107 protein-coding genes and 7 tRNA genes (2 of these 114 cut by a window edge) are annotated in these 115,343 nt (G+C 52.9%); 37 read left to right on the top strand and 77 right to left on the bottom strand.

Annotated elements, in window-relative coordinates; all coding sequences use genetic code 11:
• The 10 genes from nuoI to lrhA form a co-directional block, all read right to left on the bottom strand.
• Positions 1-383: the 5' portion of an NADH-quinone oxidoreductase subunit NuoI gene (nuoI, locus tag ABVM99_RS14270; RefSeq protein WP_000172747.1), read on the bottom strand. Its footprint begins 160 nt before the window's first position; 383 of the gene's 543 nt are visible here — the first part of the coding sequence; the start codon lies at positions 381-383; its stop codon lies off the left edge, out of view.
• Between the two features lie 14 nt (positions 384-397).
• On the bottom strand, positions 398-1,375 hold the full coding sequence (gene nuoH, locus ABVM99_RS14265) for an NADH-quinone oxidoreductase subunit NuoH (protein WP_000118515.1): 978 nt from the start codon (positions 1,373-1,375) through the stop codon (positions 398-400).
• Positions 1,372-4,098 carry an NADH-quinone oxidoreductase subunit NuoG gene (gene nuoG, locus ABVM99_RS14260; protein ID WP_001728014.1) on the bottom strand — a complete coding sequence of 909 codons (2,727 nt, stop codon included), beginning with the start codon at positions 4,096-4,098 and terminating at the stop codon, positions 1,372-1,374. Before nuoG ends, nuoH begins: the two co-directional genes overlap by 4 nt.
• A gap of 30 nt (positions 4,099-4,128) precedes the next feature.
• Positions 4,129-5,466 (bottom strand): NADH-quinone oxidoreductase subunit NuoF, encoded by a 1,338-nt coding sequence (gene nuoF / locus ABVM99_RS14255; protein WP_000800048.1) that lies wholly within the window; start codon positions 5,464-5,466, stop codon positions 4,129-4,131.
• Positions 5,463-5,963 (bottom strand): NADH-quinone oxidoreductase subunit NuoE, encoded by a 501-nt coding sequence (gene nuoE, locus ABVM99_RS14250; protein ID WP_000545038.1) that lies wholly within the window; start codon positions 5,961-5,963, stop codon positions 5,463-5,465. The genes nuoF and nuoE overlap by 4 nt, the downstream gene beginning before the upstream one ends.
• 2 nt (positions 5,964-5,965) lie before the next feature.
• Entirely contained in the window at positions 5,966-7,768 is a 1,803-nt protein-coding gene (gene nuoC, locus ABVM99_RS14245) for an NADH-quinone oxidoreductase subunit C/D (protein ID WP_000247855.1), read from the bottom strand.
• A gap of 86 nt (positions 7,769-7,854) precedes the next feature.
• Positions 7,855-8,517, bottom strand: a complete 663-nt coding sequence (gene nuoB, locus ABVM99_RS14240; RefSeq protein WP_000386728.1) for an NADH-quinone oxidoreductase subunit NuoB — start codon at positions 8,515-8,517, stop codon at positions 7,855-7,857.
• A gap of 15 nt (positions 8,518-8,532) precedes the next feature.
• The gene (nuoA, locus tag ABVM99_RS14235; RefSeq protein WP_000062993.1) at positions 8,533-8,976 is read right to left on the bottom strand and encodes an NADH-quinone oxidoreductase subunit NuoA; all 444 of its coding nucleotides are present in this window, start codon (positions 8,974-8,976) and stop codon (positions 8,533-8,535) included.
• 394 nt (positions 8,977-9,370) lie between these two features.
• Positions 9,371-9,523, bottom strand: a complete 153-nt coding sequence (locus tag ABVM99_RS14230; protein ID WP_001522276.1) for a hypothetical protein — start codon at positions 9,521-9,523, stop codon at positions 9,371-9,373.
• A 79-nt stretch (positions 9,524-9,602) separates the two neighbouring features.
• A complete protein-coding gene (gene lrhA, locus ABVM99_RS14225; RefSeq protein WP_000606288.1) occupies positions 9,603-10,541 on the bottom strand; it encodes a transcriptional regulator LrhA in 939 nt (312 codons plus the stop codon).
• 931 nt (positions 10,542-11,472) lie between these two features.
• Here lrhA and alaA point away from each other — a divergent pair.
• Positions 11,473-12,687 (top strand): alanine transaminase AlaA, encoded by a 1,215-nt coding sequence (alaA, locus tag ABVM99_RS14220; protein ID WP_000074540.1) that lies wholly within the window; start codon positions 11,473-11,475, stop codon positions 12,685-12,687.
• A 93-nt stretch (positions 12,688-12,780) separates the two neighbouring features.
• Positions 12,781-13,380, top strand: coding sequence for a 5'-deoxynucleotidase (gene yfbR / locus ABVM99_RS14215; protein ID WP_000813882.1), 600 nt, complete (start codon positions 12,781-12,783; stop codon positions 13,378-13,380).
• Positions 13,381-13,485: 105 nt separating this feature from the next.
• Here the strand turns inward: yfbR and ABVM99_RS14210 are convergent, their stop codons facing one another.
• The 4 genes from ABVM99_RS14210 to yfbV all read right to left on the bottom strand — a co-directional run bounded on the left by ABVM99_RS14210 (position 13,486) and on the right by yfbV (position 17,091).
• Positions 13,486-15,312, bottom strand: coding sequence for an SLC13 family permease (locus ABVM99_RS14210; protein WP_023194675.1), 1,827 nt, complete (start codon positions 15,310-15,312; stop codon positions 13,486-13,488).
• Positions 15,313-15,388: 76 nt separating this feature from the next.
• The gene (locus ABVM99_RS14205) at positions 15,389-16,066 is read right to left on the bottom strand and encodes a sugar phosphatase (protein WP_001555201.1); all 678 of its coding nucleotides are present in this window, start codon (positions 16,064-16,066) and stop codon (positions 15,389-15,391) included.
• Positions 16,059-16,553, bottom strand: a complete 495-nt coding sequence (locus ABVM99_RS14200) for a YfbU family protein (protein ID WP_000426135.1) — start codon at positions 16,551-16,553, stop codon at positions 16,059-16,061. Before ABVM99_RS14200 ends, ABVM99_RS14205 begins: the two co-directional genes overlap by 8 nt.
• Before the next feature lie 82 nt (positions 16,554-16,635).
• On the bottom strand, positions 16,636-17,091 hold the full coding sequence (gene yfbV / locus ABVM99_RS14195) for a terminus macrodomain insulation protein YfbV (protein WP_000106617.1): 456 nt from the start codon (positions 17,089-17,091) through the stop codon (positions 16,636-16,638).
• Between the two features lie 339 nt (positions 17,092-17,430).
• Here yfbV and ackA point away from each other — a divergent pair, with 339 nt between their 5' ends.
• From ackA to yfcC, 3 genes are all read left to right on the top strand, one after another.
• Positions 17,431-18,633 (top strand): acetate kinase, encoded by a 1,203-nt coding sequence (gene ackA, locus ABVM99_RS14190; protein WP_000095689.1) that lies wholly within the window; start codon positions 17,431-17,433, stop codon positions 18,631-18,633.
• A 76-nt stretch (positions 18,634-18,709) separates the two neighbouring features.
• Positions 18,710-20,854, top strand: coding sequence for a phosphate acetyltransferase (gene pta, locus ABVM99_RS14185; RefSeq protein WP_000086692.1), 2,145 nt, complete (start codon positions 18,710-18,712; stop codon positions 20,852-20,854).
• A gap of 217 nt (positions 20,855-21,071) precedes the next feature.
• A complete protein-coding gene (yfcC, locus tag ABVM99_RS14180; RefSeq protein WP_000117932.1) occupies positions 21,072-22,592 on the top strand; it encodes a putative basic amino acid antiporter YfcC in 1,521 nt (506 codons plus the stop codon).
• 48 nt (positions 22,593-22,640) lie between these two features.
• Here the strand turns inward: yfcC and ABVM99_RS14175 are convergent, their stop codons facing one another.
• The 5 genes from ABVM99_RS14175 to ABVM99_RS14155 form a co-directional block, all read right to left on the bottom strand.
• Positions 22,641-23,594 carry a transketolase family protein gene (locus ABVM99_RS14175; protein ID WP_000593035.1) on the bottom strand — a complete coding sequence of 318 codons (954 nt, stop codon included), beginning with the start codon at positions 23,592-23,594 and terminating at the stop codon, positions 22,641-22,643.
• Positions 23,587-24,417: a transketolase gene (locus ABVM99_RS14170; RefSeq protein ID WP_001103256.1), complete on the bottom strand. Its 831-nt coding sequence runs from the start codon at positions 24,415-24,417 to the stop codon at positions 23,587-23,589. The genes ABVM99_RS14175 and ABVM99_RS14170 overlap by 8 nt, the downstream gene beginning before the upstream one ends.
• Positions 24,414-25,805, bottom strand: coding sequence for a PTS ascorbate transporter subunit IIC (locus ABVM99_RS14165; protein WP_001518515.1), 1,392 nt, complete (start codon positions 25,803-25,805; stop codon positions 24,414-24,416). Before ABVM99_RS14165 ends, ABVM99_RS14170 begins: the two co-directional genes overlap by 4 nt.
• 20 nt (positions 25,806-25,825) lie before the next feature.
• Positions 25,826-26,098 carry a PTS sugar transporter subunit IIB gene (locus ABVM99_RS14160; RefSeq protein WP_000699818.1) on the bottom strand — a complete coding sequence of 91 codons (273 nt, stop codon included), beginning with the start codon at positions 26,096-26,098 and terminating at the stop codon, positions 25,826-25,828.
• Positions 26,099-26,178: 80 nt separating this feature from the next.
• On the bottom strand, positions 26,179-26,622 hold the full coding sequence (locus ABVM99_RS14155) for a PTS sugar transporter subunit IIA (RefSeq protein WP_000901810.1): 444 nt from the start codon (positions 26,620-26,622) through the stop codon (positions 26,179-26,181).
• 252 nt (positions 26,623-26,874) lie between these two features.
• On the opposite strand from ABVM99_RS14155, the gene ABVM99_RS14150 reads away from it, so the two are divergent.
• Positions 26,875-27,894, top strand: a complete 1,020-nt coding sequence (locus tag ABVM99_RS14150; RefSeq protein ID WP_000026949.1) for a LacI family DNA-binding transcriptional regulator — start codon at positions 26,875-26,877, stop codon at positions 27,892-27,894.
• Positions 27,895-27,899: 5 nt separating this feature from the next.
• Here ABVM99_RS14150 and yfcD read toward each other — a convergent pair whose 3' ends face one another.
• The 3 genes from yfcD to yfcF are packed head-to-tail and all read right to left on the bottom strand — an operon-like array spanning position 27,900 to position 29,762.
• Positions 27,900-28,454 carry an NUDIX hydrolase YfcD gene (gene yfcD, locus ABVM99_RS14145; protein ID WP_031622953.1) on the bottom strand — a complete coding sequence of 185 codons (555 nt, stop codon included), beginning with the start codon at positions 28,452-28,454 and terminating at the stop codon, positions 27,900-27,902.
• Between the two features lie 56 nt (positions 28,455-28,510).
• Positions 28,511-29,062: a phosphodiesterase gene (yfcE, locus tag ABVM99_RS14140; protein WP_023194677.1), complete on the bottom strand. Its 552-nt coding sequence runs from the start codon at positions 29,060-29,062 to the stop codon at positions 28,511-28,513.
• 55 nt (positions 29,063-29,117) lie between these two features.
• Entirely contained in the window at positions 29,118-29,762 is a 645-nt protein-coding gene (yfcF, locus tag ABVM99_RS14135; protein ID WP_000043010.1) for a glutathione transferase, read from the bottom strand.
• Between the two features lie 142 nt (positions 29,763-29,904).
• Between yfcF and yfcG the strand changes: the two genes are divergently transcribed.
• A complete protein-coding gene (gene yfcG / locus ABVM99_RS14130) occupies positions 29,905-30,552 on the top strand; it encodes a GSH-dependent disulfide bond oxidoreductase (protein WP_000566563.1) in 648 nt (215 codons plus the stop codon).
• A gap of 125 nt (positions 30,553-30,677) precedes the next feature.
• Complete coding sequence (locus ABVM99_RS14125) at positions 30,678-31,571, top strand: TIGR01777 family oxidoreductase (protein ID WP_001166274.1); 894 nt, start codon at positions 30,678-30,680, stop codon at positions 31,569-31,571.
• Between the two features lie 51 nt (positions 31,572-31,622).
• Here the strand turns inward: ABVM99_RS14125 and hisP are convergent, their stop codons facing one another.
• From hisP to ABVM99_RS14075, 10 genes are all read right to left on the bottom strand, one after another.
• Positions 31,623-32,396, bottom strand: coding sequence for a histidine ABC transporter ATP-binding protein HisP (hisP, locus tag ABVM99_RS14120; RefSeq protein ID WP_001293591.1), 774 nt, complete (start codon positions 32,394-32,396; stop codon positions 31,623-31,625).
• Between the two features lie 13 nt (positions 32,397-32,409).
• The gene (hisM, locus tag ABVM99_RS14115) at positions 32,410-33,117 is read right to left on the bottom strand and encodes a histidine ABC transporter permease HisM (RefSeq protein ID WP_000569771.1); all 708 of its coding nucleotides are present in this window, start codon (positions 33,115-33,117) and stop codon (positions 32,410-32,412) included.
• Entirely contained in the window at positions 33,114-33,800 is a 687-nt protein-coding gene (locus ABVM99_RS14110; RefSeq protein ID WP_000965498.1) for a histidine ABC transporter permease HisQ, read from the bottom strand. The genes hisM and ABVM99_RS14110 overlap by 4 nt, the downstream gene beginning before the upstream one ends.
• Positions 33,801-33,980: 180 nt before the next feature.
• Positions 33,981-34,763, bottom strand: a complete 783-nt coding sequence (gene hisJ, locus ABVM99_RS14105; RefSeq protein ID WP_000731868.1) for a histidine ABC transporter substrate-binding protein HisJ — start codon at positions 34,761-34,763, stop codon at positions 33,981-33,983.
• A gap of 237 nt (positions 34,764-35,000) precedes the next feature.
• Positions 35,001-35,783, bottom strand: coding sequence for a lysine/arginine/ornithine ABC transporter substrate-binding protein ArgT (argT, locus tag ABVM99_RS14100; RefSeq protein WP_000754423.1), 783 nt, complete (start codon positions 35,781-35,783; stop codon positions 35,001-35,003).
• Between the two features lie 288 nt (positions 35,784-36,071).
• Complete coding sequence (locus ABVM99_RS14095; RefSeq protein WP_000825680.1) at positions 36,072-36,641, bottom strand: UbiX family flavin prenyltransferase; 570 nt, start codon at positions 36,639-36,641, stop codon at positions 36,072-36,074.
• A gap of 26 nt (positions 36,642-36,667) precedes the next feature.
• Positions 36,668-38,074: an amino acid permease gene (locus tag ABVM99_RS14090; RefSeq protein WP_000380356.1), complete on the bottom strand. Its 1,407-nt coding sequence runs from the start codon at positions 38,072-38,074 to the stop codon at positions 36,668-36,670.
• A gap of 63 nt (positions 38,075-38,137) precedes the next feature.
• Positions 38,138-39,241: an alanine/ornithine racemase family PLP-dependent enzyme gene (locus ABVM99_RS14085; protein WP_000281907.1), complete on the bottom strand. Its 1,104-nt coding sequence runs from the start codon at positions 39,239-39,241 to the stop codon at positions 38,138-38,140.
• A gap of 1 nt (position 39,242) precedes the next feature.
• Positions 39,243-40,664 carry an APC family permease gene (locus ABVM99_RS14080; protein WP_000072512.1) on the bottom strand — a complete coding sequence of 474 codons (1,422 nt, stop codon included), beginning with the start codon at positions 40,662-40,664 and terminating at the stop codon, positions 39,243-39,245.
• Between the two features lie 90 nt (positions 40,665-40,754).
• Positions 40,755-42,152, bottom strand: a complete 1,398-nt coding sequence (locus tag ABVM99_RS14075) for an alanine racemase (protein ID WP_000132306.1) — start codon at positions 42,150-42,152, stop codon at positions 40,755-40,757.
• A 210-nt stretch (positions 42,153-42,362) separates the two neighbouring features.
• On the opposite strand from ABVM99_RS14075, the gene ABVM99_RS14070 reads away from it, so the two are divergent.
• The gene (locus ABVM99_RS14070; protein WP_000168923.1) at positions 42,363-43,790 is read left to right on the top strand and encodes a sigma-54-dependent Fis family transcriptional regulator; all 1,428 of its coding nucleotides are present in this window, start codon (positions 42,363-42,365) and stop codon (positions 43,788-43,790) included.
• A 35-nt stretch (positions 43,791-43,825) separates the two neighbouring features.
• On the opposite strand, the gene purF is transcribed toward ABVM99_RS14070, so the two are convergent.
• The 9 genes from purF to pdxB form a co-directional block, all read right to left on the bottom strand.
• The gene (purF, locus tag ABVM99_RS14065) at positions 43,826-45,343 is read right to left on the bottom strand and encodes an amidophosphoribosyltransferase (RefSeq protein ID WP_000334205.1); all 1,518 of its coding nucleotides are present in this window, start codon (positions 45,341-45,343) and stop codon (positions 43,826-43,828) included.
• Between the two features lie 37 nt (positions 45,344-45,380).
• Positions 45,381-45,869: a colicin V production protein gene (gene cvpA, locus ABVM99_RS14060; protein ID WP_000262102.1), complete on the bottom strand. Its 489-nt coding sequence runs from the start codon at positions 45,867-45,869 to the stop codon at positions 45,381-45,383.
• A gap of 310 nt (positions 45,870-46,179) precedes the next feature.
• Complete coding sequence (gene dedD, locus ABVM99_RS14055; RefSeq protein ID WP_000157037.1) at positions 46,180-46,854, bottom strand: cell division protein DedD; 675 nt, start codon at positions 46,852-46,854, stop codon at positions 46,180-46,182.
• Positions 46,844-48,112 (bottom strand): bifunctional tetrahydrofolate synthase/dihydrofolate synthase, encoded by a 1,269-nt coding sequence (gene folC / locus ABVM99_RS14050; protein ID WP_023194678.1) that lies wholly within the window; start codon positions 48,110-48,112, stop codon positions 46,844-46,846. The genes dedD and folC overlap by 11 nt, the downstream gene beginning before the upstream one ends.
• A gap of 67 nt (positions 48,113-48,179) precedes the next feature.
• Positions 48,180-49,094 carry an acetyl-CoA carboxylase, carboxyltransferase subunit beta gene (accD, locus tag ABVM99_RS14045; protein WP_000118383.1) on the bottom strand — a complete coding sequence of 305 codons (915 nt, stop codon included), beginning with the start codon at positions 49,092-49,094 and terminating at the stop codon, positions 48,180-48,182.
• A 149-nt stretch (positions 49,095-49,243) separates the two neighbouring features.
• Complete coding sequence (locus ABVM99_RS14040; RefSeq protein WP_000364318.1) at positions 49,244-49,903, bottom strand: DedA family protein; 660 nt, start codon at positions 49,901-49,903, stop codon at positions 49,244-49,246.
• A 48-nt stretch (positions 49,904-49,951) separates the two neighbouring features.
• Positions 49,952-50,764 carry a tRNA pseudouridine(38-40) synthase TruA gene (gene truA, locus ABVM99_RS14035; protein WP_000016631.1) on the bottom strand — a complete coding sequence of 271 codons (813 nt, stop codon included), beginning with the start codon at positions 50,762-50,764 and terminating at the stop codon, positions 49,952-49,954.
• On the bottom strand, positions 50,764-51,777 hold the full coding sequence (locus ABVM99_RS14030) for an aspartate-semialdehyde dehydrogenase (protein ID WP_023194679.1): 1,014 nt from the start codon (positions 51,775-51,777) through the stop codon (positions 50,764-50,766). Before ABVM99_RS14030 ends, truA begins: the two co-directional genes overlap by 1 nt.
• 67 nt (positions 51,778-51,844) lie before the next feature.
• Positions 51,845-52,981: a 4-phosphoerythronate dehydrogenase PdxB gene (gene pdxB, locus ABVM99_RS14025; RefSeq protein ID WP_052938238.1), complete on the bottom strand. Its 1,137-nt coding sequence runs from the start codon at positions 52,979-52,981 to the stop codon at positions 51,845-51,847.
• A 103-nt stretch (positions 52,982-53,084) separates the two neighbouring features.
• Between pdxB and flk the strand changes: the two genes are divergently transcribed.
• Complete coding sequence (gene flk / locus ABVM99_RS14020) at positions 53,085-54,086, top strand: flagella biosynthesis regulator Flk (RefSeq protein ID WP_000553395.1); 1,002 nt, start codon at positions 53,085-53,087, stop codon at positions 54,084-54,086.
• Here the strand turns inward: flk and ABVM99_RS14015 are convergent.
• Both ABVM99_RS14015 and ABVM99_RS14010 read right to left on the bottom strand, forming a co-directional pair.
• Entirely contained in the window at positions 54,083-55,261 is a 1,179-nt protein-coding gene (locus ABVM99_RS14015; protein ID WP_052938239.1) for an MFS transporter, read from the bottom strand. The two genes, flk and ABVM99_RS14015, sit on opposite strands and share 4 nt — an antisense overlap.
• Before the next feature lie 179 nt (positions 55,262-55,440).
• Positions 55,441-55,815 carry a hypothetical protein gene (locus ABVM99_RS14010; protein WP_001051266.1) on the bottom strand — a complete coding sequence of 125 codons (375 nt, stop codon included), beginning with the start codon at positions 55,813-55,815 and terminating at the stop codon, positions 55,441-55,443.
• Between the two features lie 172 nt (positions 55,816-55,987).
• Here ABVM99_RS14010 and ABVM99_RS14005 point away from each other — a divergent pair, with 172 nt between their 5' ends.
• The 3 genes from ABVM99_RS14005 (at position 55,988) to ABVM99_RS13995 (ending at position 57,291) form a co-directional block, all read left to right on the top strand.
• Positions 55,988-56,236, top strand: a complete 249-nt coding sequence (locus ABVM99_RS14005; protein WP_052938240.1) for a transcriptional regulator — start codon at positions 55,988-55,990, stop codon at positions 56,234-56,236.
• A gap of 168 nt (positions 56,237-56,404) precedes the next feature.
• A complete protein-coding gene (locus ABVM99_RS14000; RefSeq protein ID WP_000118256.1) occupies positions 56,405-56,773 on the top strand; it encodes an NlpC/P60 family protein in 369 nt (122 codons plus the stop codon).
• Positions 56,773-57,291: a YbjP/YqhG family protein gene (locus ABVM99_RS13995; protein WP_000847534.1), complete on the top strand. Its 519-nt coding sequence runs from the start codon at positions 56,773-56,775 to the stop codon at positions 57,289-57,291. Before ABVM99_RS14000 ends, ABVM99_RS13995 begins: the two co-directional genes overlap by 1 nt.
• Positions 57,292-57,357: 66 nt before the next feature.
• Here the strand turns inward: ABVM99_RS13995 and ABVM99_RS13990 are convergent, their stop codons facing one another.
• Both ABVM99_RS13990 and fabB read right to left on the bottom strand, forming a co-directional pair.
• Positions 57,358-58,014, bottom strand: coding sequence for a CPBP family intramembrane glutamic endopeptidase (locus tag ABVM99_RS13990; RefSeq protein ID WP_023233534.1), 657 nt, complete (start codon positions 58,012-58,014; stop codon positions 57,358-57,360).
• A 97-nt stretch (positions 58,015-58,111) separates the two neighbouring features.
• Positions 58,112-59,326 carry a beta-ketoacyl-ACP synthase I gene (gene fabB, locus ABVM99_RS13985; protein WP_000817161.1) on the bottom strand — a complete coding sequence of 405 codons (1,215 nt, stop codon included), beginning with the start codon at positions 59,324-59,326 and terminating at the stop codon, positions 58,112-58,114.
• Positions 59,327-59,485: 159 nt separating this feature from the next.
• Here fabB and mnmC point away from each other — a divergent pair, with 159 nt between their 5' ends.
• On the top strand, positions 59,486-61,486 hold the full coding sequence (mnmC, locus tag ABVM99_RS13980) for a bifunctional tRNA (5-methylaminomethyl-2-thiouridine)(34)-methyltransferase MnmD/FAD-dependent 5-carboxymethylaminomethyl-2-thiouridine(34) oxidoreductase MnmC (protein ID WP_052938241.1): 2,001 nt from the start codon (positions 59,486-59,488) through the stop codon (positions 61,484-61,486).
• Between the two features lie 51 nt (positions 61,487-61,537).
• Here the strand turns inward: mnmC and ABVM99_RS13975 are convergent, their stop codons facing one another.
• The 6 genes from ABVM99_RS13975 to prmB are packed head-to-tail and all read right to left on the bottom strand — an operon-like array spanning position 61,538 to position 66,084.
• A complete protein-coding gene (locus tag ABVM99_RS13975; RefSeq protein WP_000559749.1) occupies positions 61,538-61,813 on the bottom strand; it encodes a YfcL family protein in 276 nt (91 codons plus the stop codon).
• 32 nt (positions 61,814-61,845) lie between these two features.
• Positions 61,846-62,394 (bottom strand): elongation factor P hydroxylase, encoded by a 549-nt coding sequence (locus ABVM99_RS13970; RefSeq protein ID WP_001066345.1) that lies wholly within the window; start codon positions 62,392-62,394, stop codon positions 61,846-61,848.
• The gene (locus ABVM99_RS13965; protein ID WP_000368599.1) at positions 62,394-63,203 is read right to left on the bottom strand and encodes a sulfite exporter TauE/SafE family protein; all 810 of its coding nucleotides are present in this window, start codon (positions 63,201-63,203) and stop codon (positions 62,394-62,396) included. The genes ABVM99_RS13970 and ABVM99_RS13965 overlap by 1 nt, the downstream gene beginning before the upstream one ends.
• Positions 63,203-64,027: a penicillin-insensitive murein endopeptidase gene (mepA, locus tag ABVM99_RS13960; RefSeq protein WP_000750428.1), complete on the bottom strand. Its 825-nt coding sequence runs from the start codon at positions 64,025-64,027 to the stop codon at positions 63,203-63,205. The genes ABVM99_RS13965 and mepA overlap by 1 nt, the downstream gene beginning before the upstream one ends.
• 3 nt (positions 64,028-64,030) lie before the next feature.
• Entirely contained in the window at positions 64,031-65,116 is a 1,086-nt protein-coding gene (gene aroC, locus ABVM99_RS13955; RefSeq protein WP_000918457.1) for a chorismate synthase, read from the bottom strand.
• 35 nt (positions 65,117-65,151) lie between these two features.
• The gene (gene prmB / locus ABVM99_RS13950) at positions 65,152-66,084 is read right to left on the bottom strand and encodes a 50S ribosomal protein L3 N(5)-glutamine methyltransferase (protein WP_001542329.1); all 933 of its coding nucleotides are present in this window, start codon (positions 66,082-66,084) and stop codon (positions 65,152-65,154) included.
• Between the two features lie 165 nt (positions 66,085-66,249).
• Between prmB and smrB the strand changes: the two genes are divergently transcribed.
• The gene (gene smrB, locus ABVM99_RS13945; RefSeq protein WP_000730794.1) at positions 66,250-66,801 is read left to right on the top strand and encodes an endonuclease SmrB; all 552 of its coding nucleotides are present in this window, start codon (positions 66,250-66,252) and stop codon (positions 66,799-66,801) included.
• Positions 66,802-66,900: 99 nt separating this feature from the next.
• Here the strand turns inward: smrB and sixA are convergent, their stop codons facing one another.
• From sixA to ABVM99_RS13925, 4 genes are all read right to left on the bottom strand, one after another.
• The gene (gene sixA / locus ABVM99_RS13940; RefSeq protein WP_001195800.1) at positions 66,901-67,386 is read right to left on the bottom strand and encodes a phosphohistidine phosphatase SixA; all 486 of its coding nucleotides are present in this window, start codon (positions 67,384-67,386) and stop codon (positions 66,901-66,903) included.
• Positions 67,387-67,594: 208 nt separating this feature from the next.
• Positions 67,595-69,742: a fatty acid oxidation complex subunit alpha FadJ gene (fadJ, locus tag ABVM99_RS13935; protein WP_000214145.1), complete on the bottom strand. Its 2,148-nt coding sequence runs from the start codon at positions 69,740-69,742 to the stop codon at positions 67,595-67,597.
• Entirely contained in the window at positions 69,742-71,052 is a 1,311-nt protein-coding gene (fadI, locus tag ABVM99_RS13930) for an acetyl-CoA C-acyltransferase FadI (protein ID WP_023194396.1), read from the bottom strand. Before fadI ends, fadJ begins: the two co-directional genes overlap by 1 nt.
• Before the next feature lie 176 nt (positions 71,053-71,228).
• Complete coding sequence (locus ABVM99_RS13925) at positions 71,229-71,513, bottom strand: YfcZ/YiiS family protein (RefSeq protein WP_000030904.1); 285 nt, start codon at positions 71,511-71,513, stop codon at positions 71,229-71,231.
• A gap of 370 nt (positions 71,514-71,883) precedes the next feature.
• Between ABVM99_RS13925 and fadL the strand changes: the two genes are divergently transcribed.
• Entirely contained in the window at positions 71,884-73,191 is a 1,308-nt protein-coding gene (gene fadL, locus ABVM99_RS13920; protein WP_001518618.1) for a long-chain fatty acid transporter FadL, read from the top strand.
• A 60-nt stretch (positions 73,192-73,251) separates the two neighbouring features.
• On the opposite strand, the gene mlaA is transcribed toward fadL, so the two are convergent.
• Positions 73,252-74,007 (bottom strand): phospholipid-binding lipoprotein MlaA, encoded by a 756-nt coding sequence (mlaA, locus tag ABVM99_RS13915; RefSeq protein ID WP_000776787.1) that lies wholly within the window; start codon positions 74,005-74,007, stop codon positions 73,252-73,254.
• Between the two features lie 288 nt (positions 74,008-74,295).
• On the opposite strand from mlaA, the gene ABVM99_RS13910 reads away from it, so the two are divergent.
• Positions 74,296-75,237: a formate/nitrite transporter family protein gene (locus tag ABVM99_RS13910; protein WP_000377779.1), complete on the top strand. Its 942-nt coding sequence runs from the start codon at positions 74,296-74,298 to the stop codon at positions 75,235-75,237.
• Between the two features lie 75 nt (positions 75,238-75,312).
• A tRNA-Arg gene (locus tag ABVM99_RS13905) sits at positions 75,313-75,387 on the top strand.
• Positions 75,388-75,543: 156 nt separating this feature from the next.
• Here the strand turns inward: ABVM99_RS13905 and pgtE are convergent.
• The 4 genes from pgtE to pgtC all read right to left on the bottom strand — a co-directional run bounded on the left by pgtE (position 75,544) and on the right by pgtC (position 81,183).
• The gene (gene pgtE, locus ABVM99_RS13900; protein ID WP_023194397.1) at positions 75,544-76,482 is read right to left on the bottom strand and encodes an omptin family outer membrane protease PgtE; all 939 of its coding nucleotides are present in this window, start codon (positions 76,480-76,482) and stop codon (positions 75,544-75,546) included.
• Between the two features lie 267 nt (positions 76,483-76,749).
• A complete protein-coding gene (pgtA, locus tag ABVM99_RS13895) occupies positions 76,750-77,997 on the bottom strand; it encodes a two-component system response regulator PgtA (protein WP_052938336.1) in 1,248 nt (415 codons plus the stop codon).
• Complete coding sequence (gene pgtB / locus ABVM99_RS13890) at positions 77,987-79,993, bottom strand: two-component system sensor histidine kinase PgtB (RefSeq protein WP_000678493.1); 2,007 nt, start codon at positions 79,991-79,993, stop codon at positions 77,987-77,989. Before pgtB ends, pgtA begins: the two co-directional genes overlap by 11 nt.
• Positions 79,990-81,183 carry a phosphoglycerate transport regulator PgtC gene (gene pgtC / locus ABVM99_RS13885; RefSeq protein WP_023195086.1) on the bottom strand — a complete coding sequence of 398 codons (1,194 nt, stop codon included), beginning with the start codon at positions 81,181-81,183 and terminating at the stop codon, positions 79,990-79,992. Before pgtC ends, pgtB begins: the two co-directional genes overlap by 4 nt.
• A gap of 435 nt (positions 81,184-81,618) precedes the next feature.
• Between pgtC and pgtP the strand changes: the two genes are divergently transcribed.
• Complete coding sequence (gene pgtP, locus ABVM99_RS13880; protein ID WP_000955744.1) at positions 81,619-83,010, top strand: phosphoglycerate transporter PgtP; 1,392 nt, start codon at positions 81,619-81,621, stop codon at positions 83,008-83,010.
• Positions 83,011-83,248: 238 nt separating this feature from the next.
• Here the strand turns inward: pgtP and ABVM99_RS13875 are convergent, their stop codons facing one another.
• Positions 83,249-83,491, bottom strand: a complete 243-nt coding sequence (locus ABVM99_RS13875) for a YfdY family protein (protein ID WP_000639889.1) — start codon at positions 83,489-83,491, stop codon at positions 83,249-83,251.
• Positions 83,492-84,012: 521 nt separating this feature from the next.
• Here ABVM99_RS13875 and lpxP point away from each other — a divergent pair.
• A complete protein-coding gene (gene lpxP, locus ABVM99_RS13870; protein WP_000484431.1) occupies positions 84,013-84,933 on the top strand; it encodes a kdo(2)-lipid IV(A) palmitoleoyltransferase in 921 nt (306 codons plus the stop codon).
• 402 nt (positions 84,934-85,335) lie between these two features.
• The gene (gene ypdK, locus ABVM99_RS13865) at positions 85,336-85,407 is read left to right on the top strand and encodes a membrane protein YpdK (protein ID WP_010723117.1); all 72 of its coding nucleotides are present in this window, start codon (positions 85,336-85,338) and stop codon (positions 85,405-85,407) included.
• 49 nt (positions 85,408-85,456) lie between these two features.
• Here the strand turns inward: ypdK and alaC are convergent, their stop codons facing one another.
• Together alaC and glk are read right to left on the bottom strand one after the other, a co-directional pair.
• Positions 85,457-86,695 carry an alanine transaminase gene (gene alaC / locus ABVM99_RS13860; RefSeq protein ID WP_000763118.1) on the bottom strand — a complete coding sequence of 413 codons (1,239 nt, stop codon included), beginning with the start codon at positions 86,693-86,695 and terminating at the stop codon, positions 85,457-85,459.
• A gap of 721 nt (positions 86,696-87,416) precedes the next feature.
• Positions 87,417-88,382, bottom strand: coding sequence for a glucokinase (glk, locus tag ABVM99_RS13855; RefSeq protein WP_000170380.1), 966 nt, complete (start codon positions 88,380-88,382; stop codon positions 87,417-87,419).
• A 203-nt stretch (positions 88,383-88,585) separates the two neighbouring features.
• On the opposite strand from glk, the gene ABVM99_RS13850 reads away from it, so the two are divergent.
• A complete protein-coding gene (locus tag ABVM99_RS13850; protein WP_000468920.1) occupies positions 88,586-89,821 on the top strand; it encodes an ion channel protein in 1,236 nt (411 codons plus the stop codon).
• Positions 89,822-89,840: 19 nt separating this feature from the next.
• Here ABVM99_RS13850 and ABVM99_RS13845 read toward each other — a convergent pair whose 3' ends face one another.
• Complete coding sequence (locus ABVM99_RS13845; RefSeq protein WP_272709664.1) at positions 89,841-91,493, bottom strand: alpha-keto acid decarboxylase family protein; 1,653 nt, start codon at positions 91,491-91,493, stop codon at positions 89,841-89,843.
• A gap of 180 nt (positions 91,494-91,673) precedes the next feature.
• On the opposite strand from ABVM99_RS13845, the gene mgrA reads away from it, so the two are divergent.
• Positions 91,674-92,672: an L-glyceraldehyde 3-phosphate reductase gene (gene mgrA, locus ABVM99_RS13840; RefSeq protein ID WP_001581436.1), complete on the top strand. Its 999-nt coding sequence runs from the start codon at positions 91,674-91,676 to the stop codon at positions 92,670-92,672.
• 113 nt (positions 92,673-92,785) lie between these two features.
• A complete protein-coding gene (gene ypeC, locus ABVM99_RS13835; RefSeq protein ID WP_000490091.1) occupies positions 92,786-93,112 on the top strand; it encodes a DUF2502 domain-containing protein YpeC in 327 nt (108 codons plus the stop codon).
• A gap of 60 nt (positions 93,113-93,172) precedes the next feature.
• Here ypeC and ABVM99_RS13830 read toward each other — a convergent pair whose 3' ends face one another.
• Positions 93,173-94,414, bottom strand: a complete 1,242-nt coding sequence (locus tag ABVM99_RS13830; protein ID WP_023194380.1) for an Nramp family divalent metal transporter — start codon at positions 94,412-94,414, stop codon at positions 93,173-93,175.
• Positions 94,415-94,756: 342 nt separating this feature from the next.
• Between ABVM99_RS13830 and nupC the strand changes: the two genes are divergently transcribed.
• On the top strand, positions 94,757-95,959 hold the full coding sequence (nupC, locus tag ABVM99_RS13825; protein WP_000376343.1) for a nucleoside permease NupC: 1,203 nt from the start codon (positions 94,757-94,759) through the stop codon (positions 95,957-95,959).
• Positions 95,960-96,011: 52 nt separating this feature from the next.
• Here the strand turns inward: nupC and ABVM99_RS13820 are convergent, their stop codons facing one another.
• The 3 genes from ABVM99_RS13820 to ABVM99_RS13810 form a co-directional block, all read right to left on the bottom strand.
• A complete protein-coding gene (locus ABVM99_RS13820; RefSeq protein WP_001112941.1) occupies positions 96,012-98,201 on the bottom strand; it encodes a sensor domain-containing phosphodiesterase in 2,190 nt (729 codons plus the stop codon).
• 190 nt (positions 98,202-98,391) lie between these two features.
• A tRNA-Ala gene (locus tag ABVM99_RS13815) sits at positions 98,392-98,467 on the bottom strand.
• Between the two features lie 42 nt (positions 98,468-98,509).
• Positions 98,510-98,585 (bottom strand) — tRNA-Ala (locus ABVM99_RS13810).
• A 221-nt stretch (positions 98,586-98,806) separates the two neighbouring features.
• Between ABVM99_RS13810 and ABVM99_RS13805 the strand changes: the two genes are divergently transcribed.
• A complete protein-coding gene (locus ABVM99_RS13805; protein WP_000472034.1) occupies positions 98,807-99,169 on the top strand; it encodes a YfeC-like transcriptional regulator in 363 nt (120 codons plus the stop codon).
• A gap of 1 nt (position 99,170) precedes the next feature.
• Complete coding sequence (locus ABVM99_RS13800) at positions 99,171-99,563, top strand: YfeC-like transcriptional regulator (protein ID WP_000826514.1); 393 nt, start codon at positions 99,171-99,173, stop codon at positions 99,561-99,563.
• A gap of 53 nt (positions 99,564-99,616) precedes the next feature.
• Here the strand turns inward: ABVM99_RS13800 and gltX are convergent, their stop codons facing one another.
• Positions 99,617-101,032 (bottom strand): glutamate--tRNA ligase, encoded by a 1,416-nt coding sequence (gene gltX / locus ABVM99_RS13795; protein ID WP_000695623.1) that lies wholly within the window; start codon positions 101,030-101,032, stop codon positions 99,617-99,619.
• Between the two features lie 258 nt (positions 101,033-101,290).
• On the opposite strand from gltX, the gene ABVM99_RS13790 reads away from it, so the two are divergent.
• From ABVM99_RS13790 to ABVM99_RS13775, 4 genes are all read left to right on the top strand, one after another.
• Positions 101,291-101,366: transfer RNA gene (locus ABVM99_RS13790), tRNA-Val, on the top strand.
• Between the two features lie 45 nt (positions 101,367-101,411).
• Positions 101,412-101,487, top strand: a tRNA-Val gene (locus ABVM99_RS13785).
• 41 nt (positions 101,488-101,528) lie between these two features.
• Positions 101,529-101,604 (top strand) — tRNA-Val (locus ABVM99_RS13780).
• Between the two features lie 4 nt (positions 101,605-101,608).
• Positions 101,609-101,684, top strand: a tRNA-Lys gene (locus ABVM99_RS13775).
• A 214-nt stretch (positions 101,685-101,898) separates the two neighbouring features.
• On the opposite strand, the gene ABVM99_RS13770 is transcribed toward ABVM99_RS13775, so the two are convergent.
• Genes ABVM99_RS13770 through xapA form a run of 4 tightly spaced genes read right to left on the bottom strand, consistent with a single transcriptional unit; the run spans position 101,899 to position 105,196 of the window.
• Complete coding sequence (locus ABVM99_RS13770) at positions 101,899-102,783, bottom strand: LysR family transcriptional regulator (protein WP_000438888.1); 885 nt, start codon at positions 102,781-102,783, stop codon at positions 101,899-101,901.
• 51 nt (positions 102,784-102,834) lie between these two features.
• Positions 102,835-102,993, bottom strand: coding sequence for a XapX domain-containing protein (locus tag ABVM99_RS13765; protein WP_000658727.1), 159 nt, complete (start codon positions 102,991-102,993; stop codon positions 102,835-102,837).
• A gap of 58 nt (positions 102,994-103,051) precedes the next feature.
• On the bottom strand, positions 103,052-104,308 hold the full coding sequence (locus ABVM99_RS13760) for a nucleoside permease (RefSeq protein WP_000513241.1): 1,257 nt from the start codon (positions 104,306-104,308) through the stop codon (positions 103,052-103,054).
• A 54-nt stretch (positions 104,309-104,362) separates the two neighbouring features.
• Positions 104,363-105,196, bottom strand: coding sequence for a xanthosine phosphorylase (xapA, locus tag ABVM99_RS13755; protein WP_001119755.1), 834 nt, complete (start codon positions 105,194-105,196; stop codon positions 104,363-104,365).
• Positions 105,197-105,451: 255 nt separating this feature from the next.
• Between xapA and ABVM99_RS13750 the strand changes: the two genes are divergently transcribed.
• On the top strand, positions 105,452-106,213 hold the full coding sequence (locus tag ABVM99_RS13750) for an outer membrane protein (RefSeq protein ID WP_000722926.1): 762 nt from the start codon (positions 105,452-105,454) through the stop codon (positions 106,211-106,213).
• Positions 106,214-106,274: 61 nt separating this feature from the next.
• Here ABVM99_RS13750 and ABVM99_RS13745 read toward each other — a convergent pair whose 3' ends face one another.
• Positions 106,275-107,201, bottom strand: a complete 927-nt coding sequence (locus tag ABVM99_RS13745; protein ID WP_023194378.1) for a LysR family transcriptional regulator — start codon at positions 107,199-107,201, stop codon at positions 106,275-106,277.
• A gap of 89 nt (positions 107,202-107,290) precedes the next feature.
• Between ABVM99_RS13745 and ABVM99_RS13740 the strand changes: the two genes are divergently transcribed.
• Positions 107,291-108,289, top strand: a complete 999-nt coding sequence (locus ABVM99_RS13740) for a bile acid:sodium symporter family protein (RefSeq protein ID WP_000765580.1) — start codon at positions 107,291-107,293, stop codon at positions 108,287-108,289.
• Here ABVM99_RS13740 and ABVM99_RS13735 read toward each other — a convergent pair.
• The 3 genes from ABVM99_RS13735 to zipA all read right to left on the bottom strand — a co-directional run bounded on the left by ABVM99_RS13735 (position 108,286) and on the right by zipA (position 111,579).
• The gene (locus tag ABVM99_RS13735; RefSeq protein WP_001519708.1) at positions 108,286-108,504 is read right to left on the bottom strand and encodes a DUF3820 family protein; all 219 of its coding nucleotides are present in this window, start codon (positions 108,502-108,504) and stop codon (positions 108,286-108,288) included. The genes ABVM99_RS13740 and ABVM99_RS13735 overlap by 4 nt on opposite strands.
• 1 nt (position 108,505) lies before the next feature.
• Positions 108,506-110,521 carry an NAD-dependent DNA ligase LigA gene (ligA, locus tag ABVM99_RS13730; RefSeq protein WP_052938337.1) on the bottom strand — a complete coding sequence of 672 codons (2,016 nt, stop codon included), beginning with the start codon at positions 110,519-110,521 and terminating at the stop codon, positions 108,506-108,508.
• Between the two features lie 71 nt (positions 110,522-110,592).
• A complete protein-coding gene (gene zipA, locus ABVM99_RS13725) occupies positions 110,593-111,579 on the bottom strand; it encodes a cell division protein ZipA (protein WP_023194734.1) in 987 nt (328 codons plus the stop codon).
• 231 nt (positions 111,580-111,810) lie between these two features.
• Between zipA and cysZ the strand changes: the two genes are divergently transcribed.
• From cysZ to ptsI, 4 genes are all read left to right on the top strand, one after another.
• Positions 111,811-112,572, top strand: coding sequence for a sulfate transporter CysZ (cysZ, locus tag ABVM99_RS13720; protein ID WP_000255008.1), 762 nt, complete (start codon positions 111,811-111,813; stop codon positions 112,570-112,572).
• A 163-nt stretch (positions 112,573-112,735) separates the two neighbouring features.
• Positions 112,736-113,707, top strand: coding sequence for a cysteine synthase A (gene cysK / locus ABVM99_RS13715; RefSeq protein ID WP_000036904.1), 972 nt, complete (start codon positions 112,736-112,738; stop codon positions 113,705-113,707).
• Positions 113,708-114,090: 383 nt separating this feature from the next.
• Positions 114,091-114,348 carry a phosphocarrier protein Hpr gene (gene ptsH / locus ABVM99_RS13710; protein ID WP_000487600.1) on the top strand — a complete coding sequence of 86 codons (258 nt, stop codon included), beginning with the start codon at positions 114,091-114,093 and terminating at the stop codon, positions 114,346-114,348.
• A gap of 48 nt (positions 114,349-114,396) precedes the next feature.
• Positions 114,397-115,343, top strand: partial view of a phosphoenolpyruvate-protein phosphotransferase PtsI gene (gene ptsI / locus ABVM99_RS13705; RefSeq protein ID WP_000623118.1) — the 5' portion only. 781 nt of this gene lie beyond the right edge of the window; the window shows 947 of its 1,728 coding nt (coding positions 1-947); the start codon lies at positions 114,397-114,399; its stop codon lies off the right edge, out of view.

The following is a 115,343-nucleotide window of genomic DNA, read 5'->3' as shown; positions in this document are numbered from 1 at the left end:
TGACGTTTGTATTCGCCCAGTTCGAAGTCCGGGGTCAACTGAATCGCCGTGGTCGGGCACGCTTCTTCGCACAGGCCGCAGAAGATGCAGCGTGAGAAGTTAATGCGGAAAAATTCCGGATACCAGCGGCCATCTTTGGTCTCCGCTTTTTGCAGAGAGATACAGCCTACCGGACAGGCTACCGCGCACAGGTTACAGGCAACGCAGCGCTCTTCGCCGTCCGGGTCGCGCGTGAGCACGATACGACCACGGTAACGGGGCGGTAAATAGACCGGCTCTTCCGGATACATCCGCGTTTCGCGTTTGGCGAACGCATGCAGGCCGATCATCCAGATACTGCGTACCTGAGTGCCGAAACCTACTAATAATTCTTTTAAGGTCATGGTCTTTGTGTCCCTTATTGCGCCTGCCACAGAATGACAGCCGCCGTTACCAGCAAGTTGATGAGCGTCAGCGGCAGGCAAACTTTCCAGCCGAAGGACATTACCTGGTCATAACGCGGACGCGGTAACGACGCACGAATCAAAATGAACATCATCATGAAGAACGCGGTTTTCAGCGCGAACCAGACGAATGGCGGTAAGAACGGGCCATGCCAGCCACCGAAGAACAACGTTACCATCAGCGCGGATACGGTGACGATGCCGATGTACTCCCCCACGAAGAACAGACCGAATTTCATACCGGAATATTCGATGTGGTAACCGTCCGCCAGTTCCTGCTCGGCTTCCGGCTGGTCAAACGGGTGACGGTGACAGACCGCTACGCCCGCGATGGCGAAAGTAACAAACCCAAAGAATTGCGGAATCACGTTCCACAGATGCGCCTGGTTATTGACGATATCGGTCATATTAAATGAACCGGCCTGCGCCACCACGCCCATCAGGGAAAGACCAAGAAACACTTCGTAGCTCACCGTCTGGGCAGACGCGCGCATCGCGCCCAGCAGCGAGTATTTGTTGTTGCTCGACCAACCGGCGAACAGCACCGCGTAAACCGCCAGACCGGCCATCATCAGGAAGAACAGAATCCCGATGTTTAAATCGGCCACCACCCAATTAGGGCTAACCGGCACAATGGCGAAGGAGAGCAGCAGCGAAGTAAACGCGATCATCGGCGCCAGGGTAAAGATGACGCGATCCGAGAATTTCGGGATCCAGTCTTCTTTAAAGAACATCTTGATCATGTCCGCGACCAGCTGGAGCGAGCCGCCCCAGCCAACGCGGTTTGGTCCATAACGGTTCTGGAACAGACCCAGCAGACGACGTTCGCCAAAGCTCATGAAGGCCCCGCAGGTGACGACCACCAGCAGAATCACCACCGCTTTGAGAATGCTCAGCAGGATCTCAATCAGATCCGGTGTAATCCAACTCATTGTTGCGCCTCCCGCAGATCCTCAAGACGCGCGCCAGCCAGAACCGGCGCGATGCCAGGCATACCCATCGGCAGCCCTACCTGCCCTGCCGCTAACCCTTCAGAGATTTCAACCGGCAGCGTCACCGTATTGCCATCGTAGCTAAAGGAGACGCGCGTCCCGGCATTAACGCCCAACTTCGCGGCATCCGCCGGGTTAAGTTTGATATACGGCTGCGGCATACGGCTCTGGAAGACCGGAGAACGCTGAGACAATTCGTCGCTGCCAAACAGGTGGTAATACGGCGCAATACGCCACTGACCGTCTTGCGCCTGGAAGCTTGCCGGCACGGTAGTGAAATAATCCAGACCGCCCTCAGTCGCTTCAATCAAACGCACGCCCGGATCGCCGTGACGCAGTTTGCCGCCCACTTCATCCTGGAATTTGTTCCACGCCTGCGGGGAGTTCCAGCCCGGCGCCCAGGCGAACGGAATTTCAGATCGCGGGGCAGTCGGTTGGTTATTCCCTTCCATTGAGAAGGCGAACATGGTGTCTTTATCCTGCGGCTGACGTGGTTCATGCACGCTGATATTGGCGCGCATCGCCGTACGGCCACTGTAACGATGCGGTTCGCGCGCCAGCTTCTGCCCACGAATGCGGAAGGTCGCATCCGGCGCGGCGTCTTTAATACCGGCAAATTGCGGCATGGCGGCAATGACCGCGTCGATCACGTGGTCAAGCTGAGTCCAGTCCACTTCGCGGTTTTCGACGGTGCTGTGCAGCGAATGCAGCCAGCGCCAGCTTTCCAACATAATCGTCTTGTTATCGTAGTAGGCCGGATCATAAACCTGGAAGAAGCGCTGCGCGCGGCCTTCGTTGTTGATGACCGTACCATCGCTTTCGGCGAAGCTTGCCGCGGAAAGCACCAGATGCGCGTTTTCCATAATCGCCGTGCGCTGATGGTCAACCACCATCACCAGCGGCGCTTTGGCGAGCGCAGCGTTCACGCGCGTAGCGCTTGCATGACGGTGGAGATCGTTTTCCAGCACCACCACCGCGTCCGCGTTGCCGGTTTCCAGCTCGCCCAACGCATCGTCAAGCGAACCGCCGCCCATCATACCCAGCCCCATGCTGTTCACGGAACGGGCAATCATAGTAATACCGACGTCGGCGCCACGGCCTTTCAGCGCTTTCGCCACGTTGGCGGCCGCCTGAATCACCTCACTGCTACCGGCGTTAGTGCCGGAGATAATCAGCGGTTTTTTCGCGCCGGCCAACGCCTGCACAATGACATCAATTTTGTTTTGTAAGTCGCTGTCGATACCGTCAACCGCAGGCGCCGTATTGTCCAGCGCATGAGCAATCGCAAAGCCCAGGCGCGCCTGATCTTCCACCGGCGCGCGATAGGTCCAGGCGGCGATATCATCCAGACGGGTGTCGTCCACGTTGGTCACGAACAGCGGATGTTTGGCACGCTGGCCGATGTTAAGGATGGCCGCAATCTGCCAGTCGGCTACTTTCTGCGCCGCCGCCATTTCACGCGCTTTACCTTTCACCGCCTGGCGTACCGCCAGCGCAACGCGCGCGCCGGTCTGGGTAACGTCTTCGCCCAATACCAGTACCGCGTCATAAGATTCGATTTCCCGCAGCGCCGGGGTGTAAATTCCGCCTTCACGCAACACTTTCAGCGCCAGTTGCAGACGTTCCTGCTCGCCGCGCGCGATACCGGTGTAGAAGTTTTCCGCACCAACCAGCTCACGCAGCGCAAAGTTGCTCTCAATGCTGGCGCGTGGCGAACCGATACCGATCACTTTCTTCGACTGGCGCAGAATATCCGCCGCGCCCTGCATCGCCTGCTCGGCGTTGAGAGTAATAAAGTCATCGCCACGGCGCTGAACCGGCTGACGCGGACGGTCTTTCAGGTTCACATAGCCATAGCCGAAACGACCGCGGTCGCAGAGGAAGTAGTGGTTAACGGTACCGTTGTAACGGTTTTCGATACGGCGCAGTTCGCCATAGCGCTCGCCCGGGCTGATGTTACAGCCGATGGAACACTGCTGGCAGATGCTCGGCGCAAACTGCATGTCCCATTTACGGTTGTAACGCTCGGAGTGCGTTTTATCGGTGAAAACGCCGGTCGGGCAAATCTCGACCAGGTTACCGGAGAATTCGCTTTCCAGCGTACCGTCTTCCGGACGCCCGAAGTAGACGTTGTCATGCGCGCCATAGACGCCCAGATCGGTGCCGTCGGCATAATCTTTGTAGTAACGCACACAACGGTAGCAGGCGATGCAGCGGTTCATTTCGTGAGAGATAAACGGCCCCAGATCCTGGTTGCGGTGGGTACGTTTGGTGAAACGGTAGCGGCGGAAACTGTGCCCCGTCATCACGGTCATATCCTGAAGATGGCAGTTACCGCCCTCTTCACAGACCGGACAGTCGTGCGGGTGGTTAGTCATCAGCCACTCCACCACGCTTTCACGGAACTGTTTCGCTTCTTCGTCGTCAATAGAGATAAAGGTACCGTCGGTGGCTGGCGTCATACAGGACATCACCAGGCGACCACGCGTATCTTCCGCGTTTTGGTATTGCTTCACCGCACACTGGCGGCAAGCACCGACGCTTCCCAGCGCCGGGTGCCAGCAAAAATACGGAATATCAAGGCCCAGGGACAGACATGCCTGTAGCAGGTTGTCCGCGCCGTTGACCTCGTATTCTTTGCCGTCTACATGAATCGTAGCCATTAGCATGCTTCCAAATTAAAAATCGTTAACTCACCAGCGCTCTTTGAGCAGGTTCGGCTGAATACCATTGATTAAATGGGTATTGCTGAACGGCTGCTTGATGCCAGCTTCGAATTCTTCGCGGAAATACTTAATTGCGCTTTGCAGTGGCTCAACCGCGCCCGGCGCATGCGCGCAGAAGGTTTTACCCGGTCCGAGGAAACGACACAGTTGCTCAAGTGTCTCGATATCCCCCGGCTGGCCTTCGCCACGCTCCAGCGCGCGTAGAATTTTCACGCTCCACGGCAACCCGTCGCGGCATGGCGTACACCAGCCGCAGGATTCGCGGGCAAAGAACTCTTCCAGGTTACGCACCAGCGATACCATGCCGATTTCGTGGTCTACCGCCATCGCCAGCGCGGTCCCCAAACGGCTGCCTGCTTTACCAATGCTTTCGAACTCCATCGGCAGGTCAAGATGCGCCTCGGTCAGGAAGTCGGTTCCCGCCCCGCCCGGTTGCCAGGCTTTGAATTTCAGGCCATCGCGCATACCGCCCGCGTAGTCTTCGAGGATCTCGCGCGCGGTGGTGCCGAACGGTAATTCCCACAGGCCCGGATTCTTCACGCGGCCCGAGAAGCCCATCAGCTTGGTACCCGCATCTTTGCTTTTCGAGATGTTCTGGTACCACTCCACGCCGTTGGCGAGGATTGCCGGGACGTTGCACAACGTTTCGACGTTATTCACACAGGTCGGCTTGCCCCATACGCCGGAGGTCGCCGGGAAGGGCGGCTTGGAACGCGGGTTCGCGCGGCGGCCTTCGAGGGAGTTAATCAGCGCCGTTTCTTCACCACAGATGTAACGCCCTGCTCCGGTGTGGACAAACAGTTCAAAGTCGAACCCGGTGCCCATGATATTTTTGCCAAGCAGCCCGGCCTCGGTTGCTTCAGCAATCGCACGGCGCAGATGTACAGCCGCTTCGATATATTCGCCGCGCAGGAAGATGTAACCACGATACGCTTTCAGCGCGAACGCGGAGATCAGCATGCCTTCCACCAGCAGGTGCGGCAGCTGTTCCATCAGCAGACGGTCTTTATAGGTGCCCGGTTCCATTTCATCGGCGTTACACAGCAGGTAACGGATGTTCATGGATTCATCTTTCGGCATCAGGCTCCACTTCAGACCGGTGGAAAAGCCCGCGCCGCCGCGCCCTTTCAGACCGGCGTCTTTTACCTGGCTGACGATTTCATCCGGAGACAGGCCGGTCAGCGCCTTACGCGCGCCTTCGTAGCCGTTTTTGCTACGATATTCATCCAGCCAGACCGGCTGTTTGTCATCGCGCAGACGCCAGGTCAGCGGATGGGTTTCGGGAGTACGGATAACGTTTTTCATTTATACCGCTCCAGTAGTTCAGGAATGGCTTCCGGGGTCAGATGGCTGTGAGTATCCTCATCAATCATCATGTTCGGCCCTTTATCGCAATTCCCCAGGCAGCAGGTCGGCAGCAGCGTAAAGCGACCATCAAAGGTCGTCTGCCCCGGTTTGATGTTGAGATTTTTTTCCAGCGCGGCCTGAATCCCCTGATAGCCGGTGATATGGCACACCACGCTGTCGCAGTAGCGAATCACGTGGCGACCGACCGGCTGACGGAAGATCTGGCTGTAGAATGTGGCGACGCCTTCGACGTCGCTCGCCGGAATACCCAGCACATCGGCAATAGCGTAGATCGCGCCGTCCGGCACCCAGCCACGCTGCTTTTGAACGATTTTCAGCGCTTCAATGGACGCCGCACGCGGGTCTTCGTAGTGGTGCTTCTCGTGCTCTATCGCTTCACGCTCTGCCGCACTCAGCTCAAAAGCCTCGGTTTGTGGTTGTTGATTCTCGTGCATAATTAGCGGTCCACATCTGACATAACAAAATCGATACTACCCAGATAGACAATCAGGTCGGAGACCAGGCTACCGCGGATCGCCGAGGGAATCTGCTGCAGGTGCGCAAAGCTCGGCGTGCGCACGCGGGTACGGTAGCTCATAGTGCTGCCGTCACTGGTCAGGTAGTAACTGTTAATCCCCTTCGTCGCTTCCACCATCTGGAAGGACTCCTGCGCCGGCATCACCGGGCCCCAGGAGACCTGCAGGAAGTGGGTGATCAGGGTTTCGATATGTTGCAGCGTGCGCTCTTTCGGCGGCGGCGTGGTCAGCGGGTGATCCGCTTTGAACGGGCCTTCCGGCATGTTATCGAGGCACTGCTGAAGAATGCGCAGACTCTGGCGCAGCTCTTCCACTTTCAGCATCACGCGGGTATAGCAGTCGGAAACGCCGCCGCCCACCGGCACTTCAAAGTCAAAGTTTTCGTAGCCAGAGTATGGACGCCATTTACGTACGTCGAAGTCGATCCCGGTCGCGCGCAGCCCTGCGCCGGTGGTGCCCCACTCCAGCGCCTCTTTCGCGCCGTAAGCGGCAACGCCCTGCGAACGCCCTTTCAGAATGGTGTTACGCAGCGCGGCTTTCTCGTAAGAGTCCAGACGCTTCGGCATCCACTCAAGGAACTCTCGCAGCAGGCGATCCCAACCGCGCGGCAAGTCGTGCGCGACGCCACCGATACGGAACCAGGCCGGGTGCATACGGAAACCGGTAATGGCTTCCACCAGGTCATAAATTTTCTGCCGGTCGGTAAAGGCAAAGAAGACCGGCGTCATCGCGCCGACGTCCTGAATAAAGGTCGAGATGTACAGCAGATGACTGTTAATGCGGAACAGTTCAGAGAGCATCACGCGGATGACGTTCACACGATCCGGGACGGTGATCCCTGCCAACTTTTCTACCGCCAGCACGTACGGCATTTCATTGACGCAACCACCGAGGTATTCGATACGGTCGGTATAGGGAATGTAGCTATGCCAGGACTGGCGCTCGCCCATTTTTTCGGCGCCGCGATGGTGATAGCCGATATCCGGCACGCAGTCGACGATTTCTTCGCCGTCAAGTTGCAGGATAATACGGAACGCACCGTGCGCAGATGGGTGGTTCGGGCCGAGGTTGAGGAACATAAAGTCCTCGTTGTCAGTCCCGCGCTTCATCCCCCAGTCTTCCGGCTTAAAGGTCAGCGCTTCCATTTCCAGATCCTGCTTGGCTTTGGTCAGCTCAAACGGGTCGAATTCGGTCGCGCGCGCCGGATAATCTTTACGCAGCGGATGGCCTTCCCAGGTTTGCGGCATCATGATGCGCGTCAGGTGCGGGTGGCCTTCGATATCAATACCAAACATCTCCCAGGTCTCACGCTCGTACCAGTTGGCGTTAGGGAAAAGTTTAGTGAAGGTCGGCACGCGCAGGTCGTTTTCAGACAACGCCACCTTGAGCATGATATCGCGATTACGCTCAATGGAAATCAGGTGGTAGAAAACGGAAAAATCCGCGGCGGGTAACCCGTCACGGTGCGTACGCAGGCGTTCATCCATGCCGTGTAAATCAAACAGCATGACGTAAGGTTTCGGCAGTTTCTTTAAGAAATCGCCAACCTCCAGTAGTTGTTCACGCTTGACCCAAACAACGGGGATACCGGTGCGGGTCGCCTGAACGGTAAAGGCATCCGGCCCAAAACGGTTGCGCAGTTCGCCGATAACCGGATCATCAAGATGATCGCGGGTACTCCATGCAGCGTCTTGCGCGGTTAAGTCGGTCATATTGTTCACCATTGCAAATGGTCCGTGGTGGTCGGCAGTGCTTCGCGCTATTAAAATAGTGGTTAGCGAAGTGAAGTGCTGCTGCCGACAGGCGCAAATTAAATCTCGTCCGGGGTACGCAGGTTCGTGACGGCAATACGCTCGCCGCGTTTACGTTCGCGTTCTGGCTGCATATTGGCGCGATACACGCCCTGATCGCCCACCACCCATGAGAGCGGACGGCGCTCTTTGCCAATCGATTCTTGCAGCAGCATCAACGCCTGCATATACGCTTCCGGACGCGGCGGACAGCCAGGGATATACACATCCACCGGGATGAACTTATCAACGCCCTGCACTACCGAATAAATATCGTACATGCCGCCGGAGTTGGCGCAGGCGCCCATAGAAATGACCCATTTTGGCTCCAGCATTTGGTCATACAGACGCTGAATAACCGGGGCCATTTTGGTAAAGCAGGTACCGGCCACCACCATCAGGTCAGCCTGACGTGGCGACGCACGCAGCACTTCCGCGCCGAAACGGGCAACGTCATGCACTGCGGTAAAAGAGGTCACCATCTCTACATAGCAGCAAGAAAGGCCGAAGTTGTAGGGCCAAATTGAGTTTTTACGGCCCCAGTTAACCATGTCATGCAGTTTGCCCATGAACACGTTTTTGTTAACTTCCTGCTCCAGGGGGTCGGTTACGATCTCCTGTTTTTGCAGGGGGTAACGGTCATTCTCACCGTTAGGATCTATGCGGGTGAGCGTATAATCCATCTTAATGCCTCGCGGTTAGCGTTGACGATTAGCGATACTGTTCGTTTCCGGGTTCATACGCTCGCGGCGTGAACGCGCGGGCGTCCAGTCCAACGCGCCAATACGCGCCAGATAAACCAGACCAGCCAGTAACACAAAAATAAAAATTGCAGCTTCCACAAAGCCAACCCAGCCGCTTTCGCGGATAGAAGTCGACCATGCGAACAGATACAGCGCTTCAACGTCGAAGATAACGAAGAACATGGCTACCAGGTAAAACTTGGCAGACAGGCGTAAGCGGGCGGTGCCGACCGAGTCGATACCTGATTCAAACGGAACGTTCTTGTGCCTCGCGCGTGCGCGACCGCCCAAAAACCAACCGCCTACCAGCATCAGGCAGCACAGGCCAATGGCAACGATAAGAAAGATAGCGAATGCCCAGTGATGAGCGATGACTTCAGTGGATGTTGACATACTCATTGCTTACTCATCAAAAGTAGCGCCAGTTCCTCTGCTCTTTACGGCAGATGGACGCCACATCGATTCATGGGGAGGAATAAAAAAAACCCTACAATTACTGTAGAAAATGATAAAAACAGCTAATTGATGTGGTTTTTTACTCCTTTCTATAACCTTTTGTCAACTTTAACAAAAGTTCCTTCACATTAATTTACATCAATTCATCATCATTAACATTAAGTGCCATCCTGGAGAAAATGACTCTTCGACCAGGGGGGATTTTATGTTGTTGAATCGTGTCCGTTGTGAAGCAAAAGAAATAACACACACCTATTTTGACAGGAATTTGTGAAGATGCCTCCCCCTAAATGGGAGTATTTTCTTGATCTGTGACACGCTTTTGTTAATTCCCCCCCTAAAACAGCAACAATTTCTCTAGTTTTTTAACATGCAAATTCATAAAATGGATGTTCTGGTTATTTTTTGCCCACATTGAACTGCGAATCGCTACTGGCTGATTTACCGCAACTTTTACAATTTGTGCGGTTAAGCGCGTACAGATGGGCACAAAAAAAGAGCCACTGAGCGTTTTTTCATCGCCAGCGGCTCTTTTTTACATTTACGACTTAGCGCCTTTTGCCTGCGAGCTACTCAAAACCCCCTTCCACCATCAGCGGATCATCTCCGCCCTCTGCAGAAAACTGGTTGTAATGCCATGGGTTTTGATAGCTTTCCATCGCATGGAAAATCACCATCGCCAGCTCGTTCTGGCTATTGGGATCGCGGCACAACAGATATTCCGTATCCGGCAAAGGCGGTAATCCGTCTGCGGCGCCCAGTACGCGAAGGTCGGGACTCATCATTTCGACAGGTCGAGCCGTTACGCCAAGACCGGCTTTAACGGCCGCGCGTACCGCCGGTAATGTAGACGCCACATAGGCCAGCCGCCAGGGAATACCCGCTGCATTTAGCGTCTCCAGCACCATATCGCGGAATGGGCTGGGATCGTCCAGCAGGACTAATGGTACGGGCTCTCCCCTTTGCAAAACATACTCAGCCGCACAATACCAATGGGTGGGCGAGGTCCGCAAATTCAGACAGTCCAGCGAATGAGGTTGGTTAGTCGTCACCACCAAATCTACTTCCTGCGATTTAACCATGTCCACCATATAGGCGTTGCGTTTTACCCGTACATCAAGCGCGAGTTTCGGATAAACCGAGCTGATTCGGCTAAGCAAAAAAGGCAGGATAGTATCAGCTGATTCATCAGAAGCGCCGATTGTTAACACTCCCTGAAGATTACTGAACATTAATGATGAACACGCCTCATCATTAAAACGCAGGATTTTTCTGGCGTACCCCAGAAGCTGGATACCGTGTTCGGTCAAAAGTTTGTTACGGCCATGGCGGGCGAACAATTCCTTTCCCACGAGTTGCTCAAGACGCTGCATTTGCTGACTGACCGCAGACTGAGTACGACATACCGCCGCCGCCGCCGCGGCGAAGGTGTTCAGATCGGCAACGGCCACGAACGTTCTCAGCAGATCGAGATCGAGGTTAATTATCGGACGATTTGCATTTATCATAATTTTTCACTTACTGGCGGGTCATATCGGGCTGACCTGGTTAATGCTGTGCATTCAGAAACAAGCAATTCCATTTGTAATGTGCATCCTTCGCAGTACCGCCTGGTTACCCAGGTAAATGTTAGAATGTAATTGAAAATACGACCAAAACACTTCTCTTACTTACTGATATAATACCAAATGCAACTGATCGGGATATATCAAAGAGAATGTGTCATACCTTTAGGCGTCTACAGATTTCTGCTAATGATGGACGTGTAAATCTTGTAACAGCGTCAAATAGTTTACCGAGACGCACAGATACAAAAACAATATATTTAACAATAGGTTATGTATAAAATCGCGTCATGAAAATTAGCAGACAACGCAGACTACGCCCCCGTTTCGGATCATTATCTTAACCTAAAACCGCTATATTTATAAGTATTATTACGAATAATCTTAACCTGGGATATGTTATACTAATCGGACCAGAAAGATATTATTACGGCTTTAGTAAATGCTTTTTAAATATTAAATAATAATTAATTAAGATTTCTACCATTCATTAATTATACTTAACAATAGTTTCACACCCCCCGCCGCCGGAAAGGTCTAACCTTCTCATTTTACCTTTAATACTCAGTATTTCCGAAATAGCCGACGCGACACTAATGATGAATGCTTATCTCTCATAAAACAGATAATTTCTGACAACATAAAAAACCACATTACGCGCAATCATATAGAACAAAACACCATACATACAGACAAAAATAGAAAATACATCTAACTAAATGATTTTATGAAGTTTTAAACAGTTCGAAAGCGCGTTAAAAATAAACAAAATCTTCTTCTGTTCACTCTTCAAAACTCACCGTCGTGGGAGTACATTGTTTCGTGCTGACTTCCACGGCAGGGAGTGGCAATAACAGCTAAAAGGTCAAGATTCATGTCCCCCATTGAAAAATCCAGCAAACTCGAAAATGTCTGTTATGACATTCGTGGCCCCGTTCTGAAAGAAGCGAAACGCCTTGAGGAAGAAGGTAATAAAGTTCTTAAACTGAATATCGGCAACCCCGCCCCCTTCGGATTCGAAGCGCCGGACGAAATTCTGGTCGATGTCATTCGTAATTTGCCGACGGCGCAAGGATATTGCGACTCGAAAGGGCTTTATTCCGCCCGTAAAGCGATTATGCAGCATTATCAGGCCCGTGGAATGCGCGATGTAACCGTGGAAGATATCTATATCGGTAACGGCGTTTCCGAGCTGATCGTTCAGGCGATGCAGGCGTTGCTTAACAGTGGCGATGAAATGCTGGTTCCCGCGCCCGATTATCCGTTATGGACAGCGGCGGTATCGCTCTCCAGCGGCAAGGCGGTACATTATCTTTGCGATGAATCTTCCGACTGGTTCCCGGACCTTGACGATATCCGCGCCAAAATCACCCCACGTACGCGTGGTATTGTCATTATTAATCCAAACAATCCTACTGGCGCCGTCTATTCTAAAGAATTGTTGATGGAAATTGTCAACATTGCGCGCGAGCATAATCTCATCATCTTCGCCGATGAAATTTATGACAAGATTCTCTATGACGATGCCGAGCATCACTCTATCGCTGCACTGGCGCCTGATCTGCTGACCATCACCTTTAATGGTTTGTCTAAAACCTATCGCGTCGCCGGCTTCCGCCAGGGCTGGATGGTGCTGAACGGGCCGAAAAAACATGCGAAGGGCTATATTGAAGGACTGGAGATGTTAGCCTCAATGCGCCTGTGCGCTAACGTCCCGGCGCAACATGCTATTCAGACCGCGCTCGGCGGCTATCAAAGCATTAGCGAATTTATTCTGCCGGGCGGTCGACTGTATGAACAGCGTAACCGCGCCTGGGAGTTGATTAACGATATCCCCGGCGTTTCCTGCGTAAAACCACGCGGCGCGTTGTACATGTTCCCCAGGATCGACGCTAAACGTTTTAATATTCACGACGACCAGAAGATGGTGCTGGACTTCCTGCTACAGGAAAAGGTGCTGCTGGTGCAAGGTACCGCCTTTAACTGGCCGTGGCCGGATCACTTCCGCATTGTGACGCTACCGCGTGAAGATGACCTGGAGATGGCCATCAACCGTTTTGGGCGTTTCCTCTCAGGTTACCATCAATAATCTTAAATTCAGGCTACTTCGGTAGCCTGAATTGCATCTTCATCCCCCTCCCCGCACAATGAAGTCTGCCGCAGTGAAAACAAAAGGTAATCTATGAAGCAGAGCCATTTTTTCGCCCATCTCTCCCGCATGAAGTTGATTAACCGCTGGCCGCTGATGCGTAACGTGCGTACGGAAAACGTCTCCGAACATAGTCTGCAGGTGGCGATGGTCGCCCATGCGTTGGCGGCGATAAAAAACCGTAAATTTGGCGGTCAGCTCAATGCTGAACGCATCGCGCTTCTGGCGATGTATCATGATGCCTCGGAAGTACTGACCGGCGATCTGCCGACGCCGGTAAAATATTTTAATTCCCAGATAGCCCAGGAATATAAAGCGATCGAAAAAATCGCCCAGCAAAAGCTGGTTGATATGGCGCCGGATGAATTACGCGATATTTTCGCACCGCTTATTGATGAGAATGCCTGGAGCGAAGAAGAACAGGCAATCGTAAAACAGGCCGATGCGCTTTGCGCCTACCTGAAATGCCTGGAGGAGCTCTCAGCGGGAAACAATGAGTTTGGACTGGCAAAAACGCGGCTGGAAAAAACGCTGGAATTACGTCGCAGCCAGGAGATGGACTATTTTATGGCGGTGTTCGTACCAAGTTTCCATCTCTCTCTTGACGAGATAAGCCAGGATTCACCGCTTTAAACGGTTTTGCCGGATGGCGACGTCAACGTCTTATCCGGCCTGGACGTAGCGTGATATCCGTAGGCCTGATAAGCGTAGCGCCATCAGGCCTTTTCCTGTCTGGGGTTAAAACGGAAACAACATCGGAATCATCACAATACAAACCGCCATCACAATAAGCGTGAACGGCACGCCAAGCTTCACAAAATCGCTAAAGCTATAGTTTCCCGGCCCCAGAACCAGAGTATTGACCGGCGATGAAACCGGCGTCATAAAGGCGGCGGATGCCGCCATCGCTACCGCCATCGCAAACGGATAGGGCGACACACCCATCGATTTCGCCGCCGCCAGCGCAATCGGCGCCATCAGCACCGCCGTTGCCGTGTTAGAAATGAACAGTCCTATGACGGCACACAGCACGAACAGGCATCCCAGCATCATATATGGCCCATAACCGCCGCCGATATTCATTAACCCTTGCACGACCAGAGAGACGCCGCCGGTTTTTTGCAACGCCTGCGCAAACGGCATCATACCCACAATCAAGATAATGCTCGGCCAGTGGATCGCTTTATACGCGCTTTCAGCATCAATACAGCGAAATTTTCCCATCAGCAGGCAGGCGATAATCGCCGCGATCGGGTTGGGAATTTCATCGGTCAACATCAGCGCCACCATCAGTACCAGGCAGAAAATGGCGTGCGGCGCCTGGCTGTGCGCAGGAGAGGCTTCGCTGACCTCGACCGGCATATTCAGCACCACAAAGTCGCGGCCTTTTTGCCCCAGCAGGCTGATTAACTTCCAGTTCCCCACGACCAGAATGATATCGCCCATCAATAACGGCTCATCGGCCAGCGCCCCTTCCAGCGCGACGCCGTCGCGTTTCAGGCCGACCACATTCAGCCCGTAACGTGTACGGAAAGCGATTTCACGCACCGACTTGCCAATCAGTTCAGACTCCGGAATAAGCGAAATTTCCGCCATCCCGACATCCAACGCCTGATCGGAAAAATATTCTCCACGCAATACCATCGGTTCCAGCAGTTGCTCGGCGCAGAACTCTCTGAGGTCAACCTCCGCCGCCGACATATCAATCAGCAGAACGTCGCGAGCGCGAAACTCCGATACGCCGTTCACATTGACGATAACCCGCCGAAAGCGCCGCCAGCGTTCAACGCCGATGACATTGGCGCCGTAACGTTCGCGCAGTTTAAGGTCGTCCAGCCGCTGTCCCACCATCGGCGAACCGGGGCGAATCGCCAGACGACGAGCGCGCCCCGTCAGACGGTACTCGCGGATAAGATCGCGGAAAGTGCGCCGCTTACCGGCCTGTTGTCCGGGCGCATCGCCTTTTAGCATGAAGCGCATCACCAGCATATAAACAATGCCGAGCGCCAACACCACTATCCCCAGCGGCGTCACGCTAAAAAAGTTGAACCCGTGCAGGCCTTCACGCAGCAGTTCACTGTTAACCACCAGGTTCGGCGGCGTCGCCACCAGCGTCATCATTCCGCTGATAAGCCCGGCAAAACTCAGCGGCATCATCAGGCGCGAAGGCGAGGTTTGCATATGCATAGAAACGCTAAGAACAACGGGGATAAAGATCGCCACCACGCCGGTTGAACTCATGAAAGCGCCAAGTCCGGCGACGGTGATCATCAGTAAAACCAGCATTTTGATTTCACTGCTGCCCGCCATTTTAACCAGCCAGGTACCAACCACCGTCGCAACGCCGGTGCGTACGAGGCCATCGCCAATAATAAATAAGGCGGCGATAAGAATGACATTCGGATCGCTAAAGCCGGAGAAGGCTTCCGGAAGGGTCAAGGTACCGCTAAGGACAAAAGCAACAATGACGAATAAAGCCACCGCATCCATACGTACTTTGCCCGTCGCAAACAACACGACGGCAATCGCCAGTAAAGAGAGAACCCAAATCAATTCACCGTTCACAACATATCCTTGTCAGATGAGAAGATAACGCGATTCTGCCATAAATATGCCCCGCCAAAGCGGGGCGATATCATGATCAGGTCTTTCTTAACACCACCACATCGCCGTTTGGTTGTTTAGCGACCGATAATTGCGTCAGGCTATCCAACGCAAAATCAACATCCGCCAGACGCGGCGTGTCGGCCGGCGCATTGACCGCAATGACGTGGCAGCCCGCAGCCAGTCCGGACAACACGCCAGCCGGGGCATCTTCTACTACGACGCACTCCTGAGGGGCCAGGCCAAGCAGTTGTGCGCCCAGCAAATACGCATCCGGCTCCGGTTTGCCGCGTTTGACTCGTTCGGCGGTGACAAACACCTCTGGCGCTGGAAGGCCCGCGACCTGATGGCGCGCACGCGCGACCGGCATTGAACCGGAGGTGACGATAGCCCACGGAATGCCCGCTTTATTCAGGTGATTGAGTAAATCGACTGCCCCCGGCAACGCGGTGATCCCTGCGGTTTCAGTGGCTTCTATTTGCTCCAGGCGCGTAAACTCAGCGGCAATTTCCGCCTCCGATTTACCCGCCATAAAATGCCGCAACGAGGTGATCGCCTGTTTGCCATGAATAAAGCCCAGCACCTCATCATGAGCAAGGTTAAAACGATCGGCCCAGCTACACCACGCGCGTTCGACGGCAGGTAATGAGTCAACCAACGTTCCATCCAGATCAAACAGAAAACCTTTACACTGCACGCGAGCCTCCTCAGGCATTAATGATTTGATTGATTTCATTCGCGCTCAGGTGGTACTGACGCGGGCAGGCATGCCAGACATTCAACATCCGCTGGTATTTTTCCCACATCGGCGTCTGGGCATTAAAGCCGTGCGTCCCGGCGTCAAAGTGAGTGTAGCGTCCTTCTATATTCACCATAAAACGGACATAGCCGAGGTAACGCGCTTCCGTCGCGGCGTCAAACCCCAGGAAGGTGACGCGACGTTCGTCGATGGCTTGCGTATCTTTGAGGTTGGTCCAGGAGACGTGCAGCGCATGGTACATCTCCATAATATCGATGATGGTACGACAGGTCTCTTCCGTCAGCTCGCCAAACTCGCGATCCAGCTCGCGCATCTGCAGGCCGTAGCCGCGTTCAATAATTGTTTGTAAGCGACGGTAACGCTCGGCGTTGGTGGGATCGAGCATCGTCATCATTTTGTACTGGTTAGACAAAATCAGACGTTGCGCGTTGGTCATTTCCATTTTGAACTCCTGTATCACGCTATGGCGATGAAAAAAAGAAGGCATTGGTATGCCTTCTTTTATATGCGTAATCCGGGGTCAATTACAAATCATCCAGGAAAGTTTTATCCAGTTGTTTGAAGGCGCGCTTAAGCGTGTCAGCTAATGCCTGGTAATCCGGCTTTCCTTCTACCGGCGCCAGCGCTTGTCCAGCCTCCTGCAATTTACCGCGAACTTCGTAAAACCAGTTAAGGATTGAAGGCGGCAACGGCGTCACGGAACGTTTCCCTAACCACCATAATCCCTGCATAGGCAAGCTCAGGGCGAACAGGGCGGTCGCCACGGCCGGACCTAACTGACCGCCCAGCGCTATCTGCCAGCATAATGTAAAGACGGCGACAGGCGGCATAAATCGTATGGCATAGCGCGTCATACGAATGACGCGGTTTTCGACGAAAACGGGCGCCAGCCGCTTTTCCATCGGCCACGTCTTCGCGTAGTGCTGCCCCCGGCGAAATAAGCTAAAAAAATTTACGGAGCGATTATCCGGTGTCGACATGGCCTACCTCAACTTCACATATAAAATTTAAAAAATTTGTGCAAAACAACAACTGCGAGGGACAACGTTCAAAACATTTTGTCTTCGATACCCACTATCAGGTATCCTGTGTCGGCCTGTCAAAGGCCGGTAGTTTAAAATCATTGAGTCGTCAATATTACACATAGTATGCCATTGGCTGAAAAATACGCAAAATGGCATAGACTCAAAGGTATTTCTTCCATCATGCCCAAAAAAACTCCTGCGCATGATGTTAATCATAAATGTCAGGGCTATCATGCGCTACGCTCTATGGCTCACTGACGTTTTTTTAGCCACGTATCATAAATAGGTACTTCCATGTCGAGTAAGTTAGTACTGGTTCTGAACTGCGGTAGTTCTTCACTGAAATTTGCAATTATTGATGCAGTTAATGGTGATGAATACCTTTCTGGTTTAGCCGAATGTTTCCATCTGCCAGAAGCACGCATCAAATGGAAAATGGACGGCAGTAAACAAGAAGCGGCTTTAGGTGCAGGCGCCGCTCACAGTGAAGCGCTGAACTTTATCGTTAACACTATTCTGGCACAAAAACCAGAACTGTCTGCGCAGTTAACTGCAATTGGTCACCGTATCGTACACGGCGGCGAGAAGTATACCAGCTCCGTAGTCATTGATGAGTCCGTCATTCAGGGCATCAAAGATTCCGCCTCTTTCGCACCGCTGCATAACCCGGCTCACCTGATTGGTATCGCCGAAGCGCTGAAATCTTTCCCGCAGCTGAAAGATAAAAACGTTGCAGTATTCGACACCGCCTTCCATCAGACCATGCCGGAAGAATCTTACCTGTATGCCCTGCCGTACAGCCTGTATAAAGAACACGGCGTTCGTCGCTATGGCGCACACGGCACCAGCCACTTCTATGTAACTCAGGAAGCGGCAAAAATGCTGAACAAGCCGGTAGAAGAACTGAACATTATCACCTGCCACCTGGGCAACGGCGGTTCTGTTTCCGCTATCCGTAACGGTAAATGCGTGGATACCTCTATGGGTCTGACCCCGCTGGAAGGCCTGGTCATGGGTACCCGTTCCGGCGATATCGACCCTGCGATTATCTTCCACCTGCACGACACTCTGGGCATGAGCGTGGATCAGATCAACAAAATGCTGACCAAAGAGTCCGGTCTGCTGGGTCTGACTGAAGTGACCAGCGACTGCCGTTATGTTGAAGACAACTACGCCACCAAAGAAGACGCAAAACGTGCGATGGACGTTTACTGCCACCGCCTGGCGAAGTACATCGGTTCTTACACCGCTCTGATGGACGGTCGTCTGGATGCAGTCGTGTTCACCGGCGGTATCGGTGAAAACGCCGCGATGGTTCGCGAACTGTCTCTGGGTAAACTGGGCGTACTGGGCTTTGAAGTCGACCACGAACGTAACCTGGCGGCCCGCTTCGGCAAATCTGGTTTCATCAACAAAGAAGGTACCCGTCCGGCGGTGGTGATCCCAACCAACGAAGAACTGGTTATCGCGCAGGACGCGAGCCGTCTGACTGCCTGATTTCACACCGCCAGCCTCGCTGGCGGTGCTGTTTTGTAACCCGTCCCCAAAAGACGGTAACGAAAGAGGATAAACCGTGTCCCGTATTATTATGCTGATCCCTACCGGAACCAGCGTCGGCCTGACCAGCGTCAGCCTCGGCGTCATCCGTGCTATGGAACGCAAAGGCGTTCGTCTGAGCGTCTTTAAGCCTATCGCCCAGCCTCGCGCTGGCGGCGATGCGCCTGACCAGACCACCACTATCGTTCGCGCGAACTCTACCCTGCCGGCGGCTGAACCGCTGAAGATGAGCCACGTTGAATCTCTGCTCTCCAGCAACCAGAAAGACGTGCTGATGGAAGAGATCATCGCGAACTACCATGCGAATACCAAAGACGCGGAAGTGGTGCTGGTTGAAGGTCTGGTTCCGACCCGTAAACATCAGTTCGCTCAGTCTCTGAACTATGAAATCGCGAAAACGCTGAATGCGGAAATCGTTTTTGTCATGTCTCAGGGGACCGACACGCCAGAACAGCTGAACGAGCGTATCGAATTGACGCGCAGCAGCTTCGGCGGCGCGAAAAACACCAACATCACCGGTGTTATCATCAACAAACTGAATGCGCCGGTTGATGAACAAGGCCGTACTCGCCCGGATCTGTCGGAGATTTTTGACGACTCTTCCAAAGCGCAGGTGATCAAAATCGATCCTGCTAAACTGCAGGAATCCAGCCCGCTGCCGGTTCTGGGCGCAGTGCCGTGGAGCTTCGATCTGATTGCGACCCGCGCTATCGATATGGCGCGTCACCTGAACGCCACCATCATTAACGAAGGCGATATCAAAACCCGCCGCGTTAAATCCGTCACGTTCTGCGCGCGTAGTATTCCGCATATGCTGGAACATTTCCGCGCAGGATCGTTGTTAGTGACCTCCGCTGACCGTCCGGACGTACTGGTCGCAGCTTGCCTGGCCGCGATGAACGGCGTAGAAATCGGCGCCCTGTTGCTGACCGGCGGCTATGAAATGGACGCACGCATTTCTAAACTGTGCGAACGCGCATTCGCTACCGGTCTGCCGGTCTTTATGGTGAACACCAACACCTGGCAGACTTCGCTGAGCCTGCAAAGCTTCAATCTGGAAGTCCCGGTTGATGACCATGAGCGCATCGAGAAGGTTCAGGAATACGTCGCGAACTACGTTAACGCTGAGTGGATCGAGTCGCTGACCGCCACTTCCGAGCGTAGCCGTCGTCTCTCTCCGCCGGCGTTCCGCTACCAACTGACCGAGCTGGCGCGTAAAGCCGGTAAACGCGTAGTGCTGCCGGAAGGCGACGAACCGCGTACCGTCAAAGCGGCGGCAATCTGCGCTGAACGCGGCATCGCCACTTGCGTTCTGCTGGGCAACCCGGATGAAATCAACCGCGTCGCGGCATCTCAGGGCGTTGAGCTTGGCGCAGGTATTGAAATCGTCGATCCGGAAGTGGTGCGTGAAAGCTATGTCGCTCGCCTGGTTGAGCTGCGTAAGAGCAAAGGCATGACCGAACCGGTTGCCCGCGAGCAGCTGGAAGACAACGTGGTGCTCGGCACGCTGATGCTGGAGCAAGACGAAGTCGACGGCCTGGTTTCCGGCGCGGTTCATACCACCGCCAACACCATCCGTCCGCCGCTGCAGCTTATTAAAACGGCGCCGGGTAGCTCCCTGGTCTCTTCTGTGTTCTTTATGCTACTGCCGGAGCAGGTTTACGTTTACGGCGACTGCGCAATCAACCCAGACCCGACCGCAGAGCAGCTGGCAGAAATCGCGATTCAGTCTGCGGATTCCGCCATTGCCTTCGGCATCGAACCGCGTGTGGCAATGCTCTCCTACTCCACCGGCACCTCTGGCGCGGGCAGCGACGTAGAGAAAGTACGTGAAGCGACGCGTCTGGCGCAGGAAAAACGTCCTGACCTGATGATCGACGGTCCGTTGCAGTACGACGCCGCGGTCATGGCTGACGTAGCGAAATCCAAAGCGCCGAACTCGCCGGTTGCGGGTCGCGCTACCGTGTTCATTTTCCCGGATCTGAACACCGGTAACACCACCTACAAAGCGGTACAGCGTTCTGCCGACCTGATCTCCATCGGGCCGATGCTGCAGGGTATGCGCAAGCCGGTGAACGACCTGTCCCGTGGCGCACTGGTTGACGATATCGTCTATACCATCGCCCTGACGGCGATCCAGGCTTCCCAACAGCAGCAGTAACAGTAAAAGCTAATGCCGGATGGCGGCGTGAACGCCTTGTCCGGCCTACAGGTGAGATACCGTTGTAGGCCGGATAAGACGCGTTAGCATCGCCATCCGGCATTCTGCTATTTACCCTGCAAAGCGGAATTTTTTGCTTAACTGCGCTGCATCAATGAATAACTATTCCCTTCTTCTCATACTTAGCCTCTTTGCTTTGCAACAGGGATAGTCTGTCATGTCTGTCGTTACAGAATCAAAAACAGCCAGAAAATGGGCAATGCCCGATACGCTGGTCATCATCTTTTTTGTCGCCATTTTAACCAGTATCGCCACCTGGGTCGTACCCGTTGGGATGTTTGATAGCCAGGAAGTGCAGTATCAGGTCGATGGTCAGACAAAAACCCGCAAAGTCGTCGACCCGCACTCTTTTCGCATTGTGACCAATGAGGCCGGGGAAGCGCAGTATCATCGCGTACAATTTTTCACTACCGGCGATGAAAGACCAGGGCTGATGAATTTTCCGTTTGAAGGGTTAACATCCGGATCGAAATTCGGCACTGCCGTCGGCATCATTATGTTTATGTTGGTGATTGGCGGCGCATTCGGCATCGTGATGCGTACCGGCACCGTGGATAACGGCATTCTGGCGCTTATTCGCCACACGCGGGGCAACGAAGTCCTGTTTATTCCGGTGCTATTTGTCCTCTTTTCGTTAGGGGGCGCCGTATTTGGCATGGGCGAAGAGGCGGTCGCCTTTGCAATTATCATAGCCCCGCTGATGGTCAGGCTGGGCTATGACAGCATTACCACCGTCCTGGTGACCTATATCGCCACCCAAATTGGCTTTGCCAGTTCGTGGATGAACCCTTTCTGCGTAGTCGTCGCCCAGGGGATTGCCGGCGTGCCGGTACTTTCCGGCTCCGGGCTGCGTATTGTGGTCTGGATTGTTGCCACGCTGATTGGGCTGGTTTTTACGCTGGTCTACGCCTCACGCGTGAAAAAGAATCCGCTGCTTTCCCGCGTCCACGAATCCGATCGCTATTTCCGAGAACAGCAGGATGAAGTCGTCCAGCGCCCTTTCACCTTCGGTGACTGGCTGGTACTGCTGGTCCTGACCGGCGTAATGATTTGGGTCGTCTGGGGCGTGATTGTCCACGCCTGGTTTATTCCGGAGATCGCCAGCCAGTTTTTCACCATGGGCGTGGTGATCGGCCTCATCGGCGTTATCTTCCGCCTCAACGGTATGACGGTCAACGTGATGGCGTCCTCATTCACCGAAGGGGCGAGAATGATGATCGCGCCCGCCTTGCTGGTGGGTTTTGCCAAAGGCATTCTGCTGCTGGTCGGCAACGGCGAAGCCGGGGAACCCAGCGTGCTCAATACGTTGCTTAACAGTATCGCGCATGGCATCAGCGGGCTTAATAATGCTATCGCCGCCTGGTTTATGCTGCTCTTCCAGGCGGTATTTAATTTCTTTGTCACGTCCGGTTCGGGCCAGGCGGCGTTAACCATGCCATTACTGGCGCCGCTCGGCGATCTGGTCGGCGTTAACCGTCAGGTGACTGTTCTGGCCTTCCAATTTGGCGATGGCTTCAGCCATATTATCTATCCGACATCGGCCTCGCTGATGGCCACGCTGGGCGTGTGCCGGGTCGATTTTCGCAACTGGCTGAAAGTGGGGGCGTCGCTGCTGGGACTACTGTTTATTATGTCCAGCGTGGTCGTCATTGGCGCGCAGATGATGGGATATCATTGATCCAAAATGCCGGATGAGCATCAGCGCCATCCGGCAATATCTCCATGATTAAAGCAGTGATTTCGCGGCTTCTACAATCGCTTCGGCGGTGAGTCCGTACTCTTGTTGTAAGAAATCCTGCGTTCCTACCTGCCCATAACGCTCTTTGACGCCAACACGGCGCATCGGCACCGGACAGTTTTCCACCAGCACTTCCGCCACCGCTGACCCCAGTCCATTATGGATGCTGTGGTTTTCACACGTGACGATACGCCGCGTTTTTTCCGCGTAGTTTTTCACCAACATGCGATCGATAGGCTTTAAGGTGAACATATCAATGACCGCGGCGCTCACGCCTTCCTGCTCCAGTTGGCGCGCCGCCTCCAGCGCCTCCGCCACCATAATGCCGTTGGCGATAAGCGTAATATCATCGCCCTCGCGCAGTACGTTGCCCTTGCCAATGGTAAAGGTAGAGCCTGGCGCATAGATACTCGTCGCCTGCTTACGGATGGTACGCAGCCAGTAAAAACCGTCCAGGTCCATTAGCTGGCGTAAAATATCCGCGAACATCACCGCATCCGTCACCTCCAGTACTACGGAGTGCGCCAGCCCGCGAACAATCCCCATATCTTCAAAAGACATATGGGTGCCGCCGTTATGGCACGCCGTCACTCCGGCATCGGAGGCGATCACTTTGACGTTGTTACGCTGATAATCCAGCGCCATAAAGAGCTGATCAAAACAGCGACGGCTGGCAAAAGCGGTAAAAGTATGCACAAACGGTTTACGACCGGTCAGCGCCAGCCCCGCCGCAGTGCCAATCACATTCGCCTCCATAATACCGCAGTTAATGACATGCTGCGGGTAGTCACGCGCCACGCTGTCCATCGCCATTGAGCTCATTAAATCAGCCTCAAGCGCAATAATTGGGCTTCCAGCCTCAATCTGCCCGGCGACAAAACCGGCGTAAACTTTGCGCATTTCGATATCGTCTTTAAGCCCTGCGGGCGCAAGCTTAATCATGCATGACCTCCAGTTGATGAATGGCCTCATTGAGCGTCTGCTTCATGCCATCCGTCAGGCGTAAGTGGTGAGAATTCGTTAACTGCTCCAGGCATGGCACCCCCTGCCCTTTAATGCTGTCAAGGATCACTACCCTTGGCTGGGCATCGGCGGGCGGCACAGGCTGAACCACCGCCAGTAGTCCGGCGATATCATCGCCTTTGACGGTGACGACATCGAAACCAAACGCACGGAATTTCCCTTCCAGATCGAATGGATTGATAATCTCCTCCAGCTCGCCGTCAAGCTGCTGTTTATTCCAGTCAATGAAAACGGTCAGATTATTCAGGCGGTGGTGGGCAATAAACTGAAACGCCTCCCAGCACTGCCCTTCATTGAGCTCGCCATCGCCGACAATGCAAAATACCCGGTTGGGTCGCCGCGCCAGTTTATGCGACAACGCCATTCCGCCCGCAATAGAGATGCCCTGTCCCAGTGAGCCGGTCGTGGCGTCCACGCCGCGCGTTTTTAGCCGATCCGGATGACTGGGAAGACGGGTGCCGTTCTGGTTAAGCGTATTCAGCTCTTCGAGCGGGAAATAGCCTTTAATCGCCAGGGTACTGTACAACGCGGGGCCCGCATGGCCTTTCGACAGCACGAAGTAATCGCGCTCCGGCCAGTCCGGGTCGGCAGGGTCGATTTTCATCACCGCGCCGTACAGAACCGCCAGAGTTTCCACTACCGACATGCTGCCGCCATAGTGACCAAAGCCAAGATGGTTTAAGGATTTGAGCGTGGCGACGCGAATGTCGCGCGCCAGTTGGGTGATTTCGGTTACGTTCATTCTTTCGCTCCGCTATTTTCCTGCACTTCGGCATTCGCTTTTTTGTTTTTGGCCAACACGTTGTACGCCACCAGTAGCGCGAATAGCGCCACCACCAGCCCCGTGATAGCCATCGGCGACAGATAACGCGCCAGGTTGCCCAGCAAAATACCGATTACGCCAAAGTCAGCATCCGAGAACGTGGTATTGGCGAAGCCGATCGCGCCGAGAACCGGCAGTAACAGCACTGGCAGGAAAGTGATTAATAGACCATTAGCAAATGCGCCGATCATCGCCCCGCGGCGACCGCCGGTGGCATTGCCAAAGACGCCTGCGGTCGCGCCGGTAAAGAAGTGCGGCACAACGCCAGGCAGGATTAACACAAGCTTCATCTGTCCCAGCAGGAACAGCCCCACCAGCCCGCCGAGAAAACTGAACAGGAAGCCAATCAGTACCGCGTTAGGGGCATAGGGATACACCACCGGGCAGTCCAGCGCCGGACGCGCGTTTGGCACCAGTTTTTCTGAAAAGCCGGTAAAGGCCGGAACAATTTCCGCCAGAATCAGACGGACGCCTTGCAGAATGATGAATACGCCGGCGGCGAAGGTGATTGCCATGATGATGGCGTACACCAGATAGTTTTGCCCACCGCTAAACGTCGCTTCGACATACTCACGCCCTGCGCTGACTGCCATGATCAGATAGATAATCATCATGGTCAGCGAAATCGAGATAGAACTGTCGCGTAAAAAACTGAGGTTTTTCGGCAGGTTCATCTCTTCCGTGGAGCGGGAACCTTTACCACACAGGCTGCCAATCCAGCCGGAAAGCACATATCCCAGGGTACCGAAGTGACCAAACGCAATGTCATCGGTACCGGTAATCCGCCTCATATAACGTTGGGCCAACGCCGGGAAGAAGGCCATCACCAGCCCCAGGATCAGCGATCCGGTGAAGACCAGCCCTACGCCCTCAAACCCCGCCACGGTCAGGATTACGCCAATCATACAGGCCATGTAAAAGGTGTGATGCCCGGTCAAAAAGATATATTTAAGGCGCGTAAAGCGCGCCACGACAATATTGGCCACCATACCAAATGCCATAATTAACGCCGTGGACGCGCCATATTTTTCCAGCGCGATTGAGACTATCGCTTCATTATTAGGAATAATGCCCTGAATATTAAAAGCGTGTTCAAACATACCCCCTAGCGGATTTAATGAACCCACCAGTACGGTTGCGCCGCCGCCAAGCACAATAAAACCTAAAATGGTTTTAATCGTGCCTTTTACCACATCGGAAAACGCTTTTTTCTGCGCCACCAGACCAATCAGCGCAATTAACCCTACAAGCACCGAGGGCACTTTTAAAATATCAACAACAAAATTCAGCGTTTCAAGGATAAACATATCCACCTCGCCAGCAATAATTATTGTTTAGCGAACCATGCGCGCAGCTGCGTTTCCAGTTCGTTGATGTCGATGATGTTATTGATCACCACCAGTTGGCTTTCCGGTACGCTGGCGCTGGCCGCGATATCTTTGGCCATTACAAAAAGATCGGCAGCCCCGGGCGTGGCCGATGAAAGATCGGAGTGTTCCACCTCGGCGTCAATATTGAGTTTCTTTAATACTTTTTTAATGTTCATTTCTACCATAAAACTACTACCCAGGCCGGAACCGCAAATTGCCATGATTTTCATTATTGTCACCTTTTAAAAGTAGAGTTGGTCTGCATCACGCACGGGCGTAATGTTATTTACCGCAAGAAAATGGAATAAAATCAGAAACGGTCAATAATCGTTTTAATGTCCTCCAGGTTTTTTGCCTGATGTAATTTTTCCATATCTACATCACTGGAAAATAATTCCGCCAGCGCCGATATCATTTCGATATGACTGTGCTTATCAGGCGCCGCCAGCATAATAATGATGTCAACCGGATCGAATTCGTCTGCGCCAAATGAAACGCCGCGCTGTAGTTTCAGTAACGATAAACCTAACCCTTTCGCCCCCTCTTCCGGCCTCGCATGCGGCATCGCTAACCCTGGCGCTAATACATAATACGGCCCAAGCTTTTGGTGCTGCTGAACAATCGCCGTAATGTATTCCGGTGCGATAACACCTGCGTCCAGCAGGGGTTTGCCGCAAATTTCCAGCGCCTGCGGCCACGTTTCCACGCTCTCCTGTAGCGTGATGGTTGCGTCAGATAACCAGGTTCCCAGCATGTTATTCGCCCCCACGGTGTATGAAATTATGAACAAACTTTATTCAAGCCATTCGATATTAGCTGCGATCGTTATCACAAAGATAGCGCTACCAGCGACTATTACTCAGAATTGTGATAGCGCTATCAAATTAAAATCATGGTGTGAAATCACAGCAAAAAAGCGGATTTAAGGCGTATACTGCCAGTCATGCGAAGCAAAGAACGACAATAAAAAAGCATCTCAACATGTTGTAATGACGCAGGAATTTGTATGTCGATACCCCGTAAACGGCGCAGTACCGGTAAAGTGACTATCGCCGATGTAGCCCAACTTGCCGGTGTAGGCACGATGACCGTATCACGAGCCTTACGCACGCCGGAACAGGTCTCTGATAAACTCCGGGAAAAAATCGAAGCGGCAGTGCATGAGCTGGGCTATATGCCTAATCTCGCCGCCAGCGCGCTGGCGTCTGCCTCCTCGCACACCATCGCGATGGTCGTACCAAACCTTGCGGAAGCGGGGTGTTCTGAAATGTTCGCCGGGCTGCAACAAATTTTACAGCCCGCAGGCTACCAGATAATGCTGGCGGAATCGCAGCATCGCGTGGAACAAGAGGAGAAGCTGCTCGAAACACTGCTGGCCTCCAACATTGCCGCGGCGATTCTGCTTAGCGTCGAACATAGCACTACCGTGCGCCAGTGGCTGAAAAATGCCTCTATCCCGGTGATGGAGATGGGCGCGATTCGCAGCGATCCTATTGATATGAATATCGGTATTGATAACGTTGCGGCAATGTATGAGCTGACGGAAATGCTGATTCAGCGCGGTTATCAGAATATCGGGCTGCTATGCGCCAATCAGGAGCAGTGGATTTTTCAGCAACATCTGCACGGCTGGTACAAAGCGATGCTTCGCCACCATATGTCGCCAAACCGGGTGATTAATGCCGCCTTGCCGCCCAATTTTTCTACCGGCGCGTCGCAACTGCCGGAGTTTTTACTGGCGTGGCCGGAGCTGGACGCGCTGGTATGCGTATCGGATGAGCTGGCCTGCGGCGCGTTATACGAGTGCCAACGACGGCGGATCAAAGTTCCGGACGATTTAGCGGTGGTCGGGTTTGGTGATAGCGATGTCAGCCGGGTCTGCCAGCCGCCGTTAACCACCATGGCCGTACCGCACCGTAAGATTGGCAGTGAAGCCGGACGGGCGCTGTTGGAAAGGTTAAATCAGGGAAACTGGAGCGATCGAAAATCCATCGCCTCCAGTTTATGTATGCGGGAAAGCTGCTAAAACGCTTATTCCGTCTCTTCCGGTTTCTCCTGGAGCGCGGCTTCGTTTTTGGCGTTGCGGGTCATCCACAGCGCCAGCGCTTTGAGCGAGTCCGGCGTAAACTCATCACAGTGCGCGGTGATCTCCTCCGGAGTCAGCCAACACACTTCGCTGACTTCATCTTCCTGAAGCGCGAAAGGCCCGTGGGAAACGCAGCTAAACAGAGCGCCCCAAACCCGGCAATGTGGGTCTTCAAAGTAAAACAGACCGTGTTCGGCAAACGGCACGCCTGCAATACCCAACTCTTCTTCCGCTTCGCGGCGGGCAGATTCCAGTAGCTGCTCATCAGCCTGGACCACGCCGCCTGCGGTAGCATCTAACATACCGGGCAAAAAATCTTTTGTTTCGGTACGACGCTGCACCAGAATTTTACCCATACCATCATGAACGACGATATACGTCGCACGATGCCGTAAGCGTTGCGCACGCATCTGTTCCCGGCTGGACTGTGCAATGACTTCATTGTCTTCATTCACAATATCCACCCATTCCGTACTTGCCAAACGACGCTGTTCCACCATCAGGAAACCTTCTTATTTCTGGCGCTCTTACGGCGCATTTACGTTTGTGAGGTAAATTACGAGTTAATTGCAACCTGCGCAATGATACTTTGATCATTGAGTGCGATTACGCTCAACACATTATCATCCAGAATACCGTAGCTTGCCGCATACCCGCCTTTCGGGATGCTCACTGACCCAGGATTAAAGTGATACAGTCCTTCCTGCTGTTGCGCCACCGGCAGATGCGTATGACCATAGACCAACACATCGCCAGTATGCAGAGCGGGCAGACTCGTCGGCCCGAAGAGGTGCCCATGCGTTAAAAATAGCCGCCTCTCTTGCGTCAATATTTGCTGCCACGGCGCAGTTATCGGGAAATGCAGCAGCATCTGATCCACTTCGCTATCGCAGTTGCCGCGCACGGCAATGATTTGCGTCGCCACCGCGTTCAGGCGTTCGGCGACCTGGGCGGGCGCATAGCCTTCAGGCAGCGCATTTCGCGGCCCGTGGTTAAGGACGTCGCCTAATATCACCAGCCAACGCGCGCCGCTTTGCGCGAACCGCTCAAGCACCCGTTCCGTGGCGGGTAAAGAACCATGAATGTCCGATGCGAACATCAGTTTCATCGCTCACTCCTCGTTGTGAAAAACGGCGTTATGATACTGGAATATGAATAGATTTTCAGCCTGAACGCTTCGAGGAAAGCGCAATAAAACGCTGTACGGAAGCACGCTGCCACTGGAATGTCGCATACGCCGCCAGCGACGCCGGCACGTCATCGCCATGCAGCGCCAGACGATTGATCATCAATGCCAGATCGGTATCGGCAATGCACCATTCACCAAATAAATTTTGCGTCCCCTGCCCCAATAGCGCTTCAGCCGTCGCAAACAGTTTTGCCGCGCTGGCTTTTCCAGCCTCGCTTAGCGGCGCTTTTTTCGCCCCGGCAAACACCACGTCGGTAGGCCGTTCTTCGCGAAGCGGCAGTAAATCGCTGCGTAGCCACGCCTGAATCTGTCGCGCGCGGGCGCGTTTTTGTAAATCGTGCGGGTAGATACGCTCCCACTGCGGCGGTGCGAAACGCTCCTCCAGGTATTCCGCAATAGCGGACGACTCGCTCAGCTCAAAATTGTCGGCCTCAAGCACCGGTACGCGCTGCGTCAGCGCATATCCCCGCCAGCCAGGTTGCAGATGTTCTCCCTGGTCCAGATCGCGGGTTTTCAGAGTAAAGGAAAGCCCTTTTTCTTGTAATGCCACCCAGGCGGACAAGACGTAGGGAGAGAAAAAGTTCGCATCCGACCACAGCACAATAACAGGCTTACTCATAATGTCCTCTTGAGGGCGTATTAAGTTTCTTCCCAAAATATAGCGTCTTTCGCCTGCTGTCACCTGATGAAAACTCACACACATCAGGAGGCTTTCTATACTTAATTCAGCCCAGACTCTTTACGCACATGCAGGAGCCAAAATGATTGACCTTTACTACGCCCCCACGCCCAACGGGCATAAAATAACGCTGTTTCTGGAAGAGGCGGAGCTGGCGTATCGTTTGCTAAAAGTAGATATCAGCAAGGGCAATCAGTTTCGCCCTGATTTTTTGGCTATCTCTCCCAATAATAAAATTCCTGCCATCGTCGATCACGCCCCGGCAGACGGCGGTCAACCGCTTAGTCTTTTTGAATCCGGCGAAATTCTTCTCTACCTGGCGGAAAAAAGCGGCAAACTGCTTAGCGGGGAGCTGCGTGAACGCCATACCACGCTGCAATGGCTGTTCTGGCAGGTCGGCGGGTTAGGGCCGATGCTGGGCCAGAATCATCACTTTAACCATTTTGCGCCGCAGGCCATCCCCTATGCGATTGAACGCTATCAGGTTGAAACGCAACGCTTATACAACGTCCTGAATAAACGCCTGGAAACCTCCCCGTGGCTGGGCGGCGACCACTACAGTATTGCGGATATCGCCAGTTGGCCGTGGGTTAACGCACATCAGCGTCAGCGAATCGATCTTGATACCTACCCGGCGGTGTATAACTGGTTTGAACGCATTCGCACGCGTCCTGCGACAGCGCGCGCACTGTTACAAGCGCAACTGCACTGTAACAGTACGAAAGCGTAACGCGGTAGCATACATCATGTATGATGTAGAGGTGTATACACGGAAAAAACCTGCGTCCGGCACCCTTATTCGTATTAAAAACCTGACATTAGGGAAGAGGAAATCCTCCCTACTCTGGAGGTCATATGCAGATTCTGATTACCGGCGGTACGGGCCTGATAGGGCGTCATCTCATTCCCCGGCTGTTAACACTGGGGCACCAGGTGACGGTTGTTACGCGCAATCCCGATAACGCGCGTCAGATTCTCGATTCCAGAGTGACATTATGGAAAGGGCTGGCGGAACGTGAGCACCTCAATGAGATTGATGCCATCATCAATCTGGCGGGCGAACCGATTGCCGACAAGCGCTGGACGTCGCAACAAAAAGAACGGTTGTGCCAAAGCCGCTGGGCTATCACGCAAAAGTTGGTGGATTTAATTCATGCCAGCGCTACGCCGCCCTCGGTGTTGATATCCGGCTCCGCCACGGGCTATTACGGCGATCTGGGCGATGTTGTCGTCACTGAAGATGAGCCGCCGCACAACGAATTTACGCATAAACTTTGCGCCCGCTGGGAACAGATTGCCTGTCGTGCGCAGAGCGACCAGACCCGCGTCTGCCTGCTGCGTACCGGCGTTGTCCTGGCGCCGCAAGGCGGGATTCTGGGGAAAATGGTTCCGCCGTTTCGCCTCGGACTCGGCGGTCCGGTGGGTAATGGTCGGCAATATCTGGCCTGGATTCACATCGACGATATGGTCAACGGCATCCTGTGGCTGCTGGATAACGATCTTCGCGGTCCCTTCAATATGGTCTCGCCGTATCCCGTCCATAATGAGCATTTTGCTCATGCGCTGGGTCGCGCGCTGCGCCGCCCGGCGATTATTCGCATTCCGGCGACGGCAATTCGCTTATTGATGGGAGAGTCGTCAGTGCTGGTGCTGGGCGGACAGCGGGCGCTGCCAAAACGGCTTGAAGCCGCCGGATTCGCATTTCGCTGGTATGATTTAGAAGAGGCGCTGGCGGATGTGATTCGCTAGTTCCCAAAACGCCGTATCCTGCCCGGTAAGCGATGCGCCGCCGGGCTTCTTTTATTTCAGCGAGCCTTTCAGGAATTGCTGTAAACGCGGGCTTTGCGGATTGCCGAACACCTGCTCCGGATCGCCCTCTTCTTCAATTTTCCCCTGATGCAGAAAAATAACGTGCGAAGAGACATGGCGGGCGAAGCCCATTTCATGCGTGACCACCACCATCGTTTTGCCTTCTTCCGCCAGTTGTTGCATGATGCGCAACACTTCGCCGACCAGTTCAGGATCGAGCGCCGATGTGGGTTCATCGAACAGTAAAACGTCAGGTTCCATCGCCAGCGCGCGCGCAATAGAAACGCGCTGCTGTTGGCCGCCGGAGAGATGGACGGGATATTTGCCCTGAGCGCGCTCATCAATCCCCACCTTCGCCAGATATTTCAACGCCCGCTCGCGCGCGTCGTGCTTGCTTAATCCCAGTACCTGAATCGGCGCTTCCATCACATTTTCCAGCACCGTCATGTGGCTCCAGAGGTTAAAGTGCTGAAACACCATCGTCAGACGGGTACGCAACAAGCGTAGCTGATTTTTATCCGCCACTTTGAGCTGCCCGTCTTTGTCGCGCACCAGATTAATGTTCTGACCGTTCACGATAATCGCGCCTTCGCTCGGTTTTTCGAGGAAGTTAATACAGCGCAAAAAAGTGCTTTTACCGGAGCCGGACGAGCCGATGATGCTAATCACATCTCCGGCGCGGGCCTGCAGCGATACCCCTTTCAGCACTTCATGACCGCCGTAGCGTTTGTGCAAATCGATAACGTGTAATTTATTTTCTGACATCATGTTACTCGAATTATTTAGAGGACACGTGCTGCAACCAGCGTCTTTCCGCCCGACGGAACAGGCTTATCAGGACATACGAAATGAGTAAATACAACACGGCGGCAATGCCAAACGCGGTAAACGGCTGGTAAGTCGCTGAGTTAATATCGCGGGCGATTTTCAACAAATCCGGCACCGTCGCGGTAAACGCCAGCGCCGTAGAGTGCAGCATTAAAATCACTTCGTTGCTGTAGGCAGGCAAGGCGATGCGTAATGCCGACGGCAAAATAATGCAGCGATACATTTTAAATGACGAGAAGCCATAGGCCCGTGCCGCTTCAATTTCACCGTGCGGCACCGAACGAATCGCCCCCGCGAAAATCTCCGTGGTATACGCGCAGGTATTCAGCGTCAGCGCCAGTACGGTACAGTTCAGTCCGCTGCGGAAAAACGCGTTAAGAAGATCGGTGCCTTTGACTATCTCCAGCGTATACATCCCCGAATAGAACACCAGTAGCTGTACGTACAGCGGCGTGCCGCGAAAAATATACGTAAACAGCCAGATGGGAAAACGGATGAATTTATTACTGGAAACGCGACCCACCGCCAGAATCACTGCCAGAAGACCGCCCATCACCACCGACGAAATTAACAACCACAGCGTAATCGCCACGCCGGTAAAACGATAGCCATCCGTCCACAGCAGGGATTTCCAGTACTCCTGAATGATCTCAATCACAAATCGGCCCTCTTCACGCCCACGGAATAGCGACGCTCAAGTAAGAGCAGCACACCATTGGAAACGGTGGTGAATACCAGGTAGATAAGTCCACAGACCACAGCAAAATAGAAAGGCTCCCAGGTGCTTTTACCGGCAAGCTGCGTGGCTTTGACGACATCTTCCAGGCCCAGCAGCGACACCAGCGCCGTCGCTTTGAGTATCACCTGCCAGTTATTGCCGATCCCCGGCAGGGCGTAACGCATCATCGCCGGGAACATAATCCGCCGGAAGGTTTGCCCGTGGGTAAAACCAAAAGCCGTCGCCGCCTCGATATGGCCTTTCGGCACCGCCATAAACGCGCCGCGAAAGGTTTCGGTAAAATAGGCGCCGTAGATGAAACCAAGGGTGATAATACCGGCCACCATCGGATCAATATCTATCTGGTCGATACCCAGCGAATCGGTCACCACGTTAAGCGCGATTTGCAATCCGTAAAATATCAGCAGCATTAAGACCAGATCCGGCACCCCGCGAATCAGGGTGGTGTACCCTTCAAAAATAAGCCCCGTTACCCGGTTTTGCGAAAGCTTCGCCCCCGCGCCGACGAGACCGATAAGCACGGCCAGCACCACGGAACTGAGCGCCAGTTCCAGCGTGACGATCGCGCCCTGTAAAATTACGCCTGAAAACCCGTACAACATGCAGCCTGTCCTGTTGTGTGTGGTGAAGTAAGAAGCCTCTTTTGCATTTTTGCCTCACATCACGCCGGATGGCGGCTGTGCCTTGCCCGACCTACGATGCTCCGTAGGCCTGACATGCACAGCGCCATCAGGCAATGCAGACAGTCAACATTCTTTGGGCTTTATCTGCACCGACGGTGATTAACCGCCATAAACATCAAAATCAAAGTACTTTTTCGCCAGCTTTTCGTAAGTACCGTCAGCACGCATTTCAGCAAAGGCTTTATTCAGCGCTTCGCGCAGCTCGTTATCCTCTTTGCGCAGCCCCATACCGGTTCCTACGCCGAATAACTTCTCATCTTTCACCGCCGGGCCGCCGAATTTATAGTCTTTTCCGACGGGCTGTTTAAGGAAACCTTCGCTGGCCGCGACCTCGTCCTGGAACGCTGCATCAATACGGCCAGCCGTCAGATCGGAATAAATGTTGTCCTGCCCCTGGTAAGAGACGATCTCAATCCCTTTCGGCGCCCAGTGCTCATTGCCGAAGGTCTCCTGCGTCGTCCCCTGTAGCACGCCGACGCGCTTGCCTTTCAGCGACGCGACGGTCGGCTGAATATCAGAGTTCTTCGCCACCACCAGACGGGAATCAGCGGCGTAAAGCTTGTCGGTAAACGCGATTTCCTGCTGGCGCTTTTCAGTGATGGACAGCGAGGACATGATGGCATCAATTTTCTTCGCTTTTAAAGACGGAATCAGCGCATCCAGCGGGTTTTCCACGAACGTACACTGTGTGTTGATACGTTTGCACAGCTCTTTGGCCAGATCGATATCAAAGCCGACCAATTCACCTTGTGCATTTTTGGATTCAAACGGTGCGTATGTAGGATCGGTACCGATACGAATCTTTTGTGGAATAGCGGCAAATGCTGCGGTAGCGCTGGAAAATGCCAGCACCAGAGAAAGGGATAACGCCAGTTTTTTCATAACTATCCTCAACAGACTGTCTTTCCAGGAGATCTTTACAGATCCGATGCGACTATCGTGCCATTAATCAGGCCGACAAGGCAAAGCATTCTACCTTGTCAGCCGGTTTATTTTGCATAAAAATCGATTAAGTATGCATTTATGCGCCTGTTCCGCAACGGCTTATGCACCAAAAAGGTGCAAAACATCTATTTTGCACCGTGATAGTTCCCCAGCGCGGCGCGTTATCCCCTTCCCTCAATCGCCGTAGACATTAAAATCGAAGTACTTTTTGGCCATTTTGTCGTAAGTTCCGTCCTGGCGCAGTTCGGTCAGCGCTTTATCAAACGCGGCTTTTAGCTCGGTATCGTCTTTGCGCAGCCCAACCCCCGTCCCGTCGCCAAAATATTTTTTATCCTTCACGGAAGGACCGGCAAACGCATACTCTTTGCCCGCTGGCTGCTTCAGGAAACCTTCGCTGGCGGCGACTTCATCCTGCAATGCGGCATCCAGACGACCGGCGGTTAAATCGGAATAGATAAGATCCTGGTTGGCATAAGCCACCACATCCACACCTTTAGTGCGCCAGTTATCATTGGCGTAAGCCTCTTGCGTGGACCCTTGCAGCACGCCGACATGCTTGCCTTTCAGCGATTCCAGCGTCGGCTGAATGGGAGACCCTTTTGCCGCAATCAGGCGTGAATCCGCCGCGTAAAGTTTGTCGGAAAACGCGATTTCTTGCTGGCGTTTATCAGTGATAGAGAGCGATGAAATAATGGCATCAATTTTTTTCGCTTTTAGTGAGGGAATAAGCGCATCAAAGTCGCTGGCGACCCAGGTACATTTCACCTGCATACGCTTACACATTTCATTACCGAGATCGATATCAAAGCCAATAAACTCGCCTTTGGCATCTTTTGATGAGAAAGGCGCGTAGGTGGTATCTGTTCCAATACGAACCGTTTGCGGGAGCGCGGCGTAACTGGCCGCCGTCGCGCCCAGACCTATCAGCAAAGACAAAGCGAGAACGGTCTTCTTCATACATACCCCTCAAGTGGCGTCATTTTCTTATGTTTTACGTGGTGTTGTGTGTTTGCAGACTTTTTCATGCAGGTCTTATGCCATTTTCACGTCAGCAAAACGATTCGACGTTAAATTTGTTAATAAAACGTTGCAATATTGTCCTGATGTTGAAGATAGCAGGTATGACGGTTGAACCGCAGCGTTTCGGCGGCTTTTAACGAATTAAATGTTGAGGATATGATCGCGGTTACAAAATTGCCCTGAAACAGGGCAACAGGGACAATAATGCACGCTAAACAGACAACGCTATGCGCCCTGCCAGCGAACAAAAAGATCGTGCGGAAGGGGGATATCAAACTGATCCAAAACTCGGTTAACCGTTTGATTTATAATATCATCTAACGTCTGAGGAAGATGGTAAAAAGCCGGAACCGGCGGCATAATCACCGCGCCTATCTCAGCGGCCTGGGTCATTAAACGCAAATGCCCGATATGCAGCGGCGTTTCGCGCACACACAGCACCAGAGGTCGCCGCTCTTTTAATATCACATCCGCCGCGCGGGTAAGCAGTCCGTCAGTATAACTGTGGACAATCCCCGACAGCGTTTTAATCGAACAGGGCAAGATAACCATTCCCGCCGTCGGGTAAGAGCCCGAGGAAATGCTGGCGGCAATGTCGCGCGCATCGTGCGTCACATCGGCCAGCGCCTGCACCTCGCGCAGCGAAAAATGGGTCTCCAGCGCCAGCGTTTGCCGGGCCGCCTGGCTCATCACCAGATGCGTTTCCACGCTATCGACATCGCGCAAAATTTGTAATAAGCGCACGCCATAAATCGCTCCGCTGGCGCCGCTAATTCCTACAATGAGTCGTTTCATGTTCTCTTACCGTTTACGAGCGCCGTTCATCCCACTGTGTTACGTAATCGGCTCAAAGTGGGTCTGAAGAGATACCATGACAAAAGAATCCCTATCATAAAAGCCAGCTCAACCAACATTATCACTACCCCTTGCTCACTAAACCAGGTGCCGACCATAATGGCAAAATTGGTGATAATGACAAATCGGGCCGTCCAGGGGAAAAGCGGCGATCGATAGCGTAGCAAATCGCTGGCGTACGTTCCATTACGCACCGATTGTCGGAAGCGATACTGGCACCATCCGATGGTTATCCATGCCAGGCAACCCACCTGCCCGGTACTGGCGATCAGATATAAATAAAATTGCTGTGCGGGAATATAGCGGGTCAGCAACGACACCAACGCCAGCAAGGCCGTGATTAAAATAGCATACACCGGCACGCCGCCGCCGTTCGTTTTACCAAAGCAGGCTGGCGCAAAGCGATCGCCCGCCATAGACCACAGCATACGCGAACTGGCGTAAATGGCCGAGTTAGCGGCAGAAACCGCGGCGGAAAAGATCACCAGCGTCATCAGCGTATCCGCCCCCGGAATGCCCGCGTGGGAGAATACCCATACAAAGGGACTTTGTCCATTTGGCGTCAGTTCATGCGGATAGACCAGCGCCAGCACCGCAATCGCCAGGCCGTAAAACAAAATGATTCTGAGACCGATCCCCAGGATCACTTTCGGTAAAATAATGTGCGGCGATTCGGTCTCCCCTGCCGCATTTCCTACCAGTTCCACCCCCTGGAAGGAGTAAATCACGATCGTCATACAGACCACAATTTGCTCCCAACCGTGGGGAAACCACATTCCGTCTGTTTTTAACGTCGGGTGCCAGTCACTATGGCCCATTAGCGAGTAGATCATGACCCCGCCCGCGCAGATAAACAGCACGATCGCGAAGACCTTAATGGCCGAAAGCCAGTATTCGCATTCGCCAAAACTTTTTGCGGAGGTGAGATTGATGGCCGTCAGGATGAGCAGAATCGCCAGACAGAACATATATACCGGAACCGCGGGGAAAAACTGGTGAGCAATAAACCCTGCGGCAGTGAGGTCGGCCGCCAGGGAAAAGACCCAGCTAAACCAGTAAAGCCAGCCAATGGTATAGCTCCAGCAAGGTGACGGCATAAACATCAGCGCGTAATGTTGAAATGAACCGGAGTGAGGAAAGGCGCATGATAATTCGCCAAGACACATCATCGTTGCCAGCATAATGGTTCCGGCAAACAGATAGGCCAGTAAGGTTCCCGCCGGCCCGACGCTGCTTAACGGTTCGGCAATGCCGATAAATAAGCCGGTGCCAATCGTGCCGCCCAGCGACATCATCAGCAGGTGCCGCTTCTTCAGGTTACGCCGCAGACCGCCTTCAGGCTCTGCTGGCGGAGATTGTTGCAGGGTATCCATCGTTACTCCCTGTCTTTCGTGAGGTCAAAGATGCCGCCGCGACATAGCCGCGGCGGTTATGCGTTAACGCGTAAACCTCCAGGCGACGCCTTTGGTCTGGCAGGCCATTAACAGGCCCGTATAATCCAGCTCAAAGCGAACCACATCGCCTACTTTTAGCGACTGACGACAATCTTCAATATCCACCAGCGTATGATCGCTGGTTTGCCCTAAGATAGTGATAGCGTCGTCGCATGGCACACAGTTATCCGACGGCACATCCTGGCGGCCAAATGCCAGCAATGCGCGTCGGCGTATGCCACGATCGACAAAGGTTTTACTTTGTAAAAAGGCATCGACGCCCAGCTCCCCGACCGGGACGGTCGGTTTACTGTTCAGTTCGATGATTTCCGCTTCCAGGATATACATATCGGAACAGGCTTTATCGACCGGTTTTGCGGAGTGGTGAAATTCATTCAGGTATTTCATGTCCACATATTCAATGCCGAATTCATGCAGTCCGCCGATGCGCAGATGATTCAGCCCCTGCGGCCAGATACCTTTATCCAGCAGGTGATAGCTGGTGCAGTTTCCCGCAGAAAGCCGCCGGACAGGAATACCGCTGTCGGCTTCCAGCCGGGCGGCCAGCGCCAGAAAATCCTCGCCATTTTTTACCGTTGGCAACACGGTGCCGTAACAATTAAAGTTGGTGCCCAGCCCATATAATTCCAGACCGGGCAGACCAGTAATCAGAGTCACGGTCTCAAGAATGCGTTGATATTCACCAAACCAGATACCCTCGCGTAAATCGCCCATATCCACCATCAGTAATACCTGATGCGTTTTCCCCTGGCGTTGGGCTTCTTGCGATAATGCCCGTAATACCACCGGCTCGCTATTTAAACTAATATCCGCGTAGCGCACCACATCTTCGATTTCACTCAGACACGGGCTGCGTAACAGGCAGGTCGTACATCCTGTCTCGCGTATTTTTTTCAAATTATAGGTTCGTGATTCAGCAATAACGGTAATTCCGCCGTTGAACACCGCCTGCGCAGTTTCCACGCAGCCGTCAAAAACTTTATTGACAGCCATCACGTCAATACCGCTACTTGCCAGCAGAGCTTTTTCCGTGCGGGCGTTTTCTTCCAGCTTGCGTAGATTTATTTCCAGAACTGGCATATACATTTTATTTTCCTCCCGCCATGCTTAAACGGGCATTACGTTTCTGCGCCCGATGGTAAATGTACTCCGCGACGACAACCGCCAGCACGGCTCCGCCAATAATTTTCCCGGCGTACTGGAAATATCCGCCCATATCAATTTGAGAAGGCGGAATAAATAACAGCGCAACGGCAAAGGCGATAGAAAGAAAGCCCAGCGCGGGTAAAATAGCCGGTAAAACCTTGCCCGGAATTTTAAAACTTCTTGGCGTATCCGGCTGAGTCTTACGTAAACGCCAGAACGCCGGGAACATCACCAGGTAAGGAATAAAATAGGTGATGGTCGTTAGCGCCGTTAACATCCAGTAAGCCGCCGCAACGCTTGGCGAAATAAAAGTCGAAAAACACAGGACCGTGACAATAATCGCCTGTACAGTCAAGGCAAAGGCGGGCGTTTTCCACACCGGATGTAATTTGCCGATTCGGTCCCCCAGCAGATTATCTTCACGCGAGGCTTCCTGGAGCATATAAATCGGCCCCACCAGCCAGGAGTTAATTTGCCCGAGAGCGCCAAAAAACATACAGATGGCCATAACAGGAATTAACCACGGCATATGCAGCGTGTCCGCAGCAGCATGCATAGCCTGCATGACGCCTGCCACGATGTCAGTTTTCCCGGCGGGTAAAAGCGTGTTTAGCGCCCAGGTGCCGACCATATAGATCCCAACGATAACGGCGGCGGAGACGGCCATCGCTCGCGGAAAATCACGCTGTGGATTACGGGTACGCCCGGCAATCATCGGGGCGACCTCCAGTCCGGCAAACGCAAACATCATGCTGGATAAGAAAACGATCGTATCCCAGTGTCCGAGATCCGGAATCCAGTTTTTCGCTGTAGTGTAGTCCGTCTGCATCTGGTGTCCGGTACATAGCCATACCACCGCCAGTAAAATGAGGATGGCGGAGGGAATAAATACGCCGCACCAGGCGCTGATGCTATTAATAATTTTTGTCCATTCCATCCCGCGGATATTCATCAGCGTTAATAGCCAGAAAATTACCGCGGAACCAATACCGATAAATGCTTTATTTTCCGCCAGGCCGCCGCCGATCATATAGCCCAACGCGGTAAAGCCGAATTGCAGCATTAATGGGAAAAACAGTACGCAGGAAAAGAGAAAACAAACCACGACAATCCATGCAATACGTTTACCAAATGCCTCTTTAATCCAGACAAATATCCCGCCATCTTTCGGCCAGCCGGTTGACAGCTCGCCGCATACCATCGCTAAAGGAAAAAACAAGCAGAATGCGGCTATCACCCATAACAACATGGCCGATGCCCCGTAAGGCGCCACGTTAGGGATTTGCCGCAAACTCAGAATAGCGATGACATTCATAAAGACAATGTCTTTGATGCCAAGTAAGCCAGAATTCGTGTTACTCATGGCCATCTCCTGTTATGCATTCAGGCATCACTGCCCTCTTCTTATCATCTGACGACGGGCTTCAGCATGAAACTGAAGCCCAAAACAGTATTAATAAATGTCGTACTTGACCATATCTTCGTAACTGTCTTCCCGACGAATCAGACGCGTCTCACCATTTTTATCGATCATCACCACGCCCGTGCGCGGACGGTTGTTATAAACGGTTTGACTTTCAATGGTGTATGCCCCGGCATCAAGAAACGCGACAATATCGCCAACATGAGTCTCCTTCGGCAGTAAAAACTCTTCACCTTTCACTCCCATGTGGAAATAATCTCCGCCATCACACAGCGGCCCGGCTAATTTTATCCAGGCGTCGTGCGCTGCCGTCATGCGAGAGGCGTTATAGACATAAAAGAACCAGTCAAAATGCTGGCTGTCAGAGAGTACGCTGTAACCAGCGTCGACAAATTTCCATTCAACGTGGCATTCCACATTGCCGTTAAGATCGTAATTTGTTTTACGTTTTTCGCAGGAGACTTCCGTCAGTAAAACCGCCGCCGACCCGGTCACTTTACGTCCCGGTTCAATACATATTTCCACATCGGTACGCCATTTATGCACTTCGCGAATGACCGCATCGGCAAAATCCTGGGCGGTAATACCGGCATACATATTATCTTTTAACGGGTCGCCATTCTCGTCGTCATATTTATAGGGAACCGGAATTCCGCCGCCCACGTTGATCAAATCAAATTTAATACCGAGCACCTCTTCCAGGCGACGGGATTCATCCACCAGCACTTTAGTCGCTTTTGCGAAAGGCTCTGACTCCGGCACCTGATCGCCCACATGCATATGCAAGCCGCGCAAATGCACATAAGGCATCGCCAGAATGCGACGGCAGGTTTCTTCCGCCTGTTCCAGGTCGAGACCCGACTTCGCATGGAAAGCGGTAACCAGTTCCGCATGCGTCGCCGAGGGAACATTCGGCTCTACGCGGACGCAAACATTGGCGACTTTCTTCAGCTTGCGAGAGATGGCATCAATATGTTCCAGCTCATACAGGCTATCAACATTAATAAGATACAGATCGTTGGCGATGGCATACTCCAGATCGGCAGGCTTTTTCACCACGCCGTTGAAGACGATCTGATCGCCGCGAAAGCCTATCTCCAGACACTTGCGAACCTCATATTGTGAGTTTGCCTCCGCGCAAATTCCGGCGTCACGAATGGCTTTCAACACCCCCATGACCGAGCAGGTTTTTGACGCAAAGAAGGTTTTGGTATTTTTATGCGCCGCAAATGCCTGCTGGATTTCATGAATGTTACGAATAATCTCCGGCTCAGAAAACACATAGAACGGCGTGGGGTACTGGCGCGCCAGAGCGTCCAGATCGACCCCTTCAAAACACAAATGACCGTCTTTGTGCTGGAAACGGCGATCGCCGTTGATTACCTGCTCACGTAGCTGGTTGTAATTCTGCATAATCGAGTCAGTCATAACGCCCTCTGCTTAATGTTTATGGTAAAAATCCGCATTCTTTACAGGGATAAGGCAAAAGGCATGCCACTATTTTTTATAAAAATAACCAATTAGTTATAAAAACAAGCTATTTCTCATTTTCGTCATTGAGTTTGTTATTCATCACAACGACGAAAATTCGTCACTTTTATAATGACAACATGAATAATAGATATGAGGAATGCATGTATGGCATCCACCAATCAGGAACTGGCCTCGGCGCTCAGGATGTTTTCCCGCTTTTTCGATTTGATTCATCAGCCGTTGGCCGTCATTAATGAGCGTGGTGAATACGTTTACTACAATCAGGAAAGCGCGGATCTGGACGGCTACAGCATTGAACGGGCAATGGGAAAACATATGCTGGATGTCTATCCGGGCATGAAAGAGACGCAAAGTACGATGCTTTCATCGTTAAAAAAAGGCGTGGAATACATTGGCCATTATCAAATTTATTACAATGCGCGAGGCCAGGCCGTTGACTATCAGCACACCACCGCGCCGCTCTATGCAAGCGATGGCGGCATGGTCGGCGTTATCGAAATCGGCAGGAATATGTCCGGCGTCAGGCGGCTCCAGGAGCAGGTGGTAGAACTGAACCAACTGCTGTATGCCGATCACCATGAGAAGCACCATGCCATTATTACCGAAAACCCGGAAATGCTCAGTAATATCGCCAAAGCCAAACGGCTGGCCGCCAGTAATATTCCGGTGACGATTGTCGGGGAGACGGGTACGGGTAAGGAGCTATTTTCCCGCCTGATACATCAATGCAGCAAGCGGGCGAATAAACCCTTCATCGCCCTGAACTGCGGCGCTCTACCGCCTACGCTTATCGAAAGTACGCTTTTCGGCACCGTGCGCGGCGCCTATACCGGCGCGGAAAATAGCCAGGGCTATCTGGAGTTGGCAAACGGGGGAACGCTCTTTCTTGATGAGCTGAACGCCATGCCGATAGAAATGCAAAGTAAGCTGCTGCGATTCTTGCAGGATAAAACCTTCTGGCGGCTCGGCGGACAACAGCAACTCCACTCTGATGTCAGGATCGTTGCCGCCATGAACGAAGCGCCCGTCAAATTAATTCAACAAGAACGCCTGCGGGCGGATCTTTTTTATCGGTTGAGCGTCGGAATGTTGACGTTACCGCCGCTGCGCGCCCGCCCGGAAGATATTCCCTTACTGGCGAATTATTTTATTGATAAATACCGTAATGATGTGCCGCAGGACATTCACGGACTAAGCGAGACGGCGCGTGCTGATCTGCTCAATCACGCCTGGCCGGGTAATGTCAGGATGCTGGAAAACGCGATTGTACGCAGCATGATCATGCAGGAAAAAGACGGGCTGCTGAAACACATCATTTTTGAACAGGACGAGTTAAATTTAGGCGTACCGGAAACCGCGCCGGAAAATCCCCTTCCCTCGTCACCCGATCCGCAGTATGAAGGGTCGCTGGAGGCACGGGTTGCCAACTACGAAAGGCATTTAATAGAAACCGCGCTGGATACGCATCAGGGGAATATTGCCGCCGCGGCCCGCAGCCTTAACGTATCGCGCACCACGTTACAGTACAAAGTACAAAAATACGCTATTCGCTTCGGCGTGGTGCGTAATTGACATCGGCCAGCGGCATCGCGCCGCTGGCAAAGCCATTAGCCTTCGTTATGCATTTCCAGGTTTTCCATTTCGTTCTGGAACAGCACCGCTTTGGCGTCGTCATTACGTAATGAATCCAGGAAGTCGAGGTATTGCTGGTCTACGTCTTTGGTGACATATACCCCGTTAAATACCGAACATTCAAACTGCTGGATATCCGGGTTTTCCGCGCGTACGGCTTCGATCAGATCGTTCAGATCCTGGAAGATAAGCCCGTCTGCGCCGATGATCTGACGAATCTCATCCACCTCGCGACCATGCGCGATCAGCTCATTGGCGGTCGGCATATCAATGCCATAGACGTTGGGGAAACGAATTTCCGGCGCGGCGGACGCCAGATAAACCTTCTTCGCGCCGGCTTCCCGGGCCATCTCGATGATCTGCTCTGATGTGGTGCCACGCACGATGGAATCATCCACCAGCAGGACGTTCTTATCGCGGAATTCCGCGCGATTAGCATTGAGCTTACGGCGCACGGATTTACGGCGTAGCTGTTGACCCGGCATGATAAAGGTACGTCCCACGTAACGATTTTTGACAAATCCCTGGCGGTACGGCTTGCCGAGAATACGGGCAATTTCCAGGGCGATATCGCAGGAGGTTTCCGGGATAGGGATCACGACGTCGATGTCCAGATCTTCCCATTCACGAGCGATTTTTTCGCCAAGTTTGGTGCCCATATTCACACGAGCGCTGTAGACGGAGATTTTGTCGATAAAGGAGTCCGGGCGAGCAAAATAAACGTACTCGAACAGACAGGGGTTACTGACCGGATTATCCGCGCACTGGCGCGTGAACAGTTGCCCCTTTTCGGTAATATAGATAGCTTCGCCTGGCGCGACATCGCGCAGAAACTCAAAGCCCAGCGTATCCAGCGCCACGCTTTCAGAAGCGACCATATACTCCGTACGACCATCGCCAACGTCACGCTTGCCCAGCACTAACGGGCGAATGCCGTGCGGATCGCGAAAAGCCACCATGCCGTGGCCGATAATCATCGCCACGCAGGCATAAGCGCCGCGGATTTGACGGTTAGTCGCGGCAATCGCGGCAAAAATATTGTCGGCTTCCAGCGGATAGTGACGGAAGTTGTCGAGCTCGCTGGCGAAAATATTGAGCAGGATTTCGGAATCGGAGGTGGTGTTGATATGACGGCGCTTTTCTTCAAACAGCTTTTTACGTAGCTCGTGCGCGTTAGTCAGGTTGCCATTATGGGCCAACGTGATGCCATACGGCGAGTTAACGTAAAAAGGTTGCGCTTCGGAAGCGCTGGAGCTGCCTGCGGTAGGGTAGCGCACATGGCCGATTCCCATGTTGCCCTGCAAACGCTGCATGTGGCGAGCTTCAAAAATATCGTTCACCAGCCCGTTTGCCTTACGCAAGCGGAAGCAGTTATTCGCATCAATGGTGATGATACCGGCAGCATCCTGACCACGATGCTGGAGCACTGTTAACGCGTCATAAATCGACTGGTTGACCGGCATAACACCGGCGATACCGACAATACCGCACATACGTCATTTTCCTCGTTAAGCCACATCTCAGAACCCGTTACGTCCTGGGCAAGAAACTCGACGAGCTTTGCAGATAGTCAAAGAACCATCTGATGATGAAGCTGAACTGCGGGATGAGCTGCGATTTGCTCCAGTCTTCGCTTTTCGACAAGCCGGTAAAGGTATCAAGGAAGAACAGAATGGCGGCGACAATCAGCGCGCCTCGCAGTGCGCCGAAACAGATCCCCAACACCCGGTCAGTTCCCGACAGGCCGGTCTTTTCTACTAGCTGACCTATCACAAAATTCACGATAGCGCCGACGATAAGCGTCGCGATAAACAGTACCGCGATAGCAATCCCATTACGAACCAGTTCGTCTTCAAAGCCCGTAAACCAGACAGACAGGTAAGTGTAGTAGTGACTGGCGACAAAGAAAGCACAGCCCCACGTCACCAGCGATAACGCTTCACGAACAAAGCCGCGGATCAGGCTAACCAGACAGGAAAAAGCAATCACCGCGATAATGGCGTAATCAATCCAGACCATAGATGTCCCACGATTTTACGCCCTGTCGTCCTGTTCGGGGCGCATTCTAACAGAAAAAGAAAACGTTTGCGTAGGGATTTCCTTCCCACGCGTAAATAAAAATGGCGCTGAAAAAATATTCAACGCCATCACACTTTTTATCTCTTCGGGCACGACCAGAAGAGCTGCCATCGGCCTGATAAGCGCAGGATACCAGGTTTATTCCTTCTGCCGGATGACGGCGTAAACGCCTTATCCAGCCTACAGAACTTCGGCTATTACCAGGTGAACACCGTAGGCCTTAACGCTGCGCGCTCAGGCAAAACGCGCCTTAGTTCGGGCTATATCCCATCACCACGCCGCTTAACCCGGAAATCTGCTTGAGCTCGCCAAGCGATCCTTTCATCTTATCTTTCGACGCATCCGGCCCGACGAGAATACGGGTTATTTTACCCTGTACCGGCGTTGAGGGGGAAGTATAAACCCGGAACCCGGCGGAACGAAGCTTGCCGACTATCTCGTTGACTTTATCCGCGTTTTTCAGCGCGCCCAACTGTACGACATAGGCTTTGCCGGTCGGCGCAGGTTTATCGTCGGCGACTGGTTGCGGCGCGGGCGTCGGCGTGGAAGCGGCGACAACCGGCTGTTGCGGTTTAGGCTGCGGCTTCGGCTTTTCAACCGGCTTCGGTTTAGGCGTCTCCACCGGTATCGGATCAAGCTCAACATTGTTAGACGCCATGCGCGACGGGTCCAGAGACGGCGCTGCCGCATCTCCCGCCCGCACCTCTTCAGCCGCCCCTTCCGGCGGCTGTGTCGGCAGCGCCTGCGTTGCGGCAGGCATCATATCCGGCTCATCGCGGTCGCCAGGCTTCGGTACCAGTGGAATCGCAGCAAATTCATCCTGATAATGCTTTTTCTGTCCGTCCAGCAGACCGGGAAGCACAATAACCCCCAGCGCGACTAACACAATCGTGCCGACTAAACGATTCTGAAACTTACTCGCCACCGATTCTCCCCGCGTCTATCACTTCCATAACATGTGCGACGGTGTGGAACGATCCGCACACCAGCACGGTATCTTCTGGCTGCGCCGCGTCGATAGCGGCCTGCCATGCCTGCGCGACGCTATCATAGACATTCCCTTTCCCCAGATGTTCCAGAAGTTGTTCCGCCGTCGCGCCGCGCGGCCCCTCTAACGGAGCACAATACCAGTCGTCAACCACGCTTTTCAACCAGGCTAACGTGCCGGCGATATCTTTATCATGCAGCATACCAATCACCGCAAGCACGCGCCCGCGTTTCGGCAACATTTTCAGACGACCCGTCAGGTATTCCGCCGCGTGGGGATTATGGGCGACATCAAAGATAACGCGCGGCGACTCACTCACGATTTGAAAACGTCCCGGCAAGGTAGCCTGCGCAATACCGTCGCGAATCGCCTGCTCATCAATGTTCAACCTGCTGGCGCGCAGCGCGGCCAGAGCGGTGGCGGCATTCGGCTGAGGAACCTGCGGCAACGGCAGCCCGACAAGCGTGCCGTCGCCATCGGTAAACGCCCAGTGGGTCGCTGTCACCTCATAACGCCAGTCAACGCCGCGACGCCGCAACAGCGCGCCGGTCTCCTGCGCGACATCCGCGATGGTTGCCGGCATTTCCGGTTCGCCGACGATAGCGGTTTTTTCCGCACGAAAAATCCCGGCCTTCTCGCGGCCGATACTTTCGCGATCCGGCCCCAGCCAGTCAGTATGGTCAAGCGCGATGCTGGTAATTACCGCTACATCGGCATCCACAATGTTCGTGGCGTCCAGGCGCCCGCCCAACCCGACCTCCAGAATCACCACGTCAAGGTTAGCCTGTTTAAACAGCCACAATGCCGACAACGTACCATATTCAAAATAGGTCAATGAAATATCGCCGCGCGCCGCTTCTATTTCCGCAAAGGACGCGGTATGCGCGGATTCCGCTAATTCTTTCCCCTGCACGCGCACGCGCTCGGTGTAACGTACCAGATGAGGCGAACTATAGACGCCCACACGGTATCCCGCCGCGATTAACACCGACTCCAGCGTTCGACAGGTCGTACCTTTACCGTTGGTTCCCGCAACGGTAAAAACGAACGGCGCAGGCTTGAGGATGTCCAGACGCGCTGCCACCTGGCTTACGCGCTCAAGGCCTAAATCGATACTCTTGCTGTGCAGGTTTTCCAGATAAGAAAGCCACGAGGCCAGGGGCGACGCAGCTTGAGGTATAGATTTGTTTTTCATTGATTCCGCTGCTTCTTTACGGTGAAAAGCAAAAGGGCAGAGCCTGCGGCCCTGCCCTTTTCAGTTATCAGGCCTCAGACTCCTGATCCGGCGCCGGAGGCACCACCACGCCTTCACGCGGGGCGTCCGGGTTCGGCGCGGGCAGATTCATCAGCTTCGCCAGAATGCTCGCCAGCTTCAGGCGCATTTCCGGGCGGCGGACTATCATATCAATAGCGCCTTTTTCGATCAGGAACTCACTGCGCTGGAATCCTGGCGGCAGTTTTTCGCGAACGGTCTGTTCGATAACGCGCGGGCCGGCGAAGCCAATCAGGGCTTTTGGCTCGGCGATGTTGAGATCGCCCAGCATCGCAAAACTGGCGGAAACGCCGCCCATTGTCGGATCGGTCAATACCGAGATGTAGGGCAGACCACGTTCCTGCATTTTAGCCAGCGCCGCCGAGGTTTTCGCCATCTGCATCAGCGACATCAGCGCTTCTTGCATACGCGCGCCGCCGGAAGCAGAGAAACACACTAACGGACAGTTATCTTCCAGCGCCTGTTCAACGGCGCGAACGAAGCGTGCGCCAACGACAGACCCCATTGAGCCGCCCATGAACGCGAATTCAAACGCGGCGGCGACAACCGGCATACCGTGAAGCGTCCCTTTCATGACCACCAGCGCGTCTTTCTCGCCGGTTTCTTTCTGCGCGGACGCCAGTCTGTCTTTATATTTTTTGGAGTCGCGGAACTTGAGCACGTCTTTTGGCTCCAGCTCGCTACCCAACTCCACAAGGGAACCTTCATCTAACAGGCTATGCAGGCGATTGCGCGCCGACATGCGCATATGATGGTCACACTTAGGACAGACCTCAAGATTACGTTCCAGCTCAGCGCGGTATAAAACCTGACCGCAGCTATCACACTTGGTCCACACCCCTTCAGGAATGCTTGCCTTGCGGGTGGGAGTAATGTTGCTTTTAATTCGTTCAATCCAGCTCATTGGTGACCTTTCTGCCTGAACCTTAGTCAGCTTTATTATAAGGGGCGCATAATGCCATTTTTGCCCCCAACAGACCATGAATGTTGCACATTAAAACATAACAGCCCGAAACTTTGGATAAAAAAGTGGTCGAACCGCTGAGTTACTTTCTATTTTGCGGCACGCGACGCAGCGCGCTTATGCCGAACAATCTCAATGACGCCAGGTAATATCGAAACCACGATAATCCCCACAATCAGCAGCTTAAGGTTATCCTGAATCAACGGTATCGTACCGAAGAAATAACCGGCGTAGGTAAAGAGCAGTACCCACAGCAGCGCACCGATGACGTTATAAGCGGCAAAATGTCGATAGGACATGTGCCCCATCCCTGCCACAAACGGCGCAAAGGTTCTGACGATCGGCACGAAGCGAGCGAGAATGATAGTTTTACCGCCGTGTTTTTCATAAAACTGGTGGGTTTTATCCAGATAACTGCGGCGGAAAATTTTCGAATTCGGATTACTGAACAGTTTTTCGCCGAACAGTCGACCAATCGTGTAATTTACCGCATCGCCGACAATTGCGGCGATCAGCATTAACGCCACCATGACATGCACATTGAGATCGTTGGTTTCCAGCGAAGCCAGCGCCCCGGCGACAAACAGCAGCGAGTCGCCCGGCAGGAACGGCGTGACGACCAGGCCGGTTTCACAAAACAGAATCAAAAACAAAATAGCGTACACCCAGACGCCGTACTCCGCGACCAGCTCCGCCAGATGCACATCGATGTGCAGAATAAAATCAATAATAAAGTAGATCAGGTCCATATTTGTCTTTGCCTTTCTACCCGACACGTTTCGGGTGTACGATTCGGATTAGTCCGCCAGAAATAGCGGGCCCATTGGCGGTTTTGGAAGGTCAAACCGGTCAGGGTAATCCACCGCAACCAAATATAGCCCCTCCGCCTTCGCCGTTGCCGCCGCCAGCGTTCTGTCCCTGGCCGCTAACAGCTCTGCGATCCAGCTCTCCGGCTGGTTGTGAGCGCCTACTTCCAGCAGGCTGCCGACAATATTCCTGACCATATGATGAACAAAGGCATTCGCTTTGATATCGACCACCACATAAGGGCCGTGGCGGGTAACGTTGATGTGCATCACATTACGCCACGGCGTGCGCGACTGGCACTGCACCGCGCGAAACGAGGTAAAATCATTTTCGCCAAGCAGACACTGCGCCGCGCGATGCATCCGCTCTGCATCCAGCGGCTCATAGTAATGCGTCACGCCTTTTGCTAACACCGCAGGACGCAGTCGATGATTGTAGATGATATAGCGATAACGGCGAGCCGTAGCGCTAAATCGCGCGTGAAAATCATCCGGTACAGTTTTCACCCAACGCACGGCAATGTCACCAGGCAAATTCGCATTTACCCCCAGCGTCCATGCCGCATCTTTGCGCAATGCGGTCGTTTCGAAATGGACAACCTGCCCGGTGCCGTGAACGCCGGCATCGGTGCGCCCGGCGCAGAACACGTTAATAGGTTCATTTGCCACCTGCGAGAGCGCTTTTTCCAGCTTTTCCTGCACGCTGCGCACTTCATTCTGACGCTGCCAGCCATAATACTTGCTGCCGTCGTACTCAATACCCAGCGCAATTTTATAGACCGGCGATGATTGCTGTCCGGACATCAGTACAGATACTCCTGCACCAGCTTCTCCGCAATTTTAACGGCCATCAGCGCGCCGCCGAAACGCACGTTGTCCGCCACTGACCAGAACTGAATTTGTTCCGGCATACCGTAATCATTATGCACACAGCCAATAGAGAGCTGTGGATTGCCGGAAGCGTCGCCCACCTGCGTCGGGTAATCCGTCTCTTCTGACAGTACGATATCTTCACCGCGGGAAAATGCCTCGCGCGCCTCTTCCGCCGCCAGCGGACGGAGCGCTTCAAAGCTCACCATCTGCGCATGGCCATAGAACACCGGCGACTGCACGACACTGGCGGAGATCATCACGCCATCGTCCTGCAAAATTTTACGCACTTCATCGACGATACGACGTTCCTGGCGCACGCTGCCTTCACGATCCGGCAGCAGCGGCAGCATATTGAACGCCAACTGGCGGCCAAAGAAATCATCTTCATCAATCGGTATGCCGTTAAGCAGCTTCGCACTCTGTCCGGCCAGCGCATCGACCGCTTTTTTCCCCTGTGCGGACGCTGATAACATACTGGTGACGGCGATGCGCGACAGTCCCCCCTGATCGATTAACGGCTTGAGCGCCGCCAGCAGTTGACTGGTCAGACTATCGGCGATCGCAATCACGTTACGGTTACGGTAATCCGCCAGTACATACGGGTTAACTTCCGGCACGACCAGCGGCACATCAGGCTCCAGCGCGAACAGACCGCTGGAATCTATCACCAGGCAACCTGCATTAGTCGCGTCGTCTATCCAGGCAGCCGATGCCTCTGCGCCGGCAACGAAAAACGCCAACTGCGCCTGCGTCCAGTCAAAGTCCGCCGCATCCTGGACAATGACCGACTTGCCACCAAAACGGAGGTGCTCGCCCGCGCTTTCATGACGCGCCAACGCATAAATTTCACCGACCGGGAACTGGCGTTCAGCCAGTGTTTCAAGCAGGGCTTCGCCTACGGCGCCCGTTGCGCCCAGAATGGCAATGTTCCAGCCTTCAGACATGGTGATTTACTCCAGAAATACATAAGCGTCCCTGTCGCATTATTCGACAGGGAGCATTAAGAAGACATTAATGTGCCGGGTGATGAACAGCGTTAAAACCTAGCTTACACAGCAAGGCGGCTGCCGTTTCGTCGTCACACATCACGTATAAAGACGACCATTCACGGCGCTCAAGATAATTTTTACGCAATTTATCAAATTCACCCGGAATTCCAGCGACTTTACGCAGCGGCGCATCGTCGCGGCGCACATCATACACCAAATGCGCCAGTCTTTTCAGCGTCGGTTGATCCAGCGGGCCGTGAAGCGTAATACGACCAAACTCAGGCGCAGGCAGTAATGTCTCCAGCGCGACACGCTGCTCGCGGCCAATAAACGCGCTATACGCCTCAAAGACCTGGGTGGTGCCGCGCGCTTTGCCTTCCAGCGTATAGCCGGCAATATGCGACGTGCCGATATCCACGGCTTCCAGTAGCGCGACGTTAAGATCCGGTTCGCCCTCCCACACATCAAGCACCACGCTCAGCGGCTGCCCGGCATGGAGTCGCGCCAGCAATGCGGCGTTATCCACCACCGGACCGCGGCAGGCGTTAATGAGAATGGCGCCGGGTTTCAGTCGACGGATCAGCGTCTCATCGGCCAGATGCAGCGTTTTGTACGGTCCGTCTTTATAGAGCGGCGTATGGAAAGTCAGGACATCCGCTTCCTGCACCAGCTCATCCAGCGTACGAAAATCACCCTCGTCCCCGCGTGCGGCGCGTGGCGGATCGCACAGCAACGTGCGGATACCCAACGCTTCAAGCCTGGTCTGTAGCCGGCTTCCGACGTTACCCACGCCGACAATCCCTATAGTGCGATCGCGTAACGAAAAGCCGTCACGTTCGGCCAGCATCAACAGCGCGGAAAACACATACTCCACCACGGCGATAGCATTACAGCCGGGCGCGGCTGAAAAACCGATGCCCGCCTGCTTCAGCCATGCCTCATCCACATGATCGGTGCCTGCCGTAGCAGTACCAACGAAGTTAATCGGCGTGCCGCTCAGCAGCGATTCATTCACTTTCGTGACCGAACGCACCATTAACGCATCGGCATGGTTCAATTCTTCAACGGGGATCGGGCGACCCGGCACTGCCTTTACCTCACCCAGGCGGCTAAATAATTCGCGGGCGTAAGGCATATTTTCATCAACGAGAATTTTCACGACTGTCGTACCTGTTTGAGAACGAGAGTTAACCGGACAAGTGTGCCATAATCTGGCCGCCAGGCATATATTGCTCAGATTTATGGTTAAAGGATAATTAATTATGCATCCCATCTCCGGCGCCCCTGCACAGCCTCCAGGCGAAGGGCGTAATCCTCTTTCCGCTGCGAGCGAGCAGCCGCTTTCCATGCAACAGCGTACGGTACTGGAAAGGCTGATCACACGCCTGATTTCACTGACCCAGCAGCAAAGCGCGGAAGTATGGGCCGGAATGAAACACGATCTGGGGATAAAAAATGACGCGCCGCTACTGTCGCGCCACTTCCCCGCCGCTGAACAGAATCTTACCCAGCGTCTGGGCGTAGCGCAGCAAAATCACGCCAATCGTCAGGTACTTTCACAGCTAACAGAGCTGCTTGGCGTCGGGAATAATCGTCAGGCCGTCAGCGATTTTATCCGTCAGCAATACGGTCAAACCGCGCTTAGCCAGCTTACGCCCGATCAACTCAAAAACGTGCTGACGCTCCTGCAACAGGGGCAGCTTTCCATTCCGCAGCCGCAGCAACGTCCGGCAACGGATCGGCCATTATTGCCTGCTGAACATAATACGTTGAATCAGTTGGTGACGAAGCTGGCAGCCGCGACCGGCGAGTCAAACAAACTTATCTGGCAATCAATGCTGGAACTCTCCGGCGTGAAAAGCGGCGAGCTCATTCCGGCAAAACAGTTTACTCATCTGGCGACATGGCTACAGGCGCGGCAGACGCTGTCACTACAACACGCGCCTACGCTACATACGCTGCAGGCTGCGTTAAAACAACCGCTTGAGCCAGACGAGCTCACAGCGATCAAAGAGTATGCCCAACACACTTATCAAATTCAGCCGCAAACGGTGCTGACCACCGCACAGGTACAGGATTTACTTAACCATATTTTCCTGCGTCGCGTAGAGCGAGAGGCGGATGAGCTTGAACCGCTCTCTATTCAACCCATCTACCGTCCGTTCGCGCCGATGATTGAAACCGTGAAAAATCTGTCTGCGCGACCAGGCCTGTTGTTTATCGCGCTAATAATTGTACTGGCGCTTTTCTGGCTGGTTTCTTAACTACGCCGGAACGATAATATCGTCACCAGGATGCCAACCACTGCGGAGATCGCTCCCGCGAGGAATACGGAAGGATAGCCGCATGACGTGGCCAGCATGCCCGCCAGCGGGCCGGTAACGCCGTAGGAGATATCCTGAAACGCGGCGTAGCCGCCGAGCGCCGTACCGCGTACCTGTGCAGGTACGCGTTTCACAACCTCCACGCCCAGCGCCGGGAAAATCAGTGAACACCCTGCCCCGGTGAGCGCCGCGCCTACCAGCGCTATCCAGGCCGTCGGCGCCAGCCACAAGAGCAGCAGCCCTGCCGTCTCAACCAGCAATGAGACAACGGCGACCTTCACGCCACCAAAGCGGTCCGGCATCCAACCGAACAACATGCGCATCAGTACAAACGCACCGCCAAACGCGGTCAGGGTGAATCCCGCCATCGTCCAGCCATTGCTGACAAAATAAAGTGAAATAAACGTACCGATGACGGCAAAGCCCACGCCCTGCAATGCCAGGCCCAGGCCCGGTTTCCAGATAAGCCCGACCACGCTCCACAGTGAAGGTCGCTCCCCCGTATACGCAGGCACTTTACGCACGGTGCCGTTGAATGCCCAGGCCAGCAGCGGTAAAACCATCGTCGTCCCCGCCAGCGCCGCGAAGCCAAAGTGGCTATGGATCAGCAAGCCCAACGGCGCACCGGCCGCCAGCGCGCCGTAAATCGCCATTCCGTTCCACGACATCACCTTACCGGAACGCGTTGGGCCAACCAGCCCCAGTCCCCAGGTCAGGGTTCCGGTCAGCAGCTGGCTTTCGCCAAATCCGAGGATCAAACGCCCGACAATAAGCAGCGCGAATTTTACCGGCGCGGAAACCGGCAACAGCGCGGCCAGGAGCCAGGCGGCGCCCGCCAGCCCGCAGGCAAACATTCCCTGTAACGCCGATCGTTTAGCGCCATATTGATCCGCCAGCCGTCCGGCATAGCCGCGCGTCAGTACCGTCGCAAAAAACTGAATGCCCACGGCGATCCCAACCATCGTATTGCTATAGCCCAGTTCGTGATGGACAAAAAGCGGGATGACGGGTAACGGCAGGCCGACCGTCATATAGGTCAGGAAAACCGCAAAGGCGATGCGGAACAGCGAAAAATTCGCAGACGGGATCGTTGTTTTTTGGCTAACGGCTGTCATGCATTACTCCAGAATGCAGAGTAAGGCGGGGAAATGCCACGCCCCCCTCTACCTGAACGTCAGGATTAAGGTGCGTTGGATAACGTTAAACGCTTACGCATTATCGGAAGGATAATGTAGAGAGTGAAGTCTGCCTGTGAGACGCGAAACTTGTCAACCTTGAAATTGCGGCCAGGGTATCAACGTGGCGGCGTGTCATCAAACAGAAAGGGAAAGACCGCTTTCATTCCTCTCACCTTAAAGCGTCCGGTCACCTGCTTGCGCTGTTCTGGCGTCAGTAACCTGAACATCATCTCCCAGATATCTTCAGGCTCCGCTTCCTGTAAGGAAATGGGTTCTGGCGTCGGTTCCTCTCCGCTGTCGTCAAGATAACGATGAACATAAAGAGGGAAAACAGATATATGAAACTCCTCGGCCTTTGATTTAACACGCTTACGCCTGACACCCTCTTTCCCTTCGCTGTACTTATACAAACGTTCGCGAACCGCAGGCTCGCTTCCCGGAAACCCCGGTAAGCCAAGACATTCCTTAACCGTGAACCATTCCTTTGCCATCGGTTTCTTTCCTTTCCCCTGATGAAATAAAAATATTTCTTCTTTTGCGCGAAATTTTGCTTTCTTTCTGGCACTATTCTTAGCGTGAAAAAGAAAGTAACTTCCTTTTCCATGCGCTAATTTTCATCTAAAAAATATCGGCGCCGATAACACATCTTCTTAGGATTACAGAATGGAACCAAAAAGCCAAGACTGGCATCGTGCAGATATTAAAAGTGCACTTGAAAAAAGAGGTATTACGCTCAGAGATCTTTCTCGTCAGGCCGGTTTATCACCTGATTCACTGCACAATGTCTTTACCCGTTCCTGGCCGAGAGCTGAACGGATTATTGCGGACGCGCTGGGCATCACGCCGAAAGAGATCTGGCCGTCGCGCTATGATGATATGCAAATAAAAAATGATGCCGATACCGCAGAATAATAGTTAATGCTGAATAAATTAGCCTTAACTAATCAATCCCAACAATTAATAAATATTTAAACTTATTCTATTGGAAATAGTAATAGCACTATCTGTCATGCTTCCCGAATCAAATACTGTTAAAGCATTACGTCATTGCTATTACGTATTTTATTAACAGGAATCATTATGAGTTGGGATAAAAGAATGGCGGTTAATTATGCCAAAACGCATGCAGGTTCTCATTCTCAAGGCCGGTGTGCGGAATTTACCCGAAAGGCAATTCAGGCGGGCGGTATCACGCTGGGGCATACGTATCATGCGAAAGATTATGGCCCAATGTTAAGAAGCGCCGGATTCACCGCTATTGGCACCTATGAAATGCCGCGCGAGGGTGACGTCATCATTATTCAACCTTACGCTGGCGGAAACCCGAGCGGTCACATGGCGATATACGATGGCACAGAGTGGTATTCAGATTTTAAACAACGCGATATGTGGGCCGGCCCGGGCTACCGGGCAGCCAGGCCCTCATATACCATCTACAGGAAGAATTAATGAAAACGTTCTCCCTTGTCGCGCTTATCCTGTTGCTTTGTAGTTGCTCTGCGCCTCATCACGACAGTACGCAGGCCGTGAAGCAGTTCTATACCTCATGGATGACGACGTTCACGAACGATGTGAATCCCCCTGACGACACCACCGCCTTAATGCAACGTTACGTCGCTAAAGAGGTTATTCATCGCCTGGCGCTAATACAGTCCCTTTATGAACAGGAGATTGTGGGGGCTGATTATTTTATGTATGCGCAGGACTATGCGCCAGAGTGGATTCCACAGTTACGGGTTGGGAAGGCACACCCTTTCCTCGGCGGAGAAAAAGTGGATGTTCTGTTGGCTACAGAGTCAACGCCCATCCACCTGGAAGTTTATACCCGTTGGGAAGAGGGACGCTGGAAAATTTACCGCGTTCGGGATGCTGATAAGGGTTATGAACAGCCGATTTATGACGCAGGCGCCATCACCCAGGCTGAGGCCTGGTCAGCGAAAGTCGCGCCGGAGTATAAGAAGCATTAAAAAAGGGAATCGCCATCGGTCTCTTGTTCGTACCGGAGAGGTTAAAGCGCCTATTTCATCAGGCTCTTATTCCGTCGCTGAAAACAGTAAGCCGAAAACAACCCAGGCATTATTTAAAATATGAAGTGTTATCGGTATCATTAGCCCACGGCTTCTCATTCGAACAACGCATAATATCGATGAAAAAACAAACAGATAAACAAAAGTCACCGCAAAGAGATATTGTGTATGCATAAATGCAAAAGCGAGTGAAGTAATAATAATACCGGAAGCTCTTGAGTACCGACCCCAACCGATACTGCTGTTTAATAAAAACCCTCTGAATATAATTTCCTCCGCCACAGGAGCCAGAAAGCACATCGCCAGCGTGTTAAGAAATTTATGAAGAAAAAATTGCCTTGATAACTCGGCCATCCAGGGTTCCGGGCCACTAAAAGCATTGTAGAGAACGGTAAGGCACACCAGGGCCAGCGCCGGAAAAAAACATTCCACAAATGATAAGCGGCCCAATGATAAAAACGGATAATACTTTGAATAAATACTCCAGGCGGCAATCGCATAGACAAAAACAATACTATATATAAAAGGCGCAGCCAGACCTCCCAAATAAAGCCAGGCATAGGAAGGCGAAAATGAGGCAAAAACAAAAATGCCAAGCAAACCAAATAAAACAGCCACACAACTCAAACTATGCCTAATTTTATCTAATGTATTAGTTGGCATTTATAGAATATCCATATAATTTGTTGTTCCCTGAATGAAAAAACAGGTCGCATTAGCGACCTGTTTCATTATTGATACTACAACGTAATAGTCAGGCTTACAACTTACGCATCACCAGCGTGGCGTTGGTGCCGCCAAAACCGAAGCTGTTAGACATTACGGTAGTCAGTTCACGCTCGGTCGTTTCGGTCACGATGTTCAGACCCGCAGCCTGCTCATCCAGCTCTTCGATGTTGATACTCGGCGCGATAAAACCGTGCTCCAGCATCAGCAGAGAGTAGATAGCTTCCTGCACGCCTGCGGCACCCAGCGAGTGGCCGGTCATCGCTTTGGTTGCAGAAATTGCCGGGCTGTTATCGCCAAACACTTCACGGATTGCACCGAGTTCTTTCACGTCGCCTACCGGAGTAGAGGTACCGTGAGAGTTCAGGTAGTCGATCGGCGTGTCTACGCCGTGCATCGCCATCTGCATGCAACGTACTGCGCCTTCGCCAGACGGAGCAACCATGTCTGCGCCATCGGATGTTGCGCCGTAACCGACGATTTCCGCATAGATATGCGCGCCGCGCGCCAGAGCGTGTTCCAGCTCTTCGACAACAACCATACCGCCACCGCCCGCGATGACAAACCCATCACGGTGCGCATCATAGGTACGGGACGCTTTTTCAGGCGTATCGTTATATTTGGTGGACAGTGCGCCCATCGCATCGAACTCACAGGCCATTTCCCAGCACAGCTCTTCGCCGCCGCCAGCAAAAACGATGTCCTGTTTGCCCAGTTGGATTTGTTCAACCGCATTGCCGATACAGTGTGCGGAGGTCGCGCAAGCGGAGCTAATGGAGTAGTTCACGCCATAAATTTTAAACGGCGTAGCGAGGCAGGCGGAAACGCCGGATGCCATTGCTTTCGTCACCACATACGGGCCCACGGCTTTCAGACCACGCGGGCTACGCATGGCGTCTGCGCCAAAGACCTGGAATTTCGGGGAGCCGCCGCCGGAACCTGCAATCAGGCCGACACGCGGGTTATTCTGATAGACTTCCGGCGCCAGACCGGCGTCGGCCACTGCCTGCTCCATAGACAGATAAGCATAGATGGAGGCGTCGCTCATAAAGCGCACGACTTTGCGGTCAATGAGGCCAGTGGTATCCAGTTTTACGTTGCCCCATACCTGGCTACGCATGCCGGCGTCCTTCAGCTCCTGAGAGAAAGTGATCCCTGAACGTCCTTCACGCAGAGATGCCAGGACTTCCTGCTGGTTATTACCGATGCTGGAAACGATGCCCAGGCCAGTAATCACTGCACGTTTCATTCAATACCTCTGTAATTCGCACTATTTTTAAGTTTCGATTGGCACAATAGCGTACACTTGTACGCCGAACAAGTCCGATCAGCCATTTAGTACGGAAATTTGCGCCGTCAGGCACACATCGTTAAGATCGCGATACCGCCCGTCAGACGAGTAACTTACGTGAAACAATACGCCATACAACCCGCCACACTCGAATTTAACGCTGAGGGTACACCTGTTTCCCGAGATTTTGATGATGTCTATTTTTCTAATGACAATGGACTCGAAGAGACACGCTACGTTTTTCTTGGCGGCAATCGTCTTGCGGAGCGATTTCCCGTACATTCACATCCATTATTTATAGTCGCGGAAAGCGGTTTTGGCACCGGACTTAACTTCCTGACGCTGTGGCAGGCGTTTGACAGCTTTCGTTCTGCGCACCCACAGGCGACGCTGCAAAGGTTACATTTCATCAGTTTTGAGAAATTCCCGTTAACGCGCGACGATCTGGCGCTGGCGCACCAATACTGGCCGGAGCTCGCGCCCTGGGCAGAGCAGCTGCAGGCGCAATGGCCGCTGCCGCTCCCGGGGTGCCACCGCCTATTGCTGGATCGGGGCCGGGTGACGCTGGATTTGTGGTTTGGCGATATTAATGAACTGACCGACCAACTGGACGCCACGCTGAATCAAACAGTCGACGCCTGGTTCCTCGACGGTTTTGCCCCGGCGAAAAATCCGGATATGTGGACGCCAAACCTGTTTAACGCGATGGCGCGGCTGGCGCGGCCCGGCGCAACGCTGGCGACGTTTACCTCGGCGGGCTTCGTTCGTCGGGGATTACAGGAAGCCGGTTTTACCATGCAAAAACGCAAAGGCTTCGGACGTAAACGCGAGATGCTTTGTGGAGTGATGGAACAACACCTCATGCCGACCCTTTCCGCGCCCTGGTTTTACCGCAGCGGAAGCGAAAAACGTGAAACGGCGATCATTGGCGGCGGCATCGCCAGCGCGCTGTTATCACTGGCGTTACTGCGTCGCGGCTGGCAGGTGACGCTCTATTGCGCGGACGACCAGCCCGCCCAGGGCGCCTCCGGTAATCGACAGGGCGCGCTTTATCCGCTCCTTAGCAAACATGACGCCGCCATTAATCGCTTTTTCCCGACCGCATTCACCTTTGCCCGTCGCCTGTATGATGCCCTGCCCGTCTCTTTTGATCATGACTGGTGCGGCGTGACGCAGCTCGGATGGGATGAGAAAAGCCAGCAGAAAATTGCCCAGATGCTGTCCCTGGCGCTGCCCGCCGGACTGGCCTCGGCGCTCAATGCCGAAGAGGCGGAACAGGCGGTTGGCGTGATGACACGCTGCGGAGGAATTACCTATCCGGCAGGCGGCTGGCTGTGCCCGGAACAATTAACTCGCGCAGTCATCGCACTGGCGACCGAACAGGGTTTACAAACGCGCTTTCGCCATACGCTCACGTCGCTCGTTGCGCAGGAGTCGCGCTGGCAACTGCGCTTTGCGTCAGGTGAAACCGCCAGCCATGAGACCGTCGTTCTGGCGAACGGCCATCAGATTAACCGTTTTGATCAGACCCGGCCGCTGCCGGTTTATGCCGTCGGGGGGCAGGTCAGTCATATTCCCACCACCCCCGCCCTCTCGGCGTTGCGTCAGGTGTTATGCTACGACGGCTATCTGACGCCGCAAAATGCGCATAATCAGCAGCACTGTATTGGCGCCAGCTATCACCGGGGTGACGAAAGCACCGTCTGGCGCGAAGAAGATCAGCGTCAGAACCGACAGCGTCTGCTTGACTGTTTTCCGGATGCGAACTGGGCCACAGAGGTTGACGTTAGCGGCAACAGCGCCCGTTGCGGCGTGCGTTGCGCCACCCGCGACCATCTGCCGATGGTGGGCAATGTCCCGGATTACCATGCCACGCTGACGCATTACGCCGATTTAGCCGATAATAAAACGTCGGCGGCGCCTGCGCCTGTGTATCCGGGTTTATTTATGCTCGGCGCGCTGGGATCGCGCGGTTTGTGCTCAGCGCCATTATGCGCAGAAATTCTGGCGGCGCAGATGAGTAACGAGCCGATTCCACTGGATGCCAGTACGCTGGCGGCGTTAAATCCGAATCGGTTATGGGTGAGAAAGTTATTGAAGGGAAAAGCGGTGAAGTAATGGGCCAGTCAATAGCGGAAGGCGGCAAGCGTCGCCTTCCGGCCCACGGCGTTATTGTTTTGCCTTGTCGAACAAATTGTCCCACATCGCTTTGACTAACGCCTGATCGCGCGGCGACAGTTCGCCGGCGCCGATCGCTTTTTCCAGACTTTGGCTAACGTTGGCATAGACCGCCTCAACGGAGTGGTCATCACCGCTCTCCAGCTCGGCAATGGCTAACGTCAGGTGGCCACGCAGGTATCCACTGGCAAAAAGCTCATCGTCGCTGGCGTGCTCTACCATATCGTCAATTAATGCCAGAATGCGTGATTCAAACTCCGCGATCATCTTCTTTCCTCATTGTAAACGTGGCGCTGGCTTTAATTAAGCGCTTCCGGCCACGGGAACTGTTCCGCCTTAAGTTCGGGCGTGTGATAGTAATTCTGTAGCGCTTTGATGAAGCGGGCCGGACGTTCAGGAATGCCCTGCTCCAGATACGCCATTACCTGCGCATGAACCCGGCGCTGAAACGCCACGCGATCCGGCTCAATATCGCCTTCCAGATTGTCGCAACTGACGTTAAAGGGATACCCCGCCGCCACGCAAAACAACCAGTCGAAAGCCTGTGGCTTCACCTCAACGTCTTCGAATTGACTTTGGGTCTGCGCGTCGCGTCCGTCCGGGCAGTACCAGTAACCAAAGTCAACCAGTTCGCGGCGCGCCTTACCGGCGATACACCAGTGAGAAATCTCATGCAGCGCGCTGGCGTAAAACCCATGCGCAAAGACGATGCGGTGGTACGGTACCTGCGCGTCAGCAGGAAGATAGATCGGTTCGTCGTCGCCTTTAATCAGACGGGTATTAAATTCTTCGGCAAAGCAGCCGTTAAAAATCTCAATTAACTGTTCGTAATGGTGCGTATTGTTCATTAATTCATCCCCAACCAGTGGAGGATCTCCTGTCCGTGGCTATCATAAAGTAACCTGGCGCTCATTACCGCCGAGACAATAACGATCATCGGTCTGATAAGCTTTTGGCCTTTGCTCAACACCAGACGCGACCCCATTCGCGCCCCTAAAAACTGACCAACCAGCATCACGAAGCCCGTCGCCCAGATCACTTTGCCGCCGATGATAAATAACAGCAGGCCGCCAACGTTGGAGGTAGCGTTAAGCACTTTGGCATGTGCCGTGGATTTCGCCAGGTTATAGCCACATAAGGTGACAAACGCCAGAGCGTAAAACGACCCGGCGGCAGGCCCGAAAAAGCCGTCGTAAAACCCGACGCATCCCCCGGCTATCAGCGCGAACGGTAATCCATACAGGCGGCGCTGGCGATCTTCCTCGCCCAGCTTCGGCATCAATAAAAAATAGAGGCCGATGAAAATCACCAGGATAGGCAAGATCTGGCGCAAAATATCCGCCTGCACGTGCTGCACCAGCAGCGCGCCGCTCATCGAGCCAATGAACGTCATCAGAATATTGAGCTTTTGCTCGGCCAGGTTTACCACTTTACGGCGAATAAAATAGAGCGAAGACGAGAGGGAGCCGCCGCACGCCTGTAATTTATTGGTCGCCAGCGCGTTTGCCGGCGACATCCCGGCGGCCATCAGCGCAGGGATAGTGAGCAGCCCTCCGCCCCCGGCGATAGAATCGATAAATCCTGCCAGTACGGCGACAAAAAACAGCACCACCAGCAGCAGCGGGGAGACCATAAACAGATCATAAAAATTGTCCATCAGAGTACATGCTCATCCAGTAGCGCCTGGCAGGAAGGCGGCAGCGGCGGCGGTGTCTTCTTCTCAGGCTTTGTGGTGCCAGGTTTTGGCGGTTCGAACCAGCTTTGCAGTTCAGCGCCGCATCCATCGCCCGGCGGGGGTAAAGGTTGATCTTCGCACTCCAGGCTGTCGGCAGGGCAGCGTAAACGCACGTGCATATGCGCGCGATGCTGGAACCAGGGGCGTACTTTACGTAGCCAGTCACGATCGTTTCCGGCATCGAGGCAAAGCTGTTGTTTAATAGCCGGATTGACGAAAATACGGGTGACGTCATTGTCTTGTGCCGCCAGTTTGATCAGACTGGCGATATCCGACGACCAGCGAGACGGCACGACATGTTTACCGTCGCGGGACACCAGATCTAACGCCTGCGGGCGCAATAGCTGCGCCTGGCTCCAGCGCGTTTTCGGCAACTGCAAGAAAATATCCACATCAAGCCCGGTCTGATGACTGGCGTGTCCGCCATTAAAGCGGCCTCCGGCAGGCATCCCCATGTCGCCTATCAGGACGGTTCCTAGCCCCCGTTGCTGCGCCTGATGACTCAACCGCTGGATAAACATGACCAAGTCCGGGTGGCCGAAATAACGGCGCTGATCGGTGCGCATCACCTGATAATTATCGGACTGTACCGGCAACGTGTCGGCGCCAATGATGCATCCGTTGGCAAAGCTACCGATAGACTGGGCTGCGCCGGGGACAGGATGAGTTATTTTCTGCCACGGCGTCGCCGCCAGGCTGGCGCTACTGACAAACCATGCCAGCAGCGCAATCGCGGTTTTTTTCATTTCTTACCAGCGTGGAATCTCTGTCTTCACGTCCGCATTCTGTGCCCGATGGCGCAGCAGGTGATCCATCAGCACGATCGCCAGCATGGCTTCTGCGATCGGCACTGCGCGAATCCCCACACACGGATCGTGGCGCCCTTTGGTGATCATCTCGACTTCTTCACCCATCCGGTTGATCGTACGTCCCGGCACGGTAATGCTGGAGGTAGGTTTCAGCGCCATATGCGCCACAATGTGTTGCCCGCTACTGATGCCACCGAGGATGCCGCCAGCATGGTTGCTCTGAAAACCCTGCGCCGTGATTTCATCGCGATTCTGGCTGCCGCGCAGCGCCACCACGTTAAATCCTTCGCCGATCTCCACGCCTTTCACCGCATTGATGCTCATCAGCGCATGGGCGATGTCCGCATCCAGTCGGTCAAACACCGGTTCGCCAAGCCCTGCCGGCACGCCGCTCGCCATCACCGTCACTTTCGCGCCGATGGAGTCGCCCTCTTTTTTCAGCGCGCGCATCAGTTCGTCCAGCGCGTCAAGTTTGTCCGCATCGGGACAAAAGAATGGATTAAGCTCAACCTGACGCCAGTCTTTAATCTCCAGCGGAATGTCGCCCATCTGGGTCAGGCAGCCGCGGATTTCGATGCCGAACTTTTCCGCCAGGTATTTCTTGGCAATCGCCCCTGCCGCTACGCGCATCGCGGTTTCACGCGCGGAAGAACGTCCACCGCCACGGTAATCGCGCAGGCCGTATTTCTGCTCATAGGTGTAATCCGCGTGTCCCGGACGAAAAACATCTTTAATCGCGCTGTAGTCCTGCGAGCGCTGATCGGTGTTTTCAATCAGCAGGCCAATGCTGGTGCCGGTCGTCACGCCATCAAACACGCCGGAGAGAATTTTTACCTGGTCCGGTTCGCGGCGCTGAGTAGTATAGCGCGAGGTGCCTGGGCGGCGTCTGTCGAGATCGTGCTGCAGATCGGCCTCCGTCAACGGGATGCCGGGCGGCACGCCATCGACGATACACCCAAGCGCCAGCCCGTGTGATTCGCCGAAAGTGGTTACGCGAAAGAGTTGTCCAATTGTGTTTCCTGCCATCACGGCTCCGTTATCGTTGTTGTCGTTTGCGTGTTTTAATCTTTATAAATGTTGAAATGTTCACGGGCCGCGAGCAACTGCGCTTTGGTCAACATAAAGACGCCATCGCCGCCGTTGTCAAACTCCAGCCAGGTGAACGGCACATCCGGATACTGCTCCATCAGATGTACCATGCTGTTTCCGACTTCACAAATCAGAACGCCGTCATCGGACAGATAATCCGGCGCATTCCCCAGGATACGACGGGTCAATTTGAGGCCGTCAGTGCCGGACGCCAGCCCCAGCTCAGGTTCGTGGCGATATTCGTTCGGCAGATCGGACATATCCTCCGCATCGACATAAGGCGGGTTAGTGACAATCAGATCGTACTGAACTTTCGGCAGATCGCGGAACAGATCGGAACGGATTGGCGTCACGTGATGGATAAGACCGTGTTCTTCAATGTTATGCTCGGCGACAGCCAGCGCATCCGGCGAAATATCGACCGCATCAACCTCTGCGTCCGGGAAAGCATAAGCACAGGCGATGGCGATGCAGCCGCTGCCGGTACACATATCCAGAATATATTTCGGCTGTTGGCTAATAAGGCCGGCGAAGTGGTTATTAATCAGCTCGCCAATGGGCGAACGCGGCACCAGCACGCGCTCATCGACATAAAATTCGTGGCCGCAGAACCAGGCTTTATTGGTCAGGTAGGCGACCGGGATACGCTCGTTAATGCGACGAATCACTCGCTCGACAATGCGGTGTTTTTCGCTGGACGTCAGCCGCGCGGTTCGCATATCTTCCGGAATATCCAGCGGCAGATAAAGAGACGGCAACACCAGTTGCACCGCTTCATCCCACGGGTTATCGGTACCGTGTCCATACCAGATATTCGCCGCGCTAAAGCGGCTTACCGCCCAGCGCAACATGTCCTGAATGGTATGCAGTTCACTTACTGCTTCATCGACGAAAATTTTATCCACGTATTCCTCCAGGGCATGCTCGCATTAAATTCGGCGGCTAGTTTGCCACGAAGACAGGGATAAATCAGCATTGACGCGGCGGGAGAATACGAAAAATCCGTTTTGACCGTTCGGATATCCTCCGGGTCGGGTAAACTAAGGCAAAAGATCAGACGAGACCCACGAATGAAAAAGAAAACATCGCTCAGCGAGGAGGACCAGGCGCTGTTCCGTCAGCTGATGGTCGGCACCCGAAAGATTAAACAGGATACTATCGTCCATCGGCCACTGCGCAAGAAAATCACGGAAGTCCCTACCCGAAGGTTAATTCAGGAACAGGCGGACGCCAGCCACTATTTTTCTGATGAGTTCCAGCCGCTGCTCAATACGGAAGGGCCGGTAAAGTATGTCCGTGAAGATGTCAGCCATTTCGAGCTAAAAAAAATGCGTCGCGGCGACTATTCGCCGGAACTGTTTCTGGATTTACACGGCTTAACGCAGCTTCAGGCCAAGCAGGAACTGGGGGCGCTAATTGCCGCCTGCCGTCGGGAACATATTTTTTGCGCCTGCGTCATGCATGGACACGGTAAACATATTCTGAAACAGCAAACGCCGTTATGGCTGGCGCAGCATCCGCATGTGATGGCCTTTCATCAGGCGCCGAAAGAGTACGGCGGCGACGCCGCGCTGCTGGTGTTGATTGAAGTGGAAGAGTGGCAACCGCCCGAATTACCCTGATGCGGAATTGCCGGATGGCGGCGCAAGCGCCTTATCCAGCCTACGAACAGCCAACGCTGTCGTAGGCCTGATAAGCGAAGCGCCATCAGGCAGCAAAGATTAAATCGCTTTCGCCATTTTCAGATTGCAGGGACTCATTTGCCAGTTGAATGTCCCCTTGCCGCTTTCATCAAGCGTAACGTTGGCAATTGCGGACGTCGTGAACATCGGCGGCGTTTCGCCCGGACAAAGCTCAGATACCAGGTATCCGACCAGAGGTAAGTGAGAGATCACCAGCACCGATCCGATCTCTTCATTGGCCAGCGCCTGGAGGTAGGCGCTGACCAGACCGACATCGCCACAGGGCGTTAGCTCCGGCAGGACATCCACCTGAGCCGGCAGATTCATACAATCGCCGACCACATCTAACGTCTGTTCGGCCCGAAGAAACGGACTCACCAGAACACGTTCGATATCCACTTTTTGACCTTTCAGCCAGTTCGCCATCAGGCGAGACTCGTCACACCCACAAGGGGTCAAGGGACGAACCGAATCACTGGCGGCATCGAGGGCTGCGTCGCCGTGACGCATGATAAAAACTTGCATATTGCACCGCTTTTGTTAACCAGTTTCACCAACACGCTTACCACATGCCCCTATTGGCTGCGGCAAAAATGCGGTGGCCGGCATTGTGCCTTATCCATTCACTGAATGAAACGCTGTTTTTTACCTCAATGGCGTAAGTATAGTCAATCATTGATTATTATTTCGCCACTAAGGAGGCATTCAGTGCGGATTCATATTCTCTTTGACCTCAATTTCCCTGGTCAGTTTCCCCATTCGTCCAGAAATGCTCCCTGCGCTCCGCCATGCGCACTAATTGTTCACAAGGCGCGTAACGAGGACCGTAAAGTGCGGCCAGGCGCTGTAATGTCGCCACCATTTCACCCGGCCCGAGAGCATCCATATAGCGGAACGGGCCACCGAGAAACGGCGGAAAACCGATACCAAACACGGCGCCGATATCGCCATCGCGCGCGCTGCGAATCACTTTTTCGTCGAAACAGCGCGCCGCTTCGTTAAGCATTAACATGACACAGCGCTCTGCCACCTGCTGCGCAGATAGTCGACTCTGCCCTTGCACGCCAATAAGCTTATAAATAGCAGGGTCAACCTGTTTTTTGCTTTTACGCCCTTTTTCGCCATAAAGATAGAAACCGCGACCATTTTTTCTACCTTTGCGATCGTCATTCAAAATTGAAGCGACAACATTTGCAGGCGCGCTAAAACGTTCTCCATACGCCGCCTCAAGCACAGGAATAATTTTAGTGCCCGTGTCGATTCCTACCTCATCCAAAAGTTGGATTGGCCCCACCGGAAAACCAAATTTTACCAGGGCGGCGTCAATATGTTCGACGCGTTCGCCTTCAGTCAGCATCCGAATCGCCTCATTGATATACGGCGCAAGAATTCGGTTAACATAAAACCCGGCTTTATCGCTGACGACTATCGGGGTTTTACCCTGTTTTTTCGCCAGCTTAACGGTCGTGGCGATGGTCTGCGCGGAAGTAGACGCATGAGGAATGACCTCAACCAGCGGCATTTTTTCGACCGGGCTAAAAAAGTGCAATCCAATCACCTGTTCCGGTCTGGCCGCATTCGCCGCAATATCGCCAATCGGCAGGGAAGAAGTATTGGAGGCAAAAATGGTGTGAGCAGCGCAATTTTGTTCCACTTCCGCCACCATCTGTTGTTTTAACGGCAGATCTTCAAACACCGCTTCAATGACCAGATCACGATGACTGAAACCACGGTAATCGGTCGAACCTGATATCAACGCCAACTGTTTATCGCGTTCGCTGGCTTTGATATGGCGGCGGCGTACTTTTGTTTCAAGCAGATCCCAGCTGTACTTCAGAGCATGATTGATCCCCTGAGTATTTATATCCTTAATTCGTACTGGCAAGCCGCCTTTACAGGCCGTAACCCAGGCGATACCGCCGCCCATTAACCCGCCGCCTAAGATGCCCACGCTGTTCAGCGGGCCGGGCGGCGCATCGCTACCGGGATCTTTTTTCACCTCGGTACTGGCAAAGAAAACAGCGCGTAGCGCCTGCGATTGAGGCGTCATCGCCAGCTCACCGAAAGCGCGCGCTTCCGCGTCATAGCCGCTACTGCTGCCCTGCGCCAGTCCGGTTTCAATCACATCAATGATCCGCTCCGTCGCCGGATAATTACCCTGCGTTTTTTGCGCCGTCTTTTTACGCACCAGGCGAAATAACAGCGCACGCCCCAGCGGCCCCGCCAGGATACGTTCACGGACCGGCAATGTCCGTTGCGCCAGGCGTTCTTTTTTAGCCAGCTCGACAGCCGCTTCCAGTAAAATAGTTTGCGGCACCACATCATCAACCAGCCCGGCTTTAAGCGCCTGTCTGGCGCGAAGCTGTTTACCTGTCAGGATCATATCCAGCGCGGTACTGACCCCCACCAGCCGTGGAAGTCGCTGCGTTCCGCCCGATCCCGGTAAAAGCCCTAACTGTACCTCCGGCAGTCCAAGAACGGTTTTAACGTCATCGGTACAGATGCGCCGATGGCAGGCCAGCGCCATTTCAAGGCCGCCCCCCAGACAGGCGCCATGAATGGCGGCGATAACCGGAACAGGCAACGCCTGAATCTCCGCCATCAGTTGTTGCCCCTGACGCGCCAGCGTTTCCGCTTCCTGCGCGTTTTGGCAGTGACCTATCATGTTGATATCAGCGCCAGCAATAAAGTTATCTGCTTTGGCTGAGATAAAAACAACGCCCTGCAACGCTTTATTTTCCCGGATCTGCTTCAGGATGGCGCGTACCTGCGCGGCAAACTCCGCTTTCAGGGTGTTCACCTTTTCTCCAGGGACATCAATAGCGACAACTGCGACATTATCCAGACGCACGTTAAGCATAAACGCTGATGTGGTAGTCATTATTCCGCCTCCAGAACCATCGCCGCGCCAAGACCGCCAGCCGCGCAGGCTGTGACCAGGCCAAAACCTCCGCCCCGACGCCGTAATTCATGCAACGTTTGGGTTATCATCCGTGCGCCCGTTGCGGCAAAAGGATGCCCGTAGGCGATTGAGCCGCCGAGCACGTTGAATTTAGCGTCATCTACCTCCCCTGTCGCCTGCGCACGACCAAGCACCTCACGGGCAAATCGTTCGCTGCCCAGCAGTTGTAAGTTCGCCAGAGTCTGAGCGGCAAACGCTTCATGCATGTCAAAAAGCGTCAGATCTGCCATCGTCAACCCAGCCCGCTCCAGCGCCAGCGGCGTTGACCAGGCCGGCCCCAATAGCATGTCCTGCCAGACATCAATAGCGGTAAAGGCGTAGCTGCGCAGATAACCAAGCGGGTGCAGCCCCAGCTCTTTAGCGCGGGATTCGGTCATCAGAATAACGGCGGCAGCGCCGTCGGTCAGCGGTGTACTATTGGCGGCGGTCACAGAGCCATGTTTTCTGTCAAAAGCGGGACGCAGTTTAGCGTAGTCCGCCAGCGTGGAGGTGCCGCGAATGTTGTTATCTTCTGCAAAGGGGTTTTTATACGGCGGCACATAGGTCGTCATCACTTCTTCCGCCAATTTGCCATCCGCCCATGCCTGCGCGGCGCGCTGATGTGAACGATGCGCCAGCGCGTCCTGCTGTTCACGCGTAATACCATACGTTTTCGCCATCTGTTCGGCGGTATCGCCCATGCGCAGACCGGTGGAATACTCAGCAACGGCGGGAGGCACAGGCAGCAGGTCGCGTAAGCGCAGACGAGAAAAAAGCGTCAGCCGTTGGCGGGTCGTCCGGGCTTTATTGATATCAACCAGTACCCGCGCCAGGGCTTTACTCACGCCTATTGGCAGTACCGACGACGAATCTGCGCCGCCAGCGATACCCGCGCGTATCGTGCCGGCCACCAGGCTTTCCGCCACATTCGCTACCGCCTGAAAACTGGTGGCGCAGGCGCGGCTTACGCTATAGGCATCGGTATGAACATTCATCCCCGTACCCAGCACAATTTCGCGCGCAATATTGGGGGCTTCCGGCATTTGTACTACCTGACCAAAAACCAGTTGCTCAATGGCATCGGCTGGAATTTCACTGCGCGCCAGCAGCTCGCCTACCACCATCTTGCCGAGATCAACAGCGGGAATACCATGAAATGCAGTGGCCTGACGAGCGAAGGGGGTTCGTAACCCACTGACAATAGCAATGCGATCGCCCTGGCGGGTGACCAACGGTAAAGCCTGACGCATAGTACTCCCCTGTAAAAAATAAATTAGTGGTCTGACCTGATCACAGTCTTAACCAATTTTTTACATTTAGCCAAGCAGAGAGAAAAGAAAGTGGGAGCCAAGGCACAGTGAAGGGAAGCGACAAAAAAAGAAAACGCCTCCGCCAGATGATGACGGAGGCGTCGTGAATGAACGGATTAACGCAGGCCGAGCTGGAAGATCAGCGTTTCTGCTTCGCAGGCGAAAACAAAATCAATATCCAGACGAACGCCTTCGGATTCCTCGGTAAAGGTTGGCGTAATTTGGCAAGGTTCAGACTCCACGCTACGCGCTTTTTCGGTTAACGCCGCCAGCGTCTCTTCAGCCTCTGCGCGGGTAGCGAATACGCGGCTGTATGACGCGGTGCAATCGGAGTTGTCCATGATGGTTCCAACGTCCATACAGCAGCAAACCGGGGTTTCATCAGCACTGCATTTACTCATTGTAGATTTCCTCTGTATTTGCACCCAGGGTGCCAGATAAACGATGGGGATATTTTACGCTCCCGGCATTCGCCTCTCCAGTCGTTAATGGTGGGAAACGCGTTAAGTGACCGAAATCACACTTAAAAATGATCTAAAACAAAAATCGCGCGATCGGGTGACCGTTAAGCCCGCCGATTTTGCCAGCCAGATCTCGTTTCTAAGATCACAATTGAAAAAACTTATAAACATACTTGCAACATTCTAGCTGGTCAGACCTATACTCTCGCCACTGGTCTGATTTCTAAGTCGTACCGCAGACCCTACACTTCGCGCTCCTGTTACAGCATGTAACATAGTTTGTATAAAAATAATCAATGAGGTTATGGTCATGAGCCAGAAAACCCTGTTTACAAAGTCTGCTCTCGCAGTCGCAGTGGCAATCATCTCCACCCAGGCCTGGTCTGCAGGCTTTCAGTTAAACGAATTTTCTTCCTCTGGCCTTGGCCGGGCCTATTCGGGTGAAGGCGCAATCGCAGATGATGCGGGTAACGTTAGCCGCAACCCGGCGTTAATTACCATGTTTGACCGCCCGACGTTTTCAGCGGGCGCGGTTTATATTGATCCTGATGTTAATATTAGCGGGACATCGCCATCTCGTCGGACGTTAGATGCGGATAACATCGCGCCGACGGCCTGGGTGCCGAACGTCCATTTTGTCGCCCCGATTAACGACCAGTTTGGCTGGGGGGCTTCTATTACCTCTAACTATGGTCTGGCGACAGAGTTTAACGACACATACGCCGGCGGCTCGGTTGGCGGTACGACCGATCTTGAAACCATGAACCTGAATTTAAGCGGCGCTTATCGCTTAAATGAGGCCTGGAGCTTCGGCCTCGGCTTTGATGCGGTATACGCGCGTGCAAAAATCGAACGTTTTGCGGGCGATTTAGGCCAGTTGGTCGCGGCACAGAATCCGGCGCTGGCGCCGGTCGCGGGTCAGATTCCCAGCGACACCAAGATTGCCCACCTGAACGGTAATCAGTGGGGCTTTGGCTGGAATGCCGGTATCCTTTATGAACTGGATAAAAATAACCGCTACGCGCTGACCTACCGCTCGGAAGTCAAAATTGACTTTAAAGGCAACTACAGTAGCGATCTTCCCATCGCTATAAACCGATTTAACCTGCCTATCCCAACGGCAACTGGCGGCGCGACGCAGTCAGGCTACCTGACGCTGAATCTGCCGGAAATGTGGGAAGTGTCCGGTTATAACCGTGTGGCGCCACAGTGGGCCATCCACTATAGCCTGGCCTATACCAGCTGGAGCCAGTTCCAGGAATTGAAGGCAAAATCGACCGCTGGCGATACGCTCTTTGAGAAGCATGAAGGCTTTAAAGACGCTTATCGCATTGCGTTGGGCACCACCTATTACTACGATGACAACTGGACGTTCCGTACCGGTATCGCCTTCGATGACAGCCCGGTACCAGCGCAAAACCGTTCTATCTCTATTCCGGACCAGGACCGTTTCTGGCTGAGCGCCGGTACGACTTACGCCTTTAATAAAGATGCGTCTGTCGACGTTGGCGTCTCTTATATGCATGGTCAGAGCGTGAAAATTAATGAAGGCCCTTATCAGTTTGAATCTGAAGGGAAAGCCTGGCTGTTCGGTACTAACTTTAACTACGCGTTCTAATCTCTTTCTGAAACGGATCAAAAAGGTGAGCATTGCGCTCACCTTTTTATTTACTGCCGTTTATTCCGAGTCGATCTCTTTGAGTTCGTCCTGAATCGCCTGTGCGTTCGGGTTTTCCTGCGGCTTGAGTTTTCCGCCATTGGCGATAAAGTCATGACGCTGGAAGTACGCCTCGCGCACCATAATATAAGGATCGGAAGACTGGCGCAGCAAACCATCGGAGTCCAGCAACTGCGCGCGGGTTTCTATCCCTTCGATAGTCCATTTTCCTATGGACATTGGCCAGGTCAACCACGAGAGCACCGGATACAAGGTATCCGCCATATCCCCGCCATCTTCACGCAGCGTGAAGCTGCCGTAGAACGGAAGTTGCATATAAGGCCCATACCCCACGCCATAATGGCCCAGCGTACTGCCAAAGCGATGCGGTTCAACGCGCTGCAGCTTAGGATTCGCCATTCCCGCGACGTCAATAAAGCCGCCCATCCCTAATAAGGTGTTCAGGAAGAAACGGGTGAAATGCACCATACCCTGATAAGGATCGCCCTGCAGGAAATAGTTCACCATGATCGCCGGTTCTTCGAGGTTGCCAGTGAAATTACTTAAACCGTTACGCGCAGGCTGTGGAACATAATCACGCCAGGCGACCGCGACCGGCCGAACAACATACGGGTCCAGCACATTAAAGTTGAAGTTGTACATGGTGCGGTTAAACCCTTCAAATGGGTCTGAACGCCCCTGCTGTTCTGTACCGGAACTCGCACACCCGACCAGCAGTGTGGTTCCCAGCGCCAGCGCCGACAGGCGAAGCTTCATAGATGTCTCCCTGTGAATTATGGCTATCGCTGATTGCCATCCATGACGGAACGCTACCGTATCCGCCTGTTTAGGTGTGAGCGATTTTAACAGCACGTCAAACGATGTCTATATGCGCGATCTCATTGCTCTGAGCATAGCCTGGTAACGCAACAACGTGACGGCCCTATTCTAACGAAACAGATAAAAACGAGCGTGATCATTTTTATTTTTTCGGAGAATGCCCCGGCCTGGGTAAATGAAAAACCGCTACGCTTTATTAATATGTGTTAATCAGCAGAGATCATCATGGATAGCCTTAACGACGATAAAATTAACCGGCAAAGCAGTGACCTGGAAGTTGAAAGCGAAGAAAAACAAAGCGGTAAAGAGATTGAAGTGGATGAAGATCGTCTTCCTTCCCGCGCCATGGCGATTCATGAACATATTCGCCAGGATGGTGAAAAAGAGATGGAACGCGATGCGATGGCTTTGCTCTGGTCAGCCATTGCCGCAGGACTTTCTATGGGGGCATCACTCCTGGCGAAAGGGATTTTCCACGTGCAGCTTGAAGGCGTTCCCGGCGGCTTTTTACTGGAAAATCTCGGCTACACCTTTGGTTTTATCATTGTCATCATGGCCCGCCAGCAATTATTTACTGAAAATACCGTTACTGCCGTATTGCCGGTAATGCAAAATCCCACTCTGAGTAACGTTGGCCTGCTGATGCGCTTATGGGGCGTAGTCTTATTGGGCAACCTTATTGGCACCGGGGTTGCGGCGTGGGCATTTGAATATATGCCTATATTTGATGAAGAGACCCGCGACGCCTTTGTCAAAATTGGTATGGAGGTCATGAAAAATAGCCCAACGGAGATGTTTGCCAACGCGATTATCTCTGGCTGGATCATCGCCACAATGGTATGGATGTTTCCTGCTGCAGGCGGGGCAAAAATTGTGGTCATTATTTTGATGACCTGGCTTATCGCGCTGGGCGATACCACCCATATTGTCGTCGGTTCCGTTGAAATTTTGTATTTGGTTTTCAACGGCACGCTGCCCTGGAGCGACTTTCTCTGGCCCTTCGCCCTTCCCACACTTGCCGGAAATATCTGCGGCGGCACCTTTATTTTCGCATTAATGAGCCACGCGCAGATCCGCAACGATATGAGCAATAAACGTAAGGAAGAAGCGAGGCTACGCGGCGAGCGCCTGGAACGGGAGCGGAAAAAAGCGGAAAAACAGCGCTGAGTGGCGACGGTTTAACCAGTCAGGCGGCGCTACACTTACTCCGGCGAATAAAAAACGCTATACTGGCGCCGCGTTGTCCCCTTAGTTAAATGGATATAACGAGCCCCTCCTAAGGGCTAGTTGCAGGTTCGATTCCTGCAGGGGACACCATTGATACCCAGGACATTCTCTTCTTGCTGCATAGCCTTTCGAGCGGTTCCCCTTTCATGTTGCTTTTATTGCCCCTATGCAACATCACCGGACATGCCATACGTTCAGCAAAAAGTCGTCATCGGCCGGTTATGACCGATGACATGCTGATGTGGTCTAGAAGCGGTACTGCAACCCCGCGGTAACCGTATAGTTATTATTAGCTATACCTGCGGCATCGCCACCAAAATACGCCTTATCACCGCTGGTTTTATCTATGATTTGCGTACCGCCCTTACCTTCTTCATATTTACTGTAAGCGAACTCAGCAAAGATTTTTGCATTACTGGTAATATAATATCCGGCGTCAATAGAAGCGCCATAATATCGTGAATTTTCCGTTTTTTCACGGAAGGTAAGTTTGCGCATGTAGTGTTCGTCATTATCATGCGCATTTACCCAGTCGCTGTATTTAAACAGTACATTACACTCAAAGTCATTAATACGATAATCACCCGCCAGCCCGATATAGGGCATTTCGAAACGCTGGCTATAACCTATGCCGCGCACGCCATGAGGAAAGTTACCAATATACCGACCATTATCATAAATATAAGACCCGCCTCTTGCCGTCCAGCTAAAACGGGTTTCCTGATAGCCCGCTGTCACGCCCGCCTTGTAGTTATCGCCCTGCAATAACCAACCTTTCACGTTCAAATCGTATTCATTAGCATAGTTGGCGCTGGTGTCCGGATGAATTGAACGATCGGTCCAGCCAGGCTGCTCACTGCTCATCCAGTCATGGTCAACCATATGACCCGATCCCGACGCCAAAGACGTCCAGCCGCGGGCGTCCAGCGTCATGAACGAATAGGGTTCCCATGAGAAATCCCCCTGCAACGTGGCGACATTTTTTATTTTCCAGTCCAGTTGACTAATCTTCCGCCCGGTGTCGGTATCATAAACCAGCTCCCTGGATTTACCATTTAACACTCCCACGGAAAGGGATGTCGTAACGCTATCAGAAGAGACGTCCGGAATAAATAAGGTAGACTCCGCATAAACCGACTCAGAAAATACGGCGATCATCATTACTGCAATAGCATGTTTTTTCATTTCTCTTGTCCTCATATTCAGATGTAATCTGGAGAGGTGATGAAGTTTTCATCTTGTCAAATCGTCGGACAAGAGTACATTTATTACGCCAGAGAACTTGACGCATTTTTACCTTATATTGAAGTTAAGAAATAGAATTTGATGCTCAGGTGAATAATAAGCAATCTATAATCATGATGGAATGATTTACCATTACGGTGATGCGACGTTATCTGGCTAACGACATCGTTGTTGATGTTGTCAGCCAGATTGAAAGTAACTGTAATATCAGAATTTATAATGCTCTTTACTTAGACCATATTTTTTCATGCGCAGATAAAGTTTTTTACGGGGAATTTGCAGGTACTCCGCCACTTCATTAATTCGTCCCTGATGAATATTTAATGCTTCGGTAATGATTTGTCGCTCATACTCTTCAACGCGCCGGTCAAGCGGGGTCGGCTCCTGCAGAAGCAACTGCGGGTTGACCGTTTCCGCCAGCGGCAGCACGCCAACAGCGAAAAGCTCCGCCGCATTAGCCAGTTCACGCACATTGCTTGGCCAGGCGCGTCGCATTATTCCTTTCAGTAATTCCCCCGCGATTTCCGGCACTGGATGATTGAGTCGCAGGCAGGCTTTTCGAAGATAATGGCGAAATAAGGGCTCGATATCATCCGGTCGCTGAGAAAGAGACTGGCAGGCGATTTGGGTCATGGCGAAACAGTAGTAAAGCTCGGCCGCAATCTGGTTAGCTGCCGCCTGCTCCACCAGCGAAGCGCTGCCAACGCCCACCAAACGAAAAGGCCGATGCTCCAGGCTTTGTAAACGCGCCAGATGGTGCTGCTGTTCGCGTGTCAGATATTCGGGATGACTCAACACCAGCGTGCCTCCTTGCGCCTGGTCGATGAATGTCTCCAACTGCCCGGCATTCTCCGGCGTAAGTTCATAGCGTACAAACGGCCCTTTCGCGTTACGCCCCAGTTGATGGAGATAACGGGCGCCAGTCATACGTCCAGTGCCATGCTCACCGTAAAACCATACGGCAATGTCCGTTTCCGCCAGTTGTTGTAACCGTTGTCGAAACTGATTCATCCACTCGCTGCGCCCAACCAGTTCAACCTGTAACGTCTGCTGGCAATATTGCCGCCGTGCAATGACCGACCGGCGCTGGCGTAGCGCGTCTTCAATTAATATCAACAGCTTGCCCGGATCGACGGGTTTTTGCAGAAAATCCCAGGCGCCCTTTTTCACCGCGTCAACCGCCATCGGTACATCGCCATGTCCGGTAATCAATAAGATTGGCAGTTGATCGTCATCCTGATGAAACAGCGTCATAAGATCGATACCGGAACACCCCGGCATACATACATCGCTCAAAACGATCCCCTCCCAATCCGCTTTTACCCACTCTTTGGCCTCGAAAGGATGGGTAAAGCCACGCACGCGGTAGCCTGCCTGCTCAAGCATTTGGGTATAGGCGTCAAGTACATCAACGTCATCATCAATCAGCAAAATAGAACATTCATCATTCAACATCATCGACATCCGTTACCGAGAATTGCAGCACCACGCAAGCGTTACGCGTCAGCGTCGACGCCAGACGCAGGTCGCCCTTCATTTGCGCCATCAGCGACACGCTAATCGACAGCCCAATACCCAACCCGACAGCTTTACTGGTGGTAAACGGCTTGAGTAAAGAGGGCAACAGCGCCACAGGCCAGCCAGGGCCGTTATCTGCAATATAAACCTCCAGCGCCTCTCCCTGCGTCTGCCACGTCACCGCGATCGCCGCATCATGCGAACAGGCGTCAAGCGCATTCGCCAGCACATTCACCAGAACCTGCTGAATACGCACTTCATCGCCGCTGACCCATACGGTGTCGGTTGGCAGTGAAAGCGCTCCCTGCCGGGATTGGTGGCGCATGGCTAATAGCTCCCATGCCGCCACAAAGGTTTGGCGCAGATCAACGGGATACAATGGCGTTTCCAGCTCCGCCCGGCGGGTAAACTGCCGCAGCGAACGGATGATGGCGTCAATCCGGTTAATGAGCCCTTCCGCTTTGGTGAGCGTATTTCTCGCCTGTCCGCTCTGACCTTGTTCAATCGCGCGTCCCGCCGTAAATAAATACATTGAAAGCGCATTCAGCGGCTGGTTAATTTCATGCGCCAGCGTGGTCATGGTCTGGCCGACTACCGCCAGTTTCGCCGTCTGAATTAACTCATCCTGCATGGCGCGCAGATCGGCCTCTATCTCTTTGCGCTCGGCGACCTCTTGTTCAAGCTGCCTGCGTTGCATATTGAGCTGGCCCAGCGTATGACGTAGCAAACGGGCTATCCGTCCTAGCTCATCGCGCCCGTAAACCGGGATAGTCGAGTCGGTTCTCCCCAGCCCTATCTGTACCACAGCCTGATTAAGCGCGGTAAAACGCTTTACCAGCCGGGAACGGATAAAATAGTGGTTGAGTCCCCAGGCCAGCAGCAACGCCAGGAGCGTCGCCACTAAAATAAGCCCGCCGCTAACGCGGACAATCTGCTCCAGGCGTTGATTGAACGTCTGCATTTGCTGGTGACTACTACCTAACTGCGCCTCAAGCAGCGTGCGAAAGCGCCCTAGCGTAGCCTCTCTGGCGCGGCTGGCGTCCAGTAAGGCTTTTTGCGCCGCAACATAATCGCGCATGGTATCGGGCATCTTATTTTTTACCATCCCGATTTCCAATAGTTCGTCGATGGTTTGCCGCAGCGTGATCGTACTGGGCCAGTCATCGAGCGCACGAATATTCTCATCCGCCGTTTTTTTTAGGTTTTCCAGATAGCGAATATGGGTCTCCACCAGCATCCCGTCATTATTGCCAGACTTGAGCTCATTCAATCTGTCGCGCAGGTCGTCAACAATCTGATTTTCAATTCGCGCCAGGGTATATACCTGCTGCTGCTCGTTCTGCACCTCGCGCGAACGTTGCAAGTACTGCGCCGCGTCGCCCTGATTCGCCTCAATTTGATCGAGTAGCGTCCCCTGCTGCCAGGTAAAATCCTGTACCAGCGAATTTAGCTCCGTGGTGAAATCATCATGGAGCCAGTCAATGCGAGCGGAAAGCTCGCTGACTTTCTCCCGCACCAAAAACATGTTGTAGAGGGCGTTGTCCAGTTCCGCCAGCAAGGTCCGGCTATCCTGTAAAATGACGGCCAGTTGCCGGCGTTCAGCAAGCTGAAGCCCCTGACTGAGACGCTCAATCTTATCCAGATGCTGAATAATCTGCGTACGTAACTGCAAACGTACTGTCGTGTTCGGCGCCAGCAAAAATTCATTGAGCTGATCCACGGCCAGATTCAGGTTCCCCTCAATTAAAAAAGCGGAGTGGATGCGAGGAAAATATTCATCAAGCGAATAGCGAACCTGCGAACTTTGCTCATGCCAGGAATAAAGGCTGACCATACTGACAATCAGCGTCAGTAATGCGCCCGTTAAAAATGCGCCCCGTAAACTGTTGCTGATGCTGAGCTGACGAAGCCGTTGCAATAATCTCCCCTTCATTTCAGCTCTTCCAGTTTGTGAATCGCCAGCCGCTGATTGTTCAGAAACCAGATCTGCCACTCCATCATTTTTTGTTCGGCAAAGCTTTTATTATCAAACTGCGCCAGCCAGGTTTCATCTTCGCTGCTTGCCGCATCCACCGGGACGCTGGTCAATAAGGCTCTGATTTCAGGTAAGGGGCGTTTAAGCCGCGTTTCTGCGCTGTGCAACGCTCGCCATGCATCTTTAAGCTGCGCAAGACGAAAACTGATCGCGGTATCAAACATGCGTTGTACCAGTTGCTGACGCTTCAGGATCAGACGATAGTTCAACGGCGGCTGGGCCATCAAACGCTGTTGTTGCGCGGCGCGAGGATTATCGGCGCTAAGCGGTGCGACGGGATACTTACCGGTATTCGCGTCAGCCAGTATCCTTTGCCCTTTCGGACTTAATAAGTAATGAATAAAAGCACGCGCTTCGTCTGCATGACGGCTGTTTTTCAACACCGCGACGTAAGTGGGCGACACCGCAGAATACGGGAAATAGGTAAAAGTAAGATTAGGATCGTTAAGTAGCAAATTAGCATAGTTATCAATGACCGGCCCGGCAACGCCAAGCCCGCTTTTGATTTTATCCGCTACGCCGAAACTGCGAGAGGAAATCGTGACCAAATTACCCGAGATTGCCAGCAGCGTCGCCCATCCTGCCGTCCAGCCTTTTTGCTGCAACAGCGACTCCACCATCAAATGATTGGTGTCTGAACGTGACGGACTGCTCATTAATAGAGCGCCCTGGTAACTGGGCAGGCCCATATCCTGCCAGTCGGCAGGCGGCGGAAGATGGCGCGCAGCGAGCGCTGAACGATTGACCAATAGCCCAAATCCGGATACCGCTACCGCCACTGAAGTTGAGCGGATAGAACGCGGCACCAGCTTCTGGCTGGCGGCAGGCGCGCTATCCAATAGCGCCAGCTTTTGGTGCTCCTGAAGGTGTTGCAACAGCATGGGGGATGACGTCAGGATCAGATCGACATTTTCCGCATTCGCCGTATCAAGTAATTGCTCTAAAGAACCGCTGGTACGGTTGAGCGTACGAATCATGACGGAACCCGGCTCCGTCTGCCAGCGCTGGATAATCCAGGCGGTCGCGCTGGGTGAAAAGGTCGTTGCCATCACCAGCTCGCGGCTGTACGCCTGGCAAGAACCGAACATTGCCGCCAGCCATAGCGTAAAAGCGCCCACTCTGGCGAAACAACCACAGCATGAGAAAAGTCGATTTGTGATCCCGTTCATAAATATCGATATCACATAAAGAAAATATTGAGACAAAACTTACCCTTTTATTTCTATTGGCATCCAGAACAACGTTATTTGAATAATAACGGGTCCGTTGCTCGAAAACATCAATAAAGCGTATCAGATCACTGGCAGCAAATTTGTTAATATCCGCACATGCTAACGATAAAACGGCCATGCCAATAATTAAAGTTTCACCACCCCCTTCAGGATGGGTCAAAAATAACCTTTAAATTCACCCAATTGAGTCAATTTTGACACATTTCTTCGACTTGAATTTTATTGTCACTCCTTTCACTCTACCGACAAAACCTCCTGATGTTCATCTCACTATAAAATACAGGTGACTCCATGTTAACAATATTAAAAACAGGGCAATCGGCACATAAAGTCCCACCGGAAAAAGTCCAGGCTACGTATGGTCGATATCGTATACAGGCATTGTTAAGCGTATTTCTGGGATATCTCGCTTACTATATAGTCAGAAACAACTTCACATTATCGACGCCTTATTTAAAAGAGCAATTGGATCTCAGCGCTACGCAAATCGGCCTGCTGAGTAGCTGTATGCTTATTGCTTACGGAATCAGTAAAGGCGTAATGAGCAGTCTGGCGGATAAAGCCAGCCCAAAAGTCTTCATGGCGTGCGGTCTGGTACTCTGCGCGATTGTTAACGTTGGACTGGGATTCAGTAGCGCATTCTGGATATTTGCCGCTCTGGTGGTCTTCAATGGCCTTTTTCAGGGCATGGGCGTCGGCCCCTCGTTTATTACTATTGCAAACTGGTTCCCTCGCCGGGAACGCGGACGCGTAGGCGCCTTCTGGAATATCTCGCATAACGTTGGCGGCGGGATCGTCGCGCCTATCGTCGGTGCGGCTTTTGCGATATTGGGCAGCGAACACTGGCAAAGCGCCAGTTATATCGTTCCGGCCTGCGTCGCCGTCATTTTTGCCTTAATTGTTCTGGTCTTGGGAAAAGGTTCGCCGCGCGAAGAAGGTCTTCCCTCCCTGGAACAGATGATGCCGGAAGAAAAAGTCATACTGAAAACGAAGAATACGGCAAAAGCGCCGGAAAATATGAGCGCATGGCAAATCTTCTGTACTTATGTGCTGCGCAATAAAAATGCCTGGTATATTTCGCTGGTGGATGTCTTCGTCTATATGGTGCGGTTTGGCATGATTAGCTGGTTGCCTATCTATCTGTTGACAGTAAAACACTTTTCAAAAGAACAGATGAGCGTCGCGTTTCTCTTTTTCGAGTGGGCGGCGATTCCTTCCACGCTACTGGCAGGCTGGCTGTCAGATAAACTGTTTAAGGGCCGCAGAATGCCGTTAGCCATGATTTGCATGGCGCTGATTTTTGTCTGTCTGATCGGATACTGGAAAAGTGAATCTTTGCTGATGGTAACGATTTTCGCCGCCATTGTAGGTTGTCTGATTTACGTCCCGCAGTTCCTCGCGTCCGTACAGACAATGGAGATAGTCCCCAGCTTTGCCGTAGGTTCCGCCGTCGGATTACGTGGGTTCATGAGCTATATTTTCGGCGCCTCGTTGGGCACCAGCCTGTTTGGCGTCATGGTGGATAAACTGGGCTGGTACGGCGGATTTTATCTTCTGATGGGCGGCATCGTGTGCTGCATTCTATTCTGTTACCTCTCCCATCGCGGCGCGCTGGAACTGGAACGCCAGCGCCAGAATGCGTTACATAATCAGGACTCACTGCAGCTTGCGGACGCGCAATAAACGATTAGCCTTCCCGGGGAACAGAAGCGCCGACATTGTCGGCGCTATCTATTCGCTGACATCGTGTATACCAAAAATAATTCGAGTTGCTTAAAAGCGGCAAGGGAGTGAGTCCCCGGGAGCATAGATAACGATGTGACTGGGGTGAGCGACGGCCCGTCAGGGCGAGGCCCATCGATGGGCCGAGTAATCCGTAGCCAACACATCAGCAACTTGAAGTATGAAGGGTATCTACTGACTAACGCTTACCGTATCCCACCATAAAGCGAATAATTAACCCACATGCCGGTGCGAGAAAAAGCAATAATCCGCTAACGATGTCATCGCCATCCTGCAGCCATACATTGAGTAAATAAATCAGCGCGGCAAGGATAACCATTCCCGTAAAAGAAGAAACCGCAGAAAAAGCCCCCATCACCTGACCGATATAGCCACTCACGGCAAGTATACTTATTGCAAGAAATGTCCATAAATAGATCATCTATAATACCTCCTGTCTATGGCAAGGCTTCCATATAGCCTTACGGTCCCTCTCACTTCTCCTTTAAGATAAACCTTATCAGCAAGTCATTTCCATAACATTTATCTCACATTTTATTTTTTTAATCATTTTTCAATGACCTTCGTCTGAAATAAAATTATTACTGTAAAAACAATGCATTAAAAATAATGATTAGCTTATTTTTGCTACGGGAGAAATATTTACGCTTCTTGATAAAGAATTTCTGGGCGCGAGTAAATAACTGGTGGTACATTAGCCTGCCTGGCGTTCATGCCCTCGTGGTTTAGTACTGACTTAGTTTTACACTCCTTACGGGAACCATTGTCGTACATGATGGCCTAACTATACGTAAATCATTCAAGTTACCCTGATGAGCTTACTCAAGTAAGTGCTTCGGATAAGCGAACGCAACTTGAAGGATGATGCGTATTTCAGAGTGTACCGCTGCGGATAATGACTCTTCTGCGATACATTATTTTCGTATCTACAGAAGGTATTTTATGTTTCCTCAAAGCAAATTTTCACGCGCGTTTTTGCACCCGCGCTACTGGCTGACGTGGTTTGGCGTTGGCGTCCTCTGGTTACTGGTGCAGCTTCCCTACCCGGTTTTGCGTTTTCTGGGCACCCGCACCGGTAAGCTGGCGCGCCCCTTCCTGAAGCGACGTGAGTCGATCGCTCAGAAAAATATTGAACTCTGTTTTCCGACCCTCTCCCGGGAAGAAAGGGAAAAACTGATCGCCGAGAATTTCCACTCTCTTGGCATGGCGCTGCTTGAAACGGGCATGGCCTGGTTCTGGCCTGATAGCCGGGTTCGCAAATGGTTTGATGTGGACGGGCTGGACAACCTTACCCGTGCGCAGGCGCAAAATCGCGGCGTAATGGTCGTTGGCGTGCATTTTATGTCGCTGGAATTGGGAGGCCGGGTAATGGGTCTCTGCCAGCCGATGATGGCGACCTATCGTCCGCATAACAATCCGCTCATGGAGTGGGTGCAGACGCGCGGTCGTATGCGCTCAAATAAAGCGATGATCGGCAGAAACAATCTGCGCGGCATTGTGGGCGCGCTAAAAAAAGGGGAAGCCGTTTGGTTTGCTCCCGACCAGGACTACGGCCCTAAAGGCAGCTCCTTTGCGCCATTTTTCGCGGTTGAAAACGTCGCCACCACCAACGGAACCTATGTACTGTCCAGGCTGTCTGGCGCCGCCATGTTGACCGTTACAATGGTCAGGAAATCCGATAACTCGGGTTATCGTCTGTATATTACCCCTGAAATGGAAGGTTACCCGGCAGATGAAAATCAAGCCGCTGCCTATATGAATAAAATTATTGAGAAAGAGATCATGCGCGCCCCGGAGCAATATCTCTGGATTCATCGCCGTTTCAAGACTCGCCCGTTGGGAGAAGCGTCACTCTACATCTGAAAAAGGCCGCAAGGCCTTTTATTTTGTCATTTCGCATTGCCATAATATTCACATCGTAAATTACTCATTCCTGCTTTTAGCGATAAGTCTCCTGTTTACAGACGTTTTTTTACTGTGTCGGCGGCGTCGCTCAATAGCGATTCATCACTGTCAGAAATTAAACTGTCGCCGATTCCCGACACTTGTAAGTTACTAAAAGTAAATAAGAAAATGCCTCTTGTTTCACCTCATTTTTAGGCGTACATTAGCGCCGTCTGGAGCGATGACGCGCAGAATTCTGAGGTGATGCAGGCGGTCGAAACACGAATAATTCTCAATTTCGTATTGTCCGGCATCAACTCTCTATAATCAGGTAAGTGTAAGTTCATTTAGGCGTACGACAGGTACGCGGAGAGATGAAACGTGAAATATTTCTTTATGGGCATTTCATTTATGGTCATCGTTTGGGCCGGTACTTTCGCCCTGATGATTTAAAAGTACAATGCAAAGAAAAACAGGAGCCATGGGGCTCCTGTTTGCTTTTCTACTCCGTGCTCGCTTCAACGGGTTTTGGATGTGACGGCAGCACGCCATCGGCGCGGAACATCGCTTTAATCCCTCTGACGGCCTGGCGAATGCGGTCGCGATTCTCTATTAATGCAAAGCGTACATGGGTGTCGCCATAATCACCAAAGCCTATCCCTGGAGAAACGCAAACCTTCGCCTCATTCAGCAGCTTCTTGGCAAACTCAAGCGACCCCATCGCCGCATATTGCTCCGGGATTTTCGCCCAGACGTACATTGAGGCTTTCGGCATTTCAACCATCCAGCCCGCCTCATGCAGCCCCTTCACCAGCACATCGCGACGACGTTTATACTGCTCGGCGATATCGCGCACGCACTGCTGATCGCCTTCCAGAGCGGCGATAGCCGCCACCTGAAGCGGGGTAAAGGTGCCATAATCGTGATAACTTTTAATGCGCGCCAGCGCGCTGACCAGGGTTTTATTGCCCACCATAAACCCAATACGCCAGCCCGCCATATTATAGCTTTTCGACAGCGTGAAAAATTCAACCGCCACGTCGCGCGCGCCGGGCACCTGCATAATGGATGGCGCTTTCCAGCCGTCGTACACGATATCGGCATACGCCAGATCGTGCACCACCAGCACATCATAACGTTTAGCCAGAGCGACCACTTTTTCAAAAAATTCCAGTTCGACGCACTGGGCCGTAGGGTTAGACGGAAAACCCAAAATCATCATTTTCGGTTTCGGATAACTTTCGCGAATAGCGCGCTCCAGCTCGTTGAAGAAATCCACTCCCTCTACCAATGGAACCGAACGCACCTGCGCCCCGGCGATAACGGCGCCATAGATATGAATCGGGTAACTGGGGTTCGGCACCAGTACCGTATCACCATGATCCAGCGTCGCCAGCATTAAATGCGCCAGTCCCTCTTTGGAACCGATGGTCACAATCGCTTCGGTTTCCGGATCGATATCGACATCATAACGTTCCTGATACCAGTGAGAAATCGCGCGGCGTAAACGCGGTATGCCGCGGGACGTGGAATAACCGTGCGTATCCGGACGCTGCGCGACGGTGCAAAGTTTTTCGACAATGTGGGGAGGGGTTGCGCCATCAGGATTACCCATACTGAAATCAATAATATCTTCACCGCGCCGACGCGCAGCCATTTTGAGTTCAGCGGTGATGTTAAAAACATAGGGCGGAAGGCGATCGATACGCGTAAAGCGACGTTCAGGGCGGAAGTCAGCCATAATATCCTCAGATTAACGTTAGCGCCCGGACCGTCCGAGCGACGCTGCCACGATGGTGGCTCCTTTAGAAAATAGCCTGAAAATTTTCTTCCTGTCGAGAGGCTAATGAAAATATTTTTTAGCGACGAAAAAGAGGAACAAGCGTAAAAACTTACTTTTTAAAAGTGTCGGTTATAGCATCAAACAAATCATATTATTAACAAATTGATATCATTGAATTTACGTAACGTGGCGCAGCCGACGATAATTTCCTGTCAATAAACCTTATCTCAAATAATCCCCTTTTGATTTTGTGGTTTTTCCTCTTTAACCAAAATCCTTACTAATGATAATGGTATTCGATCATGTCATATTGCGGTATTTTTCAGGGACATTTCCCCGAAAATGAGGATCCTTTCCGGCAAGCTGCCGTGATGAAACCGTAAATAAGGCAGCGAACCGGATACGTATAGTAAAATAAATCCCTGTTTTCGCCTGACTAACCGCCATGACATGATGACTCAACGTGCTGGTGTTTGACCTTTCGCTCAGCAAGAGTAAAGTGAAATAATTCAGTCAGTTGAAGCATTCATGCACAGGAAAGGCAATGAAAAAAACCGCGTGAGGCACGCGGTTTGAGACTGGCAAGAGAATGATTAATTGCCTGATGACGCTGCGCTTATCAGGCCTACAGATGACACACTTTTGTAGGCCGGATAAGGCGTTTATGCCGCCATCTGACTTATAGAATATGGCCTAATGTCTGGCGCAGATGCGCGCCGGAGCCTAACAAGCCAGGATTATCATGGACAATCAGATAGACCGGAATTCCGTGTACATAATCTTTAAAGCGGCCTTTATCTTCAAAGCCACCACGGAAGCCGGACGCTTTAAAAAATTCCAGGAAGCGCGGGACAATACCGCCAGCGATATAAACGCCGCCAAATGTCCCCATGGTTAACGCCAGATCGCCGCCAAATCGCCCCATGATGACGCAAAAGAGCGACAACGCGCGACGACAATCGATACAGCTATCCGCCAGGGCGCGTTCGGTAATATCTTTCGGGCGCAGATTTTCCGGCAGACGGTTGTCGGACTTAACAATCGCCCGGTAAAGATTCACCAGCCCCGGGCCAGACAGCACGCGCTCGGCGGAAACGTGGCCAATTTCGGCGCGCAATATTTCCAGAATCATAGCTTCTTCTTCGCTATTAGGCGCAAAATCGACATGCCCGCCTTCGCCCGGAAGGCTAATCCAACGCTTATCCACATGCACCAGATGTGCCACGCCCAAGCCGGTTCCCGCGCCATACACCGCAATAGGTTTGCCGTCTACCGGTTCGCCGCCGCCGAACTGAATTAAATGCTCTTTTTTCAGCATCGGGATCGCCATCGACACGGCGGTGAAATCGTTGATGATTTCCAGATGGCTAAAGCCGAGATTTTTTTTCATTTCCGCAATAGAAAAAGCCCAGGTATGGTTAGTCATCGCTACCCAGTCACCGGTAATCGGGCAGGCTATGGCGATACAACCATCTTCCACGCTGACGCTATGCTCATCGAGATAAACGCGCACCACGGCCTCAAGACTGGGATAATCCAGGCCGGAATACGTTTTGGCCTGCGAGATTTCTCCACTGGCGATATCACACAGGGCAAGACGCGCATTCGTGCCGCCTACATCTCCTACTAAAGCATACTTTGTCATTCTTCTACTGCTCCGCTAAAGTCAAAATAAGTCTTTGTCACACTGTAAATTCATGGGGGCATAACAACAACGGCCATCAGGCTGACTGCCTATAAATATAGATCTTCATCACAGAATTACTTTCTTGTTTCAGCACCAATTGCAGCAATGCCGTCGGGCAGGCTGTGCAAAATAGGTATACGACCCCGTGTAAGGAAGAGATTATGTTCCACCCGCGTGCCCGAACGATGCTGCTGCTGTCGCTCCCCGCGCTGATTATTGGCGTAGCGTCAAGCCTGGTTTTAATCGCGGCGATGAAAGTCGCGTCGGTTTTTCAGCAATTTCTTTGGCAACGACTGCCCACCAGCATCGGCATCGCTTATGATTCGCCGTTCTGGATAGTGGGTATGCTCACGCTAACCGGGATCGTGGTGGGTTTGATTATCCGTTACAGTCCCGGACACGCTGGCCCCGATCCGGCCATCGAACCGTTAATCAGTATGCCAGTCTCGCCATCTGCGCTGCCCGGGCTGCTTCTCGCCTTAATCATCGGCCTTGCTGGTGGGGTAAGTTTGGGGCCAGAGCATCCGATAATGACAATAAATATCGCGCTGGCGGCGGCTTTCGGCTCCCGCCTGTTTCCGCGTATCACGGCGTTAGACTGGACGATTCTGGCCTCAGCGGGCACCATCGGCGCGCTGTTCGGCACGCCCGTCGCTGCGGCGCTGATTTTTTCGCAAACGCTTAGCGGCTCTAACGATATTCCCATGTGGGATCGCCTGTTTGCGCCGTTAATGGCGGCAGCGGCGGGGTCACTCACCACCAGCCTGTTCTTTCATCCACATTTTTCGTTACCCATCGCCCATTACACGCAGATGCGGCTGGTGGACATTGCCAGCGGAGCGATCGTCGCGGCGATCGCCATTGCCGCCGGGATGGTCGCCGTCTGGTGTCTTCCGCGTCTGCATGAGTTGCTGCACCGACTGAAAAATCCGGTCCTGATTCTCGGCATTGGCGGTTTTATACTGGGTATTCTGGGCGTCATTGGCGGGCCGCTTACCCTGTTTAAAGGACTGGACGAAATGCAACAAATGGCGTTTAGCCAGACGTTGGGCGCGGGAGATTATTTTACCTTAGCCGTCGTCAAACTCGCCGCGCTGGTCATCGCGGCGGCGAGCGGCTTTCGCGGCGGGCGCATTTTTCCGGCTGTGTTTATCGGCGCGGCGCTGGGGCTCATGCTCCATGCCCATGTTGAGGCCGTACCCGCGGCGATTACCGTCTCCTGCGCGATTCTTGGCTTAGTGCTGGTAGTGACGCGCGACGGCTGGCTCAGTCTGTTTATGGCGGCAGTCGTCGTACCGGATACCAATCTGCTGCCGCTGCTCTGCATTGTGATGCTCCCCGCCTGGCTATTGCTGGCGGGAAAACCGTTGTTGGCCGCCAACCGTCACGAACCCTAATCCGGCGCAGCGGGGGCCATTATCCCCCGTTGCGGGCTTCCAGCGCCCGGGTCACGGTACGCAGTAATTCCGGCAGATCGGCTTTTGGCAACATCACTTCAATAAATGACAGACGTTGTGGGCGCGCCAGACGTTCGAGGACCTCTGCCAGTTGGATAGCCTGCGTCACCCGCCAGCACTCCGCCTGTTGCGCCGCGTTTAGCGCCGGTGGTATCTGCGTCCAGTTCCAGCTCGCGATGTCGTTATACCGCTGGGCCGCGCCGTGAATGGCGCGCTCTACGGTATAGCCGTCATTGTTGAGCAGCAGGATGACCGGCGCCTGCCCGTCGCGTAACATCGAGCCCATCTCCTGAATCGTGAGCTGCGCCGCGCCATCGCCAATAATCAGAATCACCCGCCGATCGGGACAGGCGGTTTGCGCGCCAAACGCGGCGGGCAAGGAATAGCCGATAGACCCCCACAGCGGCTGTACCACAACTTCCGCGCCGTCAGGAAGCGACAGCGCGGCAGCGCCAAAAGCTGCAGTCCCCTGGTCGACAAGGATAATATCGCCGGGTTTGAGATACTGCTGTAAGGTTTGCCAGAAGCTTTCCTGGGTCAGTTCTCCTTTATCAATCCTCACTGGCTGTCCGGCGGAACGCGTCGGCGGCGGCGCAAAAGCGCATTCAAGGCACAGTTCGCGCAGCGTAGACACCGCCTGCGCCATCGGGAGGTTGAACCAGGTTTCGCCGATGCGCGACGCGTAAGGCTGAATCTCCAGCGTGCGTTCCGCCGGCAATTGTTGGGTAAATCCGGCCGTAAGGGTATCGACAAAACGGGTGCCGACGCAGATAACCCTATCGGCGTCCTCTACGGCCTGACGCACTTCTTTGCTGCTGGCGCCAGCGCTATAGGTGCCAACGAAGTTCGGGTGCTGTTCATCAAAAAGCCCCTTCCCCATCAGTAGTGTCGCATGAGCGATGGGCGTTTCCGCCATCCAGCGCTGCAACAGTGGTCGTAAACCAAAACGCCCGGCAAGAAAGTCGGCCAATAGCGCAATGCGCCGACTGTTCATCAGGCACTGACGGGCGTGGTAACGAAAAGCCGTCTCCACGCCGCTTTGCGCTTCATGCACGGGCAACGCCAGCGCCTGCGTAGGTGGGATGGCCGTTTTTTTCGCCACGTCGGCGGGCAACATGATGTATCCTGGCCTGCGTGCGGCAAGCATTTCACCCAATACGCGGTCAATCTCGAAGCAGGCGTTCTGTTCATCCAATATTGCGCTGGCAGCGGATATCGCCTGACTCATGCGATAAAAATGACGAAAATCGCCGTCACCGAGGGTATGGTGCATCAATTCGCCACGCTGCTGCGCAGTGCTACAGGGCGCGCCGACGATATGCAAGACCGGGACATATTCCGCGTAACTGCCCGCGATACCGTTAATAGCGCTAAGTTCTCCCACGCCAAAGGTGGTGAGTAGCGCTCCAGCGCCCGACATGCGCGCATAACCGTCCGCGGTATAAGCGGCGTTCAGCTCATTGGCGCATCCCACCCAACGCAAGGTCGGGTGGTCAATCACATGGTCAAGAAACTGCAAGTTATAATCGCCCGGTACGCCAAAAAGATGGCCAATGCCGCATCCTGCCAGTCTGTCCAGCAAATAGTCGGCCACGGTATAGGGGTTTTGCATGACAGCTTTCCTTTTTGACGTTGACATTATGTTGAGTATTAAGGAATGGCGATGGCTGTCCAGCACGACGGGGATGAAAGCCTGGAAAACAATGTTTACAGCGACGAGCAGTAAAATCCGGATACCGCCTGGCGAGTGTAACCGTATACACTATTTATTCACGCCACAGGGGGAAAGGTCATGATTTATCAGCCCGATGAGAATCGTTATCACACAATGGAGTATCGTCGCTGCGGGCGCAGCGGCGTCAAACTTCCCGCCATTTCGCTGGGGTTATGGCACAACTTCGGCGATGCGACACGGGTAGAAAATAGCCGGGCGCTGCTGCAACGCGCGTTCGATCTGGGCATTACCCACTTTGATCTCGCCAATAATTATGGGCCGCCGCCGGGCTCCGCAGAATGCAATTTTGGCCGCATTCTGCAGGAAGATTTTTTACCGTGGCGTGATGAATTGATCATCTCCACCAAAGCGGGCTACACCATGTGGGATGGCCCATATGGCGACTGGGGTTCACGGAAATACCTTATCGCCAGCCTCGATCAAAGCCTGAAACGTATGGGGCTGGAGTATGTCGATATCTTTTATCACCATCGTCCCGATCCCGAAACGCCGCTTAAAGAGACGATGAAAGCGTTAGATCACCTTGTGCGCCACGGCAAAGCGTTGTACGTGGGGATCTCTAACTATCCTGCCGATCTGGCCAGACAAGCTATCGATATTCTGGAGGATCTCGGCACGCCTTGCCTGATTCATCAGCCTAAATATTCGCTTTTTGAGCGTTGGGTAGAGGACGGGCTGCTGGCGCTGTTGCAGGAAAAAGGCGTCGGTAGTATTGCCTTCTCGCCGCTGGCGGGCGGGCAGCTCACTGACCGTTATTTGAATGGTATTCCGGAAGATTCCCGCGCGGCGAGCGGAAGCCGTTTCCTTAAACCAGAACAGATTACCGCCGACAAACTGGAAAAAGTTCGCCGGTTGAATGAACTGGCTGCGCGACGGGGTCAAAAATTGTCTCAGATGGCGCTCGCCTGGGTGCTGCGTAACGATAACGTTACCTCGGTACTGATTGGCGCCAGCAAACCGTCGCAAATCGAAGACGCCGTAGGAATGCTGGCCAATCGCCGTTTTTCGGCGGCGGAATGTGCAGAAATTGACGCTATTCTGGAGGGCCGGTTTTAGCAAAAAATGCTCTCCTTCATGATTTAAGAGTTAAGGCGATGAAACAAATCTTTACTGCTTTGTAATATTGCATTAACAGGCCGGCGACGGCTCGATCGTGAAGGAGAGAAAGTATGTTCAGGTCACTGATTCTGGCGGCAGCCTTGCTGGCTTTTACACCGCTTGCCGCGAATGCGGGCGAAATCACCCTGTTGCCCTCAATAAAATTACAGATTGGCGATCGCGATGATTACGGTAACTACTGGGACGGTGGTCGCTGGCGCGACCGTGATTACTGGCACAACCATTATGAATGGCGTAAAAATCGCTGGTGGCGCCATGACAACGGCTATCATCGCGGCTGGGATAAGCGTAAAGCGTATGAACGCGGTTATCGGGAAGGCTGGCGCGATCGCGACGATCATCGCGGGCGAGGCCGGGGTCACAAACATCATCACTAAGTCTTCTGCTGAATAACAGCCCGATGACACCCACGCATCGGGCCTGCTATCTTTCTGTCTTTATGACAATCCCATTACCGTTCCAACCAGCAACCAGATATTCAGGGCGACGACCAGCACGACAATTATCCAGCCAATCTGTTTTACCCGCCGCGTGTTCACCAGCTCGCCCATTAGCGTAGCGTTACTGGTGAAAATCAGGAGCGGCACCAGCGCCAGCGCAATACCAAAACTCAGCAGCACCTGACTCATCACCAGAATTCGGGTAGGGTCCAGCCCCATCAAAATCACAATAAATGAGGGCAGCATGGTAATGGTGCGCCGTACCCACAGCGGAATGTGAAAACGGACAAACCCTTGCATCACCACCTGCCCCGCCAGAGTCCCTACCACGGTGGAGGAAAGCCCTGCCGCTACCAGACTAAGACCAAACACCGTTGCCGCCGCATGGCTTAGTAACGGTTCCAGCGTCAGGTATGCCTGATCGAGGTCGGCGATGCCGGTGTGGCCGCTAAAATGAAACGCCGCCGCGGCGGTCGCCATCATTGCCAGATTGACAAAACCGGCAATCGTCATAGCAATAGCGACATCCCATTTCGTTGCTGAGTACCGTTGTTGCCGCGTTCCGCCGTGCAGATGCTGTGTTAATGACGAGTGCAGATAAATCACGTGCGGCATAATCGTCGCGCCAAGCACGCCGGCGGCTAAGAATACGGCTTCCGGGTTCGGTAGCGCCGGGATAACCATTCCTTTGCCGAGCTGCGCCATATTAGGCTGAGAGAAAAACAGCTCCACAATGTAAGCAGCGGCGACAAAAAGCAGTAAACCGCCGATGACTTTTTCAAGCGGTTTTTGACCGCGGCGCTGTAACATTAAAATCAGAAACGTCGCGATACCGGTCAATACCGCGCCCTGTAATAAAGAGACGCCCAGGATCAGCTTAAAACCTATTGCCGCGCCGATAAATTCAGCTAAATCGGTGGCCATCGCGATGATTTCCGCCTGTACCCAGTAAAACCAGACTACCGGGCGCGGATAATGGTCGCGAATTTGCTCCGCCAGGTTCTTGCCCGTGGCGATTCCGAGTTTTGCCGAGAGGATTTGAATCAGCATCGCCATCAGGTTCGCCCAGACCACCACCCAGAGTAGCTGGTAGCCAAAGCTGGCGCCGGCCTGAATATTGGTCGCGAAGTTACCAGGATCGATATAACCAATCGCGGCAATGAACGCAGGTCCCATTAATGCGAGCCTTAGCTTGCGCGCCGCCCGTCCGCTGCTATTCTCTACGCGATTGTCAGTCATCTTTTGCCTCAAAAACATAGCCTTTGCTATGTTTCATGCTATGTTTATTGATAATGATTATCAAGTGCATTTCAATGGGTACGGGTGATTACTTTGATAGTGTGAAACGATAGACCGATACGATGACGACCTGTATCAGAACAGTTTGGCTTAACATTACAAGATTAGCACACTGATATAACTTTTCATTTTCATATTCAGTACAGTAAAAGTGTATTACAGATCACTAATTTTGAATCTCGTCACAGGTCCTTATTATAGTGTGTGTTGGATCTCGTTTTCTTTACGGCTGTTGCATAGAATGTGCACGAAAATTAAACCTGCCTCATATTTGGAGCAAATATGGACCGCGTCCTTCACTTTGTCCTGGCGCTTGCCGTTGTTGCGGTACTCGCACTGCTGGTTAGCAGTGACCGTAAAAAAATTCGCATTCGTTATGTCATTCAGTTACTTGTTATCGAAGTGCTACTGGCCTGGTTCTTCCTGAACTCTGATGTTGGCCTTGGCTTCGTAAAAGGTTTCTCCGAGATGTTTGAAAAACTGCTCGGATTTGCCAACGAAGGGACAAACTTCGTCTTCGGCAGTATGAACGATCAAGGTTTGGCGTTCTTCTTCCTGAAAGTATTGTGCCCGATTGTCTTTATTTCCGCGTTGATCGGTATTCTCCAGCATATCCGTGTTCTGCCAGTGGTCATCCGCGCTATAGGTTTCCTGCTGTCCAAAGTAAACGGTATGGGCAAACTGGAATCTTTTAACGCCGTCAGCTCGCTGATCCTCGGTCAGTCTGAGAACTTTATCGCTTATAAAGATATCCTCGGCAAAATGTCCCGTAACCGCATGTACACCATGGCTGCAACGGCGATGTCGACCGTTTCCATGTCTATTGTGGGCGCGTATATGACCATGCTGGACCCTAAATATGTGGTCGCAGCGCTGGTTCTGAACATGTTCAGCACCTTTATCGTACTGTCGCTGATCAACCCCTATACCGTTGATGCCAGCGAAGAAAATATTCAGATGTCGAACCTGCATGAAGGCCAAAGTTTCTTCGAAATGCTGGGCGAGTACATTCTGGCAGGTTTTAAAGTGGCGATTATCGTCGCGGCGATGCTGATCGGTTTCATCGCGCTGATCGCGGCGCTGAACGCGCTGTTCGCAACGGTTACCGGTTGGTTCGGCTACAGCATCTCCTTCCAGGGCATTCTGGGTTACATCTTCTACCCGGTCGCATGGGTAATGGGCGTACCGTCCAGTGAAGCGCTGCAGGTAGGAAGTATCATGGCGACCAAACTGGTTTCCAACGAATTCGTGGCGATGATGGATCTGCAGAAAATCGCCTCTACCCTCTCTCCACGCGCTGAAGGCATTATCTCCGTCTTCCTGGTGTCCTTCGCGAACTTCTCTTCCATCGGTATTATTGCGGGCGCGATTAAAGGCCTGAACGAAGAGCAAGGCAACGTGGTTTCCCGTTTTGGTCTGAAACTGGTTTACGGTTCTACGCTGGTGAGCGTACTGTCCGCCTCTATCGCGGCGCTGGTACTGTAAGTCTGCGTTTAATGTAAAAACCGGGGAGCTATCCCCGGTTTTTTTACGCCGCTTATTTGCCTAACGGGCGCGGGCGGCCAATCAGATATCCCTGCAAACTATGTACGCCAAGCTGCAATAGCAGATCGCGCTGCGCAGGCGTTTCAACAAACTCAGCCACGACGCTCAACGATTTCGCTTTCGCTAAATCAGTGATGGATTTCACGATCATCGCATCCAGGGAGTCCGTCAGAATATCTTTTACGAAACAACCGTCAATTTTAATGATGTCCGCCTTGAGGCGTTTTAGCCGTTCATAGTTTGCATAGCCGGTGCCGAAATCATCAATGGCGATTTTTAGGCCAAACTTACGCAACTGGTTGATATTGTGCATACTGATTTCGGAATGAGAGAAGGCCTGTTCTTCAGTAATTTCGATGATGACCGAGGCAGGCGGGACGCCATAGCGTTTAAAAAGCTGCATAATGCGCGACGCCGTCTCTTTTTGCAGCAGCGTCAGCGGCATCAAATTAACCGAGAAACGCGCCCCCTGCTCCGCCGAAGGATGCGCGGACAACCATTGCAGGAGCGCTTCCATCACCTGCATATCAAACCGTACGCTCAGGTTAAACTGGGCGATAAGCGGAATGAACTGATTGGGCATCATGATACCGTCGTCGCACCGAAGCCGCGTCAGAATCTCGTCATACCCTTTTCCCTGCGCGTCGCGAATGGGTTGCGCATACAAAACCAGCGCGCCGCGCTCCAGCGCCTGACGGATTTTCTGCAACCGCAGCACCCGTTCCGTCGTCTGCCCGGAAGCGGCTTCAATACTCTGGGTCAGTGCAAGCACCCGACGATGCGAGCAGGATTGCTCCGCCAGCCAGCTTAATTGCCCCAACAGCGGTTGCAAGGTTTCCTGGCGACCATCGAATGTTCCCCACGATGCGCCGTATTCCATGTCCAGACCGGTATTGTTCCAGTAAATTTTGCGGTTATTAAGCACATTGAGCATATATTGCAGGCGGGCTTCCGTCTCCGGTCCCGTCAATACCAGCAATAATTCACTGCCCGGCAGATGGAAAATTTTCTCCTTTTCCAGCAGCAGCGGCTGCAACACGCGAAACACCTCGCGTTCGCAATGCACGCGCATCTGCATACCGTAATGACGGCTCAGAAATTCCAGGTTTTCCATGCGTAGATAACACACGCTTTGCCCGGCATCCTGTAAAAGAAACTGCTCCAGCGCACGCAGGTTAGGCAGTTGCGTCAACGGATCGGTCAATGCCTGCGAGTGCCACTGTCGATTCAACCATTCGCTACGCTGATTAATCCGCGCCATGTACAACAAACAAATACTAAAAGAAATGAGAACTGAAAGGATAAATGCCAGCGAATATTCTGAGCCCACGCCCTGCAGAAAATTGCGGTTATAGCTAAGCAGGAATAGCGCAGTGAGAGCCCAACTAAAATTCAACAGCGGATAGCTGATTTTCCCCACGCCGATGGTAAATCCAATGAACAGGACTGGCACCAGATAGCCAGCAATATACTTTGTCTCGAAAGGCGTACACAGCACCGCTAGTAGCGTCGCCAGAGTGGCAAACCAGAGAAGCGTAAACAGGCGTTTTTCTTTGGCGAGATAAGGAGCGACATCCCTCCGCCAGAAAATACGAATATAGTGCGGGCTGACTATCATCCGCAGCGGATAATAGAAAAAGAGGGTAAAAATAAGCGCGGCAGAAATCAGACTCAATAAATCAACAATCGAGAAAATAGCGGTGCCGGTGCCAAAGAAGGTAGAGATGGTCACCGGGAAAGCCAGGTAGTGCCCCGCCAGATGCATACTGATTTTTATGCCAAACGGCGTCATTAACCCTAACCAGAAAACGCGTAGCCAGATGCCTTGGTTGGGTATTCCGTAGCGCCAGCGCGCGCCCAGCTGCCAGCGTACGATAGCGCAAACCAGCAACACGGGAAACGTCTGGCAAAATAGCAGCACCATCGCCTGTGGCAGAGGTAAATGAAAATTCCATTCATTAGTCAACATCATTCCGCCTACCATCGGCGCGACGCCACGGCGGCCAAATAAAAACAGCACGGAAAACATGACGCAGAGCGGTAGCCAGGCCAGAAAGATATAGCTGGAATCAATTGTGGCGCGGGGAGAAATGAGACGAGATAGCAGAATAGCCGGAACGGTCAGGCAGAAGGCCAGTAAGAATATTTTTATATTTTTTAATACGTTACACTTATCCGGCATTGCTTTAATGCTCACATCATTATATAAGGCGCATGAATAATAAGTATATTCGCATTATGAAGCAATCTAACAAAAGCTCATATTGACCGCAAAAGCAGCGGCAAACAAACGCACCTGAAGAGCAGATCAGACGCCATGAATTTTGTGACAAAAAGCAAAAACCCCCGCTTTTCAGCGAGGGTTTGAATGTTGGTGGAGCTAAGCGGGATCGAACCGCTGACCTCTTGCATGCCATGCAAGCGCTCTCCCAGCTGAGCTATAGCCCCATAGTGCTTTTACGTATACGCCAAATTTATCGGGAGTAAATTTGGTGGAGCTAAGCGGGATCGAACCGCTGACCTCTTGCATGCCATGCAAGCGCTCTCCCAGCTGAGCTATAGCCCCACTACGTAAAGCTTGTCGAGTTGACGGGCGGCATCATATGAATTCCCTCGGCATGTGTCAACGGCAAAATGAACTTGCCGAATTCAATCGCTGAAAAAGCATTCAAATAAAGGACATTGCGGCACAACTCGCATTCAGTAGTTAAACACGTCACGGTTTCGACTAAAATGGTGCTATAAAATGAACCACTAATTAACCCCACGACTATTCAGGGAATCGTTATGTTCAAGGAACGGATGACGCCAGAAGAACTCGCTAATCTCACCGGTTACAGCCGACAAACCATCAATAAATGGGTACGGAAAGAAGGCTGGGCAACATCGCCCAAACCTGGCGTCCAGGGCGGTAAAGCCCGTCTGGTTCATGTAAACGAACAGGTTCGTGAATATATCCGCAGCGCTGAACGTTCAGTTGACCATCACGCAGACACATTCACGCCTGCCAGCAACGCATCGCTTGAAGCGCTGCTCATGACGCTCGCCAAAGAGATGACCTCATCCGAGCAGAAACAGTTTACCTCTCTCCTCGTGCGTGAAGGGATTACCGGTTTGTTACAACGCTTAGGGATACGCGATAGCAAATAATATGAAAAGATTACGCAGTAAAATGACCACTGAAGAGCTGGCTGAATGCCTCGGCGTGGCCAGACAAACCGTCAATCGCTGGATCAGAGAACAACACTGGAAAACCGAAAAATTTCCCGGCGTCAAAGGCGGACGCGCAAGACTCATCCATATTGATGCCAGCGTGCGGGAGTTTATTCTCAATATTCCGGCTTTTCGCAAACTGCCTGCGTTTTATCAGGCGGAAGAGGCTTTCGCAGAATATGCGAACGCGGCGCACAGTCACGCTTATCGCCAAATTATTGATGCCGTTGAAAATATGTCTGCTCAGGAACAGGAAAAACTGGCGCTGTTTTTATCGCGGGAAGGTATTCGCGGATTTCTGACGCGTTTAGGTATCAATGAGGCGGACTAACAAAGAATAAACGGCAGGCGTCTGCCCTGCCGTTTATTCTGTTTCAGCTGGCGTTACTGCTGACTTTCACGCTCGGCGATAAAGCCCAGCGCTTTGTTGATACGCTCAATGCTGCGGGTTTTACCAATCGCATGTACGGTGACATCCAGCGCAGGCGACTGCCCGGCACCGGTCACAGCCACACGTAGCGGCATCCCTACTTTACCCATCCCCACTTCCAGCTCATCCGCCGTGGCCTGAATCGCGTGGTGGACGTTTTCTGCTGACCAGTCCGTAATCGCCGACAGCTTGTCGCGCACCACTTCCAGCGGCTGACGCGCCACCGGACGGAGGTGTTTTTTCGCCGCATCGGCGTCAAACTCGCTGAAGTCTTCATAGAAGTAGCGGCAGCTCTGCGCCATCTCTTTCAGAGTCTTGCAGCGCTCGCCCAGCAACTTCACCAGTTCAGCAAGCTGCGGGCCGTTACGGGTGTCGATATTTTCCTGCTCGATATGCCACTGCAAATGTGTCGCCACATATTCCGGCGCCAGCGTATTGATATAGTGGTGGTTCAGCCACAGCAGTTTATCAGTGTTGAACGCGCTCGCAGACTTGCTCACCGCACCGAGGGAGAACAGCTTGATCATCTCTTCGCGGGTGAAGATCTCCTGATCGCCGCTGGACCAGCCCAGACGCACCAGATAGTTCAGCAACGCTTCCGGCAGATAACCGTCATCGCGATACTGCATCACGCTCACCGCACCGTGACGTTTAGACAGCTTTTTACCGTCGTCGCCGTTAATCATCGACACATGCGCGTACATCGGCACCGGCGCGTTTAACGCTTTCAGAATGTTAATCTGGCGCGGAGTATTGTTGATATGGTCTTCGCCACGAATCACATGGGTAATTTCCATATCCCAGTCGTCCACCACCACACAGAAGTTGTAGGTCGGCGAACCGTCGGTACGACGAATGATCAGATCGTCCAGCTCCTGATTGCTGAATTCGATCGGCCCACGGATCTGATCATCAAAAATAACGGAACCGTCCTGCGGGTTAGCAAAGCGCACCACGCATGGCTCATCGTCGGCATGATGTTCGTGACTGTGGCGGCAGCGCCCGTCATAACGCGGCTTCTCGCCTTTCGCCATCTGATCTTCACGCAGTTGCTCCAGACGCTCTTTAGAGCAGTAGCATTTATAGGCCGTTCCCGCCTCCAGCATCTCGTCAATCACCGCGTTATAGCGATCAAAACGTTTGGTCTGGAAATATGGGCCTTCGTCCCATTCCAGGTTCAGCCAGTTCATACCATCCATGATGGCTTCAATGGCTTCCGGCGTGGAACGCTCAAGATCGGTGTCTTCAATACGCAGCACGAACTCACCGCCGTGGTGACGTGCGAAAAGCCAGGAATAAAGAGCAGTACGCGCGCCGCCGACGTGCAGATAACCTGTCGGGCTAGGCGCGAAGCGAGTTTTGATTTTCATGAAATGGCCTTACGTTTATAAAGATGCCGACAACCGGCAAATCCTGGAAAGATGAATAGCCTTGTATTCTATCACTGTGGCTTGATTCCTCAATGTTGATCCGGTCAGAACGCTACGCTTTGCTATTTCCGTATAGAAATCATGCAGCGCGGAGTAATTCACGATCGTTTTGTTTAATTTTACGACGAACAAACAAAAACTTTAGAAAATGCGTTGACTCATTTTCAACTCTCCCTATAATGCGACTCCACACAGCGGGGGTGATTAGCTCAGCTGGGAGAGCACCTCCCTTACAAGGAGGGGGTCGGCGGTTCGATCCCGTCATCACCCACCAACTACTTTATGTAGTCTCCGCCGTGTAGATAAGAAATTGAGAAGTGGGTGATTAGCTCAGCTGGGAGAGCACCTCCCTTACAAGGAGGGGGTCGGCGGTTCGATCCCGTCATCACCCACCACTTTCTCGCCAGCTAAATTTCTTATTGTGAAGTACCGAAGTGGGTGATTAGCTCAGCTGGGAGAGCACCTCCCTTACAAGGAGGGGGTCGGCGGTTCGATCCCGTCATCACCCACCACTTCGGGTCGTTAGCTCAGTTGGTAGAGCAGTTGACTTTTAATCAATTGGTCGCAGGTTCGAATCCTGCACGACCCACCAATGTAAAAAGGCGCCCTAAAGGCGCCTTTTTGCTATCTGCGATTTATAAGATTCGAACCTGCCGCAGGTTCGGGTCTTGCCTGATGCGCTGCGCTTATCAGGCCTACAGACGACACCGCACACGTAGGCCGGATAAGACGTTAATCGCCATCCGGCACAGACGACACCGCACGCGTAGGCCGGATAAAACGTTAGTCGCCATCCGGCACAGACATCATACCGTCAACGCCGCCACCAGTTTCTCCAGTGCTGGCGTTGCCTGCTGCTGGTCATACACAATATACAAATCCGCCGGAATACGTTCCTCTAACGGACGGAACACCACACCCGGCCAGCTCATTTGCGCATAGCCATCAGCCATCAACGTAATCCCGATCCCCATACTGATCATCGCCAACACCGTTTGCGGCTCAACCACTTCCCGAATAATCATTGGCGAAAAGCCTGCCTGTTGGCATACACGTTGTAAAAATCCCCAATCAGAATGTACGGAAGGCAACGTAACAAAATATTCATTGCGCAACGCCGCCAACGGCACAGAATCTCTGGATGCCAGATCGTGATCTTCCGGAACTGCAACCATGAATGCAGATTCATGCAAACGTATGCTGGTAAAACCGACTGCTGGTTCGATAGCCATACGCCAGATCCCTGCATCAAGTTCCCGACGCTCTAACAACGCCATTTGCATACCTGGAGACTTTTCGCGAAAAAGTACTTCAACATTGGGATTTACTTTCAAAAAGTGACGCATCGCAGGACGCATTCTTCCCCACAGCGCCGTACCAACCACACCCAGTTCAATGCGCCCCGCTTCACCGCGACCAATCTGCTCCACTCGCGCCAGCGCCTGATTTGCATTGGCTAACAAGCGACGTGACTCCTCCATTAAAACTTTCCCGGCATGGGTTAATGCAACGCTGCGGGAATGACGAATAAACAGCAATGTACCCAGTTGCTGTTCAAGTTCTTTGATATGGATACTCAAGGGAGGTTGTGACATATTTAACCGGGCAGCAGCCCGGCCAAAATGCAATTCTTCTGCAACAGCGAGGAAATAACGTAATAGCTTTAGATCAATACGATGGGCTCGTTCCATCACTATCGCACTCCAGGAATAAGGGATAACGTCTGGAATTTACCATATTACCTAGTAAAAAATAGATTTAACGACAAGATACCCAATATACATAAATACAATAGATAATACCCCGGGTAAAACATTTGGTGCGGGAATAGGTATACGGCATAAAGTAAAAAATGCGCCAATACCAAATCCAATACCGGAGGAGAGAATAATTTCTTTCATGCTGTGTCCTTGTTCATAAAAATGGACTGGCGAACATCCTCTCGCCAGTCAAATAAAATTAATGTGCTAATGATTTGGTCGACAGTTTTTCTGGATGGTGCTGATATTTAAAGAACAATGCAAAAATAACGGCCAATGCCAGAGCGTAGGCGGCAAAGACCAGCCAAATGGTTTGCCAATCTTTTACGCCATCAATAGAAAAATAATCCACGGCCATACCGCTTAAAAGAGACCCAATCCACGCCCCCACGCCGTTAACCATGGTCATAAATAGCCCCTGCGCGCTGGCGCGAATACTTGAGTCCACCTCCTGCTCTACAAATACTGACCCTGAGATGTTGAAGAAATCAAATGCGCAGCCATAAACAATCATCGACAGCAGCAGTAGCACAAAGCCAAACGGGGATGGATCGCCAAAGGCAAAGAAGCCGAAACGCAGCGTCCACGCCAGCATACTCATCAGCATTACCGTTTTAATACCAAAGCGTTTAAGGAAGAACGGAATGGTGAGGATAAAGCCCACTTCCGCCATCTGCGAAACTGAAAGCAAGATAGAGGGATACTTCACCACAAAGCTGTCGGCAAACTCAGGATTACGGGCAAAATCATGCAGGAACGGATTACCGAAGACATTGGTAATTTGCAGCACCGCCCCCAACATCATCGCAAACAAAAAGAAGATTGCCATGCGTGGATTTTTAAACAGAACAAAAGCATCCAGCCCGAGCTTACTGGCAAGCGTGGTGTTCGCCTTCTTCTCGGCTACCGGAATTTTCGGTAACGTCAGCGCATACAGGGCCAGCAATAACGATGCGCCAGAAGCGATGTATAATTGCGCACTGCTCAGTTCCAGCCCCATCAGGCTCACCGTCCACATCGCAACAATAAAACCTATTGTGCCGAAAACGCGCACAGGCGGAAATGACGTTACCGGATCCTGACCTGCTTTCGCCAGACAGGAGTACGAAACACTATTGGATAATGCAATCGTTGGCATATACGCCATCGCATTAACCAACATCACCCAGAACATCGTCTGGGGATCGGTAACGGTGGTGGCGTACAATAACGCCCCCGCGCAAACCAGATGGCAAAGCATGTAGGCTCGCTCAGCGCGCAGCCATTTATCAGCAATGATCCCCATAATACCCGGCATGATAATCGCTGCCAGTCCTTTTGAGCTGTAGACCATACCGACATTCGCGCCGGTAAAATCCAGAGTGTTGATCATGTAAGAGCCCAGGGTAACCAGCCAGCTCCCCCAGATAAAATATTGCAAGAACGACATGACTTTTAAGCGGGACGTAATACCCATTTTTTATTCCTTGCCGTGAGATAAAGCCCCAATACGGGGCCGTAGTCATTGTGTTTAGGCCAGCTTACGTAAAAAGCCGCAAATCAGATTGATAAAGTTCTGCCGGGAAAGTTCAGCCGCCGCCAGCGTTTGCGCATGGGAGAGTTTTACATCGCCCAGCCCTTCCGCCAGATTGGTGATCGCTGAGACGGCAACAACTTTGAGACCACAATGACGTGCGCTAATCACCTCAGGGACAACGGACATTCCGACCACATCGCCGCCAATAATCTGCATCATGCGGATTTCTGCCGCCGTTTCGAAGTTCGGACCCGGATAAGAAACAAATACGCCTTCAGTGAGGGGGAATCCCTCCTCTGCCGCAACGGACTGAAGCATGGCGCGATAATCTGCGTCATAAGCATTAGCCAGCGAGAAGAAGCGATCGCCATAACGATCATCGTTTGGCCCCACCATCGGCGTACCGGGCATCGTATTAATGTGATCGCTAAGCGCAACCAGGCTACCCGGCCCCACTTCCGGACGCAGAGATCCTGCCGCATTGGTGCAGAACAACACTTCACAGCCCAGTAATTTCAACGTGCGAATGGCATCGGTCATCACCGCCATTCCACGCCCTTCATAAAAATGTCCGCGGCCTTTCATACAGGCCACCGGAACCCCCGCCAGATGGCCGAGCACCAGTTCACCAGCATGGCCGTGTACGGTGCTGACGGGAAATCCCGGCAATTTCTCGTAAGAAATGGCTACCGCATCTTCGATTTGATCCGCCAGAGCACCCAACCCGGAGCCTAAAATAAACGCGACTCGCGGGGTAAATGCCGGTTTATGTGCATGAATAATATCAACACAATACTCAGGATTATGAGAAAAAAGAGCGTGAGGCATAAGTTTCCTTGTTCTATCGGATTTAATTTGACTCCTTTTTATAACGACCATCGCCCCTTGCTGACCAATACACTTTTCACGTGTCATCAATAGCCATTTAATATCGATAGATTTAGATCGCTTCTGTATTAATACAGAGGGAAAACAGTATTGGTTTTTGCTTGCACTTCATATTAACAATATGCCGCTTTCATATTTATAAATTGCCTCTTTTTAATTAACCCATTAATAATTATCGGCATAGGGAAATATGCTATGAAAAAAATTCTTACTCTGACGCTTTCTTCTTTACTCATTATTCCCGCACTCACCCATGCGGAATTTAAAGGCGGGTTCGCCGATATCGGCCTCCATTACCTCGACTGGACATCAGACACCACGGAAAAAACCAGTAAAAAATCCCATAAAGATGATTTTGGGTACCTGGAACTGGAAGGCGGAGCGAATTTTAGCTGGGGAGAAATGTACGGGTTCTTCGACTGGGAAAATTTTTACAATGGCCGCCACGCTAAACCAGGCAGCGAACAGCGTTACACCTTTAAAAATACCAACCGTATTTATCTGGGCGATACAGGATTAAACCTCTATCTCCATGCCTACGGGACGTACGGTTCACCTCATCGCGCTAATTTCCATGATGACATGTTTCTCTATGGTTTAGGCTATAACTTCACGGGTAACGGTTACTGGTTTAAACCCTTCTTTGCCAAACGTTATACCGATCAGACCTACTACACAGGCGATAATGGTTATGTATTAGGTTGGGTGGCCGGCTATAGCTTCTCGTTGGGTAGTGAGAAATTCAGCGTAACGAACTGGAATGAGTATGAGTTTGACCGCGATGCGTCCTACGCTGCGGGCAATGGCGGGAAAGATGGCATTAATGGCGCAGTAGCGCTGTGGTGGAATGCGACTCCTCACCTGACCGCAGGAGTACAATATCGTTACGCTGATAATAAGTTAGGAGAATCCTTCCTGCAGGACGGCATTATTTATTCCATCAAATACCTGTTTTAACACACTGCCCTGTCAAAAATGGCAGGGCAAGACCGCACCTCACACACGGACAGATAGATATTTATAGCTGATACAGCGGATCTTTCGCCCTCGCGGCGGTTAATTTGCTGGCCTGAGTACGCACCACGTCCCACAACGCCTGCGCCGCCGTGGAGAGCGATCGGTTTTTTCGCCGCGCCAGCATGAGCTGCCTTTCAACTACGGGCGTCAGCCGTTTAACCTGTAAGTGGCTGCCCTGCGGGAGCGGTAACGCCAGCGCGGGCAGCACGCTGATGCCGATTCCCGCTTCCACCATTGGAAACAGCGTGGCCGGGTGACCAATCTCCTGCACGATATCCGCCTCAATAGCAAAATGGGCCAGCGCCGCATCAATCAGCGGTCGACTGCCGGAAGCATAATCCTGTAAGACCAGCGACGCCTGTTTAAGATCCTGCCAGCTTACCCATTCCTGATGCGCCAGCGGATGATCCTGGCGACACAACAGTAAAAAAGGCTCTGATAAGATGGCTTCACACTGTAAATCCACCGCTGCGCCGGGATCGATAACGATGCCAAAATCTACTTCTCCCTGGCGGATGCTCTCCAGCACCCACTGTTGCGGACGATCGTGCAATACAAAATCAATAGCGGGATAAAGTGAATTACTTTGGGCAATGCATTGCGGAATAAGATGCGCAGAAATGGTTTGGCTCGCGGCAACGCGCACGGTGCCGGTTAATTGTGTCCCTACTCTGCCTGCATCGCGCAGTATGCTGTTCAGTTCATCAAGCACCCGCTCCAGACGCGTCGCCAGCTGTTGCCCCGCCTCGGTCAGCACCACCTCACGCGTGGTGCGATCCAGCAGTCTGACGCCGGTTTGCCGCTCCAGCTCTTTTACGCTATGACTGACCGCAGACTGGCTCAGTCCAATCCTGTCCCCTGCCCGACTGAAACTTTTGGCCTGGGCGACGGTAATAAAAATACGCAGTTGACGCAGTGAATAGTTCATCGACTAGATTCATATATAGATGCAATAAATCAATTTTATTTCTCAAAGCGAAAAACGCAAAATAGCTGCACCGACTTTCAGGAGTTTTTATGAAACTTTTTCGTATCCTTGACCCTTTCACGCTGACACTTATCACCGTGGTACTACTGGCCTCTTTTTTCCCGGCGGAAGGCAGCTTTGTGCCTGTCGTTGAAGGCATTACGACAGCGGCCATCGCTCTGCTGTTTTTTATGCATGGCGCGAAGCTTTCGCGTGAAGCGATCATCGCTGGCGGCAGCCACTGGCGGTTGCATCTGTGGGTCATGTGCAGCACTTTTGTGCTCTTTCCTGTCCTCGGCGTACTGTTTGCCTGGTGGGCGCCTGTCAATGTCGACCCTATGCTCTACAGCGGCTTTCTGTATCTGTGCATTTTGCCCGCCACCGTGCAGTCGGCGATTGCATTTACTTCACTCGCGGGCGGTAACGTCGCGGCCGCGGTGTGCTCAGCGTCTGCGTCCAGTCTGCTGGGCATTTTCCTGTCGCCGCTGCTGGTCGGTCTGGTAATGAATATTCATGGCGCGCAGGGCAGTCTGGAAGAGGTGGGCAAAATTATGCTGCAACTGCTGCTGCCTTTTGTGCTGGGACACCTGTCTCGCCCGTGGATCGGCAACTGGGTCGCGCGCAACAAAAAGTGGATCGCGAAAACGGATCAGACCTCTATTCTGCTGGTGGTCTACTCGGCGTTCAGCGAAGCGGTGGTCAATGGCATCTGGCACAAAGTCGGCTGGGGATCGCTGCTGTTTATCGTCGTGGTCAGTCTCATACTGTTGGCGATCGTCATCGCCATTAACGTCTTTGTCGCCCGTAAATGCGGCTTCAATAAAGCCGACGAAATCACTATTGTTTTCTGCGGTTCGAAAAAAAGCCTGGCCAACGGGATCCCGATGGCCAATATTCTGTTTCCGACGTCAGTGCTGGGTATGATGGTATTACCGCTGATGATCTTCCACCAGATCCAACTGATGGTCTGCGCAGGGCTGGCGCGGCGCTACAAACGCCAGACCGAGAAGTTACAGGCGCAGCAGGAAAGCCGCGCCGCGAAAGCTTAAAGCGGGCGTTTCAGGGGCTGCACCAGTTGCGTCAGCCCCTCGGTTTTAATCAGCAGCGTGATTTGCATCAATTCCCCCAGTTTACCCGCCGGAAATTGATCTTTACGGGCAAACCACAGCAAATACTCTTCCGGAAGGTCGATCAATCGACGTCCCTGATATTTGCCGAACGGCATCACGGTGTTGGCGATTTCAACCAGCTGCTCTTTTTCCATCTCAGGCACCCAGTAAGCGGATCATTTCCGCTTCATCAATGACATTGATGCCCAGTTCCTGCGCTTTGGCCAGTTTCGAACCCGCCGCTTCACCGGCAATCACCAGATCGGTTTTCTTCGATACGCTGCCTGCCACTTTCGCGCCCAGCGCCACTAAACGCGCTTTAGCGTCATCGCGGGACATCTGGCTCAGGCTACCGGTTAGTACCACGGTTTTACCGGCAAACGGGCTATCGATCTCTTGCACATTAATGACTACCGGCGCGGGCCAGTGAACCCCTTCCGCCAGTAGCTGCCCAATCACGTCACGATTACTCTCTTCGGCAAAAAAGTTAAAGACGTGCGTAGCGACCACAATCCCCACGTCAGGTACTTTCTGCAACTCGTCAATCGTGGCGGCCTGCAGCGCCTCCAGCGTGCCGAAATAAGCTGCCAGCCCCGCCGCCGTCGCTTCACCCACTTCACGGATGCCCAGCGCATAGAGAAAACGCGCAAAGGTCGTCGCTTTGGCTTTTTCCAGCGCGTTTACAACATTTTGCGCGGACTTTGGCCCCATTCGGTCCAGGCCGGTCAGTTTACCCGCCGTCAGACGGAACAAATCCGCTGGCGTATGGACATACTCCCTTTCCACCAGTTGGTCGATGATCTTATCGCCCATCCCGTCTACATCCATCGCCCGGCGCGACACAAAATGTTTTAGCGACTCTTTACGCTGCGCGCCGCAAATCAGCCCGCCGGTACAACGGGTAACGGCTTCGCCTTCGACGCGCTCTACGTCCGATCCGCACACCGGACAGTGCGTTGGAAACGCAATCGGACGCGTCTCTTCAGGGCGTTCGGACAGAACCACGTTGACCACCTGAGGGATCACATCGCCTGCCCGACGGATAACCACCTTATCGCCAATGCGCAAGCCAAGCCGTTCAATTTCATCGGCATTATGCAACGTGGCATTGCTGACCAGCACACCAGCCACCTGAACCGGTTCCAGACGCGCCACCGGCGTAATCGCCCCGGTGCGCCCGACCTGAAACTCAACATCACGCACAAAAGTCATCTGCTCCTGAGCAGGAAATTTAAACGCCACCGCCCAGCGCGGCGCGCGGGCCACAAAGCCCAGCTGTTCCTGCAAAGCCAGCGAGTTGACCTTAATCACCACGCCGTCGATATCAAAACCGAGCGTGGGGCGATCTTTTTCGACGTTGTGATAAAAATCCAGTACCGCCTGGGGAGAATCGCACAGCGTCACGCGATCGCTGACCGGTAACCCCCACGCTTTAAATTGCAGCAAACGTCCCAGATGCGTATCCGGCAACTCGCCGCCTTCCAGAATACCGACGCCGTAGCAAAAAAATGTTAGCGGTCGCTTCGCCGTAATACGCGGATCGAGCTGACGCAGCGAGCCCGCCGCCGCGTTACGCGGGTTAGCAAACACTTTGCCGCCAGTGCGACGCGCGTCTTCATTGATCTTTTCAAACCCGGCCTGCGGTAAAAATACCTCTCCGCGAACTTCAAGACGCGCCGGAATATTATCGCCGTGCAGCTTTAACGGAATGGCGCGAATCGTGCGCACGTTTGAAGTAATATCTTCACCGGTGGTGCCGTCGCCACGCGTCGCAGCGCTCACCAGCACGCCGTTTTCATACAGAATGCTGACCGCCAGGCCATCCAGTTTTAGCTCGCAGCACCAGATGACATTTTCCGTGCTTTTTAGACGATCCTGCACTCGCTTGTTAAACGCCAGAAAGCTTTCTTCATCAAATACATTATCGAGCGACAGCATCGGTACTTCATGGCGAATCTGGTTGAATGCCGTCAGCGGCGCCGCGCCAACGCGCTGCGTGGGCGAATCCGGCGTGATAAGGTCCGGACGTTGCGCCTCCAGCTCTCGCAGTTCCCGCATCAGGCGGTCATATTCGGCGTCGGGAATCTCTGGCGCATCCATCACATGATACAGATATTCATGATGGCGAAGCGTGGTTCGCAGTTCTGTCAGTTGTTGTTCGATTGGTTCCATATCACACCATCAATGATAAAAAACCCCCGACAGGCGGGGGTTACGTTAAAAATGTCACACCTGCGTTAACCTCAGGCGTTAGCGTCCATTACCTCGCGGATGCGGTCCTGATATTCGCGCAGTTTCTGCGGCGTCATCATCCGACGCTGGTCATCCAGCACGACGCCACCGACCTCATCAGCGATATGCTGCGCGGATTGCAGCATCAGCTTGAAATTCTGCAGCGCATCGCCGTAAGACGGTACCTGCATAAAGATAGTGACGCCAGGCGTAGTGAAGTCCGTCATTTCAGGATCGAACGTTCCCGGATTGACCATATTCGCGAGACTGAACAAGGCCGGGCCGCTGCCGTCCGGGCTCAAATGACGATGGAAAATATTCATATCGCCAAATTTAAAGCCTGACTGCTGAATACTGTTCAGTAACACTTCACCATTAAGCTCGCTGCCATGATGGGCCGCGACGTTCATAATGATGACCGCCTCTTTACGCTGCGGTTTTTCCACAACCGGCGCTTCTTCCACTACCGGTTCCGCCTCAACCACAGGTTCCGCAGGCTGGAAGGTTTGCGCTGATGGCGGCGGCGCGGGCTGCGCAACAGGCTGCGGCGCTTGCGACGGCGGTGCAGGCTGCTGTTGCGGCGGCTGTACCGGCGGCGCAGATGGCTGAACCTGCTGAGGCTGCGGCGCAGGTTGGACCGGTTGCTGAACCGGCTGTTGCATCGGCGCTTGCGGCTGCGGCGGCGCCGCTGGACGCGGTTGCGCAGACGCATAAGGCGGCTGGTACTGGTGTTGCGGCGACTGACGAGGGGCATCATGCTCCTGCGACTGGCCGGGGGCATGATTTACGCGGTGAACACGAACTTCACCCACGCCTTCGTCTTCTTCGACATCGTCGCCATACGAGTCGTCGTCGCGTTTCGATTTCATGCGTTTTAGTGGACGATCGCGGAACATAGAAGATCGTTCTTTACGGCTGGTCCAGAAACCATGTACCAGTAAAGCGATTATGGCGATCGCGCCAACAATGATTAATATCAGACGCAAATCCTGCATCATTATATTCTCTGTTGTTCTAACACCTTGCCACCACGGCAAACATTTACTCACTAAGAGTATTTGCCGATTACGTCAAGTGCAAGTGTACTGTTGGCTTTCGCAGCATAAAGATGAAGGAAAATGTGCTTTTTGCTGTTTTTTCGAACATTTCCGAACTATCCACCGTCTGATAACCGGGTAAGATATCCCACGTTTACCCAGGGCTTTAAGAAAAAGGAGTATGTCCTGAATATGGTTTCATCATCCACAACCGTACCACGTAGCGGCGTCTATTATTTCTCGCAAGGATGGAAGTTAGTCACCCTACCGGGAATCCGCCGCTTTGTTATTTTACCTCTGCTGGTCAACATTGTGCTGATGGGCGGCGCATTTTGGTGGCTGTTTACCCAGCTTGACGCCTGGATACCTTCGTTGATGAGTCATGTGCCGGACTGGCTGCAATGGCTGAGCTATCTGCTGTGGCCGATTGCGGTTATCTCTGTTCTGCTGGTCTTTGGCTATTTTTTCTCTACCCTCGCCAACTGGATCGCCGCGCCGTTTAACGGCCTTTTAGCCGAACAGCTTGAGGCGCGGTTAACCGGCGCCACGCCGCCAGATACCGGCATACTCGGCATCATGAAAGATGTACCGCGCATTATGAAACGTGAATGGCAAAAGCTGGCGTGGTATCTGCCGCGCGCTATTGTGCTGCTGGTTCTCTATTTTATTCCTGGCATTGGCCAAACCATCGCGCCGGTACTGTGGTTTTTGTTCAGCGCCTGGATGCTGGCGATCCAGTATTGCGACTACCCGTTTGATAACCACAAAGTGCCGTTTAAAACGATGCGCGCCGCGTTGCGCACGCAGAAGGTCGCGAATATGCAATTTGGCGCGCTCACCAGCCTCTTTACGATGATTCCAGTGCTTAACCTTTTCATTATGCCTGTCGCCGTCTGTGGCGCGACGGCAATGTGGGTTGATTGCTGGCGTGCTAAGCACGCGTTATGGAAATAACGTAAAAATGTATAAATAAGAGATGGCTTATGCTGTCTCTTATTCCATACTGATAACCATTATTTCCCATCAGCATATAGATATGCGAAATCCTTACTTCCCCATATCTGGCTGGAAGGTATGCTGGGAAGGTATCCCAATTTCATACAGTTAAGGACAGGCCATGAGTAAGATTTATGAAGATAACTCGCTGACTATCGGTCATACGCCGCTGGTTCGACTGAACCGTATCGGTAATGGACGCATTCTGGCGAAGGTGGAGTCGCGCAACCCGAGCTTCAGCGTCAAGTGCCGTATCGGCGCCAATATGATTTGGGATGCCGAAAAGCGCGGCGTACTGAAACCTGGCGTGGAACTGGTGGAGCCGACCAGCGGCAATACCGGTATTGCGCTGGCGTATGTCGCCGCCGCGCGCGGTTACAAACTCACCCTGACCATGCCGGAAACCATGAGCATTGAACGCCGCAAGCTACTCAAAGCATTAGGCGCGAATCTGGTGCTGACCGAAGGAGCGAAAGGGATGAAAGGCGCTATTCAGAAAGCCGAAGAAATTGTCGCCAGCGATCCGCAAAAATATCTCCTGCTCCAGCAGTTCAGCAACCCTGCCAACCCGGAAATCCATGAAAAAACCACCGGCCCGGAAATCTGGGAAGACACCGATGGTCAGGTGGATGTGTTTATCTCCGGCGTCGGCACTGGCGGTACGTTAACCGGCGTCACGCGTTATATCAAAGGGACGAAGGGTAAAACCGATCTTATCACCGTTGCGGTAGAACCCACTGACTCCCCGGTTATTGCCCAGGCGCTGGCTGGTGAAGAGATCAAACCGGGCCCGCATAAAATTCAGGGCATCGGCGCAGGCTTCATCCCGGGCAACCTGGATCTGAAACTGATTGATAAAGTGGTTGGCATCACCAATGAAGAAGCCATTTCTACCGCGCGCCGTCTGATGGAAGAGGAAGGTATTCTGGCGGGAATTTCTTCCGGCGCCGCGGTTGCTGCAGCGCTTAAGCTGCAGGAAGATGAAAGCTTTACCAATAAGAATATTGTGGTTATCCTACCTTCATCAGGTGAGCGTTATCTGAGCACCGCGTTGTTCGCCGATCTCTTTACTGAGAAAGAACTGCAACAGTGATGCCAGCATGTTAAAAACGCGTAAAAAAGCACCTTTTTGGGTGCTTTTTTGTGGCCTGCTTCAAACTTTCACCTCACCTGGCATTGATTCACCCTGCCGGAACTGGTATTTAACCAGACTAATTATTTTGATGCGCGAAATTAATCGTTACAGGAAAAGCGTTAGCTGAATCGATTTTATGATTTGGTTCAAATCTTCCTTTCGCGGCATAATGTTTAATGACGAGCGAAACGTCAGCGGCCATAAGTTGCCAGCAACGGATTGCGTAGAACACCTTTTGTGTCGCGTCCCGTTTACGCCGGCGCTAACAATACAGGCTAAAGTTGAGCCGCCAGGCTAGACTTTAGTTCCACAACACTAAACCTATAAGTTGGGGAAATACAATGTTCCAGCAAGAAGTTACCATTACCGCTCCGAACGGTCTGCACACCCGCCCTGCTGCTCAGTTTGTTAAAGAAGCAAAAGGCTTCACTTCTGAGATTACTGTGACTTCCAACGGCAAAAGCGCCAGCGCGAAAAGCCTGTTTAAACTGCAGACTCTGGGCCTGACTCAAGGCACCGTCGTCACCATCTCCGCAGAAGGTGAAGATGAGCAGAAAGCGGTTGAACATCTGGTCAAACTGATGGCGGAACTCGAGTAAGTTTTTTTCCGGGTTCTTTTAAAAATCAGTCACAAGTAAGGTAGGGTTATGATTTCAGGCATTTTAGCATCCCCGGGTATCGCTTTCGGCAAAGCACTGCTGCTGAAAGAAGACGAAATCGTCATTGACCGGAAAAAAATTTCTGCCGACAAGGTTGATCAGGAAGTTGAACGTTTTCTGAGCGGTCGTGCCAAGGCATCTGCGCAACTGGAAGCGATCAAGACAAAAGCTGGTGAAACGTTCGGTGAAGAAAAAGAAGCCATCTTTGAAGGGCATATTATGCTGCTCGAAGATGAGGAGCTGGAGCAGGAAATCATAGCCCTGATTAAAGATAAGCACATGACGGCTGACGCAGCCGCACATGAAGTTATCGAAGGTCAGGCCACTGCCCTGGAAGAACTGGATGACGAATACCTGAAAGAGCGTGCGGCTGACGTACGTGATATCGGTAAGCGCCTGCTGCGCAACATCCTGGGTCTGGCCATTATCGATCTGAGCGCGATTCAGGAAGAAGTTATCCTGGTTGCCGCTGACCTGACGCCGTCAGAAACCGCACAGTTGAACCTGCAGAAAGTGCTGGGCTTCATCACCGACGCGGGCGGACGTACGTCTCATACCTCCATCATGGCGCGTTCTCTGGAACTGCCAGCGATCGTAGGTACCGGTAGCGTCACCTCTCAGGTGAAAAACGGCGACTATCTGATTCTGGATGCCGTGAACAACCAGGTTTACGTCAACCCGACCAACGATGTTATTGAGCAACTGCGCGCCGTCCAGGAGCAGGTTGCGACCGAGAAAGCGGAACTCGCAAAACTGAAAGATCTGCCGGCAATCACGCTGGATGGACATCAGGTCGAAGTTTGCGCCAACATCGGTACCGTTCGTGACGTTGAAGGCGCTGAGCGCAACGGCGCGGAAGGCGTTGGTCTGTATCGTACTGAATTCCTGTTCATGGATCGCGACGCGCTGCCGACGGAAGAAGAGCAGTTTGCCGC

Origin of the sequence: Salmonella sp. SJTUF15591, from assembly GCF_043356435.1 — a bacterium.
In the GTDB taxonomy this organism is placed as follows: Bacteria; Pseudomonadota; Gammaproteobacteria; order Enterobacterales; family Enterobacteriaceae; genus Salmonella; species Salmonella enterica.
The sequence above is the reverse complement of the archived record's forward strand: the minus strand, read 5'-3'. Positions and strand labels throughout refer to the sequence as shown.

Excerpts from the sequence above, each read along its gene's own strand:
- ABVM99_RS14205 (WP_001555201.1), bottom strand. The coding sequence starts at position 16,066 with ATGCCTGAGGAGGCTCGCGTGCAGTGTAAAGGTTTTCTGTTTGATCTG.
- nuoB (WP_000386728.1), bottom strand. The coding sequence starts at position 8,517 with ATGGATTATACGCTCACCCGCATAGATCCTAACGGTGAGAATGACCGT.
- ABVM99_RS13760 (WP_000513241.1), bottom strand. The coding sequence starts at position 104,308 with ATGGGTATTACGTCCCGCTTAAAAGTCATGTCGTTCTTGCAATATTTT.
- zipA (WP_023194734.1), bottom strand. The coding sequence starts at position 111,579 with ATGATGCAGGATTTGCGTCTGATATTAATCATTGTTGGCGCGATCGCC.
- ABVM99_RS14155 (WP_000901810.1), bottom strand. The coding sequence starts at position 26,622 with ATGCTGGGAACCTGGTTATCTGACGCAACCATCACGCTACAGGAGAGC.
- ABVM99_RS13970 (WP_001066345.1), bottom strand. The coding sequence starts at position 62,394 with ATGAACAATACGCACCATTACGAACAGTTAATTGAGATTTTTAACGGC.
- ptsH (WP_000487600.1), top strand. The coding sequence starts at position 114,091 with ATGTTCCAGCAAGAAGTTACCATTACCGCTCCGAACGGTCTGCACACC.
- ABVM99_RS13820 (WP_001112941.1), bottom strand. The coding sequence starts at position 98,201 with ATGCCGGATAAGTGTAACGTATTAAAAAATATAAAAATATTCTTACTG.
- ABVM99_RS14030 (WP_023194679.1), bottom strand. The coding sequence starts at position 51,777 with ATGTCTGAAGGCTGGAACATTGCCATTCTGGGCGCAACGGGCGCCGTA.
- fadL (WP_001518618.1), top strand. The coding sequence starts at position 71,884 with ATGAGCCAGAAAACCCTGTTTACAAAGTCTGCTCTCGCAGTCGCAGTG.
- pgtC (WP_023195086.1), bottom strand. The coding sequence starts at position 81,183 with ATGTTCGGTTCTTGCCAGGCGTACAGCCGCGAGCTGGTGATGGCAACG.
- yfbR (WP_000813882.1), top strand. The coding sequence starts at position 12,781 with ATGAAGCAGAGCCATTTTTTCGCCCATCTCTCCCGCATGAAGTTGATT.
- ABVM99_RS14075 (WP_000132306.1), bottom strand. The coding sequence starts at position 42,152 with ATGACTGACTCGATTATGCAGAATTACAACCAGCTACGTGAGCAGGTA.
- alaA (WP_000074540.1), top strand. The coding sequence starts at position 11,473 with ATGTCCCCCATTGAAAAATCCAGCAAACTCGAAAATGTCTGTTATGAC.
- ABVM99_RS14200 (WP_000426135.1), bottom strand. The coding sequence starts at position 16,553 with ATGGAAATGACCAACGCGCAACGTCTGATTTTGTCTAACCAGTACAAA.
- mgrA (WP_001581436.1), top strand. The coding sequence starts at position 91,674 with ATGATTTATCAGCCCGATGAGAATCGTTATCACACAATGGAGTATCGT.
- pgtB (WP_000678493.1), bottom strand. The coding sequence starts at position 79,993 with ATGAAGGGGAGATTATTGCAACGGCTTCGTCAGCTCAGCATCAGCAAC.
- lrhA (WP_000606288.1), bottom strand. The coding sequence starts at position 10,541 with ATGATAAATGCAAATCGTCCGATAATTAACCTCGATCTCGATCTGCTG.
- pgtP (WP_000955744.1), top strand. The coding sequence starts at position 81,619 with ATGTTAACAATATTAAAAACAGGGCAATCGGCACATAAAGTCCCACCG.
- alaC (WP_000763118.1), bottom strand. The coding sequence starts at position 86,695 with ATGGCTGACTTCCGCCCTGAACGTCGCTTTACGCGTATCGATCGCCTT.
- yfbV (WP_000106617.1), bottom strand. The coding sequence starts at position 17,091 with ATGTCGACACCGGATAATCGCTCCGTAAATTTTTTTAGCTTATTTCGC.
- ABVM99_RS13995 (WP_000847534.1), top strand. The coding sequence starts at position 56,773 with ATGAAAACGTTCTCCCTTGTCGCGCTTATCCTGTTGCTTTGTAGTTGC.
- ABVM99_RS13965 (WP_000368599.1), bottom strand. The coding sequence starts at position 63,203 with ATGGACAATTTTTATGATCTGTTTATGGTCTCCCCGCTGCTGCTGGTG.
- hisP (WP_001293591.1), bottom strand. The coding sequence starts at position 32,396 with ATGTCAGAAAATAAATTACACGTTATCGATTTGCACAAACGCTACGGC.
- ABVM99_RS13925 (WP_000030904.1), bottom strand. The coding sequence starts at position 71,513 with ATGAGTAAATGCAGTGCTGATGAAACCCCGGTTTGCTGCTGTATGGAC.
- ABVM99_RS14090 (WP_000380356.1), bottom strand. The coding sequence starts at position 38,074 with ATGGATACCCTGCAACAATCTCCGCCAGCAGAGCCTGAAGGCGGTCTG.
- yfcE (WP_023194677.1), bottom strand. The coding sequence starts at position 29,062 with ATGAAACTGATGTTCGCATCGGACATTCATGGTTCTTTACCCGCCACG.
- ABVM99_RS14015 (WP_052938239.1), bottom strand. The coding sequence starts at position 55,261 with ATGACAGCCGTTAGCCAAAAAACAACGATCCCGTCTGCGAATTTTTCG.
- ABVM99_RS13770 (WP_000438888.1), bottom strand. The coding sequence starts at position 102,783 with ATGGAACGAGCCCATCGTATTGATCTAAAGCTATTACGTTATTTCCTC.
- nuoE (WP_000545038.1), bottom strand. The coding sequence starts at position 5,963 with ATGCACGAGAATCAACAACCACAAACCGAGGCTTTTGAGCTGAGTGCG.
- hisJ (WP_000731868.1), bottom strand. The coding sequence starts at position 34,763 with ATGAAAAAACTGGCGTTATCCCTTTCTCTGGTGCTGGCATTTTCCAGC.
- ABVM99_RS13830 (WP_023194380.1), bottom strand. The coding sequence starts at position 94,414 with ATGACTGACAATCGCGTAGAGAATAGCAGCGGACGGGCGGCGCGCAAG.
- ABVM99_RS13740 (WP_000765580.1), top strand. The coding sequence starts at position 107,291 with ATGAAACTTTTTCGTATCCTTGACCCTTTCACGCTGACACTTATCACC.
- nuoC (WP_000247855.1), bottom strand. The coding sequence starts at position 7,768 with ATGGTGAACAATATGACCGACTTAACCGCGCAAGACGCTGCATGGAGT.
- nuoH (WP_000118515.1), bottom strand. The coding sequence starts at position 1,375 with ATGAGTTGGATTACACCGGATCTGATTGAGATCCTGCTGAGCATTCTC.
- cysK (WP_000036904.1), top strand. The coding sequence starts at position 112,736 with ATGAGTAAGATTTATGAAGATAACTCGCTGACTATCGGTCATACGCCG.
- ABVM99_RS14110 (WP_000965498.1), bottom strand. The coding sequence starts at position 33,800 with ATGTTGTACGGGTTTTCAGGCGTAATTTTACAGGGCGCGATCGTCACG.
- xapA (WP_001119755.1), bottom strand. The coding sequence starts at position 105,196 with ATGCCTCACGCTCTTTTTTCTCATAATCCTGAGTATTGTGTTGATATT.
- purF (WP_000334205.1), bottom strand. The coding sequence starts at position 45,343 with ATGTGCGGTATTGTCGGTATCGCCGGTGTTATGCCGGTCAACCAGTCG.
- ABVM99_RS14000 (WP_000118256.1), top strand. The coding sequence starts at position 56,405 with ATGAGTTGGGATAAAAGAATGGCGGTTAATTATGCCAAAACGCATGCA.
- ABVM99_RS13765 (WP_000658727.1), bottom strand. The coding sequence starts at position 102,993 with ATGAAAGAAATTATTCTCTCCTCCGGTATTGGATTTGGTATTGGCGCA.
- nuoF (WP_000800048.1), bottom strand. The coding sequence starts at position 5,466 with ATGAAAAACGTTATCCGTACTCCCGAAACCCATCCGCTGACCTGGCGT.
- flk (WP_000553395.1), top strand. The coding sequence starts at position 53,085 with ATGCATCCCATCTCCGGCGCCCCTGCACAGCCTCCAGGCGAAGGGCGT.
- cysZ (WP_000255008.1), top strand. The coding sequence starts at position 111,811 with ATGGTTTCATCATCCACAACCGTACCACGTAGCGGCGTCTATTATTTC.
- ABVM99_RS13750 (WP_000722926.1), top strand. The coding sequence starts at position 105,452 with ATGAAAAAAATTCTTACTCTGACGCTTTCTTCTTTACTCATTATTCCC.
- cvpA (WP_000262102.1), bottom strand. The coding sequence starts at position 45,869 with ATGGTCTGGATTGATTACGCCATTATCGCGGTGATTGCTTTTTCCTGT.
- truA (WP_000016631.1), bottom strand. The coding sequence starts at position 50,764 with ATGTCCGGACAGCAATCATCGCCGGTCTATAAAATTGCGCTGGGTATT.
- ABVM99_RS14095 (WP_000825680.1), bottom strand. The coding sequence starts at position 36,641 with ATGAAACGACTCATTGTAGGAATTAGCGGCGCCAGCGGAGCGATTTAT.
- accD (WP_000118383.1), bottom strand. The coding sequence starts at position 49,094 with ATGAGCTGGATTGAACGAATTAAAAGCAACATTACTCCCACCCGCAAG.
- mlaA (WP_000776787.1), bottom strand. The coding sequence starts at position 74,007 with ATGAAGCTTCGCCTGTCGGCGCTGGCGCTGGGAACCACACTGCTGGTC.
- ABVM99_RS14165 (WP_001518515.1), bottom strand. The coding sequence starts at position 25,805 with ATGTTTATCCTTGAAACGCTGAATTTTGTTGTTGATATTTTAAAAGTG.
- ABVM99_RS13800 (WP_000826514.1), top strand. The coding sequence starts at position 99,171 with ATGAAAAGATTACGCAGTAAAATGACCACTGAAGAGCTGGCTGAATGC.
- ackA (WP_000095689.1), top strand. The coding sequence starts at position 17,431 with ATGTCGAGTAAGTTAGTACTGGTTCTGAACTGCGGTAGTTCTTCACTG.
- folC (WP_023194678.1), bottom strand. The coding sequence starts at position 48,112 with ATGAAAAACAAATCTATACCTCAAGCTGCGTCGCCCCTGGCCTCGTGG.
- glk (WP_000170380.1), bottom strand. The coding sequence starts at position 88,382 with ATGACAAAGTATGCTTTAGTAGGAGATGTAGGCGGCACGAATGCGCGT.
- fadI (WP_023194396.1), bottom strand. The coding sequence starts at position 71,052 with ATGCGTCAGGCTTTACCGTTGGTCACCCGCCAGGGCGATCGCATTGCT.
- ABVM99_RS13850 (WP_000468920.1), top strand. The coding sequence starts at position 88,586 with ATGTTCCACCCGCGTGCCCGAACGATGCTGCTGCTGTCGCTCCCCGCG.
- ypeC (WP_000490091.1), top strand. The coding sequence starts at position 92,786 with ATGTTCAGGTCACTGATTCTGGCGGCAGCCTTGCTGGCTTTTACACCG.
- ABVM99_RS13910 (WP_000377779.1), top strand. The coding sequence starts at position 74,296 with ATGGATAGCCTTAACGACGATAAAATTAACCGGCAAAGCAGTGACCTG.
- ABVM99_RS14070 (WP_000168923.1), top strand. The coding sequence starts at position 42,363 with ATGGCATCCACCAATCAGGAACTGGCCTCGGCGCTCAGGATGTTTTCC.
- ABVM99_RS14040 (WP_000364318.1), bottom strand. The coding sequence starts at position 49,903 with ATGGACCTGATCTACTTTATTATTGATTTTATTCTGCACATCGATGTG.
- ABVM99_RS13735 (WP_001519708.1), bottom strand. The coding sequence starts at position 108,504 with ATGGAAAAAGAGCAGCTGGTTGAAATCGCCAACACCGTGATGCCGTTC.
- ABVM99_RS14170 (WP_001103256.1), bottom strand. The coding sequence starts at position 24,417 with ATGAACGTAACCGAAATCACCCAACTGGCGCGCGACATTCGCGTCGCC.
- ABVM99_RS13875 (WP_000639889.1), bottom strand. The coding sequence starts at position 83,491 with ATGATCTATTTATGGACATTTCTTGCAATAAGTATACTTGCCGTGAGT.
- ABVM99_RS13975 (WP_000559749.1), bottom strand. The coding sequence starts at position 61,813 with ATGATCGCGGAGTTTGAATCACGCATTCTGGCATTAATTGACGATATG.
- lpxP (WP_000484431.1), top strand. The coding sequence starts at position 84,013 with ATGTTTCCTCAAAGCAAATTTTCACGCGCGTTTTTGCACCCGCGCTAC.
- ABVM99_RS14005 (WP_052938240.1), top strand. The coding sequence starts at position 55,988 with ATGGAACCAAAAAGCCAAGACTGGCATCGTGCAGATATTAAAAGTGCA.
- pgtE (WP_023194397.1), bottom strand. The coding sequence starts at position 76,482 with ATGAAAAAACATGCTATTGCAGTAATGATGATCGCCGTATTTTCTGAG.
- ABVM99_RS14085 (WP_000281907.1), bottom strand. The coding sequence starts at position 39,241 with ATGTATATGCCAGTTCTGGAAATAAATCTACGCAAGCTGGAAGAAAAC.
- sixA (WP_001195800.1), bottom strand. The coding sequence starts at position 67,386 with ATGCAAGTTTTTATCATGCGTCACGGCGACGCAGCCCTCGATGCCGCC.
- fadJ (WP_000214145.1), bottom strand. The coding sequence starts at position 69,742 with ATGACTACCACATCAGCGTTTATGCTTAACGTGCGTCTGGATAATGTC.
- yfcF (WP_000043010.1), bottom strand. The coding sequence starts at position 29,762 with ATGAGTAAGCCTGTTATTGTGCTGTGGTCGGATGCGAACTTTTTCTCT.
- nuoG (WP_001728014.1), bottom strand. The coding sequence starts at position 4,098 with ATGGCTACGATTCATGTAGACGGCAAAGAATACGAGGTCAACGGCGCG.
- yfcG (WP_000566563.1), top strand. The coding sequence starts at position 29,905 with ATGATTGACCTTTACTACGCCCCCACGCCCAACGGGCATAAAATAACG.
- pgtA (WP_052938336.1), bottom strand. The coding sequence starts at position 77,997 with ATGTTGAATGATGAATGTTCTATTTTGCTGATTGATGATGACGTTGAT.
- fabB (WP_000817161.1), bottom strand. The coding sequence starts at position 59,326 with ATGAAACGTGCAGTGATTACTGGCCTGGGCATCGTTTCCAGCATCGGT.
- ABVM99_RS13990 (WP_023233534.1), bottom strand. The coding sequence starts at position 58,014 with ATGCCAACTAATACATTAGATAAAATTAGGCATAGTTTGAGTTGTGTG.
- ABVM99_RS14175 (WP_000593035.1), bottom strand. The coding sequence starts at position 23,594 with ATGATTAAGCTTGCGCCCGCAGGGCTTAAAGACGATATCGAAATGCGC.
- mepA (WP_000750428.1), bottom strand. The coding sequence starts at position 64,027 with ATGAAAAAAACCGCGATTGCGCTGCTGGCATGGTTTGTCAGTAGCGCC.
- ligA (WP_052938337.1), bottom strand. The coding sequence starts at position 110,521 with ATGGAACCAATCGAACAACAACTGACAGAACTGCGAACCACGCTTCGC.
- yfcD (WP_031622953.1), bottom strand. The coding sequence starts at position 28,454 with ATGGTGGAACAGCGTCGTTTGGCAAGTACGGAATGGGTGGATATTGTG.
- nuoA (WP_000062993.1), bottom strand. The coding sequence starts at position 8,976 with ATGAGTATGTCAACATCCACTGAAGTCATCGCTCATCACTGGGCATTC.
- ABVM99_RS14080 (WP_000072512.1), bottom strand. The coding sequence starts at position 40,664 with ATGAGTAACACGAATTCTGGCTTACTTGGCATCAAAGACATTGTCTTT.
- ABVM99_RS13845 (WP_272709664.1), bottom strand. The coding sequence starts at position 91,493 with ATGCAAAACCCCTATACCGTGGCCGACTATTTGCTGGACAGACTGGCA.
- argT (WP_000754423.1), bottom strand. The coding sequence starts at position 35,783 with ATGAAGAAGACCGTTCTCGCTTTGTCTTTGCTGATAGGTCTGGGCGCG.
- yfcC (WP_000117932.1), top strand. The coding sequence starts at position 21,072 with ATGTCTGTCGTTACAGAATCAAAAACAGCCAGAAAATGGGCAATGCCC.
- ABVM99_RS13745 (WP_023194378.1), bottom strand. The coding sequence starts at position 107,201 with ATGAACTATTCACTGCGTCAACTGCGTATTTTTATTACCGTCGCCCAG.
- nupC (WP_000376343.1), top strand. The coding sequence starts at position 94,757 with ATGGACCGCGTCCTTCACTTTGTCCTGGCGCTTGCCGTTGTTGCGGTA.
- ABVM99_RS14160 (WP_000699818.1), bottom strand. The coding sequence starts at position 26,098 with ATGAAAATCATGGCAATTTGCGGTTCCGGCCTGGGTAGTAGTTTTATG.
- gltX (WP_000695623.1), bottom strand. The coding sequence starts at position 101,032 with ATGAAAATCAAAACTCGCTTCGCGCCTAGCCCGACAGGTTATCTGCAC.
- ABVM99_RS14010 (WP_001051266.1), bottom strand. The coding sequence starts at position 55,815 with ATGGCAAAGGAATGGTTCACGGTTAAGGAATGTCTTGGCTTACCGGGG.
- aroC (WP_000918457.1), bottom strand. The coding sequence starts at position 65,116 with ATGGCAGGAAACACAATTGGACAACTCTTTCGCGTAACCACTTTCGGC.
- smrB (WP_000730794.1), top strand. The coding sequence starts at position 66,250 with ATGAAAAAGAAAACATCGCTCAGCGAGGAGGACCAGGCGCTGTTCCGT.
- ABVM99_RS14125 (WP_001166274.1), top strand. The coding sequence starts at position 30,678 with ATGCAGATTCTGATTACCGGCGGTACGGGCCTGATAGGGCGTCATCTC.
- ABVM99_RS14150 (WP_000026949.1), top strand. The coding sequence starts at position 26,875 with ATGTCGATACCCCGTAAACGGCGCAGTACCGGTAAAGTGACTATCGCC.
- ABVM99_RS13805 (WP_000472034.1), top strand. The coding sequence starts at position 98,807 with ATGTTCAAGGAACGGATGACGCCAGAAGAACTCGCTAATCTCACCGGT.